Genomic DNA, 115,343 nt, shown 5'->3' on the forward strand with positions numbered 1-115,343 from the left:
AGATCTATATGAAAATTTTTGTTTGGTCTCAGAATACTTAAATTCTTATCCGATGTCCGAGGAAGATAGAGAATCGGAAAGAAAGTCGATCCGCAACTTTATACTCGAGATCCTTCAACTTGCCCCAGAAAATTTATTTTGGAAAACCAGAGAGCGTAAAAAGGGAAATCTACAATACGAAAAGTTGGATACCCAGGAAAAATCCATCCAGGCGAATGAAGGTGGATTGAAATTTAAAGTAAACTTAAGCGATTATCTGGATACCGGTCTTTTTCTGGATCACCGAACTACTCGAGATCTTTTTAGAAAGGAAGCTTCCGGGAAGAATGTTCTAAATTTATATTCTTATACTGGAGCATTCTCCGTTTATGCCGCTGACGGCGGCGCCAAAAAAATCACCAGCGTGGACCTTTCTCAAAAATACTTGGACTGGTCCAAGGAAAATTTCGAGTTAAACGGGTTTTCTCACGAAGAGCATGAGTTTATCAGAGAAGATATTACTGAATGGTTAAAGAAAGAACGAACCAATCCTAAAAGAACACAATACGATCTTATTATAGTGGATCCTCCCACATTCTCTAACAGCAAGAAGATGAGAGATATTTTTGATGTGCAAAGAGATTATTCTTTTCTACTAAATTCTATTTTTAGGGATTTTTCTGCTCCGGGTGCGGTTCTCTTTTTCTCTACGAATTTTAGAAAATTCAAATTGGATCCCGATGAACTTTTGTGGGAAGATATTCAGGATATTACCAAACAAACTCATCCGGAAGATTTTCGAAATGAGAAGATCCGATCCGTTTGGAAGATGAGGAAATAATAGATCGTTTTGAATAGGAAGGACCCGATCAGCTGCGTTTGCTAAGTCAAGGACTTCTTCTCGTTATAGAATGTAGGAGCTCCTACAAGATCGACTCAGATTTGTAATTGTAGATTTTACAGTTTTATGATATAAGGCAAGGGCCTCCCACGAGCCGCTCCCCCCAATCCCAAACGCAGGGTGGGGGCGAGCTCTAACCCCTGTAGGAACTCCTACAGAAAATCTCTCAGGTTACCGCTGTCTTAGACAAAAACTTCGCAAAAAACTTAGGGAAATAATGTCTTAGGAATAGACCGAATTTCTCTTTTCCACCGGCGATGATCACTTGTAGGTCTTCATTCTCGATCGCATCTAGGATTTTACGAGCACATTCGTCTGCGTCGATCCCGTTCTCGATCACTTTATCCATTTTTTTCTGAGGAGTTCCGTCTCCTTTAAGTGCGTTATGCGAAATATTCGTCTTCACGAAGCCCGGATAAACCAGAGTGACTTTCAGATTTTCCTTTGTATTTTCCGCTCTAAGTGCTTCATAAAAACCGGTTAATGCAAATTTGGTGGAAGAATATCCGGTTCTCAATGGAACTCCGATAAGTCCTGCAACACTCGCGATTGTGGAAACCCAACCTTGCTTTCTTGCTCTCATATGAGGAAGTACTGCAAGAGTAAGTGCGATATTACCGAAATAGTTTACCTTCATCAAAGTTTCATAAGTATCAAGAGAAGTCTCATGAGCCATAGAACGTTGGCTGATCCCGCCGTTATTGATTAGAACATCTATCTTTCCGAAAGTTTTGATAACTTGAGCGGGAACTTTTCCTAACTTTTTATAATCTTCCAAATCCAAAGGAAGGATCATGCTGTTTGAATCTGTTAGTCCATTCTCTTTGCGAACTCTTTTGAGTTCTTTTTCTCTTCTGGAAGAAAGAACTAATATCGCTCCTCTTCTCGCGGCCTCTTTTACTAAGGACTCGCCGATCCCAGAAGAAGCTCCTGTAATCCATACGACTTTGTCTTTGAAAAATTCTCCCATGTTTTTATCTCCGATATTAAATTTCTTAGGTAGTCTTAGGATCTAAAAGGAGTTTAAAATCCAAGGGACCAGCCCCAAGATAAAAACACCTTCTCCAAGGATCCTATACTTTTGTGAATCTTGGAATCTATCCGCGTAACGCAGGATCCCTCCCGGAACTGCACAGATCAGAGCGATCACCAAAGAGGCCGAAACCGAGGTGCCCGGCGCCCATTTCCGTATTCCGCCGGCCAATACTAAGGCGGCCAGAAATCCGAGCAAGGACAATCGTAATACCCATTCCTTAGCGAGCTTAGGAGAAAGAACTCCTAATAGATAGACCTGGCCTTCTTTCGCGTCTAACTCTGCTTCCATGAGAGAGTTCATTACTAAATTCAGAACGGTACCCAAAAAGAATAAGAAAAGAAGAAGGGGAACTGTCCAAGAACGAAATCCTACAACCAATAGAGGGCCGAACCAAACTCCTAGAGTGTAGATCAATGCTACTGAGAATTCTTTTCCGAAACGTATCTTTCCCCAGCGGGCAATTCCTAAATGAAGAACCGCCAATGCTGCAAGCAGTACTCCGCCTAATAAAACGATCTCCCTTAATAATAAGAATGCAAGAATTGCGGAAATAATTGCCGCGATTGTGCAGAGTATTGTCAAAACTTTGGAATGATCGTAGTGGAATTTGTGACGCGGGTTGATTGAATTTTCTCCCACCTTCTTTCCATCCAATAAATGGTCCAAGGTGTAGATGACCCAAACGCTTAATGGAAGAAGAAACCACCAAACCATTTTCATCTTGGCGCCGGTTACTATTGCGGCCAAGGCCCCGGAACCTAAAACGCCAAGACATACATCCAAGCTAAGTACATGAACATAAAACCAAAGTTTGTTTTCTAAAACGTTTCGCATACGATCTCTATTACGACTGATTCCCGCGAGTAGATTAGGATGTTTCGGATTATTTTACTGTCTTCGCGGATATGTTATCGATTCCTTCCGATCTAAATTGAGAATGCAAGGATTTTATGAAAATGGACCTAATTTGCCCAGAGTCATCTATGTTTTTTAAAGGAAGATGGACCACCAAATCGATATTAGATTGTCCGAAAGAAACATAACGAAACGAAATTTTGGATCCGTTATAATCGCTTTTTCCATAGATCTGTGTTAAGGAAAAATTTGCGGCCTGACCAAGTATAGATTCCAACTTCTCTAAATTTCCTTCCTTAGGAATACTAATCTCTAATTCAGTCCAAAGTCCTGTGTTCGTAAGGCTATAATTCGTATAAGTGGTCTTGGACATCTTCGCATTCGGAATGATGATCGTACTTCCGTTTCTTTTTTTAAGAGAAGTGGTTCTCCAATTGATATCTTCTACCAGACCTTCTTCTCCGGTTTCCAAAGAAATATAATCCCCTACGGATACTTTTTTACCTAATAGAACTCCAAGTCCTGCAAATAGATTGGAAAGAGTTTCCTGCAAGCCTAATGCGAATGCAAGACCACCGACTCCCAATGCAGTCAAGGCTGGAGTAACTGAGATACCCAGAGTTTGTAATGCGACCAAACCTCCCGTGAGTATGATCAGCATTCTAACTATATTGTTTAGTATGGATGCGGAGGGTAGAAGTCCTTCTGCCTTTGAAGAATATAAAGTAAAAGCTCCGGAACCGACTCTTGCAAAGGAGAATGTGAATACCAAGATCCCGAATACTTTTAGATAGAGAGAAATTTTTTCTTCAGAGGAAGCATCTAATTTTAAGAATCTAAGAGCAGTATATAATCCAAAAATAAAAAACGAAAATCTAACTAAGGAGAGAAGTGCAGTGTAAAGAGGATGTTTGGTATCTAACTGATCTTTTGTAAGAGTTTTTGCAAGTCTCGGAACTATGAACCCGCCAAAAAGATAACCCAAAAGAATTCCGGAAATAACCGAAATTGCTCCTAGCAACCAATTAGAACCTAAAACAGAGTCCATCCAAATCATTCTCCTAAATTAAGAGGAAGTATTTTCTAGAAAAGAAAAAATGGAAGTGCCGAATTATGTGGCAAACCGAGGGCAAATCTAAAGGGAGATAAAATTGGATTTTGTAATGACAAACTAAAGAGATTTCAGAGACTCCTATCCCCATGCAAGAGGGAGTCGGAAAAAATCGAATTTTAGAAGTTCCTCTGACGGACACTATGTCTGCATACTCTAGACAATTTCCGGAAGAAGGCGGAAATCTTTCCGAATGGATGGATGAGATCCATACTAGAGGCATTCAAGAGGTAGTTTTTTGGGGAACGAAATCGGAAGCGAGTGGTTGGAAAAATAGCCAAGTATTCAAGGATCTGATAAAAAAACTCCAAGAGGATAAGATCCGTCTTTCTACGATGGACGGTGCAAAGTTCCGTTCTTCCCCGGACTCTGCGAGAAAATTAGATCGTTTTCTTAGATCTCATTTAGGTTCCGTACTTGTTTGTTATTCCGAGAATGAATCCGATGAATTCGTAAAATTGATGCAGGAGATCCTTTCCGGCAAAAAAGAAGGATCTGCCAAAGCATATACACCATATTCTCCTAATATTACTTCAGATAAACCTAGGAGAGAAAAAGAAGAACCTCCTAAAAATCATGGAGAAGATTTTAAAGCGTCTAGGATCACGATCCGAGTTAAACTTCTCGCGATCGTTTCTGCGATCGTAGTGGTTAGTATGGGACTTGTGATCGGGCTCGCTACAAGCCTTTTCAGGAATTATACGGTATCGCTCATCCAAGAATATAACTTGAGTTTGGCGAGATTGACCGGGCTCCAAGTAGGTCTTAGGATCAAAGAACTTTCCAACAAATCATCCGAGTTTTCGGATAAAAAAGATATTCGCCCTTCTAAAGGTTCCGATTCTAAAAAAACTTCTACTCCCGCTTATATTTCGGGATTTTTTTCCACTCATCCTAAAATTCTTGCCTGGGGAAAATACGAACAGGGAGAATCGGCTCTCGTTTTTAATCCGAGATTCGTCCGAGATCTTAGGAAAGAAGAAGATGAGATCCGCAGTTTATGGGTTTCCATCCCCAAGGAAGAAAAAGAGAAATTTTTCGCTTCCGAATTTGAAGCCACTCGATTGGAAAATATCAGTTCTAAGTTCGGATTCCCCGCCGTACTTTTTATAGAGAAAGATAGATCCGGAAAAGGACATGGATTCTTCTTAATTTCTCCTCAGGATCTTTGGGAAGCAGCCAGGTCCGCCTTACAAACTGAATTATTCGCAATATGGGTTGTAGATTCTAAAGGAAGATTAGTCGCTCATACGGAAGAATCGGAAACGGTTTCCGCAAAAGATTATTCTAAAAATCCATTAGTCCAATTTTTATTAAGAAGTCCCGCAGACAATGGATCCCAAACTTCTATCTTTGAAGGAAAAGAAACATTAGGATCTTTCCAACAATTAGAAGACGGGAACCTTGCAGTGGTATCCTCTATCGAAGCGGATAAAGCTTTCGAAGCGGTGTATAAGATCAGAAGACAGAATTTTTATATTCTGATCTCCGTATTGAGTCTCGCATTCTTAGTGGTATTTCTATTCTCCAGAACATTGACTGTTCCACTCATTAATCTATTAAGCGCCACAAGACAGATCGAAAGAGGAAATTATAAAGTTGGGATCAAACCGGTCACAAGAGACGAGGTCGGAGTTCTAACAAATTCATTTCTAAAGATGGCTCATGGATTAGAAGAAAGAGAAAAGATCAAAGATACTTTCGGAAAATTCGTGAACAAGGAGATCGCGGAGAGAGCACTCGCAGGAGACATGCCTTTAGGCGGGGTCACAAAGGATGTAACGGTATTCTTCTCCGATTTAAGAAACTTTACCGGTATGTCCGAAAAATTAAAACCGAGTGAGGTGGTGGATTTTCTAAACGCGTACTTTACCGAAATGGTGGAATGTATCTATCTCACGGAAGGGATTGTGGATAAGTTCATCGGAGACGCGATCATGGCTCACTGGGGCGCATTGTACACGGATGAGAACGATGCAAGGAACGCGATCAACTCTGCACTTCTGATGAGAAGCGCATTATTCGAATTCAATCGTATCGGGAACGAGATCGGAAGACCTCTCGCAAGATTCGGATGCGGGATCAATACCGGACCGGTGGTAGTAGGTCAGATCGGTTCCGAAAAAAAATTGGAGTTCACTGTGATCGGAGACGCGGTCAATCTCGCTTCTCGTATAGAATATTTAACCAAAGAATTCGGAACGGATATACTTGTTTCGGAAACATCTTATGAAAAAGTAAAAGACCATTACAAATTCGAAACACTTCCGCCTGTTTGGATCCGGGGAAAAGAAAAACCGCAACAACTCTATGCTGTATTGGGTTGGTTAGAAGATCCTGATTGCCCTAAAAATTTACAAGACCTCCGCAGGATTTGCGGAATACCGGAGCCTGATTCTCCTTCCAAGGCTATCGCGGAATAAGATATGGATTGGAGAATTTACAAAAGAGAATGGCAGGTCGGTATAGGCTGCTTCGTTGTACTCTTCTTATCTTTGTATCTTCTGTATTTCGAATCCAAATCGAATGGAGGCGTCGGAAAAGAGATTATGGGAACCGTCTCCTTCCGATACAAGACAGCACAAAGAAAATTTCCGGACAGAATGTTATGGGAAGATTTGGACCAAGGAATGCCTGTATACGATAGGGATTCTATCCGAACGGACGAGGCATCTGAAGCGGTAGTATTTTTAAAATCAGGCACTCGTATAGAATTGGATCCTCAATCCATGGTAGTTCTCCAGCTAAAGGAGAATAGGGAAAATCTGGATCTGAACGAAGGGAATATACTGGTAGAGAGCGGAAAAAAAGTGCTCTCCGTGATCGCAGGAACGGTTGGTCTAGAAGCGGAACTAGGTTCTAAATTCCAAGTTACCAAAAATGAGAACGGCACCAGAGTAGATGTAGAAAGAGGACAGGTGGAATGGTCCGAAGATGGAACCGTTAAACAAACATTAGGTGAAAAAGAAAGTTCCTTAAACGGGAGTAAACTGAATCAAAATTGGAGCCTTGTCAGTCCGGAAGATTCTCATCGATATTTTCCCGCGGAATTAGAGCAGACAGTTGAATTCCGCTGGGAAGGCGGAGAAGAAGGTATATTAGAAATTTCTCCTAGACGGGACTTCTCCGTATATATTTCTAAAAGGCCTTCCAAAGAGCCTTATTATAAACAAAAATTTCCGGAAGGGATCTATTATTGGAGGATCAACTCCAAGGATGGCAAAAAAATATCCGAAGTCAGAAAGTTCAGAGTTCTTCCTAATTTTCCCGTAGAGTTACATTATCCTAAAAAAGATCTGTCTCAAGAAGATAGAACTGTCGCCTTCTCCTGGGCAAAACAAAAGATAGCAAGCGGTTATAAATTACAGATCTCCAACGATCCTAATTTTGGAGCCATATCCGAGACCCAAGTATTCCGCACGAATTTTTCACTCACATTGGATCCAGGCACTTATTATTGGAGAGTGCAGTCTTATACGAATCTTCCCGGAACGGAAACATTCTCCGAAGTTCGTAAATTTTCCATCTCTCTTCCGGTGATCCAAGTTGCGGATACAAAACAAGAGACCTCTGCGGCTTCGGAAACGCAGGCAAGTTCGGATCTTTCCGTAGATTTCCCGAAAAACGGGACTTTGGTGGACATGACAGGTAAAGAAAGTATCTCTTTTCGTTGGAAATTCTCCGCCAAACAGAAACAAAGCGAATGGAAATTTCGTCTTTTCTATAAGAGAGGCTCAGGCGACGAGCTAATCTATGAAAAAAAGACAAAAGGCGACAGATTGGTGTTCAAAGACCTGGAAAAACTGGATGTAGGAACATTCAGGTGGACCATAGAATCGGATGCGGACCCTAGCCTAAGATCGGAAGCGGATTTCAAAATAATGCTTAGGGAAGAATTGGAAGCCCCGGAAACAAAATCCAGCGGCGCCCGCCCTTAAGGAGAAGGCATGTTCTTGTTCCGCGGAAAAAATTTCGCCGTTGTATTTCAATTTATTATAATATTCTTTTCCATCTCCTCCGGAGTTTTTGCGGAAAAGAAAAGTTTCGTATATTATATAGAATGGAAAGAAGTAAAAGGTAGCCGAGGTTACGTGGTGGAAGTCCGAAAAACGGAACCTCCTCAAGAATTATTTTTAGAGAAAAAAGTCTCCGAGAACGAGATAGAATTCTCCTTAGAAGCGGGAACTTATGAATACAGGATCGCCGCGCTAAACAGATTCGGAAAACCTTCTTCTTATACACCTTGGACAAATTTTAAAGTAGAACAGGACCGTCCAAAAGCGGTTGCCTTGGCGGAAAAAGAAGAGGCGAGTAAAGGAACCAAAACTTCTAAGTTTGTTTGGATCCCTGGAACAGGATATTATTCCAAAGGGGAGCGTTGGAAATCCTACAGTATCTGGGCTTGGTTTGGAGCACTTGCGTATCTAGGAAATTCGGAAAGAGAAGCAGGGAATATTCTCGCCTCAAAACCGTTAAACGATCCGATGAATATCGCTCTATTAAGTTTAAATGCACCTTCTTCATTAACTCTTTATCTTTGGCAGGCAAGAGAGAATGATAAGAAAGAATACGAAATGCACCAAAACAATCAGGCTCTCATAGGTGGAGTGGCGATCCTAAGCGTTGCAATTTCTCTTTGGCTGGAAAATAAACTTCCGCAAGGGGATACTGTTCAGTTCAAGGTGAGTCCTGACAGAAGCGGAAATCTAAATACTTTTGCAAATACCGGATTTTCTCAGAGCAGATGGGATGTCCAATATACAAGGAGCTTCTGATATGGCTCTTCGAATTTACGGTTTACTAGTTCTTCTTTCCGGATTATTTAGTTCGGCTTGTTCCAAACCGTTTCCCGGTGGAGATGAAATGATTCTATTGGGACTTCTCGGAAAAACACGTTATTTGTTCGTTACCTCTTCTACCAATACCGGAGATTTAGGCGGAGTTGCAGGTGCGGATCTGATTTGCCAAAGTGCAAAAACTGCGGAGGTTCCTAGTTTGCCTGGTTCTTCTTTGGAATATGTTGCGTTGATCGCTTCTTCTTCCAGAGTTCCGGGAGGGGCAGGTTGGCCCTTATTTCCAGGCACGAATTATTATGCGATGAATCCTGGAGAAACTTTGATTTTTCATACGGATGGTTCCGGGCTTCCTGTTTTGCCGATGAGCAACGCGACTGGAATTCCAGGAGCCGGGGATTATTGGACAGGGATTTCAAATACTGGCTTAGGATACAGCGCGGGAACGAATTGCAATAATTGGGGATCATCCAATGTGATTGATGATGCGAACTACGGCAGCCCAGGGAGTCAGACTGAGACTGCGTTTGATTCAGGGGTCGGATTCGGAAATACCTGCGATACTCCTTTACGTTTGCTCTGCGTTAGAAATTAACTCTCTACGATACCTGCTCGGATTGCATAGACTACCAAGTCTGCCACCTTATGTAAGTCCAACTTCTTCATGATATTCGCTCTATGCACCTTTACTGTTGCAGGAGAGATATGGAGAAGTTTTCCTATCTTCTCGTTGGAGTTCCCCTCGGAGATCAATTTTAAGATCTGTCTTTCTCTATCGGAAAGCACCGAGAATACGGATGGACCTTCTTCCTGAAGCTCTCCTGTTTTTTTGCGCCCGATCCCTGAAAGAACTCTGGTTGCGATCCTCGGGCTTAAGTAAGTTTCTTTTCTGCGGACTGCATCTATTGCTCTGAGTAGATCTTCTCCCGCGTCGTCCTTAAGAACATAACCGTTGATCCCAAGGTCCACCAGTTTCTGGATGTATTCTTCGTTATCATGTCTGGAAAGAATGATGACTTGCACCTTAGGATAGTATCTTTTTACTCCCTTGACTAGGTCTATACCGCTGACTCCTGGCATGGAAATGTCCGTGATAAGAATATCAGGTTCTAATTTTCCGATCTCGTCTAGCGCTTGTTCGGCGTTCCCGTTCTCGCCGATGATCTCCAGATCGTTTTGTCCGGAAATGATCAGTCTAAGACCTTCTCTTAAGATTGCGTGGTCGTCTACAAGATAGAGTTTGCAAACGGAGGGTTGGGCGTTCATACTTTCTCCTTGGAACGTTTTTTTAACGGGATCCTAAGCACATATTGAGTACCTTTATTAGGTTCCGTTTCTAAAAAAAGAGTACCGTTCAGGTCCTCGGTTCTTCTCCGAATATTTTCCAATCCGTATCCGGTAGATTTTATTCTGGCTTCTTTTTCTTTAAATCCTTTTCCGTTATCTTTTGCAGAAACTATCAAAGTCTCTTTTTCGGAAAAGATCTTTAACTCCACTTTATTTGCTTGGGAATGTTTCAGAATGTTCGCACAAATTTCCTGTAATATTCTGAAAACTTGGTTCTGTATTTCCTGAGGAATTTTTTCGGGAACCCTAAATTCCGATTTTACTTTAATTTTCTGTATCGGAAAAATTTGGTTCGCTAGAGAGCTTAAGGCGGCTTCCAGCCCAAGTTCTTTTAAGGAAGAAGGTTGCAAATTTGTGTAAATTTCGCGGAGTTCTTGGCTGGCTCGATCAATGAGCCCTAGGCCGGAGCCGAAAGATTCAGGATGTTCCTTTTCCGATTTTTGGTATGCTTGGAAATGTAATTTTGCCGCGAGTATAAGTTGTCCCACTCCATCATGAAGTTCTCTTGCGAGTCTTGATCTTTCTTCCTCTTGGGAGGCGAGTACTTGTGTGTGTAGAGTTGCGATCTTCTTCTCTAACTTTTTATTCTCTGTGATATCTTTTAGGATCATACCCAGGCTGTCTTTGAATCTGAAGATAGAATATCCGTAAGACTTCTTTCCTTTTTTGAATTCCTGGTTTTGTAATTTTGTTTTGAGAGCCTTGTGAAGATTTTCTCTCAGGTTCGCTTCTTCCTTTGAATCTAATTTTAATAGATTGAATAGGTTTTTACCTGCCGGGTTTGCAAATCCGAGCCTGAATTCTTTTTTAAAAGAAGCGTTTGCAAATCGGACGATATTATTTTCGTCCAAGGCTACGATAGGGGAGATCTCCTCCACCAAGGATAGGAATTTAGAGGCCTGCTCCTTGCCGGAATACGAGCCTGATTGTTTGGTTTCTTTTCGTTTGAGGAGTCCTGAAGCCACTTAAAGTTCAGGATATAGTCCGGCTTATGGCCCGAAAAGGAAAAAAACCCCTCCCCTCGGCCGAATGAGGGAAGGGGGAGGTTGCTTTTACTCTTTCAGGAGTCCCAAATTAGGGCGTAGCCGGAAACACTTCCGAAGTATTCGGAGTTCGGAACCAATCCGTATTAGTGGTCCCAAGAGATTCATACCAAGTTTTGAAAGTAGGATAGGAGTTACGTATGTCTGAAGCTTCGTAAGGCCATTGGAAGTTTCCAGGCACAAGAAGCACCCAAGGGAATCCGGTAGCATCTCTATAGATGTCCTTACCTTCCGCATCGAAATACTTACCTGCAGCATGTATATCCTTACCTGTATTGAGTACTCTTATGAATGTATCGTAAGGAGCAGGTCCCAATGCAAGTTTGGAGATCGGAGCGGAAAGTATTACTTCTAGTTTTGCGGTTTTACCTTTTACGAAAACGGTATCCGTTTTAGAAGCGTTTGATTTGGAAATTGTAGTAGAGCTATTTCCTAAAATTTCCAGATCGGAGATCGATGTAGGAGTCCCGCTTAAATTTTCTTCCAATGTGGTTCCATCTGCTGCGTAGCGTAGAAGTGAATAACTTGCAACACTTGCTCCAGGCAATCCGAAACGAAGAGTGTGATTGTATCCTGCGCCCTTAGCGACATGAGTGAAGTAACCTCTCACTCTTACAACTTCTCCGGATTTGTTCAGATCTTCTTCGAAATAAGAACGGATCACATAGTCGTTGAAGTCCGCGTCTCCTTGTTTAGGAAATAAGTCTTCATAGGATGTAGTGTAATAATCTTCTGCAGGGACTCGGATCGAACTCGCTCTTGAAGGATCGTTCGGGAATACATCTTCGAAATCCTGTACACCATCCCCATCCGTATCGATGATCTGTTGCACTGTCGCAGTAAACCCTATGGAGATCCTGCGATCCACCTTACTTACGGTTACGATGGAAATATCCGCTTCATAAAATTTACCGTAAGCTTCTACCGAGAGATGTACTGTTTTAGTGTCACCATCGATCGTAAAACTACCGGTAACTTCTCCATTTGTATTCGTATAAGCTTTAAAAACGGATTTATTACTAGCGGCGCCAGGTACGGCAGAAGGTACGGTAACTTGTACCATAGAACCGTTCACGGGAGCGACAGGATCTATCACTTGAACGTTTACTGTGATTGTGCGGGTAGTATCGAATACGAAATCAACAGGAGCCGTCTCGTCATTTATATCGATTCCGAAATCAGTAGGACCGGAAGGAGCCTCCACCGAAGTGGATCCTGCTACTAGACTCATCAACCATGCGTAGTTAGGATCGCTGGAAGAAGCGCAGGACAAGAAAGAGATACTGAGAGAGGCCAAAAAGCATGTTAGGATTTTTTTTGTCATAGTTGCACCCGTACGGATGTCATGATTATGCTGATATCCCCTCAATAAGCAATACACCCGAAGGTTTAGATTACTAGAACCTTCGGCTAATACTATTTTTGGTACTTTGTTCGAAAGAAATCTCTAATTGCCGGAGTACCGGCGAATTAAAGAGTAGCTTGGAAACTTTCTAAAGCTTTGGTCCGGAAAGAATGAAAATCTCCGGAGGAGAAAAATTTACAATGTTTCAGGACTTCTTCGGGGATCTCTGAGAACTTAGCTTCTTCGTTATTGATCTTGATCATCATATCTCCCAGATAAATAGGGAATATGATCTCTTTGTATTGTTCTTCTGCTAATTGAGGTCTATGGTGGTATTCCATAGTTTTAGAATATAGCTCGGGGAAATTCCATTTTTCTGCGATCAATGCGCCGATCTTAGTATGAGTAATACCGAATGCGGCTTCTTCCATAGAAAGAGAAGAAGCGATTTCCTTGGATGCAGAATAATTTTGGATCTTACCCATACGTTCCTGCTCTAAGGAAAGAAGAATGATCTCTCCTATATCATGAAGAAGCGCGGCCGACATCAGATTGCTCATAGAGTCCTTAGGAAGATTTAATCTTTGAGCGATCAATTTGCAGTAATATGCACACTGATTGGATTTTTCCCAGATCGTTAAGAATGCAGGGAACTTATTCTCCAGGATCTGTTTGGTTCCAAGAGAATATAATAGAACCTGCAATTCTTTCAAACCGATGAGTTGGATCGCTCTATCCAAAGATTCTACTTTATTTCCTCTACGGAAAGCTGCCGAGTTGGATAGTTTCAGGATATTTGCCGCAAGAGCTACGTCCTTTTTGACCATCTCCGCAATCTGACCGATACTTGAATTCGGTTTGTCGATGGCGGATTGGATATCTTGGATTGCTTTAGGGAATGTAGGAAGTTGATCTACTTCTTTGATGATCTCTTCCGCTTTTTGGATCTGAACATTCTCTTTTTGGATACGAATAGGAATATCGATGATGACAGAAGTATTATTACCTTGGCTTTCTACTTTATAGGAACTTGCTCCTAGACCGTCGTTTTTTAACATCATTAGAGTCATGATGAGACCAAGACCGGCACCCTCGGTTTCGTCCCCTTTTTCTAAAAATGCTTCCGCGAGATCGTTATATGTTTTTGCTTTTTCGATCCTTTCATTGATACGATCCACTTCTTCCGGGCTGAGTTTTACGTTATTCATTACTCGGATACGGATCGCATCCTTATTATGAATGAAAGAAACTAGGACAACGTAGTTGTTCTTAAAGAGAAGATCTTCATACTTCTCCTTATTATCCAAATAAGTTTGTTTAAAACCGGTGATCTTGCTGCGATACACGCTTGGATTTTGGATATCCGCCTGAAGTTCTCTGAAATAGATCCTTTTAATATTTGCTTTGATAGTGTTGGTGATGGTCTCTTTCATCGCCGCAAGGACGGAGTCCCTGACGAATATGATATCTAAATGTAAAAGATAACGATCCAGTGTCTTGGAGAGAATAGTATCCACACTCTCCGTAAGATTGAAAAATTTAAAATGGAACGGGATGTTTTCCGAAATAGGATGATTCAGGTCCTTCAGATTACTGAATATACCTTGGTCTTTGTGATGGAAAAGTTCTAGGGTTTTCCCTTGGCTCATATGATGTAACTCTGAAAAACGTTAGTGGTCTCTGTCAAGAATTAGCGAAACTTATAGATGAAAAATAAGATTCTGCTAAGCGAATTATACGGATCAAACTTATAAAAAATAACCGAGAGAAATATTTATCTTACGATTCTTGTCAGAAATAAATTTCCAAAAACGTCGATAGAAAATAATCCTTTTGGACTAATCCATCACTTGTTCAGGTAGGAAAATTTTTATCATAACAGATAGAATATAAAGCGACTTGGGTCCAGACGGAGAGGAATTTCTTGAAAAGTTACGGAATGATCATTCAATAAAAAGGTTGCGCCAAATTCCTGAATTTGATGAAATTATACCTTGGTTCTCTATCAGTCCGGATTTCCGGAAGAATGTTAGAACTTAGGAGACCCCTCATGTCCAGCACAGCTACACAACCGGCGAGCTCAGTCTCTCCCGCTTCCAGCGGAACTGCTTCTTTTCCCGCTGCGAATCCTAAGGAGATGCAAAGAGTATTCGATGTCCAAAAACGTCATTTTCATAAGGTTCTGAAAGTATCCAAAGCCAAGGATCGAGTCGTATTATTGAAAAAATTACTGGCAGCAGTAGAAAGACTTACCCCGGAAATCAAACAGGCTTTACAAAAGGACTTTAGAAAAGCTCCTCACGAAACGGATTTAACCGAAGTTATGCCTTCTATCGCAGAATTAAAAGACGCGATCCGACACGTAAAAACTTGGATGAAACCGGAAAGAGTAAAAACTCCAATTTCACTTTTCGGTGCAAGAAGTTCTATTTCTTACGAACCAAAGGGAGTGACTCTGATCATTTCTCCTTGGAACTATCCATTCTATCTTGCGATTGCGCCTTTAACTGCAGCTCTTGCGGCAGGAAACACTGCGATCATCAAACCTTCCGAGTTCACACCAGAAACTTCTAAACTGCTTACTAAACTCGTAAAAGAAACCTTCCAAGAAGGAGAAGTTGCGGTATTTGAAGGAGATCATACTGTTTCCACAGCTCTAATGGAGTTACCATTCGATCATATCTTCTTCACAGGAAGTACTCACGTAGGAAAGATCGTAATGGCAGCCGCTGCAAAAAATCTTTCCACAGTGACCTTAGAGTTAGGAGGAAAATCTCCTGCTATCATCGTACCTGGAGCGAACTTGAAAAAAGCAGCTCAGAAATTGGTATGGGGAAAGATCATGAACGCGGGACAAACCTGCGTGGCACCTGACTATCTACTTCTACCGGAAGGAGAAACCGAAGAATTCGTAAAACAAGCGAAGGCTGCGGTAAAATCTTTCTATGGAGAAAGTTCCGCCGATATCAAAAGTAATAAAGACTTCTGTCGTTTAGTAAACCAAAGAAACTTCCAAAGGGTTTCGGGATACATTCACGAAGCAGTTGAAAAAGGCGGGAAAGTAGTGATGGGAGGAGAAACAGATTCTTCTCAAAACTATATAGAGCCTACATTGATCGCTAACGTTCCGGAAAGTGCAAGGATCATGGAAGATGAGATCTTCGGACCGGTGCTCCCTATACTAACTTACAAAAACTTGGACGAAGCAGTGGAAAAAGTTCTCTCTAAACCGAAACCGCTCGCACTCTATGTGTTCGGAAGTAATAACAAACATATCAACAAAGTTCTCAAGGAAACATCTTCCGGAGGAGCCGCGGTGAATGACGTTATCGTACACTTGGCGAACCCGAATCTACCATTCGGAGGGATCAATCATTCCGGACATGGAAGTTACCATGGCTGGTATGGATTCAGAACATTCTCTCACGAGAAGTCAGTATTCAAACAAGCTCCGTTCTCCTCGATTGAAATGTTGTATCCACCTTATACTGGTTTTGTGGATAAAATGCTTCAATTCACCAAGAAGTTCTTCGTTTAAAAACATCTTCAACTTTCTTCGATTTGAAAGCCCTCTTCGGAGGGCTTTTTTTATTTTTGGGCAACGCGAGGATTTCCTGTATGTGCGGATGTTGGAATTCCTACAACGGACGAATTTTCCAAAATTCCCAATCCTTCCAGGAATTTGTCCGTGTATTTCCAAGGTCTTTTTTTGCCGAAATCAAACATGATACAATGAGAGATGGATTCACAGGAAACTTTGCCGTCGGATTTTCGGATTAATTTTTGAAATGCCTTGCATCTGGAACCGGAGATCTCTCCAAACCGGGTTTCTATTAGGGCAATGTCCGGATAACGGATCTCCGCCTTATAATCCGTTTCTCCTCTCAGGATCATTGGGCCTATATTTTCGGATTTCATCTGAGAGAAGGAAAGACCGGCTTCTTCTAAGGCAATCATTCTGCCTTCATGTAGGAATACTTGGAAGTTTCCAACATTCAAATGGCCATTCGGGTCACATTGGCTCCAAAGAACCGGAATTTCATAAAAGAATGATTTTGAGATTTGCATGTTTGGCTCCTTATTTTTCCAAAACTTGAGTAAGAAAGGATTTGGGAAAGGGAAAATATTGTTTTATATCAAATTATTTATTGGTTGGAAAAACAAAGTATAGGATTAGAATTATAGTAATGTATAGAGGCAGTATAAAGTTTCGTGTCTCTGCCGCTCAGCGTGCGTGGTAGAATTTTTGTAGGAGTTCCTACATAGGTGTCGAAAGGCAGCCCCCGCCCCTTCGCAACGATCCGTAGAGAGCGAGAAGACGACCGCGAATGCGAGTCGATGACGAAAGTCAAACGAGTCGGTACTTAAATTGATAAACTAAGCTTTATCGATCGCAGATTTGCAAAGGCGGCCCCCGCCCTGGTTCGGGTGGAGGAGGCGGGCTAGTGGGAGAAGCCATTCTCCCTATACCATAAAATTATAAAACTTGCAACTGCAAATTTTAACTCAATTTGTAGGAGTTCCTACATTTCCTCTCAAGAAGAATCTCCTTGACTTACTGAAAGTAACCGCGACCTGAGCGAGGCCGCCTAAATTTTTAAAAGTTAATATACCCCAAATATAAATAAGAAATACCTAAAAGAATACAAACAGGAGAGTAAATTAGATAATCATATTTTGCGAATTTAGTATTTTTGATTTTTTTGAAGTAGCCTACTAATCTAAAATCTCCGACGGCTCTTCCCAAAAAGATGAATGCGATTAAGAGTGAGAAGATTGCACTCGTTCTGTTTGGAGAGAAAATATTTCCGGATGACCAGAGTGCCACTGTGCCGAACCCGAAGAGTGCAAGTGCGACCAGTAAGGTCAGTCCTCTGCTCGGGACAAATGTAGGTTTACCGTTTGTTTCCGGAATGACTGTGACTGACGTTAATTTCCCGCCGAATGCCCAGTAGATATGTAATGCGGATAAGAAGAATAGAATGGAAGCTGTGATTAAACCTAAGATCTTTTCCATTCATATAGGTTTAAGTAAAATTTCGGATTTGTCCAGCAATCTTATGATCCGGATTTGAATAAGAAGGTTTTAATCCCCGAAAAAATATAAATATCCAATTTTAAATCCACGATCTATATTTGAATCCGTCCTTGTTTGGAGCATCAACGAAAAAGTAAGATATCCGTTCGGATTCGTTGGATATTGTATCCCGGGAGCAATCACAAAATAATCCGAATACGGTGTGATCGTATTCGATAAAGTAGTTCTATGGCTGAATTCCAAAAGTAGATTTGTTTTAGATGGTAAACTGTAGGAGAGAGTGAGTCCGGAATATAGGAATCTTTTAAAGTTTTCTGCTGCAGTCTCTTTTCCGGAAGAATTTGTTTCGGATTCAAAGTTTGCAGTTCCTTGGATGGTGAATGCGCCGAATCTTTTTAACCCTCCAAAATATGCGCGGATCAAAAATAGGTCCGGATTAATGTCTGCTTCTCTTGGTTGAGAAACCGAAGGTCCGAAAAACTGAACACCACCTCCGAACGATGCAAAATCCGTTTTTATATAATATTTAGCTCCGACTGCCCATCTATCCCAACCGCTCCAAATTTTTCTGGTAGTGGAATAATGATCTAAATATCCATAACTCGCTGTGACTGAAAACGAATCCGAGAGTTTCATTTCTCCGGATGCGGAGATCTTTCTATCTCTTTCGTAACCATCTTCTTGTCTGGGAGTTCTATCTGTGGCCGTTCCGGAAACATATACTTTATTATATACCGCCAATTCTTGGTTCAGGTTCGGATGCACCGGTCGTTCTTCATTTTCCGGAGCGGATAAAAGGGGGATTATAAAAATAGAATATATTAGAGCCCAGGCTGTAAAAATTTTTCTTTTCATCTATGATTTCTCTATTTGTTCAAATACAGAATGGGAAGTAAGGGCTGCAATTGTTCTCGGACAGCTTTAGAAAGAAGATAATATCCGTCTTTATTGGGATGATTCCCGTCGGTCAGCATATCATCTTGGATCAGTAATTCCGTGTCTATTCTGGGGACAAATGTGATCCTTTCTTTCATTTCCGCGGTGATCATCGCAACTGCAAGTGTGGGCCACGGGAATTTAATATTCCAAAGATTTAATGCGACTACATGTTCACATCTTGTAAGGAGTATCTGAATGCTTTGGATCTGTCTATTTACCGTCGCATCTACCTGGCTTTGAGTAGGAAAATAATTTTCTAAAAAATCGTTAATCCCTCCTTCATACAGACAGGCGTTATAACGATTTTGATCATTCTGCACTGATGATAAAATCCTATTAGTATCCACCCCGGGAAAGGCAAACTTAATTGTGTTAAAATCGGAGAGTTGTTCTTGTACGGGCCAGGAGGCTACTATGCTGTCCCCGTACATTGCCAAAGAAGGTTTTGCAAGATAAGAGATTAATTTTTCAGTATCGGAAGACGGGTCTTTATCGCAGTTGATAAGTGGAAAAATTATAAGCAGAAGCAAGGCCAGGTTTAAGTCTATTGGGAACCTTTTCCTTAGGCCTTTCCGCTTCTGCATGAATACATTCTTTTTAGAAAGAATGTTTCGTTTAAACTAATTTTTTAGCAGCTCCGATCGCAGCTTCATAATTCGGCTCACTTGCGATCTCGGGAACTAATTCCACGTATTGAACGGTATCGTTCTTATCCAAAACAAAAACCGCTCTCGCAGAAAGTCCTTGTAAACCTCCATCCGCGATATGTGTTCCATACGCCTTGGAAAAAGAAAAATCCTTGAATTGAGAAAGTGTGATCAGGTTCGGAGAATCTAGTCCTTCCATAGTGCAAAAACGATTCATTGCAAAAGGAAGATCTCCGGAGACGACCACTGTTACGATCCCATCTAACTTCGCCGCTCTTTCATGGAACTTTTTAGTTTCCATTGCGCATACGGATGTATCTAAACTTGGAACTGAAACTAAAATTTTCACCTTTCCGTTATAGTCTTTGAGAGACTTGGTGCTTAAATCTTTTGCCGTTCCGTGAAAGTCGGGAGCCTTTACACCTACTTCTAATAATTTTCCTTCGAGTTGAACTGGGTTACCTTTAAGAGTGACGCTTGCCATTTTTATTTCCTTGGGAAGGGATGATACGTCGTAAGCGGATTTGGGCAACGATAAAAAGTTCTTGCAAATTTTTATCAGTAAATCGTGAATATCTTAAGCGGTTTATCCGTCATTTCTACGTAATGAAAAACTTCGGTCTACAGTCTAACCAAACCCTTTGGGTCGTCCTCTGGATGGTGGTAGTGGTCACGCTACCCTGGTCGGCTTTTACGCCCTAAGGTTCTTTCGTAGGCAGCAATCCTCGAAAAGCCCCTCTCGGCGTAAAGCCGAGGGGGGCTTTTTTTATTTCTACACTATATATTTGAGGCAAAAATGGAAACGATTACAGAAAAAAACAAGGCCTGGCTTAGAGAAGATAAGTCTCCCCAAAACGGAGCCGAACTGATCGTTGCTTATTTAAAAAGAAGAAGGATCCAAAACGTATATGGTATCCCTGGCGGCGCCAATTTACCGTTATACGATGCTCTTCATGATAGCGGGATTCGTCATATTCTCGCAAGACATGAACAGGGTGGAGGATTTATGGCTCAGGGAGAAGCCAGAGTCACTAAAAAGCCTGCTGTTTGTCTGGCTTCCTCCGGTCCAGGAGTTACAAATTTGATCACCGCAGTTGCGGATGCAAAATCGGATTCTATACCGTTAGTCGCAATCACAGGCCAAGTGCCTTTATCTCTCATTGGAACGGATGCTTTCCAAGAAATAGATACTTACGGATTATCTTTACCTATTACTAAAAAAACTTATTTGGTTCGTTCCGTATCCGAACTCATACGAGTTTTGCCGGAAGCATTTCAAATCGCAGAAGGACCGAGACCTGGTCCTGTTTGGATAGATGTGCCTAAGGACATACAGGCTTCTCCTATTTCTCTTTCCATGTCCCAGATCGAATCCATTTGGAGCTCCCAGGAAGAAATAAATTCTCCTAAGATCTTTATATCCGAAGCGGATAAACTTAGATTTTATTCTCTATTAGAAAATTCTAAAAAACCTGTTTTGTATATAGGCGGCGGAGTAAAAGGTTCAGGCGCAGGAGATCTGATCTTAAAATTGGCGGAGGCCCAGGATATTCCGGTAGTTTGCACTTTGATGGGTTTGGATTCTTTTTCCCAAACTCATGAGTTGTCTTTGGGAATGCTCGGAATGCACGGCGCTCCTTATACGAATCGATTATTGTCGGAATCGGATCTTCTTTTAGCCTTCGGGGTTCGTTTTGATGACAGGGCCACTGGAAAATTAGAAACATTCTGTCCGAATGCAAAAGTGATCCATGTCGACATCGATTATAAGGAGATCGGAAAATTAAGAAGGCCTGATTTCGGATTTTGTTCCGATCTAAAATACTTTTTAGAGAATATGGGAGAATTCCCAATTCATAAAAGGGAAGAATGGAGAGAACAGATCCGTTCTTATAAAGAATTGTATCCTTTAAATTCAGTTACTTCTTCTAAAGGTTTTTCTCCTCAGGATATTATTTTGTCCGTAGCAAAATTTTTAGGACCGAATGCAAGGATCAGCACTGATGTAGGCCAACACCAGATGTGGGTGGCTCAATATTATCCATTCCGGAAAAGTGGAACATTTTTAACTTCCGGTGGACTTGGCACTATGGGTTTCGGTTTGCCCGCAGCAATTGGAGCTTCTCTTGCGGATCCTAATTCTAAGATGGTTTGTTTTTCTGGGGACGGTTCTATTCTGATGAATATCCAAGAATTGGATACTTTGAGCGAGTTACAATCGGATCTGAAAATTATAATATTCGATAATCGGAATCTAGGACTAGTTCGACAGCAGCAGAATTTGTTTTACGGGGGTAGATACAATGGAAGCGCTTATCCTTCTCATTCTAAACTTTCTAAGATCGCTAATGCTTTCGGTATTTCCAGTTTAGATCTGGGAGAAGAAGGAAAAAATTTAGAAGATCTGGAAACTTTCTTAAAGGAGAAGGGACCAGGACTGATCGTTGTTCCTATCGATCCGGATCTTCAAGTTCTTCCAATGGTCCCTCCCGGAAAAAGTAACTTGGAGATGCTCTTAGGTTGAAAAACTCCGTTTACAAACGGTTTACTTTCTCTTGGTGGCCCTTCCGGGCCTAATCATACCTACATATTCCTTTTTTATAATGTATTGCTGAACCTGTTCGGTTCGAAATTAAGGAGACTAGTATGTCCATAGAGATACAAAATATCAGAAAAGAAACAAGTGCACTTTTTCCAAGACCGATCTTGAAATCATTTCCATTAAAGGAAGAAGGTGTCTTGGAATATTTCCAAAAACTAATGGAGGAAACCGAGGTGGCGGTCCTATTCGAAAGTTTAGGGCCTGAATCTGATAATTCCAGATACAGTTTTATTTCCGGTTTTCCAAAGAGGGTATTCAAAGCAAAAGGAGATAAACTAGAATGCGACGGTAAGGAGATCGCAAGAGGAAACCCATACCGGTTATTTTCCGAAATTTTCCCTCCTAGGAAATCTTTCTTAGAATGTACGGAAGCCGGTGGAGGAGGACTATACGGTTATCTTTCTTACGAGGCTGCGAATGATATGGAGCCGAGCCTTCATCTGAAAGAACATCCTAAATTCCCTAAGTTCTGTTTTGCTTGGATGGAAGATGGGATCCTTTTGGATAGAAGGACTGGAGAGTCCAAATATTTTCACTACGGAACGGATCGATATAATTTGTTCGAGGAAATTTATAAGAAGAAGGTCCCTGAACCTGGAAAATTCCAATCGGTTGATTTAGGTTTTTCTAAAACAAAAGAAGAACATAGATCCATGGTGGACCAGGTGTTGGATGAGATCCGAAAAGGAAATACGTTCCAATGCCAGATAGGTTTTAGAAAAACATTTTTAGTGGGAGAAGGCGGGATAGCCGCAGCTAGAAAGAAAGGAGATTTCGAATTATACAGATCCATTCGAAAAATAAATCCTTCTCCCTTTATGTTCTTCATGAGTTTTCCAGGAGAAGTCCATCTGGGTGCAAGTCCTGAACTTTTATTTAGATTAAAGGACGGACTTGCCGAAAGTTTTCCATTAGCTGGAACCATTCGAAGAGGAACAAACGAAGAAGAAGATCGAAAATTTGCACTTCAACTTCTATCCGACCCGAAAGAGATCGCAGAGCATAATATGCTTGTGGATCTGCATCGTAATGATCTGGGAAGAGTTTCTAAATTCGGAACCGTGAAGGTGAGAGATTCTTTCGCTCTAAAAAGATTCAGCCATGTGCAGCATCTATCCACGGAAGTTTCCGGGATCTTGAGAGCAGGCCTAGATATGTTCACAGGACTCGCTTCTTCTTTCCCGACTGGAACCTTAAGCGGAGCTCCTAAGATAGAATCTATGAAGATCATCCATAGGATTGAGAACGATCCTAGAGGACCTTACGGAGGAGCTGTAGGAAGATTCGGCTTCGATGGGAACTGTTCCTTTTGTATTCCGATCCGAAGTTATTTCAGAAAAGAAGAAGAGGCAGTGACCCGTGCTTCCGGAGGGATCGTGATGGATTCAGATCCGAATGCGGAATACGAAGAGATCGGTCATAAATTAGGAGCAGTTTTGAAGGCAATGGAGGCGTTGAAATGAAAGTGTTATTAGTAGATCATCACGATTCTTTTTCCTATAATCTATTCCAGCTTGTAGGAGAAATTTTAGAAGAAGAGTTCCCATATAGATTCAGATTGGATGTGATCCGGCAGAATGAAGCGGATGTTCCGAAAGTTCTAAAGGAAAAATACGATCGGATCTTACTTTCTCCCGGTCCTGGAACTCCGGAAGATCCGGAATATTTCGGTGGTTCTATGGAAGTCCTAAAACAGTTAGGAGGAGAGGTCCCGATCTTAGGAGTTTGTCTGGGAATGCAGGGTATGGCCCGTTTTGCGGGAGCGAATATTATAAAAGCAGAATATCCTATGCACGGAAAAATTTCCGAGATCAAAACCGACGGGAAAGGAGTGTTTCAGGATCTTCCTTTCGATCTGAGAGTGATGAGATATCATTCTCTTGTGGTGGATGAAAATTCTCTCGGGAAGGAGTGGGAAAGAACCGCTTATGCAGGTTCGGAGTTAATGGGGATCCGTAATCGGGAAAAAAGAATGGAAGGTGTTCAATTCCATCCGGAGTCTTTTGCGACGGAGGGTGGAAGGAAAATGCTTTCGAATTTTTTAATATAATTCAGGAAGCCAGGGAGGAAGGGAAAACTTTTAAGAACTCTCGGATCCTTTCTCCCAGATCTTCGATCCGGAAAGGTTTTCCTAAATAGTCATCCATGCCCGCCTCCGCACAAGCTCTTCTGTCTTCCGTGCTGTCGTGGGCCGTGACTGCTATGATCCAAGGGACTTTTTTCGGACTAGGTTTTTTCTTTAATATCCTTGCTACTTCTAATCCGCTTAACTCAGGCATTTGTATATCTAAAAGAAGAAGATCCAGATCATTCTCCTCCCAATATACTAACGCATCTATTCCGTTGGAAACAACGGAGCCGTGTAATCCTAATTTTTCCAACATCTTTAGGATCAACTTTTGGTTCACCGGATTGTCTTCCGCCACTAAAATTTTCAGATCTTTATGTTCGGAGAAATCGAAATTGACCCGATTTTTAGATTCTGCAATTTCAACTTTTTCGGAAAGATTCGCTTTCGGAAGAGTCATTTCTAAAACGAATTTAGAACCTTTTCCCGATTCACTTTCCACGGATATATTCCAATCCAATGCTTCGCAGATACGTTTGCAGATAGAAAGCCCTAAACCGGTCCCGCCATATTTTCTAGAAACGGAAATATCGGTCTGAGAGAATGCTTCGAATAATATAGGTATTCTGTGTGCTTCTATTCCTATACCCGTATCTTTTACACTCAATCGGAGATTGATATCCGTTTCCGTTTCAGTCACTAGATCCAACTCTACGGTGATCCCGCCTTTTTCGGTGAACTTCAAAGCGTTGGAGGCCAAATTGGAAAGGATCTGTCTGACTCGTATAGAATCCGATTTTATATCGATACTTTTTCTTGCGGGAGGAAGAATTGTTTTAAATGCCAATCCTTTCTTAAACGCTTTGTCGGAAGCTTCTTCCGCATATCTTTCCAGAAGAGAGATCATGTCGAATTCTTTAAAGCTGAAATGTAAAGAGCCTGATTCGGCCTTGCTGAAATCGATCACATCATTGATCAATCGGATCAAATGTTCCGAACTTTCAGTTAAAGATTCCAGATATTCTTTTTGAAGCCCAGGATCGCCCGTTTGATGGAGAAGATCCGCCATTCCTAGAATACCATGCACAGGTGTCCTAAGTTCATGGTTCATATTTACGAAGAATTGTTCTTTAGCTTTTTGTAATTCTAACGCTACGGACTGAAGCTGGATCAGCGCCTGGGATTTAGCATCCAATTCCATAAAAGAGACTACCGATGTTGCCAATGCCTCTAAAGCTTGTATCTCTGCTTTGGATATTTTTTTAGGTACGGTATCCAATACGCATAATGTGCCTAACACATAACCGTCAGGGGTCCTTAAAGGGGCACCTGCATAAAATCTAATATTAGGACTTTCTAAAACATTCGGATTTTGACTGACCCTGGGATCCTTTTGGGCGTCCTCTATGACTAAGGTGCGATTTTCCGAAACTGCGAATTGGCAAAAGGAAGTTTGTCTAGGAGTTTCCCGGTCCTTTATGCCCATTCTTGCCTTGAACCATTGTCTTTCCGAATCGATCAAGGAAACCAAGGCCATAGGTGTCCCGCAAATTAGGGAGGCCGCTTTTATGATCCCGTCGTATTTTTCCTCCGGAGGAGTATCTAGGATCCTATAACGTCTTAATGCTTGGACCCTTTCATCTTCGTTTTCGGGTAAGGGAGCGACGCTATAAGGAAGTTTTTCCATAATGAAATATGATATTATTTAAGACCAAAAAATAATGGGGCATATTCTCCCTTTCGAAAGCAAAAACACAAGGATTTATCTTTTTAATGATTATTTTCAGGATCAATCATGTATCACCTGAAAATTACGTATCCCTAAGGTTTTGCCTTGAGAAAGAATTTCCTGTAGTTTTCGGATGTCTTTTCTAGTATTTTCGAACACCTTGGAGAAGATCCAAGACCTAAAAATTTTAGAAAGTCCGGATAATTCCATCTGGCTTGTAAAAAGTATCTTAGTGTCGGTATCCGAACCTTTAGGGTCGGGATAAAAAGAGAAGGTCTCGGTCTGATCTGAAAATCTACTTTTGATACGGAGGACCAATCTGCTCGGATACTTAGATTCTAAAATTTGGTATTCGAACTTATATGCGAAAAACCAAAACTTAGATTTCACTTGAAACCCGGGAGTACTTTCATTTTTCTTAAAGGAGAGAATATTTCCCGACCAGTCAGGCAAACGTTCGAAATTAGAAACGTAATCGAACGCTCTGCTCAAAGAGATCGGCACAGTAAAAGCAATAGTAGTCGTCGCCATGGAAACTTCTCTCTTTCTTTAAAAAGAATTCCCTTAGGATCCTTTTTCGAGTCCAATGTATAATGAGAGGAAATATGGGTTTTAGACGAATAACCGGAACAAGAATCGCCGAAAAAACTATCGAAGGTGGAGGATTTCCAGTCCGCAGACCGTTCCCAGTTCCGCAATTTTCATACTGGGACCCGTTTTTACTTTTGGATGAAATGGGACCTGTAGTTTACGAGCCAGGCAAAGCAATCGGCGCTCCGGATCATCCTCATAGAGGATTTGAGACCGTTACCTATCTTTTATCCGGCGAAATGGAACATAGAGATTCCTGGGGACATGCTGGAAAATTAAAAGAAGGCGGCATACAATGGATGACTGCAGGAGCGGGCCTTGTACATTCCGAACTTCCTTCCGCAGATTTTCAGTCCAGAGGCGGAAGAATGCATGGATTCCAGATCTGGGTCAATCTCCCAAGGGATAAAAAACTTATTTCCCCGAATTATCAGGAAATGGATTCATCCCAGCTTCCAGTGGCGGAAAAAGAAGGAGTTTGGGCAAAGGTAATCGCGGGAGAACTTTGGGGAACGAATGCGATCATCCAAACTCAGACTCCGATCGTATTCTTTCATTTGAAACTTTCTCCTGGTTCTTATGCAGAAGTGCCTGTGCCAAAAGATTATAATATTTTGGCGTATCCATTCGTGGGCGGAGGTACTATAATCGACTCGGATGCGGAACACGATCTTGTAGAAGGCGAGACGGTATTTTACCAGGGTGGAGAAGGTAGTATAGGCCTTCGTGCCCCTGAAAATTTTGCCTGGGAAGTATTGATCCTGGGAGGACAACCATTGAATGAGCCGGTGGCACGTTATGGTCCTTTTGTGATGAGCACTCCTCAAGAGATACAGCAGGCATTTGAGGATTATTCTGCAGGAAAAATGGGGACAATATAATTCCCCATTCATGGAAGAAGTCCAAACCAAAAAATTAGCAGTGATCGGCGGCGGTGCCGCCGGTTTTTTCGGAGCCATCCAAACTAGAATTCTTTCGGAAGGAAGGATACCAGTCCAATTGTACGAAAAATCTCCCAACGTATTGTCCAAAGTGAAAATTTCAGGAGGAGGAAGATGTAATGTCACTCATTCCTGTTTTGATCCTGAAGAATTATCCAAACGTTATCCAAGAGGGGAGAAGGAACTCAAAAGGGCATTCGAGATCTTCCAGCCGAAGGATACGATCCGTTTTTTCGAATCCAGAGGAGTGAAATTAAAAGCGGAACAAGACGGAAGAATGTTCCCTGTCACCGATAATTCGGAAACTATCATCGATTGTTTATTAGAAGAAGCCAAAAAATCAGGGGTCAAGATCCGAACTAAAATTTCTATATTAGGAATTTATAAAAATGAGGATCCAAACGGTAAAAGATTCAGGATACAAACGGAAGAAGGAGAAGAATATTTCGATTTCGTTCTGGTAGCAAGCGGATCTTCCCGTAAGGTCTGGGGATGGCTTGAAAATATGGGCCATACTATCGAATCTCCCGTTCCTTCATTATTCACATTCGAGATCTCGGATCCATTGCTGGACGGATTCCAAGGATTGACTGTCTCCGATGTGGAGATTATATTCAAAAATTCTAAACTAAAACAAAGAGGCCCCATTCTTTTTACTCATTGGGGTTTGAGCGGTCCTGCGGTCCTAAAACTTTCCGCCTGGGCGGCGCGGGAATTATTCGATTCGGATTATAAAGCAGAGTTACTTGTGGATTGGGTGCCTAATTATTCCAGACAAGAATTGAGAGAAATATTTTTGGAAAAGAAGAAGGATAGTCCTTCTAAAAAGCCGGGAAGTCGTTCCGAGTTCGATCTTCCATCCAGATTTTGGGAAAGAGTTTGGGAGAAGTCCTGTGGCCCTGAAAAAAGATGGTCCGAAATTTCTTCCAAAGAATTGCACCAAGCGGAAAAGATCTTGAAAAGAACAGTTTTGAAAGTTTCCGGCAAGGGAGTTTTTAAAGATGAATTCGTAACCTGTGGAGGAGTTCGCCGCAAGGAAGTGGACTTTTCCAAAATGGAAAGTAGATTTCATCCGGGATTGTATTTCGCAGGAGAGGTTTTAGACATAGACGGGATCACCGGCGGGTTCAATTTCCAAAACGCTTGGACTACTTCTTATATTGCAGCTAAAGCCATATCTGCGAATTAATCCCAGGGATCCGGATAAGAACTAAACCCTAAACGATTCCCGTCAGGATCTTTGAAATACTTCGTATAATCGGTCTTTTCCATAAAAGAATTCCCGAATAAGGAATCTATCTTTTCTCTTTCTTCCTTTTTCGGCGCGGAGAAGATGAGTGCATGAGGCGCCTTGGGTGCTTCTTCTTTTTCTATCATGATCCTAACGGTATCTGCTAAAAACCAGGAGGATCTGAGTTTACCATCCTCGTAAAAATGATCCTTTTCGAAGGAAAGGCCGGGAATAGTTATATAAAACTTTTTTAATGTTTCCGGATCCTGTGTGGAAATTGCTATATGATGGATCATTCCAGGATCACCAGATCCGAATATTCGGGATGTCTTTTGAGATAAGTCTGCACAAAGGAACAATTCGGGATGATCTTTTTTGTTTCCGCTCTTGCAGCTTTTAGTGCCGCTTCTGCGAGTTGGGAGGCGATCCCTTTTCCCCTGAAATTGGTCGGAACAAAAGTATGATACAGATCCCAAACATGGGAACCGATCTCTCTATAAACTAAATGCGCTTCTCTTCCGTCTTGCAGGATCAGGAATTTTTTTCCGGCAACATCGTGTTGGACTGAATTCATTTTGCCCTCTATGGATTCGACTCTCTTCGGGAAAGTTTAGCGGAGTCAAAACAATGGAATTCGATCAAGTTTTAAAAATCAAGCAAACGGAAGTTCCGCCTACGTTTTTCAGATCCAGTTCAGCCTTGAGTTGGTTGCATAAAGAACGAATGATCATTAAACCCAAGGAAGAATCCTGGTCTTGCTTTTTAGAAGAAGTTTGTCCAAACCATTCTTGGATACCTGGCATTCCTACACCGTCGTCTTTGACTGTGAGATGGACCTTGTTTTCTTTCACCTTTAGCTGAACGGAAATATTTCCTTTCGCCTCATTTGGGAATGCATGTTTGAGAGAATTTGAGATCAGCTCGGTTACGATCAGTCCGCAAGGGATCGCCTTTTCCATAGAAAGTCTAACAGGTTCCATATCCGCTTCGAATCCGATCCGATTTCCGGATGGAAAATAAGAAGTGACCAAATGCCTTAAAAGAGAATCCAAATAAGTTTTCATATCCACATTCGCGAATTTGTCCTGCTTGTAGAGATGATCATGGATCATCGCCATAGCAGTGATCCTATTTTGTGCCTTGGATAAAATTTCAGAAGTAGCTGATTCTGTGGAATACATGTTTTGTAAATTCAGCATTCCGGAAACGATCTGCAGATTGTTTTTAACCCTATGGTGGATCTCATGAAGAAGCACTTCCTTCTCCCTTAAATTTTCCTCTAAGGTCCTTTCGATCTCTATTCTGGCCGCGATCTCTTTTTCTAAAGTACGTTTGGATCTATATATATGAGCTTTTCTTAATCTAAGATTTGTAAGATATTCGTGCCTTCTTTGTACACTTTCCTGCAATCCTCTCATAAGGATAGTCAGAGGAACGCATACGATCGTATTAGCGATCAGGAAGTTCAGGCCGACTACGTACAATCTTTCCGGAGCCATGGACCAAGGAAGGCTCAGATAGAATTGGGCCCTGGAGGCTATAAAAACCGCGATCATATTTGCAAGAAGCCCAAATAGGGAAGGACTGAGCCCGAATAAAACTCCCGCTAATACCGGAAAAGGAAATAACCAGAGTAAACCTCCTCCTTCCGGACCTACAAATATCAAAAGAGAAAGTCCCAAAAGATAATTCATTGTAAGGACCAAGGTTGCCTTGATCGAAAAATCTATTCTTTTGGCGAGTAGAAGGAAATAGATCAGCCCTAATGCGCATGTATCTATCCATAATACTTCAGTTTTGCCTTCTGTCCATGCCAGGTAGACGCTCGGAAAATATACTATCGTTCCGAGTATGGTCATGGTGAATAAGATAGAAGTTAAAATGAGTTCTCTCCAAAAGGAAAGTCCGGAAGAGACTGGAGCTTTTGGAGTTAGATATCCTTGGATCGATTTGAAAATCCGATCAAAGGGACCGAATTTTTTTCCTTTTTCCATAGTTGTTATAAATAGACTACTGGAATCTATCAAAACAATGATACTCTAGTTCGAATAAAAAACGGAATGGAATTTTAATTGTTTCTATTTTCATAATGAATTATGTAAGATCCTGTTCTATCTTCTTTAAGTAATAGTCTGAAATAAATCGGATACTAAATACTTATGATTAATTTTTTGTATTTTCAAAGATCCGGATCGTTTTTTAAAACAATTTTTCGTCGTGGAAATTGCACGTTATTCGAAAGATCGGGGTAGTCTGCGGATAAAAAAAAGAGGCCCGAAGACCTCTCTGAGTTGGTAGTTAGGTATAATGGTACGCTTAGTTTTTGGAGATCGCTCCATCCACGGAGAATTTTCCTCCTCCCTTGATCACCAATGCTAAGGAGATTGCTACCATCAATAGATGGAATTCGAAACCCTCTCCCTTTTGGCTTCCTGCCCAGTTCATAAAGAAACCGTGTTCGGTATGAGGAAGTATTGCTACTGTCATCGCGACTGCAATCCCTGCTGCTGCTACTCTTGTAAGAAGACCTGAAAGTAATCCGATAGGTCCTAAAAATTCTGCGATGAATAAAAGTATTACTAAGAATCCCGGAAAGCCTGCACCGGTTAAGAATGCGTAAGTTCCGGAGAATCCATATCCGCCGTACCAGCCCAATACCTTTTGTGCTCCATGTGGGAACATCACAACCGCGAGTGTTACTCTTAAAATTAAGGATGTTATATCCGAGTCCGTTTTGAGAATTTTTTGAATCATGCTCATCTCCTGAATGATTTGTGTTTATATAGTCTATTGTTTAATAGTTTATTATTAAAGTAATGGGCCGAAAAATCCGAAAAACATAGATCCCTCCTTTCATATTACGCGGTTTTGAGTCCGACAGTCTTGCAGATCTGTCCTAAATTTTTGAGTTCTTCGTCGCTGAGGCAGGACATCTTGCCCTTCAACTGCTCCAAATAATCAGGGAAAGAAGTTCCGATGAGTTCCTTTCCTTTGTCGGTAAGATTAATGATAAAATAACGTCTGTCTTCTTCACTTCTGACCCGGAGTACTAGACTTCTTTTTTCCAAGTTGTCTATGATCTGTGTGATATTCCCTTCGCAGGAAAATATTTTTTGGCCGATCTCTTTTTGGCACATCGGGCCAAGATGATAAAGAGTTTCTAAACATCCGAATTGGCCGCTGGTCAGATTGTATTGGTTCAGGAATTTTTCCTCCATTGTACGGATAGAATCCGCACAACGGCTCAATTTGATATAGGCATCGAGTACCTTTACATCTCTAGGCTTTCCTTTATAATGAGTGGCCATAATACTTTAAGATTGAACTATTAATGTATAGACATCCCGAAAAGAAAAAAGTCAACAAAAAAAGAAGCTAAACCCGAGTCTATTTATGCCCCAGTAGGATCCCAACAGGTCCGGAAGTTCTCGTTCCAGGTTTCCATTTCCGCCAAATCGGACTCGCTTAGTTTGAAATCGAATACTTGTGAATTCTCCAAGATCCTTTCTTTTTTAACTGACTTTGGGATCACTATTAATCCTTTATCGATTGCCCAACGGATCAGGATCTGAGCAGGCGTTTTTCCGTATTTAGATGCAAGTGCCGTAAGTTTCGGGTCAGAAATTTTTTGGCCATGGGCGAGTGGGCTGTAAGCTTCCAGAACTATATTATTCTTTTTGCAAGTATTTAGAAGTTCGTTCTGGTTTAAGAACGGATGGTATTCTACTTGGTTTACCGTAGGAACAATATCAGCGTATTCGAATAATTCCTGTAAGTGAGGAATTGTATAGTTACTCACTCCGATCGCACGGACCTGGCCGTCTTTGTAGGCTTTTTCCAATTCTTTCCAGGCTTGTTTTCTTGTCCCTGCTACCGGGAAATGAATAAGATACAGATCTATTGTGTCTAATCCTAAGGTTTGTAAGGACTCATCCAAATACTTGCGTGGATTTCTTTGATCGCTATTCCAGAGTTTTGTAGTGATGAATAATTCCTTTCTGGGGATCCCGCTCTTTTTGATCGCCTGGCCCACATCCGATTCGTTTCCATAAATTTTAGCGGTGTCTATATGTCTGTATCCGAATTCCAATGCGTTCAAAACCGAATCTATACATTCTTTTCCGGATCTTGTTTTCCAAACTCCTAGGCCGAAGACAGGCATCTCTACTCCGTTATTGAGTCGGATAGATTGATTTAAGACTAAATTTTGCATACGTTCTTAGACTCCTTTGAGCTTGGTTCGGATCCATTCTTCTTTAGGAACCGAAGGCGTTTTATTTTTTATGAGAAGAAGGAGCCAGATCCGAGAATGTCAGGGACTCTTCTCTTAGGTTCAGAACGGATTCCAATACATTTTCCGCGTATACTAGGTCGCTGTATCCGGGACCTTTAGGCAGCCAAGATCCTAAGGTTGTAATTCCCAGAAGTTCCGCATCTCCCGGGAGTTGTTTGCCCGAAAGATTGACTCCTTGGACATTATATAAAAAATCCAAGAATGTTCTTTGATTTGGTCCATTAGAAGATTTTAATGCAACACAGAGTATCTGATTATCCTGCTCCATTCGTATCGTACGCACATTTCGGATAGAAGAAAGAGGGAACCCTCTTTCCTTATATAATAAGCTGCTTAAGACAGGTATCCTGGTGGAATAACGAAGTTTTAATTCGAATGAATTTGCGATCACTTCCGTTTTTTTGAATAGAATAAAGACGGTCATTATAGTCGTAATTCCCAGAAAGAAAACGGAAAAAGGAATGAAGAAGATCAGAAAGATCAGATTTTCAAAATTTGCAAAGAAGGAATTTAAGATCGTGAACCATGCTCCATAAAACAAAGCCGGTACCAGGATCGTGATAAAGGTTTTTCCTAGGGATTTCGGTTCTATAATTTCTACTTTAGTTCCTTGGTCTTTCGATCCAGTTTTGACCCAAGGAGATGGTTCTATCTTTTTAGGCTCTTGTTTCCGTGGAATATCTTTTGATCCGGAATTGGTAAGCCTTAGATCTGATCTATCCAAAACAGGAAGAGGAAGTTTTGTTCTAAAAAATTCCAATCCTTGTTTGAGAGAATTCCCATCTCTAAACGTTTCTAATAAAATACAACTTCCATCTTTGTATACCAAGTATAGGTCCCAGTATTTCCAAGTGCTGTTTGTGTTGATGCTGCTCCCGGTAGAAGAGGATCTTTCCGTTCTGAATAGGATCATATAAGAGATAAATTCCGAAAGTGGAAGTTCTACGTCCGACTTGCCTGTTTCTCTCAAAGAAAGTAGAGAAGTATTCGTTTGTATCTCTATCGTTTTAACTATATGAGAAGCTTTTCTGTAACTTCTCATCGTAATGATAAAAATTATAACGAGTGAAATGCAGAAAAAGAATCCGAATCCTGGAAAAAGTTTATCTTCTCCCGTCAGGAATAATACTCCGAAAAATAAGGATGCAATACTTCCGAATACACCAAATGCCAAGATCCCGATAGTGAATATACATCCACCGGAATAAGGGTTTTTAGTTTCCTTACGCATACCATTCGATTCAGAGATCCAAGTGTCCAAACTCATAATAAAAAGTCCTGAGACTAAAGAAGACTCTAGGAAAATCAATTTTAAAACGAATCCTTCTTGCATTTTGATTCGGATCGGATTCTTTGTTCGTCATGCAAATTAGTACTGCTATTTCGGATTTAGTATTGGCAATCTTTGCCGTATGGGCCGGTCTTTCCGTCCAGTCTTCCTCTAAAGGAAACGTTTCTAAAAAAGGAGGAGCCTACGGTCTTTTTCTGATCGGATTAGGCGCTCTTCTTGGTGTGGTTTTCTTTTTAGGAGGAGATTGGATCAGCCCGATTTATAGACCTATCGTGCATATTGCAGGAGTGGTTGGAGTTCCTTGGATCGGGATCGCATTTTTTAATGCGGGTTTCGGAAAGATAAATGGTAAAACTTGGAACCTTCTCAGCTTAATCCTATTGGTTTTAGCTATATTAAGTTATCTTTATCCTTTGGGTTTATATACTACTTTGATCGGAGCGATTGCATTGATTGCAGTTATAGTAGTATGTATCCAGAAATATAAAGGTTCTCATAAAACTGCCGCATTGTATGGAATTGCAGGAGCTTTGCTTTTCATTCTATCCGGACTTGTTATAGGAACTGTTGGAACGATCGGCGGATTTCCAAGAGTGGATCTATTCCATTATGGATTAGCTGCCGCTTCTTATTGTTTAGGCTATTCTTTAAAAAGAATAGGATAATTTATAATACGCCGCACGTTCCTCTGAAGCTGCGGCGTTACTTCTCTTCTTATTCCACGATCCTCTCTTCGGATTTTTCTAAGATACGATTTTTTACGGGATTCGATTTCTGATAAATTTCTTCCGCTTCGCTATCGTATCGTTTTACGGACCTATGGGAGATTTCCGGAGTCAATTCTATGGAGATGGATCTGGTCGCGCCGCCGGCAGGTTTTGTAAAATTAGCCAGAGTATCGCCTCCTTTGATAATGGAATGACCGGGCTGATTGAGCACTGCAAATATTATATGTTTTGCATATGTTAGTCCTGCTCTCATTCTAGGAGGAGCCAAAGGTTCCATCGGGATCCAGCCTAAAGAAGGGTGCCACACTTCCGCAATTTTATGATTCAATTCCACTTTTTCCCCTACAGGCAGCCAGTTCCAAGCCATTCTAGCCGGTATCCCCGCACTTCTTAGCAATGAGATCTGAGCGTAACTATGTTCAGTGCAGGAGCCATGTCCGTTTTGAAGAACGGTGGGCGCAGGGTCGAATCTGCCATCCTGCTTATAAACCATATTCTTTCGAATGTATCTATATACCGATTGTATATATTCCTCTATATTCGAGCTGGAGGATTTGAGCTCATCTCTGATCCGAATGATCTCAGGATCCGAGATCTTATAAACGGAAACGTCCTCAAGATACTGTTTCCATTCGCTCGGCACCCTCCAATCTTCCCAAGAAGTCCGGAAATTGGTAAGTCCCGAATCTATATTATATCTTGTTAATTTAGCTGAATATACCGTTTCTTCCCATGTTTGTCCCGAACTTAAAGCGGGGATAGGAATGATCAACGTACGATTATTCTGCTTATCTTCCGTCAATTTTCCGTTCGGATGGAATTTTTCTTCGCTCAATACTTGAGAAGAAGTTTCCTGAGGCGGAATAGCTACCGCTATCTCTGTTTCCGGAGAATTTTCCTTAGGAGCGATCTTTAAAACGAAACGTAAGGTATCCTTGCTGGGCGAAAATCTATAACTTAGATTTCCTTTAAGCACGAAATTTTCCTGCTTTCCTGGGTAGTAATCGTTTCCGATACGTATTAGATTTTGATAAATTTCGGATTCAGGACTGAGAACTATTAGATCGTTCTTGAAACAGGAGAGTCTGCCTGCTTCTTTGGATTCCAAATGTACCGTGAAACTGTTCTTGATCTTATTCAAAATGGGATCGTAAGAATGTAAATTCGTTCCGTCCTTGGAATACCAAAAAAAGATCTCTTTTCCGGAACAATCGAATGAGAAAGAAACTTTGGGAAGAGGTAGATCTTTTTGTTCTAATTCGGATCCTGTTTCCTTCTCGTAAAAGATCAGTTTATTCTCTCTGATCTCGAAAAGTTTTCCCTGGGCAAAACCTATATTTCCCCAAGCAGCTCCGGTTTGTGCGAATGGGATCTTTTTTTTGATCTCTAAAGAGCCGTTCTGTAAGACCACGATCTCCTTTTTAAGCCTTACATAAATTTTATCTTCTTCCTTATCCCACGCAAGACCTCTTACGGTTTCCTTTAGATCGAACCGATTTCCAGCTCCTGTCTTAATATTCCTGATAAGTAATCCGCTGGTGTTCTTTCCGTTCGTATCCGGAAAATTTGCGGGCAGATAAAGATCTTCTCCGATCAGCAAACTTCCTTGGGAGGACTTGATCTTTTCTTCAGGGGCTAAGGGAGAAGGGGAGAATATTTTAGGTTCTGCCGCCTCCCATTTCATGGAAGAATAAGCGGATTCGGAAGCCAATTCCGTAAAGAACAAACAAAAGAATATAAGGATCAGGAAAAGTGGAACACGTAAGAAATCCATCCGTCTTTGGACGGATATGGTTTTCAAAATCAAACCGTTTTATGCAGGGATTTGCTCGGAAACCTGGGTCACCCAAGACGCATAATAGTTGGATAATGTCCTAAGGAACATTAGATCCATATCATTCTCCGTCCCAATAGCGCGTAACGCGTTTGCGTATTGTGTCCTAAAATCGGTTAGTGGAGCGGTTTCTTGGATATGGTTTCTCATGGACTGGGCTTGTTCCGGACCAAAACCGTATTCGGTGGACCATTTATCGATCAGTGTCCCGCAATTGTACTTACGGGAAAGAAGGATTTGGGCCAAAATATTTCGGAACATATTTTCGATAGAAACGATTGTAATCTCTTTATGATTGATAGAGATCTCAGTGATGATCTCGTCCTTCTTGTCGATCACTGCCTTGGAAGTTCCCATTTTATTGAAAAATTTAGAAAGATCGTTATAGGCTCTAAAATGTTTTAAGATCAGTTCCCTGTCTTTTACATCCACAGTTCTTTGGTCCTCAGGATGGCTCATCTCTTGAAGGATAGATTCTATCACTTGAAACATGATGTCGAAGGTGAACTGAGTGGACTTGCCTAATAAATATCTGATCTCATTTTGGAATGCTGCATGAACATATGAGAAGAATGCTTCTAACTTTTCAGGATTGAGTACTGTAGAAGTCTTAAATACAGAGATCATATCCCGAACAAACTTGGCTCTGTCTAGGATGGGGAATTGTTCCGGATGATTGGAATGAGTGCGGATAAAAGTCTCTTTAACTACTTTGACCGAACCTCCCCGAACTTCTTCACTTCGAAATAGAACTCGATAGAGAAGAACTGAGATCTCTCGGGAAGTTTTTTTATCTTTCAGAGTTTTTAAGTCGGAAGCTTCGAGAATTTCTCTGCTTCCTGCAGGCTTGCTCTGGATTTCTCCCATGAATGGTTATGCCGATATTCCCGAACGATTGTTAGGTCGATCTTGGTATGAAAAAGTTAATTGTAAAGCAGATTTGGTTGATGAGGTAGAAATCCCATTGATTTTTCAACTAAGCGTTCGAAAATCGAGCGAAATCTATGCAAAAAATTATCGGGCCCGAAAATCAAGTGCACTATGGAGTTTGGGATGGTCCGATCGAATTCAATCATCACGATTTTACTCTTCTGGATTTTTTCGGAAAAGAGATCAAAGGGCTTAAAAAGAAGTTCGCCTTCCATTCTTTCAATTATCTAGGGATCATGATGGAAGACTGTTTGGTCGGGATCGCGGCCGTGAGTCTTGGATATGCGTATAACGTGTTTGCTTATCTATATAAATTCGATCAGGGTAAAGTCTACGAATTCGATGTAAAAGGCCCCGACTTAGGTCTTGCTTTAAAATTCCCGGCTAATCCGGATGAATACGAGATTTCTTTCAAAAAGGGAAAGTCCTTCCTGAATATCCGCAAGTCCCATTCGGAAGGAAAACTTCTACTAGATGCGAACTTTGGAAATAAATTGGAGATCTCGGGAGAATTCCCATATTCTCTGATCACTCATAATCCTCTTAGGGTCCTAAATCCTTCCGAGCCGAGTCGTTGGACATTCACTGAAAAATGTTCTCCTTTGATCCCTGATCGTATCAGTGTAAAATATGAGAAGAAGGAACTGGTCAGGGATCCTTCCAGGACAACTATGGTCTATGATTGGTCCGGCGGTTATTTGAGAAGGGAGACAAATTGGTATTGGGCCGCATTCTCTTCCGTACTTCCGGATAGGACCAAAATAGGAGCCAATTTTGCGGCTTTAGTAAACGAAAGTTTTTTTCCGGAGAATGCTTACTGGATCGATTCCGAAAGACAAAGAGTCAGCAGATGTATATTCGATTTTTCTCATAAAGATCCGTATAAACCTTGGAGGCTTTGGGACGAAGATGGGCGTATCCGCTTGGAATTCGAACCAAAGGGAGAAAGAAGAGAAAAAGTAAATCTGATCTGGACCAAATTATATTTCAGGCAATTTGTAGGAAAATTTTCAGGAAGTTTCAGGCCGGAAAAGGGAAGGGAAGTCCAGATCAAAGATGTCTGGGGTTTCACCGAGTTCCATAGATCTCTTTGGTAGTATTTACAATTTGAAATCCGAAAATCCGATCCGTATCTTATCCATTGATCTTTTGAGAGGTCTGACTGTGGCGGGGATGATCCTGGTGAATAACCCGGGAACCTGGTCCAATATGTATTGGCCTCTCAAACATGCAAAATGGGATGGATGTACTCCGACAGATCTGGTGTTTCCTTTTTTTCTTTTTGTGGTAGGAGCTTCCATTCCTTACTCCATATCCAATGGAATACAAGAATTTCCTAAAATACTAAAACGTGCATCTATCCTGATCTTTCTAGGATTGTTTTTGAATTTTTTCGGAGAATGGAGTTTTGCCAATCTTAGATTTCCTGGAGTTCTGCAAAGAATAGGGTTCGCTTATTTTTTCGGTGCGATCGTATATCGTGAGAAAAATCTAAAATTCAGGATCTTTCTATTTGTATCCTTACTGATCTCTTATTGGTATTTACAGGAATTTGTTCCTCCTCCTGGAGCTTTAGAGCCAAGTATGAAAGAAGGAAAAGACTGGGGAGCCTGGTTGGATAGAGAAATTTTTGGCCAAGCACATTTGTGGAAATTCGGTAAAGTCTGGGATCCGGAAGGACTTTTGACTTCTTTTACATCCATAGGTTCTGTATTCTGCGGGATTTTTGCGGGAGAATTTATTAAGGTCCATTTGGAGAAGAGGGAGTCTCTTCTTTCTATATCCGGAAAAATAGCGTTAGGCGCATTTATCGTTCTGCTTGTGAGCGGGGTTTGGGGAATTTATTATCCGATCAATAAAAGTTTATGGACCGGAACTTATTCTCTTTGGACCGCAGGATGGGCCCTGCTTGTTATTTCTTTGTTTTTAATTTTAGAAAAATTCGATAGATTAGAGTTTAAGGCTCTGAAAATTTTTCTTCTTCCTTTCGGAAAGAATGCTTTGCTTGTGTTTTTCGGCTCGGGGATTTTTGCCAGAAGTTTGAATATAATCATGGTCTCTTCTCCGGAAGGGAAAAAGATCCCTTTGAAAAATATGATCTATCTAGAATATTATAAAAGCTGGATAGATTCCCCGGAGTTGAGTTCTTTTTTATATTCCGTAACTGTGTTGGTCTTATGGTTTTTGATCCTTTTCTTTTTGGATAAAAAAAGATTATATTGGAAAATTTAAGAACCGATCAGATGTTTTACCGCCGCGAGAAGATCCTCGTCGTTAAAAGGTTTGATCATCCATCCTTTTGCTCCTGCATCCTTTCCTTGTGATTTCATTGCGTCACTGGATTCAGTGGTAAGGATCAGTATTTTCATACTTTTTCCTTTTTCAGTTCTTAAAACTTCCTTAGTGAGTTCTATTCCTGTTCTGCCGGGCATATTCACGTCGAAGATACCTATGTCGAAAGGACCCTCCGATTCTATTTTAGTAAGTGCTTCATCAGGACCTGCTGCCTTACATACGGAATAACCTTCTTCCGTAAGAGTGAAATCTAAAAGTTTTAAAACTGTGGGAGCGTCGTCTACGCAGAGTATCTTTGTCATTTTCTACCTAACCTTTGATTAATTATAACTGTTTGCTGTTCCGAAACATAGTTCTGAAATTTTTTCCGGGATATTGTCTAATGAGATCTGTTCTTTTACTGCGCCCATCTCATATGCTTCTCTAGGCATTCCGTACACTACGGATGTGGATTCGTCTTGACCGAAAGTCATTGCGCCTTTTTCGGAAAGCGCCTTGAGCCCTCTAGCTCCGTCTTTTCCCATTCCTGTGAGAAGAAAGGCCGCGCAAAAAGAAGCCAATGGGGATCTTGAAATTGAATTGAATAATACGTCTACGGAAGGTCTATGACCTGTGACCTTCTCTCTTTTATGTATTCGAATATTATAATATGGAGGATCTCCAATTTCCATATGATGATCCCCTCTGGCTACATACACGTTCCCTTTCGAGATACTCTGGCCTTCTTGGGCCTCTTGGACCTTTAGAAGAGAAACGGAATCCAATCTTTCCGCAAACATTCCCGTAAAATATTCGGGCATATGTTGTACGATCAAGATAGGAGGAAGTTCTCCGGGAAGATTTCGAAGTAAATATTCTATCGCTTGTGTTCCGCCTGTAGAAGCTCCGATCGCGATCAATTTGATCTTAGAAACCGCGGAGCCTGTCTGGGTTTTTGTTTGAGAGGTCTTTTGATTTCGGTTTAATACGTCGGAAACATTCGTTTTGGCGCAGGCTCGGATCTTATTCTTAAGTTCCAGCATCATTCTGAGGAAATCTTCCTCGCTTCCGTCCGCTTTTTGAACGAAGTCTAAAGCCCCTGCTTGTAAGGAATCTAATGTTACTTTGGCTCCCGCTTCCGTGAAGGAGCTAAGCATAATAACCGGAATAGGAAATTTAGGCATCAGCCATTGTAGGAATTCTATCCCGCTGATATCGGGCATCTCCACGTCTAATGTGATCACATCGGGTCTTGCTTTTAGGACTTCCTTCATTGCTTCAGTCGCAGTAGAAGATCCCACCACCGTAAATCTGGGATCATCCTGCAATTGGGAGGCGATTATCTCACGGACAATCCGGTTATCGTCTATGATATACACCTTGATCATTCTAGCTTAGGCCAATTTTTCCAGACTTAGATTTGAGTTTTCATTCGTGGACGTACCAGCCGTAGTACCGTGGAATTTTTCGAAAAGGAATTTGGTATCTAGTATCAAACTTACTCTTCCGTTGCCTAGGATCGTAAATCCGTTCACTCCCTGGGCCTTTTGGATAGAAGAAGAAAGCGGTTTGATCACAATATTCTGATTTCCTAATACTTCATCCACGAGTATTCCCAAGAATCTGTCTTCATTCTCTAAAATGATCAAGACAGGATTTTTACTTTTGTATTCCAGTTTTTCCCTGAGACCGAGTAGATCATTGATCCGTATCACGGGTATATAGATCCCTCTTAAGTCCAAGACCTCTTGGTCCTTATAAGGATGGATCAATTTCTGATCTTTTAGACTTACTAATTCGCTGATTTCTATCGTAGGCAGGGTGAGATAGGTACCTCCTACTTCGAAAACGGTCCCTTCAATAATCCCTAAAGTAAGAGGAATTCTTAAAATGAAAGTGGTACCTTCTCCTTTTTTGGAACGCACCTCTACTTTACCGTTCAGTTTTTTGATATTCTGGAGAACGATATCCATTCCGACACCTCTGCCGGAAATATCGGTGAGTTTTTCCGCTGTAGAAAATCCCGGAGTGAATATAAGTTGGAAAACTTCCTTATCGCTCATTTCGTCCGGATTTCCTTTTAGGATACCTTTTTCTCTGGCTTTGTTGATGATCTTTTCTCGATCAAGCCCTCGTCCGTCATCCGCTACTAGGATCCAAACTTCGTTTGCGGATTGTCTCGCTTGTAAACGGATGATCCCTTTATCTTTTTTGCCGAGTTCCGCTCTTTCTTCCGGAGCTTCTAAACCGTGATCGATAGAATTTCTTAATAGATGGATGATCGGATCTTGGATGATCTCTACTACGGATTTATCTACTTCCGTATCTTCTCCGCCGATCTTGAAATCCAATTTTTTCTGGGAACGTTTTTGTAAGTCTCTTACCAACCGATTCATTTTTTGAAAGGTGGATGATAAAGGTACCATTCTCATGGATAACGTAACTTCTTGTAGATCTCGTACGATCTTGTGAAGATGTCTTGCTGCAGAACGGAAACCTTCTAATCTTAATCCTTCTAATTCTGGGTGATGGATCACGTTAGACTCCGCTATTACCAATTCTCCCATGAAGTCCATTAGTTGGTCTAACTTATCCGTAGTGATACGAATATCTTTCTTTTTCTCGACGACTTGGACTTCTTGTATGATCGGGTTTACTTCCGAAGAAGTAGCCGGGATTTTTTCCACGATTGCGGGTTTAGTCTCTTCTTCGAAAAATCCGAATCCTTTCGGAGCAGGGGGAGCCTCTTCTTCAAAAAATCCGAATTTGTTTTCTGGAGTAGTTTTTTCTTTTTCGGAACCTTTGGAAATTCGATCCAATTGTTCTTTAAGTTTATTTCGGATGATCTCGGTTTCTTGCTCAAAACCGGAATCGGTTTTTTCCTCTTCCACACGATCGAATATTCTGCGGAGAAGGTCCAAAGTTTCCATCAGATCGTCGCTGAAATCGAACTCGGTAACTTTATCCTGATTTCTTAATATATCTAAAAGTGTTTCACCCAGGTGAGTGATCTTGACCACCGTTTCCAGTTTTAATAAACCGGAAGAGCCCTTGAGGGTATGGAAAAAACGGAAGGCCTTGTTTAGAGTTTCCGGATTCCCTTGACCTGCGGTCTCAATTTCCTCTTCTAATGTTAGGAGAGAAGTTTCAGCTGAGTCGATCAGGTCTCGGGCTTCCGAAACGAATTCCGAAAGAAGATGTTCTCGATCCATATTTTATACTTTGATTTCGCCGGAGTTCTCTTCCGATCCGGAAGAAGTTTCGGAATGGCTAGTTGCCTCGGATTCTTCTTCTATCAGAGGAAGGAAGTTTTTTCCATTCGATGCCTTTTTAGGATCTTTTTTTGCGTTCCCGAATTGAGAAGCTGCATGTTTTAGATCGAAATGAGGAGCATGGAAATGGGATTTGATCGGTTGATTTACAGGTGAGCTACTTCTATCCTGCTTTTTGGATTTTCCTTTGGAAGCAGTTAATACTTCTTCTCTGATCTTGATCAGAGTTCCCATTACTTCTAAAAGAGTTTCCGCTTGTTCGTTCAATTCTTTCGCAGTGGACGCTAACTCTTCCGATGCAGCGGCATTCTCTTGAGTAGCTTGGTCCAATTGGACCATTGCAGTATTGATCTGAGTAATACCTCTTGCTTGTTCATCGGAAGAAACTGAAATTTCTTGGATCAGCTTTGCAGTATTCTCTATACTCGGAACGATCTCTTCTATTAGTTTTCCTGCATCTTCAGCGCGCTCTACCGAATCTTTAGAAAGTCCATTGATCTCTTGGGCGGCGATCTGGCTTCTTTCTGCGAGTTTTCTTACCTCGTCGGCAACCACTGCGAATCCTTTCCCGTGTTTACCCGCTCTAGCTGCTTCGATCGCAGCGTTTAACGCTAGTAAGTTGGTTTGGTAAGCGATCTCTTCTATAATATTGACTTTTCCGGAGATCTTTTTCATTGCATTTAAGGTTTCCAGCACGGACTTTCTACCCTTACTCGCATCTTTAGCGGAAGATTCCGCCATAGAGTTCGTCTCTTTTGCATTATGGGAGTTCTGCTCTATCGTAGAGGACATTTCTTCCACTGCTGCAGTCGTTTCTTCTAAACTGGCTGCTTGTTCATTGGAAGATTGGCTTAAGGAGAATGCGGTCGCGGATACTTGTGCTGCCGCTGAAGAGACCGAACCTACTACTTCTAACGCGGTGCTTAGGGCCTTATTGACTGAGACTGTGATCCAAACAGCGCAGCCTACGGCGATCAAAGAAGAAATTATAGGGATTAGGATCATCAAAAAAGTGGTTTCAGCATATAGCTCGTCCGTGTTCTTATTTGCATCATCCAATTCTTTTTGAGCACGATCGATCATTTGGTTGAGGAAACCTTCCATCTTATCCAAATAACTTCTGAGTTGAACTTGAGAGAGCTGTCTTGCTTCTACGTTCTTATTGATATACGCGAGATCTAAAACTTTTTTCAGGGTAGCTCTATAATCTTTTTCTACTACTCTGAACTCCTCCATATTTTTTTTGCCTGCTTCCTGGAGCAGGGGATAAACTTCGGGGCTCAACTGGGAGACGATAGCTAAATTTGTTTCCGTTTCACCGATATACCTTTTCATATCTTCTTCTTCGGTGGAAAGGATAGTGTTTTTTTCGGCCCGGGTGACCTTGAGTATCGCGGTTCGCATCGCTAAAAGCATAGTAGATTTTTTAGCGGAAACGTTGACCGCTTTAGTGACTACTGCATTAAAAGTATTTAAACGATATATTGCAAATCCTGCTACGAAGATCAACAGAACGACTACGGTTGAGAATCCTATGGTTAATTTGGCTTTGACGCTCATTCTTCTATCCTTGATTTATTATAAATTTCTTTTGTTTGGTTGTTTAAGCTGGAGTTCCGGTTTCCGGAAGTTTGTCATGTAGGACTTCCAACTCGTCGTCTCTCAGTAGTTTACGCACATCGAGCAGGATCTTTACGGATTCTTCTACTTTTCCGAAAGAGGCGATAAAACGATTTGCTTCTCCGTCTCCCATCTTTGGAGCGGGTTCGGTGTTTTCGGAGGGAATACTTACCACTTCGCGAACAGTGTCCACGATGAGTCCAAGACTTTCTCCTTCTATGTTTAAGATGATTACGCAGGTTTTTTCGGTATAAGGAATGGATTCCATATGGAATCTTAGCCTAACATCAATTAGTGGAACTACTTTGCCTCGGAGGTTGGTCACTCCTTTGATAAATGCAGGCATATCGGGAACTTCCGTGATAGGCTGCATCCCGATGATCTCTATGATATATTTGATCTCTAATCCGTATTCTCTGTCGGTCAGTGAAAAGACTAAATATTTATTCTCTAGTGTGTCTTCATCATCCGCTTCATCTTCTTCCAGAAGAAGATCTATTTCGTTTTCTGCCATATTTATCCTCGATATTCTTTTCCGAGTAGTCCCTGCACTCGAATAGAATTTGTTTTGTTTGTCTCGAATTCAACATAGCCCGTCGATTTTAACATAAAGACCGCGGGCAGACATACTAAAATAATTTATTTCAAACAATTCTTAGAGCCTTAAATTATGTCGGATTATTTGCGAAGTTTTGAGATCTTTCTTATATCTATGTTGAAAGATCCGAATTCCGTTTTTTTAAACCGATCTTTTACGGTTTTATCTTTTATAAGAACTAGACCGGCAAGATGTTCGATGGATAAAAAAATAATCCTAATTTATTTCTATTCTTTTTTGATCTCTGGCTTCTAAATTTTTCATAAGACGAACTTAATATAGAAAAAAATAAACGGACTCTAATATCTTATGAAATAATTTTTAAATCCATTTTTAAAAACTAGAGCTAAAGGATTACTCTGCATTCCTTACCTTACTTTTTTATTAATCGCTCGTTCAAGTAGAGCAAGGCCTGATTTAGTATTTAAAGAAAACGTAAATAGATTTTTGGAATTTCTTTCGTAATTTTCGGAAAAATATAATTTCACTTTCTTCTTAAAGAACCGTTGTTACATTAGGTCGATTTTCAAAGTCGTATTAGAGTATACTATAGCGCGGGCGGATTGATTGGAATCAAATAGAGTCATTGAAGAAGAGGAAAAAATCCCGTCGGTGTTTGTTAATGTAGGAGAATGTTTGTTTTCCCAAACTCCAGTCGCGATGAAAACCCTCTTAGGTTCCTGCGTATCGGTATGTCTATTCGATCCGTTCAATAGATTCGGCGGGATGAATCATATACTTCTCCCAGGAAAATCGGGCATTGATGATTCCGCAAGATTCGGGATCAATGCTATGGAATTATTGATCAATGAATTCGTGAAGAAAGGAATTCCCAGAAGCCGTTTGCAAGCAAAGATTATAGGCGGGGGGAAGGTTTTAAGACTAGGCCCTAAAACTGTTCCGATAGGCGAAAGAAACGTAGAGTTCGTGAAAGAATTTTTAAGATCGGAAGAAATTTCTGTTTCCGGAGAAGAAACAGGAGGCCAGTATTATAGAAATCTACGCTTTTTCACACATACTTTCGAAGTGTTTGTAAAACGTGTACAGATCGATCTAGAGAAAAATATGATCGAAAAAAACGAAGCGGCTTATTTGGACAAAATACGGGAGAATATGCGGAAAAAAACGCCGACCACTTTCTTTTAATTTCGAACGAAAACTCAAGAACGTTTAGAAATAAGTATCGGCGCCGCTTAGGAGAAACGATTGAATTCCCTCGTACGCAATTTACTATCACCCGCTATTCTCACCGAAGAAAACGGCAAAATTATAGAATCCAACGACAAGTTTGCCGAGCTGATCGGTAAAGAGTTGGATGCCACTTTTGATTATCTAGATTGGATCCATCCGGTAGATAGAGAACATGAGGCTTCTTTATGGGAAAAAGATCCAAGCCTCAAACATTATGAAATGATAAAACGTCTGAAAAACACGGACGAGATATACTTAGCCTACCATACCGTCACATCCAGAACAACGGATGGAAATTTATTAACTTTATTTCTTCCCATGGAGACTAAACTCCCTTCCGATTTTAAGAATATTTCCATTCATCCTACCGGAGAAAGTGTAAAGAAGGCCGAGATAGAAATTTATCGAAAAGCATTGGAAATTTTCGACTGGAAACAATCCCTCAAGGATAGGTATTCCTCCACCGCTTGGATGGATTCCGCGATAAAACAGATCAATATCACTTTGATGCAGGGAACGGGCGTAGGAAGTTTGATGAGCGTTCTTTCCATGATACTTTCCAAAGCAAAGAAGAAAGAAGGCGCCGAATTTGTGGAAATCCGCTCTAATCTATTCGATCTTTTGCAGGACGGGGTAGCAAGCGCATCAAGGTTCACTAAATTTTTATCTTCTGCCCAGGCACTTTTCGAAGAAAGTGAAACTCCCGACGAAATAGGAACGGTTGCTGAATTTGTGGATGTATTGAGAGAGGTGATAGACGATATCAGGCCTTCCGTTCTTCTCAAGGACCAAAAGATCCTAGTATCAGATAATTTGCATATTCTTTCCAATCGTTTGAGATTTAAGAAACCTTGGATCTCTACAATTGCAAAAGAAGTTTTGATCAACGCATTAAAGTATTCTCCCGATAGATCCAGCGTTCTGATCCTGGTGCTTAGGATCGGAGATGAGCTGCAATTTAAAGTGATCAACGATCCTCCATTTTCAGGTTATATACAGGATTTTCATGAGGATCTTGTATTTGAACCTTTTTATAGAGGAGTCAAATTTATGGACGAACGTTTCGACCAGGAACAATTCGGAATGGGCCTTGGGCTCCCCGTAGTTAAAAAGTTAGTAGAGTTACAAAATGGAAAAGTGCATCTGCAGACAATGAACCTAAATCTGGATGATACCAGAAAAGAAGGGATCTGTCTTACGATGCGTTTTCCTGTTATAGAGTAGAATTACACTGTATTCTAAACTTTCTGAAAAACTGGCAGATCCATTTCCATTAGGACCATCGTCTCTTCTTCCTCGTCCAAAAAGCTTGTTACGTTGAATGTGGAAATTTTTCCTTCGTGGTTCGAAACTATTTTTTCCACCAATGGCAGCCCTAATCCATAATCCAAGGTAGGGACGTCTTCGTGTACGTATTTGGTCAGTCTTGCAAAAGGTTGGAATACGAACTCCGATTCTTCGTTGGGGATCCCTTTTTTACTCCCACCTTCTATCTTAGGAGAATTTAAAACAGAGATCAGAAGTTTTCTTTTTTTCAAAGTGAATAATACATAGATCGTAGTCTCGGGTTCCGAAAATTTGATCGCATTCAGGAGCAGTTCTTCTACCGCTTTTTTAAAACTTTCTTCGTGGATACCTACGGTTGCTCTGGAGTTTACATACTTGTCTTCGCAGATCTTGATATGAAGTTTTTTGAATCTTGAAAGTTCGTATACGTTATGTATTTCTTTCCTGAATAGATTGTGTATTTGGGAAATGGAATACTCTTCCTTGATCTGAGCGTTATGGATGAAATAATCCATTTCGTTAAAAATTTCTATGATCCTGTTTGCGGTTTCCGCATTGGATACCAGTAGATCTATTAGAGTAGCGGGGACCTCGTAATGAGTACCGTTCTGCTTCGCTTTTTTACGTATTAATCCGATCGCGGATACCAATGCACCGAAACCGGATCCCTGACTTAAAGAAGTCCTAATATTCGAGATAAGATAGGCGCTTTTTGTTTGTAGATCCTTGCGGATCAGATCCTTACGGAACGAATTCCAATCCAAATCCCCTTGGATCTTATTAATTCTTTCCGTTTCAAGATTATCCTGTAAGAGATCCAGCTCCCAATTTTCCTTTATATGTTTGAGAGTATCTTTGATCTCTTTGGGAGAAGTTGCGTTAATGTCTATGCAGTCGAAGGCTCCCAAACGTAAGGCTTTAACTATCGTCTTAGCATCCGGACTTTCCAATCCTAAGATAAAAGAAGGAGATCTTTTGGCTGCAAAGAATTTTCGGGTCAATGTCTCGAATTGAGAGATATCTAACTCCGAGTATACGATCCCAAAATCGCGATCAATATTTAGATCTTCTAATGAAAAAGAATGAAGGACAGTGAGTCCCACATCTTCGCAGATTTTAGAGATCAGTTCCGATCTTTCGGGACCGATCCCGACTAACAAAATATTTTTTTTAGTCCGGCGTTCCGATTGCCGAACATCTTTTTTTTCTATTCCAGCGTTCGTCATAGACGAGCTCCATCCAAAAGCATTCCCGAATATTCGGAAAATATCTATGTAATATATTTTTAATGAGCCATAACTCTAGAATAACGCGGGAAATTGAAATATTTAATTTTTTAACTTTTGTATACTAAGATGATAAATATGAAAAAAAAAATTTTATAAATTATGAATATCGGATATTTTGAAATTATACGTAAAATAATTTCCATATAATAACACTTTTGGAGTATATTATAATTTACGACTAAACAAAACGTGTTACCTCATATGGGAAATTTATTTTTGAGATTTGTTTGAAATAATGAAATATATTAACTTAAATTAGTCGGAATTCGTATTGTAAGGATTATGCGCTGCGGAACGGATATTCGAGAGAGTGTGTAAAAATAAAAATGCCGCTTTTCGGTCGAAAAGCGGCATCCTTAAAATGAGGAAAATTAGGTGTTAGATCCTTTCGATTACTGTTGCGATCCCCATTCCTCCGCCTATGCAGAGAGTAATGAGTGCGTAACGTTGATTTCTTCTTTCTAATTCGTCCAATGCGGTCCCGAGAAGAATAGCTCCTGTTGCTCCCAGAGGATGTCCTAAAGCGATTGCTCCTCCGTTTACGTTGATCTTCTCCAGAGGGATCCCCAAAGTTTTTTGAGTGTAAAGAACCACGGAAGCGAATGCTTCGTTGATCTCCCAAAGATCGATATCTTCCACTTTTAGTCCTGCCATTTGGAGCGCTTTTTTGGAAGCGGAAACAGGCCCTGTTAACATGATGGTAGGGTCTTCTCCAGTAGCTACCGTAGAGAGTATTTTTGCTCTAGGCTTTAATCCGTATTTTTTGATCCCTTCGTCGTTAGCGAGCAGAACGGAAGCGGCGCCGTCCACGATCCCGGAAGAGTTTCCGAGTGTGTGGATATGATTGATCTTTCCCACATCAGGATAGGATCTTAATGCGATCGCATCTAATTCTCTTTCACCGACTGTTTTAAAAACTGCACCTAAACTGGAAAGGAATGCGTAGTCGGATTCTATACGAGGGTTCTCATCAGTATCCACTACTGTTCCATCTTCTAACTTTACCGGAATAATGGATTTTTTGAATACACCGTCTTTGATCGCTTTGTCAGCTTTCAATTGAGAAGACTCTGCGAATTTGTCCGCTTCTTCTCTGCTGATATTATACTTGGTTGCGATCAGATCCGCGGAAATTCCTTGAGGAACAAGATTATAATGTTTTTGTATATTAGGATTTCCTATATTAAAATCCCTGTCTCCTAGATCGGCTCCCATTTTTACCCGGCTCATGGACTCCACTCCGCCGCCTAAGCCTACCGCCATTGCCCCTGACTGAACATGGTTTGCGATATTGTTTACCGCTTGTAATCCTGATCCACAGAAACGGTTTACTGTATATCCCGGAACGGAATTTGGCCATTGTGCAGCCATGACCGCGTAACGTGCGATACATGCAGCTTGGTCATCCACTTGGGAAACACAACCTAAAACAACTTCTTCTACGATTTCCGGTTTTAATCCGTTTCTTTCTTGGATCGCTAATAGAGTTGAGGCGGAAAGTTCTTGCGGGTGAACTGATGCAAGTGTTCCTCTTTTTTTACCTTTTCCTCTCGGGGTGCGAACCGCATCGATAACGTATGCGTTGGACATAGTATTTCTCCTATAACGAAAGCCGTTCGGTTATTCTTGAACTTATGTTCAAAAACGAAATATGCTTACGGCTTGAGTTTAGAAGAAAGGAGGGAAAAGCAAGCCACTTCTTCTTATCCGAATATAACTTTATCGAAGACCCTGAAGTACCAGCAGTCTCCTTTTAAGTTTTCATAAAATCCGTTATGGCCTCCGTATTTTTGGATGAATATCCTAAGCTTGGAACTTTTAGGGATCTCCTTGAATTCGTCGGGACGTATGATCGGATCGTCTGCGGATGTAACTATAGTCAGATCCACTTTCAATTTTTCAAAATCCTTTGGACCCAATGTATAAGAATTAAAATAATCATCCGAGTTTTTAAACTCCACAGAAGATGCAACTATCCTATCAGTCATTTCCATGACTGTCTTTCCTTTCATGATATTCGGATAAGGATGTAGATCCGGAAAATGTACGTTCTTCTTAGCTAAAGATTGTCTCCATTTATCTAAGAAATATTTTCCTAGGATCAGTTTAGAATCCATCATTTCGGTCGCGGACTTTGGATGAAGAGGAGGACTGACGGCGATACAATGTTTTAAATTCGGGATACTTTGTTTATTCCTGGAATGTTCTCTTGCCACTCGGATCGTAAAATTCCCGCCCATAGAAAATCCGCCCAGGTATACCGGAAGTTTATGTCCGAATTCTTTTGCAACTTTGCGTACTGCTTCGTAGGTCTCTCGTATTAAACTTCCGTTAAACGGTTCCGGATTCAGATGATGAGTGTTCCCATGATCCCTTAAATTCAATCTGAAGATAGAAATTCCCTTATCGTAAAATCTTCTGGAAGTTCTTTGGATATAATTTGAATCCATACTTCCTTCCCAGCCGTGTATAAGCACTAGTAACGCTTTGTTTTGTGGAGACTTGGAATAATGACCTAATAAACGAACTCCTTTTCCTGCATCTATAACAACCGGAGAAGCAGTCTTGTCCATAGGATGATCCGGAATATTCTGCCTCATTAAAGAAGCTAAAACTGTTTGTACAAACGGATGTCTTAGATGAATGGGAGGTTTGAATGGATGAATGGTCTCCATACCGGCAATTCTCCGGATCCGGTTTTACGAGACAAGCATTCGTCAAAGAAAATCGGAAAGAACTTTATAAAGTTGTTTAGGTTGGAATGGTTTGCCGATAAAACCTTCTATCCCATGTTGAGCGCATTTTTCATATGCTTCCGAGAATGAACTAGCGGTGACTGCCACGATCGGTGTTTTTGCATTAAAAGAATTTAAAGCATGTATCGCATCCGCAGTATGATATCCGTCCATCTCAGGCATTTGTAGATCTAGTAGGATCAGATCGTACTTCTTTTCATTCGTATCTAAAAGTTTTAATGCTTCTCTGCCGCTTAGAGCGGAGTCCGATTGTATCCCTGTTTTACTTAAATGTTTGGATAGGATCTTTACATTGATCTCGTTATCATCTACGATCAAAACAGAGCCTGAAGAGAACTTAGGAACTGTTTCCGATTGTATCTGAGCCGGAGTAATCTGGATATCTGTTTCGGTTTTTAAAGGAAGAATGATAGAAAATTCGGAACCGAGTCCCGGCACGGAATCCAGTCGAATATCTCCTTTCATTTTGGAAGTTAGTCTTTTGACTATATAAAGTCCTAATCCTACTCCTCCATACTTACGAGTATCCGCTAAATCTTCCTGGTGGAATGCGTCAAAGATCCTTAGTCTTGCCTCTTCTTGGATACCTATCCCTGTATCTTTTACTTTGAATAAGATAGAGTTTTCTCCTTCTATATCTAAGGAGAGTGTGACCAAGCCCTTATCGGTAAACTTGATCGAGTTCGTGATCAGATTCAATAATACCTGTTCGATCCTGGTCCTGTCCCCTATGATCACTTTCGGGAATTTTTCGGAGATAGAGATCTTGAATTCTATCTCCTTCTCGAATGCTTTAGGTTCTACTAATATACGTATAAAGTCTATGAAGGTTTTGATCTCGAAAGGTTCTTCCTTGATCTCCATTTTGGCGGAATCCAAGGTGATGATCTGTAGTAGATCATCTATCAATCTAGAAAGGATCTCGGTAGAATCCGAAAGATCTTTTAAATATTCTTTTTGTTCCGAGTTCAATTCGGAACCTGCGAGAAGTGTAGCCATCCCGAATATTCCGTTTAAAGGGGTTCTCATCTCGTGAGAGATCATCCCTAAAAATTCTGACTTTGCTTTGTCTGCCCGTTCCGCTCTTTCTTTTGCTTGTTCTAAAGCTAATTCGGATTGTTTTGCGGCGGAGATATCCGTATGAGTTCCTACAATACGTGTAGGATCCCCATTCTCATCCTTGATGATAAGCGCTCTGGAACGGATAAATATATATTCTCCACTTTTTGTTTTGAATCTTAAGACCTTATCGAATCTTTCCGTTTCTTCGGATTGATGTCTTTGGAATGCGGAAAGTGCAATTCTAAGATCCTTGGGATGTACTAATTTTCTCCAGACCTGAAGATCATCGGAAGCGATCTCTTGGTCGGTAAAACCAAGCATCGTTTTCCATCTTTCGGAGAGGAAAAGTTGAGAAGTTTTCACATTATAATCCCAGTATCCGTCGTTGGATGCCAGATACGTGAACTCTAATTGTTCTTTTTGGATCCTAAGCTGATTTTCCACATTTCGGATTTCGGTAATATTTTTATTACTGATCACAAGGCCTTCGTAAACTCTGCTGATCTGAAGCAGATAAAATCCGGGATTTCCATGGGTGTCTTCAGTTTCGTATTCTTTCTTTACCGCCTGCTGAGTAAGATAAACATTCTTATACAGATCGAATGTCCCTAATTCAATAGTTTTGGGAAATAGTTTGCGTAAATTTTTACCGATAGCGATCTCTTTCGGCATTCCGATCTCGGCTTCCGCTGCAGGATTTAAGTCCTTATATAAAAAATCTATAATGGATCCTTTCTCATCAAAGATGGGCTCCAAATAATAAACCGCATCTTCGTTGCGATAGGCTGCTTCCCTAAAAATGTCTTTTTCTTTGATCTCTTGGTTTAGGTCCTTTGCAAGAGAAACGATCCAATCGTCCTTAGGGCAAAGCATCGTAGAGTCGAAATATTTTCCGGAAATTATAGACTTGCGAGTTCCTCTCCACTCCGAACCGGCCTTGCTAATGGAATCCATAAACTCGGTGATCTCAGGTTTAAGCTCGCTCACATCCGGTCTTAATTCCGTGAAATTTTTTCCTATAAGGAAAGACTTCTCCAGTCGTAAAAGTTTAGCGGCTTGTTCGTTGCAATAATGTAGTTTTATATCTTTGATCTTACCGGCTTCATCTCTGATCAGTTCGTTCACATATACGGAAGTCCCGTCCGAATGTTCAAAAAACTTAATGAATGTGAGAATGTCTGCAGGGATCTCGTTCATCTTCGTACTTGGGCTTGCACATTATAGGACGGCGGAGATCCTGAAAAGACCCCGAATTTCACGAAAGTAGGCAGCAAATCCTAGATGAGAAAGCTCTGGTCTAGTATCTGAAAGTGAGGAGTTGGAAAGGATTTTTTGAGGGGAAGAAGAAGTAAAATTCTCTTATTAAGGAACTTCTTCCTCCGGTCGGGTCCCTAAAAATTCATTTTCAGCATTTTGAGGGGTAAGTTTCCAAATTTCAGATCTTGGGGGATAGGTTTCTAAGACTTCCGCTTCCTTTTGCCCGGATTCCAGCTTTCTGCATAGATCCAGGAATGGGTGACGAAGGGAAGAAGCTCCACGTATGCTCATGTCCAGATTCTCCAATAATGAGACTCAATATCAATAAAATCTTTTCATTTCGAAAATTTTTCTATTGACGCGGGAAACAATAAAAAGAGATTTTGTTTCCTATGGGTGGAAACAAAATATACTATAAATGTTTCCCGTTGGATGTTATGCAACACAAACAGAATCAGGCAACCTTTCGCAGCGTACTTTACTTAGGTATTTTTCTAAGTGCTCTTTCTATATCCGGAGATACACGGGACGATCTGGAGAAAGAAGGAGTTTGGACCACTACTTCTCTTATCCGTTATTCTTTAGAGAATTCAGTTCAGGCAAAGATGAGCCGACTGGACCTGGAGAATTCCGAATATGATTGGGAGAAGGAGAACGGTAAATACAATTTTATCGGGACTTTAACCGCTAATACTCAAAAGACGAATAACTTACCTTTACCTCAATACACTTTGCAAGGTAGAGAGATCACAAGTAATACTCTATCCGCGGGTCTATCAAAAGTTTTTAATACAGGAACCACAGCTAGTTTAACGGTCTCCGACAACCGTTATGAAACGGATGCGGGGAAAAGACCGGAACAAAGAGGAACGATCGCTCAACAGTTCGCTCAACCAAGTCTTCACTTTGCAAATCTAGGTTTTACACTCAAACAAGAGTTATTAAAAAACGTTTTCGGATACCAGCAAAGAAGATCCTTGGAGATCAGCAGGAGAAGTTCCGCTGCTAGAAGATTGGACGCGATGAATACTCTCTCCAGGTCGGTAGTCCAATCCCTATTATCTTTTTGGAATTTATCCTTAGCGGACGAAAATCTTAAAACCGCAGAGCTTCTAGTCAAAAGTGTGAAGAATGTAAAGGATATTACTTCTTCCAAGGTTAGAATGGGAGTAGCGGAAGATTATGAGTCCGGCCAATGGAGTTCGCTTTTAATCTCGGCTGAGAACCAACTCAGACAGGCAAAACTGGAAAAAGACAGAGTTCGCAGGGACTTACTTGTTTCACTTGGAAAAGATCCTGAAACTAAAGTGAATTTCTCCTTAGTTTTGGATGATTCTCTTCCTACTCTAGGTGCGGAAGACTCGGAAACAGAAGAGGCATTCCAGCATAGATACGATTTCAAAAGTATCGCATTACAAAAACAGAATGCCGGAACAGCACTTGAAATTTCCAAAAACGGATTATTACCTTCTCTTTATGTGAGCGGAACTTATAATTCCCGCGAATACGATCGTAATTTTCCTCAAAGTTTCGATGGAATAGGGACTGGCAGATTTACCCAGAATTCCGCAGAGATCAAGATGGATTATCCTCTTGGGAACGATACTGCAAGAGCGGAATATAAGAATTCTTTAACACAAAGCAGGAAAATGGATCTTCTTTTGGAACAAACAAAAGAGCAGGTCAAAACCGACGTAAGACAAGGGCTGCAAAAGATCAGCACTACTTATGAGATCTTAGAAGAATCCAAAAAGAATCTTTCTCAAGCGGAGAAGTTTTACTCGGGCATTCTGCCCAGATACAGATACGGAAGAGCCACATCCGTAAACGTTAAGAACGCATTGGACTTGGTAGCGCAAGCTAGATACGGACTGATGCAGGCAAAAGTGAATTATAACTCGGCGCTAGTACAATACGAGCTCTCTAAGGGGACACTATTTCGCAAATACGGAATGGATGCCGAAGAAGTTCTGAACCAAAATACCGGAGATCAAAAATGAATTTTGCGGAACTATCGATCAAACGACCGATATTTATCACCTGTACGGTTCTCATCATTCTTGTTTCGGGATATCTTTCCCTAAACAAGCTGGGTGTGGACCTCTTCCCTAACGTAACCATTCCGGTAGTCACAGTGACTGTGCCTTATCCCGGAGCGGCTCCCAACGAGATCGAAACTCTGATCGCGAAACCCGTGGAAGATGAACTTTCCACTATCTCCGGAGTGAAAAGGATCCGTTCCACTTGTAGTGAAGGTTCAGGAACGATCATCCTGGAATTTACCTTAGAAACCGACGTGAAATACGCGGAACAACAGGTAAGAGATAAGGTCTCTGCGGTAAAACCTAAATTACCGAATGATATCAAAGAACCTATCATCAGAAGAATAGACCCTGCAGATCAACCAATCATCATTCTTGCATTGAATGCAAACTTGAGTGAAGCGCAGATCTACGATATCGCTAACGAAGAGATCAAACAAAATCTTTTAACCGCTAAGGACGTGGGAAATATCACTATCTACGGCGGACGTAAAAGAGAGATCCATGTCGCTTTAGATAGACAAAAATTAAAACAACATATGATCCCTGCTTCCGTGGTTTCCAATCGTTTGGCTTCCGGTGGAACGAATATACCTGCAGGTAAAGTGAGTAAGGCGGATTCGGAGCTGGTGTATAGAACCATCAACGAATTCAAATCTCCTCAAGAAATCAGAGACACTCCGATTTCCTTATTCGGGAACGAGGTTCCCGTTAAGATAGGACAATTGGGAGAAGTAGTAGATACTCTAGAAGATGAAAGTACTCGCGCGTACTTTAACGGAAAGAAGGCGGTCTTCTTGTTAGTATTCAAACAATCAGGTTCGAATACAGTAGCAGTCGCACAAGAGGTAAAAAAAAGGATAGATGATCTGAACAAGGAACTTGCGAGAAGAGAAGGTGGTGCTGTACTTTCTATCGCAAACGATAACTCCATTCAGATCGACGATAATATCTACGATGTAAAAGAAACGATCATCATAGGTATCGCACTCACTATCGTCGTGGTGCTTCTATTCTTAGGAAGTGTTAGATCCACGATCATTACCGGACTCGCATTGCCTAACTCACTTTTAGGTGCGTTCATCCTGATGGCGGTCGCTGGATTTACCGTAAACGTAATGACACTTCTTGCATTAAGTTTGGCGGTGGGGCTACTCATAGACGATGCGATCGTTGTTCGTGAGAATATTTTCCGACATAGAGAGATGGGTAAAACCGCAAGAGAAGCTTCTACGGAAGGAACAAAAGAAGTAACATTAGCTGTAATCGCGACTACTATGACTGTGATCGCGGTATTCTTGCCGATCGCATTCGTAAGCGGTGTAGTAGGACAGTTTTTAAGAGAATTCGGACTTACGGTTTGTTTTGCGCTTCTAATCTCTCTGTATGATGCACTTACGATCGCTCCGATGTTATCCGCTTATTTTGGTGGAAAAATTTCAGGAGCACATGCACAAGCAGGTCATGGACATTCTTCACAAGAATTCTTAAGCGTTCCTACGGATGGAAAGAAAAAGAAGAAGAATGGTGCAACCACCACTTTAGAGGAGATTGCATTCTCCAAGATAAGAGCGCAAGAGGCTCCGAAAGGAATTGTTTCCAGAGTTTTCTCCGCTTTATTCGAACTCTTAAAGTTTGTATTCACGATCTTAGGAAAAATTCTTTCTCCTGTGGAGAAGGGATTGGATTCAGTCTTATCCGGATTTAACGTATTCCAAACTTGGTTGGAAAATATTTACGCAAGCGTTTTGAAATTCACCTTAAAACGTCCAGTGTTCATATTGAGTAGTGCGGTTTTGATCTTTGTCGCCAGCTTGATGCTGACCAAATACATTCCGAAAACATTCTTGCCTGCACAGGACCAAGGAAAATTCCAAGTCACCTTGGACATGCCTCCCGGAACTTCCGTACATAAGATGGCGGAGATCGCACAAGAAGCATATAAAGAGATTTCTTCTCATAAAGAAGTTAAATTGGTAGCTATGTTCAATACGAACAGGACTGCGACTATGTTCGTGGAGATGATCCCAGCGAAAGAAAGAAATATGAACACTTCTCAGTTCAAAGATCTTCTTCGTAAAGAATTGGAATCATTCTCCTATGCAAACCCTATCGTAAAAGATGTGGATAACGTGGGTGGAGGACAAAGACCTTTCACTCTGGTAGTCAGCGGACAGAACGGAAAGGTAGTGGAAGAATATTCCAGAAAACTTTTCGAAAGATTAAGAGAATCTAAAGCGCTTCTGGATGTGGACACAAGTTATAGAGCTGGTGCTCCTGAATTCAGGGTCGTACCTGATCGCCAAAGAGAAGTGTTACTCGGAATTCCAGGAACAGTGATCGGAACGGAATTAAGGACTTTGGTAGAAGGAACTACTCCTGCAGTCTATCGTGAGAACGGAGTGGAATACGATATTCGTGTTCGTTTGAAAGAAGGTCAGAGAGATTTGAAGGATAACTTCTATAATTCTTTTGTTCCTAACTTCAATAATATGATGATCCCGATCCAAAACGTTGCTAAGGCGGAAGAGACAACCGGTCTTGCTACCATCAACCGTATGAACAGAAACCAATCTGTGGAGATCTATGCGGACGTAAATCCGGATGGACCTGGTATGGGTGGAGCAATGGAGGAAGTGGCAAAACTCACACAAACGGAATTGCCTCTTCCTCCGGGAGTTCGTATCGGATATACCGGACAGGCTGAGAACTTTAAGGAGATGGGAACTTCTCTCGGGATCGCTATGGGACTCGGGGTGTTATTCATCTATATGGTCCTTGCTTCCTTGTATGAAAGTTTTATCACACCTATCGCGATCATGTTGGTCCTTCCACTTGCGCTTTGTGGAGCGTTCATCGCTCTATTCATAACCCAAAAGTCCTTGGATATATTCTCCATGATCGGGCTAATCATGCTCATCGGGGTGGCTACCAAGAACTCGATCCTGCTCGTAGACTTCACGAATCAGCTTATACAAAGAGGTGTGGAAATGAAAGAAGCGATCATAGAGGCGGGAAGAGAACGTCTTCGTCCTATCCTAATGACTTCATTCGCTTTGATTGCCGGTATGGCTCCTATCGCGATCGGATTGAACGAGGCGTCGAAACAAAGGACAAGTATGGGTGTCGCGATCATAGGCGGATTGATCTCTTCTACAGTGCTTACGCTAGTAGTAGTTCCGGCAGCATTCTCTTATATAGAGAAGTTGAACAATTTGGTCCGTAGAAATTCTCCGGATCCGGATGCGCGATAAATATCATGAACTTCACCGAGAAAAAAAATAGGCTCCGAGTTTTACTCGGGGCATCTCGGGTCTTTCAGAGGAAAGGTTATGCGAAAACTAGAATGGAGGACTTTGCAGAAGAGTCCAAAATCGGAAAAAAGACCTTATACGAATACTATTCGAATAAAGAAGAAGTTCTAAAGGCCGCTGCCGACTATCGTCAAACCAAGGCTGCCTTTAAACTTAAAAGAATTCGAAACAATCGAGCTCTGGACTTCTCTAACCGATTTGTGAAGATGAGAAAGGAGCTATTGGATGTTTGTAAGCCCAGCCATTTTGCATTATGGAAGGAATTACAGGATCAAATTCCGGAAATATGGAGAATGGTAAAGGCGAAACGGGTCCAATTAATAGATACTGAAATAGAAAGCTTATTGGAAGAGGGCAAAAAATTAGGAGAATTCAGAGCGGACTTGAGGCCCGACTTGTTCATCATGGCATTAATCGCCTGTTCAGATGCGATTTACAAGTGGGAGCAAATCCCGACCGAGCGTCGGGCCAATATATCCGAACTGGACAATATTTTTCTTTATGGCATAATACGCAGAGGAAAGGAGACGTTAAAATCGTCTTGAGATTGAAAAATCGTTTCCTAAGCGGAAGGGGGATAATAAAGTGCACAGCGCCGTGGAACAAGAACTAACCCAAGAGAAGGACGAAGTCCGAGAGAGAATATTCGAAAAATCGTTTGAGCTATTTTTGAGATACGGTTTTGCGAAGACTCGAATGGAAGAGATCGCCCGAACTCTTAGGATCAGTCGTAAAACACTTTATAAACACTTCGCCAATAAGCATGAATTGTTAAAAGAAGTGATGAGCGATAAACATCACAGAATTCACGGCAGAATCGAGGGTATTTTCCAAGACCCGGACAAATCCATTAAAGAAAAGATCCAAGCAATGAGAGGCTGCCTCTCTTCCGAGATTCCTCACGGAATGAACGAATTTTTAAGAGAGATCCGCGACCAAGCACCTGATATTTGGAAACAAATCCAGTCTCTAAAAGAAAAAAATATAAACAGAACAATGAGAAAGATGATCGAGACCGGCATCAAGAACGGTGAAATTCGTTCCGATGTGAATCCGGATATCGTACTGCTCATTCACTCTGCGGCTTCCGAAGCGATGTTCGATCCGAACTTTTTAGCGCAGACTCCTTATTCTATCCGAGATCTAGTACAAGAGTTGGACAATATTATCTTTTACGGGATCGTAAAAAGAGACGATATCTAATATAGGAAAAATTTTCACTTTTGATAATATCCTTTTTTTTCCTAAGTTTCTTATTCTCGGCCGCGGTTTACTATTTATTCCTATCTAGATATAGAGAATTAGGAAAGCTTGGCCTTGCTATCACATCCGCCTCATTAGTCATACTTTGGATCGGTCTAACCGCTTTTTTACTGACCGCCTTCGGGATCTATCGTTTCGACAAAGTAATTTATTCCATCATATTTTTTGCAAGTATCGGTCTAGTAGTTTTATTAAAACATAGGCCTTTTATTTTAAGAGAAAAGTTTTCCTCTTTGGAGATCGGAAAAAAAGAACTTCTGTTTCTTGTTCTGTTCTCTTTATTCTCATTTTATCTTTATGCAGGTTTTCCAACTCAGTATATAGATGGAGGAAGAGACCAGGGGCAATATACAATTTTCGGATATGTGATCGCGAAGACAGGCGGTTTTAATCTGGATGTACCGGATTCCGGGTTGATACGGAATATTTTTGGAAATTCGGTTTTACTTGATTACCAAGCTATTTCTTTGGATCCGAATGAAGAAATAGATCGTAGATCTCCCGCTTTTTTTCATCTATTACCTTCTTATTTAGCTGTCGGTTACGATCTATTCGGGATGCACGGATTACTCGGGATCAATTCGGTCTTCGGATTCCTTTCCGTTTTTCTTTTTTATTTAATTTTAAGAAGGCTTTCGGATCCATTCGTCGCAGGCGCTGCTTTGGTCCTATACGTTCTAAACGTATCACAATTATGGAATATTCGATCGACTTTATCGGAGCCGATTTCCCAGTTTCTGATATTATTCACGGCATACTTATTGCAGACATTCTTTAAGACCAAGAACGGCCTTCTAATGTCGGCGATAGGAGTAATTTTCGGAATCAGTTGTTTTCTTCGAATTGATAGTTTCACGTATTTTCCGTTATTGGCTTCGTATTCCGCTTATCTGATATTGGTTTCTCCCAAGTATTTTAAGGATTTTTTATTCTTTTTTACTTCATTCTCTTTTGTAAGTATTCTTGCCGCGATATATGCATATTATCGTTCCCTAATGTATCTGGAAGCTCATTGGGCATTCCTGAAATACCTGATTATAGGGTTCGGTCTTTCTGTGGGATTTATTTTTGCGGAAATAGTCGTTTGGAAAAATTCGCCGGGAGTTTTACAAAATCTAAGAGCCTGGTTAAAAGAAAAGAAGAAGGTACTGCGTATACTAACATGGCTGTTTTTTGCCTGTTTGATCGGATTTGCCTATTTCATTCGACCAAATTTCGTAAATGAGCTGAATAACTCTACGTTACCTAAATATAGGGCAGTAAATTCTCTCCCTATGTTCTTTTGGTACGTTCCATTTTGGTTGTTTATCTTTCTTCCATTTGCTTTCGATCTTTTTCTATTTCGAAAAAATGGAATTCGGACCTCTTTCCTTTTTTTTGCCGGTTCCATATTATTATTTTTATATTTATTCGATCCTATGATCTCTCCCGATCATTTTTGGATCACTAGGCGATGGATCATTTTTTCTATTCCATTCGCGATTTTAGGGTCTTTTTTAGGGATCCGATCGATCCCGGTTTTAAGCCGGAAATGGAAGACTTCGGTCCTGATCTTGGGATTTTTATCCGGACTTGTATATACTATCTGGAGGTCGAACTTGATTTTGTTCCGGCCGATGATGGGATCTTATTTGGAAGGATACGAACAATTTTCTAGATCGTTACCCGAAAACGAAGGCATATACTTTACTACTAAAAGATCGATCGCAAGTCCTCTCAGGTATATTTACGGAAAGGATACTTTTATAATCCAAGATTCTATGGAGTTCCTAAATAAGGTTCCGGAACTTCTAAAATTGGGTAAAAAAGTCTATATCATACAGAATGGGGATTTTTCAGGTTACAAATCTAATTTACGGTTTTCTAAAATAGTAAATTTAGATCTAAAAGGAAGATTTCCGATCGAATCCGTATACAAGTTCCCCGAATTTTTATATCATAAAAATTTGGATCTACAAGTTTTCAAGATCGAAACATCGGACAGAATACCTTCTGAAGAGTCGATCGAAATGATATGGAATCCCGCCGATGGAGGATTTTTATCTAAAGTCGGCAAGATAGAAGAAGATGGAACAATTTCTGCTACAAGACATCGGGGCCCTCTTGTTTACGGCCCATTTCTTACTTTGCCTGCTGGAAAATACGAATTACAATTCATTGGGAAAAATCTTCAGAATGCAGAGTTCGACGTCGTATACAATCTCGGTTCGGATCGTTTATTAGAAAGTCAAAAAGGTACTGAGGATAATATTAAAACTTTATTATTTGAAGTGAAACGTCCTATTATAGACGATTTGGAATTTAGAGTATTTGTAGAAGGGAAATCCGGCGTCAAAATTGATAAGATCTACTTGAAAAGAATATTGCAGCGCTAACTAATTAAGGTACTATCTTACGCCATACAAGTATTCTTGATCCATAATCTTCTTTTCGATAGGATCGATTCTTATCAAAGTAAAGTATCATCTCACTTACTGATTTGCTGGCCGGCACTAATTCTTCTTCCGGGCTGCGCAGAACGATCAGGTCCGGATACCATTCTCCCGACTCTATTTTTTTCAAATCATGGTAAGGCATCTTAATATCGTTCCCGCAAAACAAGTATGCAGCGTAAGAAAAAGAAGCTAGGACCTTTTCCTCGCATCCGGATCTTAATCTAAGCAAAGTAAAAGTATCTTGGATAGAATTTAAGGTATTAGCTTTCCCTCTCTTGATCAATTTAGCTAAAGTCGGTCCGCGCCCGCTGTAATTCCCTGGAAAAAGTAAAAGAAAGATCGATATAAAAATAAGTCCGATCGTGGGCAGAAGTATCCATCTTCTATCCTTTCCGAAATGATTAAGTCGATCGTAAAGGTTCGAAATTGCGAAAGGGATCGAATAATAAAATAATAATATTGCAGGAAGTCCGAAATAAAAAGAGAAAAATGCCCTGTCCTGAGAGATAGAAGACATCCAGAGCCCGGCCACAGCGATCCCTGGAATGGCTCTCCAGCCGGAAAAAATAGGTAAACATAATACGCTTACGAATAAATATTTGAACTGTCCGGAAATCAGCAGTTTGAGGTAGGAAAAAGGGTTCTGGAATAGATCGATCAAGATCTCCGATTTACTTTTCCCCCATTTATCCGAAAAATGGGATACTTTATCCGGAAAATATGTCGGAGTGAACCAGCCTAGAACGATCAATGTGTATGATAATATTATAAAAAAATATAATGCTAATGTTTTTCCCCGCAGTCTTCCTATAAGCAGAGAGGTTGCTCCTATCGCATAGATCCAAGCGTCTTCTTTGACCATTAATGCGAGCAAAAGGAAAGGAAGAGATAGGACAAAAGATCCTCGATTCGCATAAAGTAAAAAGCCCGAAAAGAGAGGTATCCATAGATTCTCAAAATGAGGATAAAGATGTGCATGAGTGACATACGGGTTTAGTAAAAATGTTAAACTTAAAACCCAGGAATATTCGAACTCCGGCACTATTTCCGAAAAATAGCGCTCTAATAATACGATACCCAAAGAGATACTAACGCATTGAATGATTAACCATAACTCTAGATATGGAAAAAAATGAAAAAGAAAAGAAAGTAAACCTAGTATATAGGAGCAATGTTCTTGGAGGAACGGTACACCGAATTCGTAGGACCAAAAGTATCCCACGGATTTCGGAGTTGCAAGAGCGTATAAGATCGATCCGGAATCATGCCATTCGATCTGAAGAGTGACGTACTGGATACCGGATAGGGTAATTAAATAGATAAGGGAAACTAAGAATAAGATCCAAGACTTTCTTTCGGTTCCATATCTAAGAAGATTCATAGAAAATTACGAACAAATTTCCTTCGGCAGAAACCGATTGCAAATACTTATTTTAGATCGGGGCCTCTAATAATCTCAATTTCTCCAATTCGGTCTTGATCTCCTCTATCGATAATTCTCCTCCACCTGAATTTTCGGAGATGGACTTTAGGATAGGCTGCAATTTGGAGGCTTCTTCTTTAGAAACATGGATCCCTGATTGCATTAGAATTTCATAAATTGCGGATTTTCCCGATTGGCTTGTAAATGCGATCCTGTCTCCCTCCGGTCTTCCGATCAAGTTCGCGTCGAAAGCACGATAGGCTCCCTTCTTCATATCCTTTGTTTTAGAAACTCCGTCTTGGTGGATCCCGCTTCTATGAGCGACCACATCGTCTCCGATTAAAGGGGCTTTTTCCGGAACAGGAACACCTGACATGCGGGAAACAATCCTGGAAGTTTCATAAATTGTCTGAAGATCCAAATCCACTTTAACTCCACAATTATGAAGAGCGATCGCGACTTCGTAAGTGTTTGTATTTCCCGCTCTTTCTCCCAAACCGTTTAATGCGGTTTCCAATTGAGTGGCCCCTGCAAAAAAACTTTCCACAGTGGTCGCTGTCGCCATTCCCAAATCGTTATGAGTGTGGACTGAAATTTTACTTCCCCCCGGCAATGACTCTGCCACTTTACGGACCATCGCGACGAACAAATAAGGTCTGTATCTTTCCACAGTATTCGGAAGATTGACCACGTCCGCACCTGCGTCCAATGCGGCCTGGAAAGCTTCCACTGCAAAGTCCATATTCTCCAAAGAATCTCCGAAATGTTCTCCTGAGAACTGTACTTCTCCGTAACTTCCGGCTAATTTGCGGGCGTATGAAACGGATCGTATTATATTTTCTTTAACTTCTTTTTCGGAGATCCCTAATACGTTTTTGATCGTAAAATCGCTGATAGGATAAACGATATGGATCCTTGGGCGAGGAGCCTTTTTGATCGCTTCCCAAGAAAGATCTATCTCCTTCTCCACGGCACGCGAAAGGCTGGAGATCGCGACATTCTCCGGAGCCAAAGAAGCAAGATAAGAACAAGCTTCGAAGTCTTGTTTGCTTGCGGAAGCAAATCCGACTTCTATCCCTTGCACCCCTAACTTAACAAGTCTCTTAAATATGATCTCTTTTTCTTCCAGGTTCCAAGGTTTACGTAATGCTTGGTTGCCGTCCCTTAATGTAACATCCATGAAGAATGGAGATACGGGTGGAGTTTTCAAACCCTGGCCGGGAATGATCATCTCTTGGATGGAAGGATATTGTGTCGCTATTGCGTTTGATTTTTGTTCCATGGGCACTCTCTTTTTCCGGCCTCAAGCGAGAGATTTTGCCGGGGGAGTCCCTATACAAAAAAACCCGCTCAGAGGAGCGGGTTTTTGCACGCGCAAATTTTTCCGTCCTCTCAACTCCAAAGAAGGAGTAAGAGGAGACCGAGCATATTAGCTTGGATTAAATTCTGCGCCATACTTACTTTTAGACTCGGCAAATCGGAAAAGAAAGTCAAGTATAAAAGAAAAAAATCGGGCGACCTCTCGCTTCGCGAGGGCGCGCTGCTACGGGTTCGCGCATTCGCGCTCATCCGGGCAAGGCCCGGACTAAAGCCCTGCGCATCGCTGTCGCGGTCCTAAATTAAAGATCTTCCTCTTTTTTGAGAAAACTCCAGATCCCGCCTTGCTCGAACTGCTTCTCTTCCAGTAATTGTTTAAGTTGAAGATATTCTTTTTTGACCTGGTCCGGGATACCTACGATCTCTAATTTGTGGAAAGTTTCTCTGGCTTCTTCGAAACGATTCGTTCTTACATAACAAATCGCTAATGCGTATAGAGTAGGGGAATCGGATAGCTCGGACTCGGGCAGATCCTTAAGAAGATCCAATGCCCTATCAAATTTAGAAGCTCCAGTATAAACGGCCGCCAAATTTTTTTTGGCGAATATATCATTATCATCCAATTCTAAAGCTTTAGAAAGATGGAACTCCGCCTTAGGTTTATCCTTTTTACGAGCGAATAAAACTCCTAGTCCCACCCAGGCTTGTACATGTGCGGGTTCTAACCGGATACATTCCTGGAGTGCGGACTCCGCAGGAGCCATTTCGCCCAATTGAGAAAGGCACATTCCTAAATGAAAAAATGCGTTAGGATTATTCGGCTCCGACTCAGTCCAAGAGATCAATACGGACTTAGCGGAATTAGAGTCCCCTTTTTTCAGCGAGTCCAATGCGGTTTTCAGTCTTGGATCCATTCTTTTTCCATTTCTTTTCTTCCTTATGGATACGACTATCTTTTTCCTCTTTGGTCTCTCTATTACAATGTTGAGAAGAAGCTCTCCATTCCCATTCAGCGTTAATCTTGAGCCATTCCTTATCTATCTGGTATTTTTCCATAAGAGTATCCAATAAACGAACGTCTTCCCAATCGTCAGCGTTCACAAAATGATTGGATTCTTTCATAAATTCTTTTTTCCAGTGGGAGACGAACTCATCCAAATGATCTTCTTTAAAATCTTCTAAACTGTCTTCCGAGTTGGCACATTCATTGATCAGGAATTCCACATGTTTTTTTCTGATCTTAGCTTCCGAAGTTTCAGTCACTTTCTGATATGTTACGTAGATGGTTCCCAAAACTAAAGTGGTCTCAAAAGCGAACGGGACGGGAGTGATCGCGGCGATCGCAAGTACTCCTCCTAATTTTCTAACGATAGAACTGCTGTCTTTTTTGAGTTCCGATTTATATAAGGAAACTTCTTTGATCCTTTCCGTGTATTTTTGTTTTTGAGGGCCTATAAATTCAGAGTCGAATTTTTCCAGATCCGCAAATGCGTCCTTGTATTTTGTCTTAAGACTCAGGTCTGTTCTGTATACATTACCTTCTTCATTCGTGTAAAAGAGAGAATATTGATGCTCTCTTGAAATTAAGGATTTATCTCCTCTTGGAAAAGAAGAACAAGAATAGATGGATAATAAAATTAGGATCTGTATTCGTTTTGGCATTGGCGCTTATTTTATATCCGATCTAAATTAAGAGTCGGACATAGTAAATAAATTTCTAAACCATGTTTTGTTTGTAACCTTTACCGATTTGTATCCGTCCAACAGCGATTTTCGCTGGACAGAAATTCTTTCCGGGGTTTCATAGAAGTGCCGGTCATTCTATGAATTCATTCTCTAAATATTCCATTATATTTTTTGTATCTATTTCTTCATTACTTGTGTCCTGTTCCGGAGCGGAAAGACAAGGTTCCGAAATTCAGTTACCTTCTTCCGGAGAACAAAGATCCGAAATGCCGGTACTCGTCCAATTCGAAGATGATTTGGAATACGATGTAAAAACTATGATGGCAACATTTGCTACAGGGGTCGAAGGCAAAGACAGAAGATTGGATAGGGAATACGCTAAATTTCCGATCTTAGTCGGAACAGGGGCCAGATCCAAAGAGCTGGAATTGGAAGGCACAGTCACCAGAAGGATTTCTTGGAACAGATCCGAAAGAAAAGAAGTGCTTATCACTATCGAAGGTAATAAACTCACTCATAACTGCGGCTTGGGGATCACTGATAAAACTTTAACATTCTCCGACCCCGGCAAAAAACCGTTTAGATCCGTTCGTTTATTTTTCCAAAGCACAGGAGTGAGAGATACTCCTCGTACGGGAATTACCTGGGTTGTAGGTCTCGGAACTTACTTACTCTATCCATTGATCTATACGGGCTTTGTGGTCGAAAAGTTGGATTGTGGATTGGTTCTAGAGGGTTAGATCGTAATTTTGCTTTTCTAATTCGTCTAATAGGAAGAATATAACAGAAAGGAAGAAGAATATGCCTTATATGGCTGTCGGATCTCGGCAAATTTTATATTCGGATTCTTCGGCTCCTGCTTTAGTAGGAGACCAACCCAGAGAGGTAGCTTCCGTTTCGGACAACGCTGTAGTGCAGCCGCAGACGGTCGTGGTTCCTCCGGGAGGATTACCTCCTCATTTGGGACAGTTCCTAGATTCTACAGTTTAAGGACATAGATGTACAGACTTCTTTTTTCCGTTTTACTCCAATCCTTGGTAGTAGTATTCGTTTTTCCTCTGATCGATTCGGGTTTTCGTGTCAGCAATCATGTTTGGGACGTGATAGTAATCGTCCTGTTCTTCGGATTTTTAAATTTTGTTTTAAGATGGTTCCTGGTCCTGGTCACCTTTGGTGTTGGGTATCTGGTTTATCTTTTGACTTTGGGAATTGCGGGACTTGTTGTGAATGCGATCGTTCTATTCTGGATCGCCGATATATTCCCTGATAAAATATTCGTGCCCGGTTTTTGGGCGGCTTTCTGGGGAGGAGCGATCCTGACCTTGGCAAACTATGTAGCCAAAAGAGAAAGTAAGGAAGAATATTCCGGATCAGATCGTAAAAAGAAAAAGTCCTATTAACAATTTTACGAATGATCCGAGAAATCCAGGCAATATTTAAGAACGATCCGGCCGCCAGGGGAATGGAATTTATACTCTATCCGGGATTACATTCCATTCTATTGCATAAGTATATTGCATATCCTTTATATAAGATAAGATTAAAGTTTTTAGCCAGATTTATTTCTCAGTTCAATCGTTTCCTTACCGGAATCGAGATCCATCCGGGCGCAAAGATAGGCAGCGGACTTTTTATAGACCATGGAATGGGGATCGTAATCGGCGGGACTGCAGAGATAGGAGACGATTGTATTTTATTCCACGGAGTTACTTTGGGTGGAACCGGAAACCACCAAGGAAAACGTCATCCTACCGTGGGAAACAATGTGCTTATAGGAGCAAGGGCGACAGTTTTAGGTCCGGTCCACGTAGGAAATAATGTGAAAATAGGTGCCGAAGCGGTGGTGATAGATCACGATATCCCGGACGATTGTACCGTGGTGGGTGCTCCGGGAAAGATCGTACGATTGAAAGGGAAGAAGGTAAAGATCTCCCTGAAGAAGACCAAAATAGTTTAGGTTTTTGTGATGCTTTTTAGTTCGGAAAGCATTTCCTCTTCCAATTCGTTAAAATATTTGGGATCATGCGTCATCACGTAAAATTGAGAATTTCCCTGGAATAATTTCAGAAACAGTTCCGCTTTCTTTCTAGAATCGAAATTTGTAGGAAGTGAAAGAGACTTCTTATTCTTCTCGAAATAATTTTCCAAACAAGAGGTCCAGGATCCCAATACGGAAGAACTTCTTTCCGCAAGGTCCGGTTCAGGTTTATCTAAACTTCCCATAAATCTAGCGAGAGGGCATCCGAAATATTTTCCCGACTTGACCTGCTTTTTTAAAAGAGCCATCCATCTATGCACAAACTCTTCCGGAGTTTCGGATCTTTCCATCAGTCTTTCCCAGCCTTGCTGAAAATCCCTGCCTTGGCGCTCTAAGTATTCTTTTCCCAGATCTTCTTTGGTTTGGAAATATCTATAAAAACTTGCCTTATGGGATTCCGATTCGTCGATCACCTGGTTGATGGAGGTCCCGGCGTAACCTTGAGAATACATCAAGCGGACAGCAGTGGATGCAATCCTTTCGAAAGGACCTTCCGGTTGGCTCAGTTCCGGTTTTCGTTTGCTCATCGGACTAAAATAAAATGATAGACTAACTGGTCTATTCCATTTTTATGAGGACGATTGCGGATAGACCGGTCGGTCTATCGGAGGAAAACCATGCAACAATTGCTATTTTCTAAAAGAAATCGGGTAGAATGGGAAGAAGTCCCTGATCCAAAACTTTCAGGACCGAACCAGGCACTAGTCCGTCCATTGGCGGTTGCCAGATGTGATCTGGATCTTCCCATTTTAAGAGGACAAACATTATTCCGTCCTCCTTTTCCTCTGGGTCATGAGTTCGTGGGAGAAATTCTAGAAACAAGTGAAGAGTTATCTTCTTTATTTCCTAAAGGAACTCGTGTTGCGGTCCCATTCCAAATTTCCTGCGGACATTGTACAAATTGTGAGACTGGTCTGACTAAAAGTTGCAGCACTGTTCCTCATACTAGCGCTTACGGAATGGGAAAAGGTGCAAAAGAATTCGGCGGAGCGATATCCGATTCCGTTTTGGTACCTTATGCGAAAGAGATGTTGATCCCTTTTTCTAATAAGACTGATCCGGCTGCGATCGCAAGTATCAGTGATAATATTGTGGAAGCATGGAAATTGGTAGGATTACATCTCAAACAAAACAAGAATAGATCCGTTCTTGTTTTGGGAGGTTTTGCTTCCAGTATCGGGTTATATACCGCTGCTCTTGCAAAACATATGGGAGCCGCGGATCTTGTATATGTGGATACGGATAAAAAACGTTTGGAGATCGCTGAATCTTACGGAGTGAAAGTAGAACAGATCGCTTCTTTCCCGAAAAGTTTAGGTAAGTTCGATATCGTGGCGGATGCAAACGGAACTTCAGAAGGTTGGGACTGCGGACTTAGATCTCTAGGAATAGAAGGTGAATTCGGATCCGCTTCTATTTTTTGGACCAATAATATTCCGATCCCTTATTTAGAATTATATAATAATGGAGCCACGATCCGTTTAGGAAGGGTTAGATCCAGAGAATGGATCCCTGAAATTTTGAGATTAGTAGAAGAGGAAGGTTTCGATCCTTCTAAGGTCACCACTCGTAAGGCATCTTGGTCGGAAGCTCCGGATGCTTTCTTGGAAGAGGAGACTAAGTTGATCGTCGTCAGATGAAGTACATTGGATTTGAAGGACGAGGAGACTCGTCCTTATTTTTTTAATATTGTCCTATCGATCTGAAATAATCCCCTAAAAGAGAATCCACTTCTTCAAAGGAAGAATATCCTTTAGTCAGAATTCCCCTGTCCAAACCGTCTGAAAACACCAAACAAGGAAAACCGGTTACGCCTAATATATATCCGTAATTGAAATCGTTTCTGGTTTCTAATAGGGTTTCTTCTCTATTGTACAATTCTTTAAATTCATCTAAAGGAAGTGAAAGTTCGGAAGCGATCTCTGCATACGTTTCGAAACTGCTTGGGTCTTTCCCCTTGGAGTGAAAACTCTCTAGTAGTTTATCTAAAAATGAAAAGGACAGAGTCGGGTCGATCCTTTGTGCCGTGATGACCGCTCTTGAGCCGGGCTCGGAATCGTATTTTATATTTCTATTTTGTAGAATATCATAGTGGAAACTTCTTTTAGAGATCCTTTCCACTTCCTTCCAAAGATATTTTAGTTTTTCAGTAACATCTTCGGTGAAGTCTTCCACTTCGGGACCGTATTTTAATCCGCCCAGTACTAATGTGAATTCTATCTTGTCAGAATATTTTTCCCTGATCTTCTCGAAAACGGGAGAGAAGCCGTAACACCAGGCACAAATAGGATCGGCTACGTATAGGATGGAATGTTTTGTATCCGGGCGTTTGAATTCTAGGCTCACAGATAACAGAGATAATTCTTCTTTTAACTTTTCCAACTAAAAAAGGCGGGAACATGTCCCGCCTTCCATTCCTTTTCAAATAGGAGGATCCTTTTTAGATTTCGTTCGGGTGTTTGACGTAGTAGAGCGACAGCCATACTACCCCGAAAAGTACCCCCGCGTAAGCTAGGATCGCAGTTGCGATGTCAATCATAGGAAGAACTGCTGCTATAGGCGTAACTTTAACTGCAGTAATCTTCGTAGCTTCACCAAGAATTAGGAAAAGACCTCCCAATCCTATTAGGTGATAGCGATTCATCGCATCCTTGGATACTCGGGCAAACCGGGCAAACACAGGAACAGCCAAAAGCGCTAATGCGAAGATGGTCACTGTATCCATGTTCATACCTCCTTAAGGTACTAGGTTAGACCGATGAGTGGGTTCGCACATTTCACAAGAGTTGAAAAATTATTTTAAAAAAACGTCATGTAATATAACGAGTGGTTAATAATAATTTTAGAGTTATAGTTCTTAAGGGTTAAATCATATTTTTATTGTATGTATCACGTAAGTGATGATCCATCTCCCGCGCGCGGAATTATATTTAGTATATTATTATATACTAAATTATATGAATTTTTGTTTAAGTGTGGAAGGTCCGCTGTTGGGGGATGGTCGGCGCCAGCGGGCCTTCTTCTTTTCATCGAATCGTAATCTAAAGGTAAAATTTTTTTTTGGACCGGAAAACGGCGTTAAGTATGTTCGTGATTCAGTGGACGTATTATCGTACTATTTGGAAACCTACGAAGCCTGTAGAAAGGCCTTCTTATCCTACAAAAAGCAGTTAAAATCCAAGTTTGAACGTTTCGACTATGAATGTTTGGAGATCCCTAAAGACGGGGGAGAATTGGATGTCTATTATTTGGGAGAAAAGAAGAAGCCTGCAAAACGTCTAGTAATCATGAGTTCAGGCATCCATGGAGTGGAGGGATTTGCAGGTTCCGCATTCCAACGCAGATGGATCGAAGAATTCCTGCTGGATGATAAAAGCACTTATAAACTTCCTAAAAATTCGGACTTTCTGATCTTACATGGGATCAATGCCCACGGTTTCAAAAACTTTCTGAGAGTGAACGAAAGTAATGTGGACCTAAATCGTAACTTCGCATTAAAAAGGGAAAAACTTCATAAGAAGTTCAAAAACAAAAAGTACAGAAAGATCCAAAGTTTTTTAAACCCAGGTTCCGAGTTCGGTAATTTTTTATTCGAGTATATATTCTTCATCATCCGGTTTTTAGGAGTGGTGATCCGTTTCGGTGCAAAATACGTTTTGGACGCTGCTGTAAATGGTCAGTATGAATTTCCCAAAGGGATCTATTACGGAGGCAGAAAGCCTGAACCTGTAGTTCGAGTTTTGAGAAAGTATTTTAAAAAAGTTTTAAAACCTTATGATCGTATTTTGATCCTGGATTTCCATACAGGTTACGGGGCGAAAAACGGTCTTAGCCTGATGCATAATGCAGAACCCGGTTCTAGGACGGATAAAAATCTCAAAAAAGTTTTCGGTGATTTCGGTCTTCTTCTGAACGAAGGAGAAGAGGACTTTTATAGGACCTCGGGCGATTTTACGGATTTTTTCGGTAAAATTTTGGCGAAAGAAAAAGATCTATTTCCTATTACCGTTGAGCTGGGAACATTCGGGAATCTGAATGTAATGGGTGCTATCCGCGGGAGTTTCTTGATGATCAGCGAGAATCGTATCCGTTTTCACGGTTCCAAATCAGAATTAGAAGCTGATAAGGTAAGGGAAGAATTTAAACAAATGTTCTATCCGAACCGGGAAGATTGGAGACTGGCCGCAATGGATCATGTTTTCGGAATTGTTCCGGAAGCGATTACCAGATTTTCTAAATTATAATCCTAAACCCTGTCTACGATCAGCAAAGTAACATCATCTTCGAAATCGGATCTATGGCAATAGGTCCTGCATTCCTTGATCAAACTTTCCGCAGCTTCCGCTGAATGGGACTGGGAATGGTTTCGAACAGCCAGGGTAAGCAAGTCTTCGCTGTATCTTCTGGTTCTGTCCGAGTTAGAATGTTCAGTGAGTCCGTCCGTATATAATACCAATCTATCTTGAGGCTGGAAGGAAGTTACATATTCTTCGAAGAATAGATCAGGGATCACTCCGACTAGTTTTCCTTTGGTTTCTAGATGTAAGGAACTTCCTTCCGATTTTCTAAATAGGATAGGAGGATTATGGCCCGCATTCGTATAGGACATCGTATTTGTGCCTGTATGAATGATCGCATAAAAAGCAGTTAGAAAATTTCCCGCTAATTTATTATACAATGCATAGTTGAGTGCAGTGAAAAATTTGGAAGGACTTCCTAATGTTTCCGGGTCGAATGTGCTTACTACAGTGTGAATGACTGTGGCTACGACGGAAGCGGAAAGTCCATGGCCGGAAACATCCGCGATCAGAACCGCACTTCGATTTTCATCCAGTTTTAGAATATTATAAAAATCTCCGCCTACATTATCGTAAGGGATATGCTGCACTCCAAACTCCAATCCTCCCACATAAGGAAGACTGGAAGGAAGTATCTTGTGCATTACTTCTCTCGCGCGTTTTAGTTCCCTATCCGTATCCAAAACTTTATGGAATAGGTCCGCGTTTTTGATGGTGACGCTGAGCCTGTTTGCGATCGCGCCTAACATTTCCAGATCAGCGTGTGTGAATGCAAATCCAGAGTATTTATTATTTACGCTGATCACTCCCAATAATTCTCCTCTGAAAAGTAAAGGAGCCGAGATAAGCGAGTTTGCCTCGAATTTATATTTAGCACTTTTATCGTATCTTGGGTCTTCGTCCAGGTTTTGGATGAGTAAACTTTGTTTTTCCTTTGCGACCCAGCCTGAAATTCCTTCTCCATAAGGGACTTGTATATTATGGATCGCTTCTTCCGGAATTCCTCTGGCAGCTAAAACCCTCAGTACTTCCAAGGTAGGGTCTGCAATATAGATGGTGCCTGCTTTTGCTTCTAAGAATTCGAGCACCTTATCTAAAAGCCAATTTCCCAATTCGTGAATACTCTTTTCTGCGACCGTTAATTTTTCGAATTCGTATAGTAGTCTGAGCTCCAACACCCTCTTCTTTAGAGTTTCATGAGCCTGAGCATTTTTGATCGCGATTGCGGCCATCTCGGAAAGTGAATTGAGTACCTCTACATCCGAGGCTTCGAAACTTCTGTTGTCCGACTTGTTCAGAATTTCCAGAGTCCCGATCACCTTGTCCGCAATGTATAAAGGAACACATGCAAGTGATCTGGTCCTAAATCCCGTTTTTTGATCCAAGGCAGGATTAAATCTCGGGTCAGTGTAAGCATCTTCCAGTATGATCGCTTTTTTCTCTTTGGCGACCCAGCCTGCGATTCCCTGTCCAGGTTCCAGCCTTGCGTATTTTTGGACGATCTCTCCTTTTTCTCCCAAGGCGACTTCGCAGTATAAAAATCCGTCCTTCTCCTCTAAAAGAAATAGGGAGCTTGCTTCCGCTTCCAACAGATCTTTGGAATACAACATGATCAAAGGTAGAAGTTGGTAAAGGTCCAGGTTAGCGTTTAGGATCGTACTCGTGTTCAGTAGGCTTTTGTATTTTCTGGCTTCCGAGTCAATGGTGGACATAGATGGGGCAAGACTCTCACGGATCGGAAAGTAAGTCAACGGATTGTCGTTTTCTGTCGGAACAAAATGTGAGAAAGGGGTTTTTTGGAGGAACTCCGGCCCTTTTTTTCGGTCGGATATATGAGTCTGGCAATGGAGTTCGATTTGCAAAGGTTAGTGATTTTTCTCAGTGTTTTTACCGTAATTCTTTTGATAGGTTATTCCTATGCGACTAGTCGTTTGATCGCACCTTTCGAACTTGGAACTTTTCAGAAGGTTTCTCTTTGGATCGGAGTGGTTTTTCTGGTCCTTCTCACCCCTAGCGCTTATCTTTTAAGTTTATTTTTTAGGGAAACCCGATGGCAAAAGTTCTGGGCGTACTCCGCTTTTACCACTTTGGGATTTGCTACCATTCTTGTTTCTTTTGTGGTCTTTAAGGATCTGGGAAACTTGGCTTGGAAAGGTGTTATCTATCTTTCGGACCTTCTACAATCCAAAAGTATTTCTGTCGCATCAGCCGAAACCGAGGTATTATTCGGATCGGAAAGATTCGGAAGAGCGGATTTTTTAGCCAGGTTCTCTTCCTTTGCCCTTTTGGGACTCGCAGGCGGATTAACTGCTTTCGGATTTTACCAGGCCAAAAAAACTCCCACTGTCAAACACGTTAAGATCAAGGTAAAAGATCTGCCCGACGGTCTGCACGGTTTTAAGATCGCTCAACTTTCGGATATACATATAGGTCCTACGATCAAAGGGAATTTTTTAGAAGGTGTGGTATCTAAAACAAATTCTCTGGAACCGGATCTGGTTGCGATCACCGGAGACTTGGTGGATGGAACCGTAAACATGCTTAAACATCATGTTTCTCCTCTGAAAGATCTGGAATCCAAATACGGCACATTTTTCGTGACCGGGAACCATGAGTATTATTCTGGAGTGATCGCCTGGATCAGAGAATTGGAAGATCTTGGGATCAATGTATTATTAAATCAGAATAAACTAATAGATCATAACGGTGCGAAGATCGCAGTCGCAGGTGTGACCGATTATAAGGCTCATACTGTGATCCCCGGTCATAGAACCGATCCTAAACAAGCTTCTCTCGGAACGGAGGACGCTCATTATAAGGTCTTACTTGCTCACCAACCTAATTCGATTTTTGAAGCTGCGAAAGTAGGATACGATCTTCAACTCTCCGGACATACTCATGGGGGTCAATATTTTCCCGGTAATGTGTTCATTCATCTATTCCAAAAGTTTGTGGCCGGTCTTAACAAATGGGAAGATACCCAACTTTACGTGAGTAGAGGAACGGGATATTGGGGACCTCCTATAAGAATAGGCGCTCCTTCCGAGATCACTCTGCTTGTTTTGGAAAAACAGTCTTAGAACTTTATTGACATTCTGATCTTCCCGGGCTCTATGTAGGGAATCCGGGATCCAGAATGGTCAAAAAAATTTTCAGTTCGATTGTATTATCCTTATTCTTCTCATCCGTCTCCTTCTTCTTTTCCGATTGTTCCAAACCAAAACCAAAGTCCAACCCAGAGATCGAAAGACTAAAACCAAAAAAGAAAGCGGACGATAGGGACCAGGACTCGGATATTTCTTCCAGAGAATATTTCGATGAGGACGCGGATGGTAAACCTATTGAAAGAAAATCGGAACCAACTCCTGCAGTAAGTTTAAGATCTTTTGCAAACGGTTCTCCCGGATGTAAAAAAGGAAATTGTAAGAATGGAGAAGGTGTTTATGTTTATGATACAAAAGATGTCTACTCCGGCAGATTTTCAGGAGAGATGAGAGAAGGTTGGGGGACCTTGGCTTATTCCGACGGAGATAGATACGAAGGAAATTGGTCGGAAGATAAAAAATCGGGCGCAGGACGTTATGTGTTTCGGGATGGTTCCGTTTTTAGCGGATCATTTACTGCTGAAGGTAATGGGAACGGCAAGTATACCAAAGCAGGCAGAACGAATAAATGCAGATTAGAGAATCGAAAGCTATTCTGTAAATAATTCATATTAACCGATAATCCTTTCGGATGAGTTTATATAAATATTAATAAACGATTGTTCGATTATGATAGATCTCTTTTTTACAAGAGGTCTTGCTTTTCAAAAAAAGAGAGTTAGAATGTTCCATCGCAGGACGGAGGTCCTTATGGAAAGATGGCATGATTGGTTAGAGACTCATCGGGATTGGTGGATCGATATGGTCCGCGTATATTTGGGTGGGGTTCTGGTGTATAAGGGACTTGCATTCCTTGCGGATACGGATGCTCTTATCCGACTCATGGAATTGAATAATGCTCCTTATGCTTCTACATTATTAGCTCATTATATAGTGATCGCTCACATTTGTGGTGGTGTGTTGCTGATGGTAGGACTTCTGACTAGATTCTCCGCGATTTTACAATTGCCTGTACTAGTCGGGGCCGTTTTGTTCATCCATGCAAGAGAAGGTTTTGTATCCGCAGGATCGAATTTGCCTTATGCATCCATGATCCTACTTTTACTTTTACACTTTTCTTTGTATGGATCGGGCCGTATCTCGGCGGATTTTTATATAGAAACACATAAGAGCGTTTAAAAGAAAGTTCGTTAGCTCTTTATAATATTCAAAGAGCTAACGATCCTATTTTGACTTCAGGCAGGTTCCGATACTTTGTCCAATAAACCTATCCAATCAGTCCTTTCCGGTTGTCCCGGTTTTCTTTTTCCGAAAAATTGAACGATCAATTCTCCATCCGCATCGTATACTTCCATAGAATGGATGACTCCGTCTTTAGAAGGTTTATCCACTATATAAACTTTAGAGATCAGATCTGATCTTAAGTGTAGATTGAATTCCGGATCCAGAACATTCCACCAAGATTCTAAAACCTTAATATTGGTGACTTCTCCCGTATGGATCTGAATGGATCCAGGGTTTCCTACGAAAACCATGATAGGGCTTCTGTCCAAGGAGGCAATTTCCAACATTCTTAATACCGCTTTAGGCTCTACTGTTTTGGTGAATTTTCCATCGGCGAGCTCCATGGATTGGATCCTGGATACACCATGTTTTTTTAATAGAGAGAAAAATTCGTGAGTGTCTTCCAATTTTCCCCAGTCGCTCAAGAACTCTTCTTTGGTTTCCGGGCTGATCTCTTTTTTCTCAGGGACCTTGGTTTCCTTTTTGTTTTCGGAAGAGAATAAAGAGGAGAAGTCAGTAGATCCGTTCTTAAATTCAGATCTTAGTTTTTCCCAAGCGGATACGTTTGATCTGTCCGTGAGGAAAAGTTTGAACATCGCTTCTCCATTTTCATTGAAAAACTGAAAAGATCTTTGTGTGGAATCTTGTTTAGGTTCTTCTACTGCAAATCCGAATTTCCAAATTCCGGGGAAAAGTCTAAGATCGATATCTGTTCCAACGACTAGGATATGTCCAGGACCGGAACTTACTTTTTCGAATATTCCTTTTCTTTCATGTACGCAGGCTTCGTTGCGAGTAAGGACCATTACATGTCCTAATTCTCCGAATTTTGCGAATAATTCTCCCCAATTAGTTTGGAGGGAAGAAACTTGAGGGAATCCTTCCGCCTTGGAAATTTCGGAGGCAGCTAATAGTCCGCCTTCCGAGGTTTTGAGCTGGGAAGCGATCTCTCTTGCTCTAAGGCGAGGTTGTGTTTCTTTGATCTGTTTCCAATCTTTGATGATATTCTCGATCTCTAACGATTCAGCGATGGACATTTTCTTTGACTCCTTTAGCATCAATTATATAGGGTAGGCCGTTTATTTTATTCGGTTCTGCGGGACCGAGGGGGATTAGGTAATGCCCTCCTTCCGGGAAAGGGACCTTTTTGGTTCTTAATAGGAAATGTTCTAAAACAAATTCCTCATCCAGAATATTTTCAGGAACTCCGTCCGCTAGTATTTTACCTTCTTTTAATACTGCAATCCGATCCGCGTATCTTAAAGCAAGGTTCAAGTCATGGAGAATACATAGAACCCCTCTTCCTTCTTTACTGAGTTGTTTTGCTTTTTCTAATAAAGAATGTATTCTGTTCGGATCTAGAGAAGCTCCCGGCTCATCTAAAAGAACATAACTTTCTCTTTGGGAGGGTTCCTTGTCCTGGACCAAGACCCTTGCCATCTGGGTCCTTTGTTTTTCTCCGCCGGAAAGTTTATTATAAATTTGGAATCTTTCTCTTTCTCCCAGACGGACCGAATGAAATCCTTCCTCAACGATCCGGTCCTCTAAGGGTTTAGGAACCCTTAATTTAGAGCAGGACCTTCCCATTCTGACGATCTCGTCTGCGATAAACGGAAAATGGATCTCCGATTCTTGAGAAAGAACACTTCTTCTGAGCGCTAGATCTTCCGAATCGTATTCGGACAAAGGGATCCCATCCAATAGCACCAATCCTTTGTCCGGAGATATTTCTCCTGAGAATAATTTTAATAAGGTGGATTTTCCCGCTCCATTCGGACCGAGCACGATCAAAAGTTCTCCAGGATACAAACTTAAGTTTACTCCTGATAATAAGAACCTTCCGCCTCTGGATAAGGAAATGTCCGATAATACTAGGCTCATCTGAATTCTCCTTCTCTACGTTTTGCTTGTAAGATCAAAAATAAGAAGAATGGACCGCCGATACCTGCCGCAATAATACCGATCGGAAGTTCGGAAGGAAATGCGATAGTGCGTGCCGTTAAGTCCGCTATTGCGAGAAGAAGTGCTCCTCCGAATAGGGAAGCGGGGAGTAACGTTCTATGGCCTGGGCCTAAAACCATTCTCAGAATATGAGGAACGATCAAACCGACGAATGCAATATTTCCGCAGATGGAAATACTGACTCCTACTAATAAACTTGCAAGAACGATGGTGAGATTTCGGATCCTTCTTACCTTGAAACCCGTATGAAAAGCTTCCGCTTCTCCCAACGCCAATGCATCCAAACCTCTGGCTAAGACTGGAAAGAAGAAGGTTACAACAAGAAGAACGGCACCCAATAGATAAATTTTATGCCAGCTTGCCACTGCCATACTTCCTAAACTCCAAAAGGTCAAGTTCCTAAGTTGTGTATCATCCGCCAGATAAGATAAAAATCCTAAAAGAGAAACTACAGTTGCATTCACTGCGATCCCTGCGAGTACGAGAACAAGCGAGAATCCTCCTCCTTCTCTTTTGGAAACAATATGTAAAAAAAATGAAACTGATAACGCTCCACCAAAAGCGCATAACTGTAATAGGAAACTTTCTTTTCCTCTCAGTTCGGCAGGGAAGAAGGTCAATATCTTTTCTGAAAATACGATCCATGTAGAAGCAGCCAATGCTGCCCCGGGACTTACTCCGATAAATCCCGGTTCTACCAATGGATTTCGAAAAAGACCTTGTATACAAACTCCCGCAGAAGCGAGGGAAGCTCCGACTAACATAGATAATACGAGTCTGGGTAATCTCAAATTCCAAACTAAAATGGAATGTGGGACCTCCAACTCGGACAAGGAGTCCTGTCCTAATAGTAGTACTTTCAGGATCTCTCCTGTTGAAAGTTGGATAGAACCGAATTTAAGAGAAAGTATCCCTATCCCGAAAATCCCGGCGACTAACACTGCATATACGAGAATAGCCGGGACCTTGCGTCCCGTTTTTTTCTTCTTATCTTCCCCTTTAGGTTTTGTTTCAGGGGAAGAAGTTTCCAAGGAAGACACGATCATTTTTTATCAGGCGTTTTAGGATGGAAGGATCCGAATAATTCCTCTATACCCTGACCAAGTCTTGGGCCGAAACCTAAAAGAACTAGATCGTCTATCGCAACTACTCTGGATTTTTTTCCGGCAGGAGTATCTTTCACACCCGGAAGTGCGAATACTCCTTCTTTTCCGCCAAGGCTTTCTAAACCTCTGCTTGGAATTAAGATGATATCAGGTTGTGCTGCGATAACCGCTTCCGGAGTGATCGGTTTAAAACCTTTGAATCCGTCCACTGCATTGATCCCTCCACCGAGTCGGATCATTTCGTCCGCGGGTGTTTCCGTTCCGGAAACTTGAGCGAGGCTTGTTCCTCTATGGTATACGAATAAAACTTTCGGTTTGGATTTTAATTTAGAGACCTTCTCCGCAATTTTAGAATGTTTTTTGCGGATATCTTGCACGATCTTTTGGGCTTCTTTTTCGGCTCCGATCTCTTTTCCGATCGCAAGAATATTATTTAACGCAGGTTCTACTCCGGGCAGTCCGGGATAGATAATCACTTTGAGGCCTGCGGATTTAAGTTGTTCGATTACTTCAGGAGGACCAGCGTATTCTAATCCTAAGATCAAATTCGGTTTTAAGGAAAGAATACCTTCTGCGGAAAGCATTCTTTGGTAACCAACTTTAGGAAGTGCCACTGCTTCGGGAGGATAAAGGGAAGAAGTGTCGTTTCCTACGACTAATTTACCTTTTCCTAATGCGAAAACGATCTCTGAAACAGTTCCGTTTAATGTTACGATCCTAAGTTCTTTTGCTTCTGCGAAGATAGCTGCAGGTAAACAGAGGAACAAAGCCAAGATTATGATTTTTTTCATATTGGTTCTCCCAATTTTTGTTTTTACCGGACCCCCGGTACAGGTGAAGAAGAAGGTATCGGAGCCGCAGAATAATCCGCAGGAGCCGCACCCGCGCTGAACCTTCCATCTATCCCCACATAATAGAATCTAGGCTTTTGCGGATTATAAGTAAGATCGAATGTATCTAGAAGGTTGTCCACACCTGCGAATATTTCAAAAGTTCCTAATATCTTTTGTGAAACTCTTATATTCAAATTGGTATGAGCATTTACCATTCTCACTCCATAAGTAGGTCCTGTAGTACAGTAAGATAAGTTTCTTTCCGTACAATATTCTTGGATCCCGCCCGGAATATTTCCGAATAATGCGTTAATCGTATTTGTTGCTTGTGTTGTAAGCTGAGCGCTAAGTGCGGAAAATTCAGTAGGTAATTGAGGATCGCACCAAAGTGGATTTTTTTGGCAGTAATAAGGTTGTTTTCCGAAAATTACTGCGAATAGAGAGAAGCTGAATCCGCTAGGTTGGTGATCTATACGTATATTCGCATTCCATCTATGATAACCTCTTCCTTCTAAAGGAAGATTGGTCAATTCGTCTCTTGTGTCTGTGTATGTGTAACCGCTGCCAAGAGACACATTTTGGTGAACTCTAAGAGTTACAGAAGATTCAAATCCTTTCGTAAGGGCCTTTTGGTAATTGGATGTATTAAAGATCTGTAATCCGGATGCGTCTCTAGTCGGGTTGGTCCTGAATCCGATCAGGTTATCTATATTATTATAGAAGAAGTTGAAGCTGAACCAGAATACCTTATTCGGTTCCCATTCCCCTCCCAAATTATAACTGCGGGAAAGTTCAGGCTTTAGATTCGGGTTCCCTGCTACCCTATATCCAACACCTGGGTTTATAAAATTATAATATAGATCCTGGAAACTGGGAGCCCTATATCCTAAACCGTTGGCTGCCCTGATACGGAATTTATCAGTTACATCGTAACGAACCGCTAATTTAGGAAGTACTTGCCCTCCGTAAATGGAGTCGTGGTCAGAGCGGATACCTGGAACTATCTGGATCCTAGGAGCGCTGGAAACTCTCCATTCATCCTGCACATAAAACGCATTTCTTTGTCTTTGGGCGTATCCGTTTTGGGTTTGGTAAGGATCCGTCCCCAGGATATCACTCGCACAAATATTAGGAAAATTTCTTTTACAGTCCGGAGCGATCCTCGCAGATGAGAATTGATCTATTAATGTTTCCGCTCCATAGGAGATCACATGTCCTTCCGAGATCCTATGATCTAAACGGGTTCGGATCTCTGTGACTGCGTTGTCTAACTTCTCTCTTTTATCCTGAGCGTCCGACTTTCTTTGGTCGTATGTATATGTATCGAAAAATCTAGCATAGTTCGTATTTACGTTTAAGTTTAACGTTTTAGTGATTTCCCAATCTGCGTTGACAGCACCCATAAAGTCATGGGTTTTGTTACTTCTATCGTATACTCCTCTAGGAGGAACTGCATCTACCGCATTTTGGTTTAAATATCTGTAATAGAACTGGAATCCTAATTTAAAAGTTTCCGAAATATCAAAAGTGGTTTTATTGGAAACGTTTATATCTTCGAATGCGCTGCCTGAGGTGGATTCTAAAGGACCTTCATAAGGAAGTTTTTTACGATAAATATAAAGTTTTGTCCAAAGAGGAGTGTCTACTGGAAAAGGGGAGTAGCTAGAAGAAAGACTTTCTATTCTTCCGTTCTTTGGGCCCAAGGTAGCATCCGGTGTTAGATCGTAACCATCTCCTCTATGCCAACCTGCAGTAAAATTGGTGGAGACTATTCCTTTGCGCACTCCTACCGACGCATAATTACGGAATTCTGTTCCTGTTCCGTAATAGACGGGATTTCCTCCTCCCATAAAAGTCCTGAAGTTCGCAGAATAAGGATCTTTTTGTTCCTTAGTGATGATATTGATCACACCCGCAATCGCATCGGAACCGTAAAGAGCGGATGACGCACCTTTTACTATCTCAATTCTTTCTATATCTTCCGCTTTAAATCTGGTTAGGTCGATGGAACCGCTGAAACGCCCTGTAGTCCTCTGTCCGTCCACTAGGATCAAAACGTTTTGGCCCGAGAGACCCTGTAAACGAACTGTGGATCCTCTTTCTCCCGCTTGTGCTGGACGAACTTCTATCCCTGGAACGTTACCTAGGGTTTGGGATATATCTCTCGCCCCCATTGCATCTATATCTTTTCTGGTGATTACCTCGGTAGTGATCGTGGAGTCTTTTAAAAAACCTTTTCTACGAGTACCGGTGACAGTGATGATAGAACCTCTGTCGTTATTCCCGTTGTTAATATCTTTTCCTGATTCCGGATTTACTTTAGGTCTATCGGAATCATCTTTTTTTTCTTCCGTCTTCTTTTCAGGAAGAACTTCTCCTTGGGAGAAGATAGGAACTCCTAGAAAACATAAACCTGAAAATAAGATCAGATAAAGTGTTCTAGGAATGGAAGAAGGTTTGATCTTCCCCATCAAGGAACTACCTTCCAAATGAATTTAGGGAATCCGCTGGTGCTTGCGTTGTCGTAATAATCTGTGACTTCTAATCCGAAATGGGAAACTCCATCTGAACCTTGGATCAGATATCCTCTTGCTTTCGGGCTAAGAATATGGCTGGTTCCGTCATAATCGTACCAATCCCAGAGTGCGGGGCTTGCATTTTCAGTGGCAGTTCCGAATCCACCTCCTCCTGTTTGAGACATGAGTTGGTCCGCTTGTATTGCACAATCTCCTCCGGTTACGCTTGCTAAATTAGTATCACCTGCAATAAAACAAGATCCTGCGTCCTCGGAGCCGCTTGTTCCGCTATTTGTACCTATTACGAATCTTTTAAATTTTAGATCCCAAGTTCCGGACTTAGTAGTTTCTACTCCGCCTGCTTTTAGGTCTAAATAAACCCAGCAGCCGCTTGCAGTCGCATTCACTATTGTAGTATTGATCCCTGCAGATGGAGAATTGGGAGTTGTGGTTGTGTCTCCGGGGGCCTTAATACATCCTCCACCACCGTCTTCCAATGCGGCTAAAATCGCAAGACCGTCGTCTCCTCCGGTGCTAGGACCGCAAAAAACGGTTAAAGTTGTCATGAGAATAATGAAAATTGAATATACTGTTTTCATTATTGGATCCCCCTTTTTTAAAAAATTAATAATTACAATAGGCGGCCGAATTCGACCGCCTAAAATTCTTAAAGCGCAGTAGTGCTATAAGTTACTACCTTAGTCGCAGTTACTCCGGAAGCGGAGCTGCCGGTCTTATAATATGTGCTAGTGCTGCCGGTGGAACCGATACCCGCACCGCTTGGCCAATCAGCTTTATTGATGATCGCGTTAGACTCGGTAAGGGTACATCTCTTCTTACAGTTTGCACCTTTGTATCCGGTTCCCCAAATGGTAACTTTAGGAGTTGTGTCCGCGCTGATATCGATACAAACATCGCTTGGAGTAGTAGTGAAGGAATCGAAAAGGCTCTCTCCAGTTCCTCCAAGAACTGGGGTAGCAGTTCCGTCATTTGTTCCATAAGCTGTGGTCGCGGAATAACCTGCGTAAACCATCGGCCCGCCTTGGTAGACATTCACTACGAGTCTTCCGTCGCCTGCAGTTGTAGTAGGTGTGGAAGAAGTTCCTGCAAGGCCGTCCGTGTATCCGGTTGCCAGGTAGATGGTTCCGTGTCCGCTTAGAGCTTGGAGCAACGCTCCTTCTAACCTGATATGTCTTGCCGCACCTGCAGTTGGGATGGAGATCAATTGGAAAGTATTGATCCCTGCAGTGATTGCAGTTTCTGCGATCTCATCGTTTGCCACCGCAGCATCTACACAGGCGCTGTTTAGGGCCCCGAGTACAAGTGCAGCGTTGGACTCTTTCGAGCCTTGGTCGCAATTCATTAAGAAGGATATTCCTAGAATCATCGTCAATAGCGTCTTGGTTGTGTTCCGTTTCATGTTTTCTCCTGTTGAGACTCAATTCTCATTAGTAGGAGTCATGTTTTCTATATTTAGGTTCCGAAATGAGTCTAAAACTCAAAATCAAAATCTCTCGGAATCTGTCAACCAAGAATGAGAACAATTCTCAGAAGCGATAAGGAAAAGTCCACTAAAGAATTCTTAAAAAGCCGGGCATTCTGGCGGTCTGGAGGGTTGATATTTGTCTGAGGACTGAAGTCTGTTCAGAAGGATTTTGGATTTAGAGGCATTCCATTTTACCATAAAAAGTATATTTCGTTTTTCTAATCCTTAAAGAAGAAGGTTTTGGGAAAAGTAATTGATAGGTCCTTCCACTTGGGTTAAAACTATGGTCCGAATTCCGAATCTTTCGGTGACGGAGAGTTCCATAATAGGAGGGTACAGTATGAAGAAAAAATGGGTGGTGGTTGCAAACCGAAGCGAGGCAAAAATTTTCGAATACCAAGGGCCGACTAACGGTTTGAAGCTGGTGCAATCTATGGAGAATCCCGAAGGAAGACTCAGAAATTCGGATCTAGTTACGGGAGCAGGCCAAGCTTCCAGATCGGATTTTGATTTTTTTCACGAACCGAAAAAGAGAGTGGCTGCGGCTTTTGCAGGTAAACTCAGCGATTTTATGAACTTGGAAAGAAAGAAGGATTCTTTCTCCAATTTTATTTTGGTCTCAGAACCTGGCTTTATGGGAATGATCCTAGGAAAACTTGACGAGAAGTCTAGAGAAAGGATCTATCATAAGATGCCTAAAGATATCGTACATGAAAGAGAGTCCAATTTGATGCACCATCTCAAGAGTGTGCTTGTAAGCGAAGCATAAGTTCCATTCGAGTCGATATTATTAAGGCCGCCTTCATGGCGGCTTTTTTATTGACGCGGCCGAATCCTAAAGGATTCTACCTCAGTAAAAAATTGGAGAGAGTTCAATGGCTGCCTCAAAAGAAAAATATATCCTATCAATCGATAGCGGAGGAAGCGGGATCCGAGCTATCTTATTCGATAAGAAGGGCAGAATAGTTTCTCGCCAGTATGAAAAAACTCCTCCTATCGTAAGTGAACCAGGTGCATTGGAGCATGATCCCGAAAAACTTTGGCAGGCACTTGTTTCCATTCTCAAAAAAACTTTTAAGAATAAAAAGTTCCAAGCTGCAAATGTGGATTCATTGGGGATCTGCAACCAAAGAGGATCTTTTCTTCTTTGGGATAAATCTACAGGTAAACCTCTAACTAAACTGATCAGTTGGGCGGATGTAAGAGCGGGCAAAACTTCCGCCGAGATGAACTCGAATACCATCTGGAAAGTAATCCAATTCGTTTCCAAGATTCTTGGAACGATCACCGGTCAGCCGATGTTGATCGCTACTCATATGCTTAAGTTCACCACGGACCACGCTTCCGTTCGTTTAAAATGGGTGCTGGATAAAAATCCCGAACTTAGGAAAAGAGCGAAGAAGGGAGAGATACTTTTTGGGACTTTAGACACTTGGTTCGTGTACAAACTCACAAAAGGAAAAGAGCATATCAGCGATCCTTCTAACGCGACCGTGACCGGAATGTTCAATCCTTTTCAATTACAATGGAATGCTCCTCTTTGCGGGATTTTCGGAATTCCGATAGGAATTTTTCCGAATGTAAAAGATACAGCTGCAGATTTCGGAACTACGGATCCTTCTTTATTCGGTGTTGGAATTCCGATCAGAGCAGTGGTTGGAGATCAGATGGCGGCTCTATTCGGACATGCATGTTTTGAAAAAGGTGGAGTTAAAATTTCCCAAGGTTCAGGCGCTTTCGTGGACATGAATATGGGAGATAAACCTAAACTTTCCAAAAGAGGTTTGTTCCCACTGGTTGCTTGGAGGCTTGCCGGAAAACCGACTTATATGTTAGAAGGTTTTACCGGAACTGTAGGAACTCTAATCGACTGGCTTGGAAAAGGGATCGGTCTTTCCGATACTCCGAAAGTTTTGAACGAACTTGCTTCTCAAACGAATGATACGGAAGGAGTGGTCTTCGTTCCGACCGCTTCCGGGATGAGATATCCTCATTTTAATCCGAATGCAAAGGCTTCCGTATTCGGACTTTCTCTTGCAACTCACAGAAGACATGTAGCAAGAGCAGTGCTCGAGGGAATTGCATTATCTTTATTTGATATATTAGAAGGTATCAAGAAGGACACGAATGTTCCCGTAAGTTCCATCATGGTAGATGGTGGAGTTTCCCAATCGGATATACTTCTACAATGTCTTGCCGATTTTTGTAATGTAGAAGTGAAACGTGCACCTGAACCTGATATGACCGCTACTGGAGCGGCCTATCTTGCGGGACTAGGTTCCGGGTATTGGAAAAGTTTGGAAGAATTGAGTAAACTAGAAAGAGGTTATAAAGTTTTCAAACCTAAGATGGATCCGAAGTCCAGAGAATTAAAATTGGAACGCTGGCATAGAGCGGTACAATCCACTCTTAAGATAGATTAGATTATTCTTGGATACGAATGGAGCTGACTACCGTGGTCAATTGTTCCGCCAATTCTTCGGTAGGCTCCTCGTCCCCATTATAAGTGATCAAGATCATTCTTTTTTTAGCGGAGACTAGATAGACCATCCAATGTCTTCCGTCCTCTTTTAAGAATTCACATGCGATAATCTTAGAACCCTCGTTATTCTCGAAGAATGCGGCCATCTCCCTCACGAATTCAATTTTGTGGGTCGCGAGATATCTTTCTAGTTCCTGTTCCGGATCGAAACCGCCTTCTTTATTTTCGAACGCATAAACCTGCATCGCGCCGGAACCATTTTCTTCGAAAAAAGCCGGGATACCTTCGATCACAATATTCTGCCAATGGCCTGGGATCACCATGCTATACCAGCCGGAGGGAGAACGATAAAGTCTGTAATCTAACTTTTTATCCATTGGAGAAACTATTTCGTCATCTTAATCCGGTTAAAAATCAAGGCAAGCATGTTTGGGAATACTTGACATTCGTGTTGTCTCAGTGATCCTCTCCTGTTGTGATTGCTATCCTGAAAAACAGAAGAGGCCCCTTCTACCTGATCACTACCTTTTTCGCGATCCTGTTTTTTGCGGTCTTTGCATCATCACTCGCGATCGTATTTTCCCTATTTCTGATCGCCGTACTGGTTTTATATCCTGTTTTATTGGACTGGTTCTCTCGCCTGTATGGTCAGGAAGATATTGCGGACGAGCTGCATTTTGCAAAAACAAAAGACGGATGGAATATCGCATTACACAGACATATTCCTCCTATTCCGAATCCTGAACTTGCACCGGTGATCGTGGTGCATGGTATCGCTACGAATAAGTATGTGATCGATTTGGACAAAAGACATTCTCTTCCTTACTATTTAAAATTAAGAGGTTACGAAGTATTTGCAGTTTCCTTAAGAGGTGCCGGGAGTTCCTACCATGAAAGCAGGGGAGGATACGAGGACTTCACTTTTGATGATTTAGTAAAATATGATGTTCCTGCGATCATCTCCAAGGTACTTTCTTTGACGGAGAGTAAACGTGTGAATTGGGTAGGCCATTCTATGGGTGCAATGATCTTCTATTCTTATTTAGGGATCACATCCAAACCCGAAAAAGAAAAGATCGCAAGTTTTGTTTCCTTGGGCGGACCGGGAAATTTAAATCATTTAGGTTTAAGCCTCATCGGTTTACTTTCTAGATTTCCTCGTGCCAGAAAAGTTTTGGATCTAAAATTCGGAGCTTCTATGCTCGCACCATTAGCCGGGGAAATTTACACACCTATAGATCAGATACTTTATAATCCGAAAGCGATCAGACCTAGGATCGTTAAAAAGGTAATGAAAAACGCGGTCGAAAATATCAGCGAAGGACTGATAGAACAATTCATGTCTTGGATAGAGACAAAGAAGATGAGTTCACTCAACGGATTTTATAATTATATAGATCTACAAAAAGAGATCACTGTTCCTAGTCTGTTTATCGCGGGTGCAAACGACGCGATCGCAACTCCTGATACGGTCCGATCCGTATACGAAAGAGCGGGAACTAAGGTCAAAAAATTTCATGTGATCTCTAAGGAAGAAGGGGCCAGCGACGATTACGGTCATGGCTGTCTGATCTTAGCGGAGAAGGCGGAAGACGATGTGTTCCCTAAGGTAGAAACCTTCTTAAGAGAATATGGAACCTCCAAAAAGCAGGGCTGGTTTTTGCGATTAAAAAGAAAATTTAAACAGAATATTCGAACCTAACACTACATAATCTCTGTATTGCTGCCTTAAAAGAGTGGCATTCTTCCTTATATCTCACCAAATTCCAAGTATGTCTCAATATAAATATGCCTAAATAATAAACATATCTAAAATTTGTACGCATAAATTGGGCATAATATTTAGATTTGAAGAATTGGTACGCTAATTGCATAAGATCTCGGTAGAGCGAAACGAATCCAAAGAGAAAAAGAATCGGATACGTAGAGGTGCTTGACCATGATAGAACTCAAATTTGGGCAAAGAAAAGTAGTTAGCTTCCGAGGTGCGAGGAAGGTCGTCGGGGGTTTAACCGAGAAGAATAAGATCGATATCCTTCTTTATATCAGTAAGGAATTTGCAAACGCGGATAAGGAAGAGGAACTTTACGATATCGTAATAAGCCTTTGTAAGGATATTTTCGAGTGTGATAATACCACTCTCAGGATGTGGAAGGGAAATCTTTTGGTCCCTTCCCGCTTCTTTAAAGAAACAGTTCCACCTCGCCGGGACCTGAGTCAGGATGAAGGTTATTCGGGATTCACTTTTAAGACCCGTATGCCATTGCTTATCCAGGACTTAACACATCACGCGGAATACATAGACGAGGGAGAGACCACCCGAGCCGTTATGTGCGTTCCTATCATGTACAAAGAGGATTGCCTCGGCACGATTGCGGTAGAATCGGACACTGAATTTTTCTACAGAGAAGACGACCTGGAGATCTTAGAAGCTCTAGGCTCCCAGCTCGCTCTTGCGATCACAAGCGTTCGTTTGATCCAAGGTTTGGTCCATGCGAATGAAAGAGAGGCTCAAATCCTGAAACAATTGGAATGGGATATGAGAATGGGTCGTAACGTCCAAAGCCAGATCGTAGAGACTGCGATCGCTCCTTGGAACGGTCTACATTTCGGAACTTATTACGAGCCGATGACCGAGGTTTCCGGAGACTACTTTAATGTGGTCCGACAAGGAAACTCGATCACTGCGATCATAGTGGATGTGTCAGGGCACGGTATTCCTGCTGCGTTAGTCACGATGTCCATCCACTATCAATTCCAACGTTGTACTTCCCTTGGTATGGGACTATCCGAAACTTTGGCCGAGTTGGGTGAATCCATCCGGCCACAGCTTCCGGATGGAACTTATTTCACTGCTTTCATTCTGAAAGTTTACAGTGATTATACTTACTCTTATGTGAATGCAGCTCATCAGAAAATGCTACATTACCATAACGGTCATGGAAGGATAGAAGAGCTGGATACCCAGGGAGTTCCTCTCGGTATTTTCGAAGTAGAAAGAAGTAATTTCGAAGAGAAACACGGAAGGATCCTGCCTGGAGATATTTTATTCTTACCTACGGACGGTATCACCGAACAGAAGAATGAACAGCGTCAAGAGTTAGGGAACCAGCGTTTTATAGAATGGATCCGTCAGGAAAAATCAACCATTGAAGAACAAAGAGATAAGATCTATGTCGCCGATTTAGTCGGTTCATTGATCGGAAGATTCAAAAGGTATAAAGGAGATATGAGGAACGGAGACGACGTTTCTTTACTCGCGCTCCAATGTAATCCTGAACTTGGAAAAGCAAAAACATTACTCTCTTTGGCGAAATCCGCCGCAAAAGCAAAAAAGGACCAAGTCGCTTACGACAAGGCTCTGGAAGTATTTTCCATGGACGAGTCTCTCAAGGACAGTTTGGTACTTCTTGGAAAAATGTATTACAGAGATAGAAATTTCGAAAAGAGCGTACAGTTCTTAGAGAAGTATATCAAAACCAGCGGAGAAGAATCCGAGCATATCCATTATCTTTTAGGAAGAGCGTATTACGAACTGGAAAATATTCCGGAAGCAAAGAGGGCATTAAAACGTTCTCTCGCGATCGATCACACATACGCAAAGTCCAGCTTAAGACTGGCTAGATGTTATTTGAAAGATAATGAAACTCCTAAGGCGATCAAGGTCCTGCAACAAGGGATCAAAAGTGCGCCTACTAACGAGTATCTAAAAATTTCCCTTAAAAAGTTGGAGGAATTAGTAAAAAGAAAATCAGGAGATCTAGTCGTTTCGGAACAAAGAAAAGAAGCGGTTTAATCATTAAGCGAAGTTCAGGAATCGTGTTCAAAAAATATATAGGAGATTTAGGAAAAATATGCGCATATTGATATTACTTACGCTCGCCTTTGCCTCGAGCGCAATTTGGGCTGATGAAGCCGACCCAGTGACTGCAGAATCCGCGTTAAGTGCAGTTGCAATTTTAAGAGATGAAACGAATTGGTTATGGACCTGTATCGCGGGCTTTTTGGTATTTTTTATGCAGGCCGGTTTTGCATTAGTGGAGGCCGGATTTACCAGAGCAAAAAATACAGTGAATATTTTGATGAAGAACTTCATGGACTTCTCCTTGGGTTCTTTGGCGTACTGGTTGATCGGATTTTCGATCATGTTCGGGCCTCAAATCATCAGCGGTATCGGATTCGGTTCCATATCCTTGGCTGATAGTCTGTTGATGGTGGACGGAAAACCAGATCCGAGCAAGTTTACATTTTTTATATTCCAATTGGTGTTTGCAGGAACTGCTGCAACCATCGTTTCGGGAGCTATGGCAGAAAGGACCAAGTTCGTAGATTACGTAATCTTCTCCATATTGATCACTGCATTTGTATATCCGGTCTTCGGATCAATAGGTTGGTCTAACTTATTCGACCCTGATAACAAAGGTTATTTGGTAGAAGCGGGATTTATAGATTTTGCAGGTTCCACTATAGTTCACTCAGTCGGTGGATGGGCAGGACTTGCCGGAACGATAGTTCTTGGGCCTCGTATCGGAAAATACCAAGACGGGAAAGTTCTTCCTATCTTAGGTCATAACATGACAATTGCGGCTCTTGGGGTTTTCATTTTATGGTTAGGTTGGTTCGGATTTAACCCCGGGTCCACTACCTCAGTAGGCGGAGGAACTTTTGCCGTAATCGCAGTTACGACTAACTTTGCGGCGGCTGCCGGTGCGGTTTCTTCCATGATCGTGACTTGGATACTTTTCAAAAAACCGGATATAGGTCTTTCTTTGAACGGTGCCCTAGCAGGACTTGTGTCGATCACAGCTCCTTGTGCGAACGTAAGTATCAGTTCTGCGATCATCATCGGACTTGTAGGCGGTGTGCTTGTAGTATTCAGCGTTTTATTCTTTGATAAGATCAAAGTGGACGATCCTGTGGGAGCGGTTTCCGTTCACGGAGTTTGTGGAGCTTGGGGAACCATCGCTGTAGGTTTATTCGCAGAGCAGGCTTTCGGCGGAGTGAACGGTCTATTCTTCGGCGGCGGGATCGAGCAGTTATTGGTTCAGCTACAAGGTGTAGGGCTCGGATTTGTTTGGGCATTCGGAGCGAGTTTGGTGATCTTCTTAGTTTTGAGATTCACCATCGGTCTAAGAGTTTCCGAAGACGAAGAGATCCAAGGTCTGGATATTCTGGAACACGGAAACGAAGCGTATCCAATTTCCAAATAATGGACTTACGAAAACCTCCGTGGGCGACTGCGGGGGTTTTCTTTTACGTTGACGAAAAAGAAAGGTTCCGCCCGAATTGAGGTATGCGTTCGGGTTTTTCCATCCGCTTCTTCCAAAAATCGCTTTTCCTAGTTTGTTTTCTTTTTTTCGGCTGTTTCGAATACGAAGAAACTTTGACAATCAATTCCAACCTAAGCGGCACTTTGGAAATTTCTTATGTGGTCCCGACCAAACGTAAGTCGGAAGAATCGCTTATCAAATTCCTTCCCACTAGAAAAGAAGAGATCCAGAACAGATTGAACAAAGGATTTTTTTCTAAAAGCCTCGTACTAAAAGATTATACCTTCCAAAAATTAGAAACTTCGGAGGCAGAGCCCGGAGTATTCCGTGAAAAGGCAAAGGTCACTTACAAGGTGGATTTCACTGATATTTCTCAGTTAGAAAATGTGCTTCTTGGAAACGTTCAGATCAAAAAAGAGAAGGCGAACACTATCTACATCAAAAGAGAATTCCCTTCTATCAGCAAATCTCTGGAATCCATGCAGATGGACGGAGAGAAAAAAGTTTTAAGCGAAACTTTGAGATTGATCCGTGGAAATGCGCTGAACTTCAAAGTGAATTTTCCGATCACTTCCGTTTGTTATACGAACCGCGGAGAGCAAAGTTTAGGAAGACTGGCTTATAGATTGCCTCTTGCGGACACAGTGGAGAAGTTCGGGAACAAGTCCTGGGATTACAGGATTACCTTTGTGTACTGAATTATAAAATCCCTAACTCGCTACAATATTTTCCGAATAACTCAAATCCATTGCGGTCGCTTTCCGTGATTTCGTAATGTAGTTCTTGGGTGAGGTAGGTTCTGACCAGCTCAGTTGGAAGTCTGGATTCTTTTTGGATGATCTCTTCGATATGTGCCAGGCCGTATTTTAAAGAATCCTCATAGAAGCTGTCGGGTAATTCCAATGGTTTTTTGGAAGCCCAAAGAGCGAATATGAAAGAGGTTCCTGTGGTTTCATACCACCATTCTGCCAGGTCCTTTACTTCATAAACATCCGGATCCCATTCCGCGAATAAAGCATTGTCCCCGAAAAGCATATGGGACCCTCTTCCGATCGAAATTTCTTCTTTGATGATCTTAGGGTCTGTGGGGGCTACTTCCGGCAATTTTCCGGAATCATTATGTACTAATACTCTGACCAGGGCCATGCTTGTCCTGGAGCCGTTATCAGTGAGGATCCGATACGGAGGATAGGCCTCTTTTTTATTTTTGAAAAACTTAATGGAGCGGACCTGCTGGGAAGCACAGACCCCGACTTTCATGGAAACGGAGAGTACGTCCGAGTTGCGGAGGCATTCGATGGAGGAGATTAATCCTACGTCTACCAGTCCCCTTAATAAATAGTCCTTTAGGAGGGAGGGATTTTCAGGTACGACTTTATGTTCTGAATTCTGCTCGAATCCCCAGGTTAGGGGACGGGCGTTCAGATGTTTGACGATTCCAATTCTCACTTATTGTTTTTTTCCAGAAAAAAGATCCGTTTTTTTAGCCTATTTACCAGAAAAACGATACTTCTCTTCCTAGCCAGAAAAATTAGTTTTTCCTTTCCTTTTCCAGGCTGTTTCCCGACTGTATTCCGAGGTAGGGACCTGTTCGTCCAATCTATGGAATGAGTCCGTCGAAACCGATGCTGATCAAAGTAGATTATGAGATCCTAAATGGTGATCATGAGGCTTTGCGTGCCTATTTGAATTCTCATGTAGAAGGGAATCCTGCTTCTGTAATTTTGGATCTGGATGAAGTGCAGGTGCTTACCTCGGTCGCTTTAGGCACCCTGGTTGCTTTTGCAAATCGTCTCCGAGGCCAGGGAGTGCTTTTGGAAACGATAAATGTCAGCCCTAAATTACTGGAAATTATTAAGTTAGTCTCTTTGGACCAGGCATTGGGTATTCGCTGATTTATGGATGATAATTTTTCCAGTTTCTCTCAGATCACAGACGAAGAGTTCAAATTCATCAAGGATTTGATGTATAAGGAAACCGGAATATTCCTGGCGGATCATAAAAAGATAATGGTCCAATCCAGGCTGAATTCCAGGGCAAGAATGCATAAGATGCAGAATGTTTCGGAATATATCCGAGGACTTCAAGCCGATCGCAAGTTTTTCCAAAGTGAACTTACCGAACTTATCAATCGTATTACCACCAACAAAACGGACTTCTTCCGAGAGAACCATCATTTCGAATTCTTAAAAGAAACCTTCTTTCCTTCCGTAGAGGAGAAGGCCCTAAAGTCCGGAAAAAAACAGCTCCGTATCTGGTCCAGCGCTTGTTCCACGGGAGAGGAACCTTATACGATCGCAGTCACTTGTGCAGAATATTTTATGCATAAGCCCGGTTGGGATATTAAAATTTATGCATCCGATATAGATACGAATGTGGTACAAACCGCTCAAGAGGGTATCTATAAAGCCGATCGTTTAGAGCCTGTAAGTGAGACACTTAAAAAAAGGTATTTCCTGAAAGTGAAGGATCTTTCCGGGAAAAATCAGGATACTTATCAAGTAAAACCCGAGATCAAGTCCATGATCGAATTCCATAAGGTAAATCTTTTGGAAACTCCTTATCCGATACGAGAGAAGATGGACTGTATCTTTTGCAGAAATGTGATCATCTATTTCGATAAGCCTACCCAAAAGAAAATTTTCGAGAACTTCGAACATGTTTTGAAGGACAGAGGACTTTTGGTGATAGGCCATTCTGAGACTCTTTTTGGGATCTCGGAAGCATATAAGTTCTTAGGTCATACTGTTTATCAGAAAAAACCTAAAATTTGATCTTAGCTGGATAAAATCCTATGTTCAAAACATTTTATATTTTTCTAATAATTGCCCTTTTTTCTTTTTCTTCCTGTAAGAATAAAGAAGATAAGGAACTCGCAGAGTGGGTGGAGAAGGGCGCTCTAATTGTGGATGTAAGAAGTCCTAACGAATATGAAAAACGTCATTTCCCGGGAGCGGTTAATATCCCGATCGATAGTTTGTCCTCGAGAGTGGCTGAGTTAGGCTCCAAGGATACGCAGATCATTCTGTACTGCCAATCCGGCGGCCGCAGCTTAAGAGCAAAAACCTTCTTAGAAGAAGAAGGTTTTTCTCAAGTAAGGGACGCAGGGAGAATAGACCGTCTATTCTCCGCCGTTTCCGAGTGAATTCTTTAGTTTAATATTTTAAACGATCAGAGTCTGAATTTTTCGGAGATATTTTTAAGTATCTCCGCAGTATTCGACAGGTTCCTGGAAGAAGAGGACATCTGTTCCGCTCCGGATGCAGTGTTGATCGTATGCTCATTAATTTGCATGATCACCTGAGAAATTTCAGAAACCGCTTTTTTCTGTTCATCTGCGGCTAATTTTACCGCTTCAGATTCGATTCTTACTTTTCCTGCGTTATCCGTTACAGCCTGGTTGATATCCGTTTGGGAGCCGGTGATGGAGTATAATCTATCCATTGCATCCGAAACCTGATCCACATTCCGGATGATCGCATGTATGATCTCCGTAGATGCTTGGATACCTTTGGCCCCACTATCCAATTCGCCGGTGTTTTTGTTAATCATCGCGGAGATGGACTTGATAGAAGAAGCGGTCTTCTCTGAAAGTTTAGAGATCTCTTCCGCAACGACTGCAAATCCTTTTCCTGCTTCTCCTGCTCTTGCAGCTTCGATCGCAGCGTTTAATGCAAGTAACTGTGTTTGTTCCGAAATATCGTTGATGATCCCTATGATCGCGGTCATTTCTCCCGATGATTTCAGGATATTCGAGATCATTGCATTCATTCCTGAAAGAGATTCTTCTCCTTTTTTTGCCTGGAGAGAAATGGACTTTGCCATATTCAATGTGGCCTGAACTTCATTGCCGATCTGATTCACACTTTGAGAAAGTTCCGTGATCTTAACCTGGAATTCCGAAATGTTTTTGTACTGGTTGTAGATGGAGCCGGAAATATTGTCCATACCTGCGGACATCTCTTCTACTGTGGCGGACATTTCTTCCGTAGATGCCGCAGTGGATTGGGCTCCATTGGAGAAGTTTTCAGAACTTGCGGATAATTCCTCTGCGGAAGCTGCAAGTTCTTGGGAAATTTTTTGGATATCTCTTACTGAAGTTCTTAAACTTTCTAAGAAGGAGTTGGTGTCCTTACTGAGATCTCCAATCTCATCTTCATGATAAATTTTTAAACTAGCTGTGAGGTCTCCTGTGGACATGGAGCGGAATAATTCCCTTGCTTCCAATAAAGGATGGAGACGGACATTCACTATCCTATAAATAATGAATATAGAAACGATCAGAAAGACAAGAGCAAATGCGATGATCCTGAATAACATTTGATGGACCACTTCCGCTAATTCGTCCTTGGATACGACTGCGGAAACTCTTAGTCCGTATTCCGGAACATCATAAACAGTCGCAATCTTATCTTTCTTAAAAAAATACTCCATATGCTCTTCGGAAGGAAGGGCCATTAACCTTTTACCCCAATCCGTTTTGCTCAGATCCAATTTTAGGATGAGTGATTTGTCCGGATGTCCCACTACCACTCCATTCATATCAGTGATCGCGATATATCCGTCGGATCCGATCGTGATCCCGCTGACTACTGCTTCCGTCATTTTGCTGAGAGAGATCGCAAATCCTAGAATACCTACCACTTGGTTTCCGTCTTTGGTTGGAACAGTAAGAACTGCGACCGCTTCTCCGGTTACAGGAGAAGGATTTACCTTGCTTAAAAGATTTTTACCTTCCAAGGCAGCCTTGATATTTGAATCGAATCCGGTTCCTCCCCAGCGGAAATTATTCGCCTTTCCTGTTGCATCCGCAAACACCATAGGATTTTCTTCCGGAGTGGACAGGAACACGTTCTCATAAGTATCAAATTTTTTGAATACGTTTGCGAGTGTCGGATTTAGACTTCCCTTATCCCTTGCGATGGTCGCTTTGATAAAAGGAACGTTGGAATTCACAAATTCCGCTAAAGTAGCCTGTTGATCGAAGAAGAACTTGATATGTTTTCCCGCGAGCTTAGAGATCTTTTTCATCTCGTCAATGTAGGCTTCTTCCACGTATTTTTTTGCGGTAAAGTATGCGAAGGAGGAAATCCCCACTGTAAGTAGAACGATAGTAATTGTGCTTACTGCTAGGATAATGATCTTTAAACTGTTTCTTTGCATTTTGTTGAGTCGAATCTGGATCGGATTATATTTTAAATTTTTCGGTTATATTTTTCAGTACTTCTGCGGTAGTGGCAAGGTTCTGAGCGGATGAGGACATTTGTTCGGAACCGGATGCGGTATTTAAAGTATGCTCGTTGATCTGAGTGATTACCTGGGCTATCTCTCTTACCGCTCTTTTTTGTTCATCGGTTGCGAGTTTCACACCTTCTGCTTCCGTTCCAACACGATCCGATTGTTCGTCCACGGATCTGTTCACCGATTCTTGTGCGGAAGTGATCTCGAATAGATGGTTCATCGCTTCGCCGACCGAGTCCACGTTTTTGATGATGCTATGCAGGATTTCCACTGAGGAGCGGATCCCTTTTGCACCTTCATCCAATTCGGAATTGTTCTTATTGATCATTTCTCCGATTGATTTGATAGAAGAAGCCGTTTTGACTGAAAGTTTGGAGATCTCTTCCGCAACGACTGCGAATCCTTTTCCTGCTTCTCCAGCTCTTGCAGCTTCTATCGCCGCATTCAATGCGAGAAGTTGTGTTTGGTCCGAAATATCATTGATGATACCTATAATGGATTTCATTTCTCCGGAAGATTTCAGGATATTTTCTATCATATTGCTCATTCCGGTGAGTGAGCTTTCTCCTTTTTTCGCTTCTTGGGAGATGGATTCTGCGATCTGCAGGGTGTTTTTGATCTCCGAGCCGATCTTTCTAACGCCGGAAGAAAGTTCCTTTATTTTAGTATGAAATTCTAATATATTCGAATATTGATTATCAGTGACCGAGGCGATATTTTCCATACCTGCCGACATTTCTTCCACGGTGGCGGACATTTGTTCAGAAGAAGCGGCGGTAGATTGTGCTCCCGTAGCAAAACTATGAGAAGAAACCGTCAATTCTTCCGCAGAGGAAGCAAGTTCCATAGCGATACGTTGGATGTCTGTCAAGGAAGATCTTAGACTTGCTATAAATGAATTTAGATCCGCGCTCATTGCTCCGATCTCGTCGTTGTATATTACTTGAATGTCGGAAGTCAGATCTCCTTGGGCCATTGTTTGGAAAAGTTTGCTGGCATTCTCCAATGGATCCAATCTCTTTTTTAGAAGAATATAAAGTAGGAAAATGGAAATTCCGACTGTGGCTAAACTGATAATTCCGATGGAGAGTAATAATTCTCCTAATGCTTCCCTGATCTCCGTTTTGGGTTGGATTGCGATTACCGACATTCTCCATTGGTCTAGCCTGGAAACAGTAGAGTATCGATCCGCACCTTTAAAACTGAATTCGAAAATTTCCCCGCTCTTCAATTCCAGCATCTTTTGACCGTAAGGTTCTTTGGCCACATCCAGATTCATGATCATTTCTTTTTTAGGGTGAGCGATAACGAGTCCGGTTTGGCTCATTACGGAAACGTAACCTTGTTCTCCGATATGTATCTTATTGATCACTTTTTCGGAAACATCTTCGAAGGAGAGAGCGATGTTCAATACTCCGATAATATTCGCGCCGTTACGGATCGGAACCGAGATGACTGCGACAGGAAGTCCGGTGATCGGGGATTTTTGAGGAGGACCTAGATAAGATTTCCCTTGGAGTACTGATTCTACGTTTTCCTTCAGCTCGTCTCCTTTTGCCTTATAACCCAGAGACTTTCCGTCTAAACTATCCGCTAAGATCCTCTTTTCTCCGTCCAAGCTCATTACGAAAACGTTTTCGTAAATTCCATATCTTTGGTGTACTTCTTTCAAGAAGTCGCCTGCGATAGGTTTTCCAGTGAGAGCGGTTTGTATCGCTCTTGGATCTGCTGCTAATGTTTTAGCCACATTGGTATGAGAGAGTAAGAATGCATCGAACTCTTGAGCGACCACCGCCACCACATTCTGCATTTGGTTTAAATGATTTTCCGTGATCTTTTTCTGGCCGAAATAGTAGGCATTACCCGAGATCAATAACGTTAGTACGGTAAGAATGACGATGCCTGCGCCTAGAAGAATGAATTTTAAACTGCTTTTTTGCATACCTATAATAAGGCCTTCCTGAAGAGGCTAGTGTTACAATAATTCGTCGACCTAATCGGACAATTCCTTTCAAGTCTTTGTCACCAGAGCGGATTTTTATTTATGGAGTTGATAGAACGTCAGGCATTGTATATAGGAAAGTTGAAGAGTCAAGACTTTAGTGCTTTCACGTTAGCGGGTTTATAATCTTAGGATTAGGTAAGGATGGATTTGTCGCAGCTGCTGGAGTTCCGATACCCGCCAGAAAGAATAAAAATCGGACGGTTCTTGGTTGCCTTTTGGATAAGCAGGTAGAACTTGGAAAACGAATTGGAACCTGTCCATTATTCGGTGCTCTATCGGGAGATACTTTCCTTCTTCCTTTCCGTATTCGATAAGGACCGAGAACTCCTTTTTTTGGACGGAACTGCGGGAGAAGGAGGACATAGTCTTCTACTCTTAGAACAATTCCCCAATTCTAAACTGGTTTTGGTGGATCGAGATTCGGTCATGTTGTCCAGGGCCAAAACAAGGCTTTCCGCGTATTCTTCCAGAGTCATTCCTATCGAAGCCAATTTTTCGGATCTGGATCCTGAGTTCTTGAGCGGTTTCGGTGTTTCCAATCCTCCTGACGGTATCCTTTTGGATCTGGGAATTTCTACATTTCATCTATTACATGCAGGAAGAGGTTTCAGTTTTAGAGAGAATGAACCTTTAGATATGAGACTTTCCTCTTCCGGAGGTATTTCTGCGGAAGATGTGATCAATACTTATCCGGAAAAAGCTCTGAGTAAAATTTTTTATGAATATGGGGAAGAGCGTTGGACCAAGAAGATCGTTGAGGCGATCTTAGAAAGAAGAAGACATTCTCGTATCGGTTACTCGGGAGATCTTGCACAATTGGTTTCCAGAGTGATCCCCAGAAAATTTTGGCCTCCCGGAAGACATCCTGCTACAAGAGTTTTCCAAGCTTTGAGGATCGAAGTGAATCAGGAACTTCTTCATATAGAGATCGGGGTCAAAAAACTTTTAGATCTGGTAGCAAAAGGCGGGCTATTACAAGTCATCTCTTTCCATTCTTTGGAAGACAGGATCATTAAGAATTTATTCAGAGACTATGCAAGAGGTGGAGAAGCGAAACTTCTTACAAAAAAACCGATGCTTCCATCTGATGCCGAGACAAAAGAAAATCCGGCTTCTCGTTCTGCAAAATTACGTGTCATACATAAATCACTTCCTACCGATATTGAAGATGAAGAGGAGGATGAAGAAGAATGAGCAGGGTTTCAGAATTTTTGTCCCTTCGTCTATGGCCTGATCTTGGATTTTTATTTAGGATTTTCGGCTGGATAATCGCTCCATTTAGCATCGCACTTTTATTCGTATGGCAGAATGTTCAGGTTTCTAGACTAAACAGAGAACTTGCAATCGCTTCCCAAGAAAAAGAAAAACTTTTAAAGAAGAATGATGATTTAAAGATCGGAATGGCGACTTATACTTCTGCTCGTAGGATAGAAGCGTTGTATCGTAAAACGTATCATTATTTGCCGATCACAGTGGGAGATCGGATCATTACGGTGACTCTTCCTCCGGAAAGAAACGAGGCGGAACTTGAAACTTTTAGAGCTCCTTAATCTTTTTCCGGATATTAAAATAATATCGGGATCTTATACTCCGGATGAAAACTTCGACTTTGTCCGCACGGATTCCAGAAAATTAGAACCGAATGATCTATTCTGTCTTCCCGATTCTTCAGGTGATAAAGGGGTAGAATACGCGAAGTTTTCTTCTTCAAGATATATATTAATAGGATCTAAATTAAAAATCCCGAAATTAGAAAATAAGATCGTTCTGAAGACGGATCTAGATCCTGAAAGTTTAGCTGGACCGATCGCTTCTGCAATCTTAGGAGATCCTTCTTCCAAACTGAAAGTGATCGGAGTTACCGGGACAAACGGTAAAACTTCTTTAACTCATATTTTAGCTTATCTGGGAGAATCTCAGGGAAAATCCTGCGGGATCATCGGGACTACCGGAGTAAAATTTAAGGGGATTTTATCAGATACAGGGTACACCACTCCTGATCCGAGCAGCTTACAATCCATTCTGAAAGAAATGTACGATTCGGGAGTGGAATATGTTTTTATGGAAGCAAGTTCTCACGGATTAAAACTGGGAAGAACGAACGGAGTCCATTTTAAAGTGGGAGTATTTTCCAATCTCACTCAGGATCATTTGGATTTTCATCCGAATATGGAAGATTATCTAAATAGTAAGGCTCTATTATTTTCTTCCGTAGCCTTAAATCCGGAAACTTTCGGTGTGATAGATTCGGATGCTCCAGGTGGAAAAGATTTTAAGTCCGCCGTGGAGAGCACTTCTCCGGGTCTGAAAATTTTCTCTCTCGGAAGAAGTTCGGGAGAATTCGAGATCCATTCAGAGGCGTTTTCTTTGGAAAAAACTTCTTACCAAATCAAGCTTTCTGATGAATGGGGTGGAGATACTTATATTAGCACCAATCTTCTGGGCGGATTTAATGTTAGAAATACCGCACTTGCATTTGTAACCGCACTTGGTTTGGGTTGGGAGAAAAAATCACTACTTTCCGCTTTGGAAAGTATTCCTCAGATCCCTGGAAGATTTCAGATCTATTATAGTAAAGATAAGTCCCGCATGGCAGTTGTGGATTATGCTCATACTCCTGATGCATTGGAGAATATTTTAAGAAGTATCCGAGAATCCAAACCGAAAGAGCTGATCACACTTTTTGGATGTGGCGGCGATAGAGACAAGACCAAGCGGCCTAAGATGGCAAAGATCGCGGGGGAACTTTCTGACAAGGTGATACTCACTTCCGATAATCCAAGAACGGAAGATCCGGAAAGTATCTTGGATGATATACAAGAAGGTTTTTCTGCCGGATATTCTCCAATGCTCAGAGAAGTAGATCGAGCTAAGGCAATTTCTTTCGGGATCTCTCACTTAAAAGAGGGGGGATGCCTTCTTGTGGCTGGAAAAGGACATGAAGACTACCAGATCATAGGCAAAGATAAAAGGCATTTTGATGACGGGGAAGAGATCCGAAAGGCATTCGATTCAGTCGGACTATAGTCACTTCGTTCCTGAAACCCGACAAGCGGGTTATAGTCGCAATACTGGCTTCCGAAGCCGACCTCCCAAATCCAAAAAAATTGTCTCAGATCCTAACTTACGTCGATAATTAAGCCAGAGAAGAAGATTTTCTTTTTTACGTTTACTCGTACTCGGCGCGGGCGAATCTGTCTTCATAGTAACGATATGTTTTATTTTTTATACGAAAGATTTTTCCAAGATCTAGATTCCCTAAGACTTTTCAGCTATGTGACTGTTCGGGCTTTAATGGCCGGATTAACTTCTATGTTCCTTACTTTTTGGTTCGGGGGAAGGGTAATCGATTTCTTACACGGATTAAAATTCAGAGAAAGTGTAAGGGACGACGGACCAAAATCTCATAGCGCCAAGTCTGGGACTCCGACCATGGGTGGCCTGATGATCGTATCCGCCCTGGTCGTATCCGTTCTTCTTTGGGGAAATTTAAGAAATTCTAATATTCTTCTGTTGCTTGCCTGCTCCATTTCTTTTGCTACTCTGGGATTCATTGATGATTATATGAAATCCGTAAAGAAGATCAAGGGTGGAATGAGAGCGCGCACAAAATTTGCTGTTTCCGTAGTTTTGGCCGCGATCTTTTGTATAGTTTTTTTGTATTCTACAGGAGAAGCTCCAAAAGGTACTACCGGTAAAATCCTATTCCATTTGACGGATCTATTCTTGCCTTTCGTAAAGGGTCCGATCCTGTCCTGGGGATATTTAGCGATCCCCTTTTCGATTTTAGTAATATTAGGATCTTCTCATGGAGTCAACCTGACTGACGGTTTAGACGGTCTTGCTGGGGGAACTGCAGGGATCGTGGTTGGGACTCTTGGGTTGATAGCATATGTTTCAGGGACCCCTGTCGCTGCAAATTATCTGAATATTCCTTATCTTCCTCATGCTCATGAGTATAGTGTGTTCCTTGCCGCTTTGACCGGAGCATTGATCGGTTTTCTTTGGTTCAATAGCCATCCTGCACAAGTATTTATGGGAGATACTGGATCTTTGTTTTTAGGAGCAACCATCGGGCTTACTTGTGTAATGTTGAAGAAGGAGATCCTACTCGTTATCTTAGGCGGGATCTTTGTGGCGGAATCCTTGTCGGTAATCCTGCAAGTGGGTTCTTTTAAACTGACCCAAAAGAGAATTTTCAGAATGGCTCCTTTACATCACCATTTCGAGTTGGGTGGAGTTCCTGAAACAAAGGTGGTCATCCGTTTTTGGATCGCAGCCATCATTCTTGCGATCATATCTTTATCTAGTTTAAAAATACAATGAATGCTCTCGGGAGAAAGTTCAAAAATTTTTGGGAATCTCCCGATTCCCCCTTCGATCTTGTCCTAGTCGGATCCGTATTCTTTCTTTTACTTTTCGGAATATGTGTGATGTATTCCAGTTCCTCCGTTACCGCATGGAGAGAATTCCAAGACTCAGAATATTTTCTAAAAAAACAATTGGCCTGGGCGGTCATCGGCCTTGTCGTATTCTTCTTCTTTGCGAATTTTCCTTATAAACGTTTAGAAAGATTCGCGTTAGGCGGAATGATAATTAGCGTTTTACTTTTGATCTTAGTGTTTATTCCTGGGGTTGGAAAATCCGTAGGGACCTACTATGGAAGAAACTTCCATAGATGGATCGGGATCGGACCGTATCAATTACAACCTTCTGAAATTGCAAAGTTAGCGGTGGTAGTTTATTTATCTTCTCTCATCGTAAAATTAAAATTAAAAGAAACTAGAGATCCGAAGAAATTCATTCTTCCTGCAGTTTTGTTGCTCTCGGTCCTGATCCTGATCTTGGCCGAGCCTGCTTTCGGGACCACAATGGAAATTTTATTCGTGGTGATCGCTTTCGTATTCTTATTTGGATTTCCGGTCAGGAACCTTCTTCTTGTGGGTTTGGTATCTCTTCCTTTAGCTTATCTTTTGATCAGCCAAGTAGGATATAGAAGAAAAAGAATGGAAGTTTGGTTGGATCCATACCGCTTCCGTTACGATGAAGGCCATCAATTAGTTACCTCTTTCAGAGCGTTTTTAGATGGAGGTTGGTTTGGAAATAAATTGGCCAGCGGTTACGCACATAGATATCTAACGTATAGTCATACGGACTTCGTTCTTGCTACTTATGTAGAGGACTTCGGATTTATAGGTTTTTTATTTTTTTTCGCTTTGGTAATGATACTTCTTTCCAGAGTTTATGTTCTTCTTAAAAGAGTACAGGATCCTTTCGGTTTTTATCTGGGAGCAGGTTTACTTTTTATTTTAGGAACTCAGTTCGTTATTAATAGTTATGTGGTAACGGGACTATTTCCTATCACGGGGATCAGCTTACCGTTTATGAGCTACGGAGGATCCTCACTTCTCGTGGTTTTGGCGGCCTTCGGAATTCTTGTCAATATAACCAGAAAAGAAAACATAGGCGTATGAGATCGGTATTAATCGCAGCCGGCGGGACCGGGGGGCATATTTCTCCAGGGGTCGCTCTCGCAGAAAGTCTTGTAAGTCGAAAAGATTCCTTAGGTATCTCTAACGTTTTTCTACATTCTCTTATCCGAAATAAGGATAATCCGGATCTAAAACAGGCTCCTTGCGAAGTGATCTGGCATAATATTCCTTCTCTTTCCGGAAATATTCTTTTATTACCTTTTAGATACGTATTCCAACTTGTCCGGTCTTGGATCAAGTTCAGACAATTGGGTGTGGATGCAGTTGTCGGTATGGGTGGATATTCCAGCGTTCCTGCTCTTCTATACGCTGTGATCTTTGGCAAAAAACTCTATCTATGCGAACAGAACTGTATTCCCGGAAAAGTAAATCGTATCTTCTTTAGATTTGCGGACAAGGTCGCTTTTAGTTTTCCTCCTAAGGATACAAAAGTTTCCTGCAGTTGGGAAATATTAGGAAATCCTTTAAGATCCAAAACCGTCCCTAAACTTGCTTTGAAGTTCAGCGAAAAATGGGACCCTAAGAAGAAAAAACAATTTAACGTTTTAGTAATGGGTGGCTCTCAAGGAGCAAGACAGATCAATAATATGGTAGTCAACCTGATGAAACATGAAGTGATCCAGGAAAGATTCCGTTTTAGGATGCTGACCGGAACCGCTCTTTATGACGAGGTTTCCAAAAAGACGAAGGACGCGGATCTGATCTCTTATTCGGATAATATGGCGGAACATTATGATTGGGCCAATCTAGTGATCGCTCGTTCCGGCTCCGGAGTTCTTTCGGAATGTGCGGCTTATGCACTTCCTATGATACTGATCCCTTATCCATTTGCAAAAGACGATCACCAAACTGCGAATGCAAAGTATATGGAAGCAAATGGTGCGGCTGCATTGCTTGAGCAGAGAGATGAGGATGAAAGTAAATTATTTCGCATCTTGGATGAGTTTGCGGAGAAACCTGAACTTTTAAACGAAATGTCTATTAGATCATTAGAATGTTCTCATGTAGAAGCCTCTACTGAAACTGCCGGTTTCTTTTTCGAAAATACCAAATAATGGAAAGTAGGTCTATCCAACAAAGACTGGGATTTTCCAAACCTTTTTTCCTTGGGATCGGAGGTTCCGGTATGTCCAGCCTTGCCCATATATTGGCGGACGCCGGTTTCGAAGTTTCAGGTTATGACGGCAAAAAAAGCCAGGTCACTGAAAACTTAGAGAAGAAGGGAGTAAAAATATTCTCCAAACTTTCCGAACTTGGAGAGAATAGTGAATACGACGCTGCTATTTATTCTTCTGCGATCCGTTTGGATTCTCATCCGATCGCCATATTCTTTAAGCAAAAAGGAATTCGGTTTTTTCATAGATCGGAAGTATTGCATTTTTGTTTCGAGCACCTGACTTGTATCGCAGTTGGAGGTTCTCACGGAAAAACTACAACCACTGCGATGACCGCACATATACTCGATGATCTGGGATATTCTCCTTCCGTTATGGTAGGGGGTGATGTTTCCTTTTTAAATGGAGTCGGTGGAAGGTTCTCTTCGGGTAAGATTGGAGTTTTTGAGTCTGACGAATCCGACGGTACATTCTTAAATCATAAAGCACAAGTGCGTATCCTCACGAATATAGATGAGGATCATCTGGACTTCTATCATACTAGAGAAAAATTATTGGAGGCATTCTCCCAATTTATTTCCTCCGGGACCCATACTGTGGTTTTGGATCTGGATGATCCCGGAATCGCGGATTGTCTAGAACTAATACAAGATAAATCTAAAATTTTCGGATTTACTTCTTCTTCAAATCCGACCAGTAAAGCGATCGGCTTAAAGAATTTAGTACATTATAAAATAGAAAATAAGAAACTGATATTCTTTATGGGTGGAAAAGAATTCGAAATCAGTTCCAGATTTCCAGGAAAACATTATCTTACGAATTCACTCGCAGGAGTTCTCGCCGCCTATTCATTAGGAGCAGATCCTAAAGAGGCCGCTAAATCCGTTTCCGGATATGCAGGAGTCAAACGAAGATTAGAGTATATCGGAAATAAAAATGGAGTGGATATATATGATGACTACGGCCATCATCCAACCGAAGTCCAAGCAGTTCTTTCTTCTATCAGAGAGTTATCGGGAGGAAGGGGAAAGCCGGTGATCTTATTTCAACCTCATAGATATACTCGGACCCAAAATTTATACCAGGACTTCGCCAGAAGTTTGGACCAAGTAGAGACAGTTCTACTTCTTCCGATATACTCTGCTGGAGAAGACCCAATCCCTGGTGTCTCTTCCGAACTCATCGCCGACAAAATGAGGATAAGGCCCAAAATCCTTTCAGGAAATTTGGGAGCAGATCTTTCCATGTTAAAAGAAGTGCTTAAATCCGGAGATGTATTCGTAAGTTTAGGTGCGGGAAATGTTCGAGAATGGGGACTTGAATTCTTGAAGTCCTAAATTTTATTTTAGAATTTCTAATAGTTTATTCCTTACTTAAAGAACAGCGCTAGGTCTTTATTCTAAATCGGATCATCTTAAAAAGTATTGGACGAATCATGAAAATCGCTCATTCTGACAAGCAGTAGAATGAAGTTAGTAATTAATATCCCTTGCTATAACGAGGAAAAAACTCTTTCTACGGTGCTTGCCGAGATCCCCAAAAAGATCCCCGGTATTAAAACGATAGAAGTTCAGATCGTCGACGACGGTTCTACAGATCGCACCACAGAGATTGCCGCATCATACGGTTGTAAAATTATTTCCCACAGAAAGAATTTAGGGCTCGGAAGAGCATTCAAGTCCGGAGTGGAAGCTGCCTTGGAAAGTGGTGCAGACATTTTTGTAAACACTGACGCGGACAATCAGTATCCTTCTTCTTATATTCCCGATCTAATCGCTCCAGTCGCGAGTGGCTCTGCGGACATTATTATCGGAAATCGAGTGCCATGGACTGTGGAACATTTTTCTCCTTTAAAAAAGATTCTACAATGGTTCGGAAATCTAATCGTTCGAAATTTGATTGGCACTGATATTCCGGACACCGTATCCGGGTTTAGAGCCTATTCTAGAGAAAGTCTTTTAAGATTGAATGTAACCACTAAGTTCTCTTACGTTTTAGATACGATTGTGCAAGCAGTTAAAATGGATCTGACTGTTTCTTCTATCCCGATACCTACAAATCCACCAACTAGAAAATCCAGATTGTTTAAGAATATTTTCCAACATATGTGGAAGTCTGGAACTTCTTTGGTAAGGTTACTGATTATATATAGACCTTTTCAATTTTTTGGTGTCTTGGCAGTTACTTCTTTTATTCCTGCATTGGCCATCGCGATCCGGTTTTTGATCTTTTTTTACTTAGGGATCGGAAAAGGGCATGTGCAGTCTTTATTGTTTGCCGTGGTATTAGTGATTATTTCCGGATTGTTCCTAGTCTCTGCAATTATAGCTTTTTTGATTGGAATGAATCGCAAATTGAATGAAGAGATCTTGTATCACGAAAAGAAAAGGACCTTCGGTCTTTCTTCTAAAACTAAGGCTGCAAAATAAAGAAGGTAACGATCGATATTCCGAACGGACCTTTCGATCAAAAAGCCTAATGTATTCTTTGAATAATTTAAAACGTACTTTTGGGAATGAATATGAAAAAGGAAAATGGGACTAAACCTAAGATCACCTTATTCGGCCCAATGCCTCCTTTTAGAGGAGGCATATCCCAATACACGTTTCAGCTTCAGAAAGTGTTAGGAAAAGAATCAGATCTAACTACGATTTCATTTCGTAGGCAATATCCTGGCTTCTTGTATCCAGGGAAATCAGATTTCGATCCTTTTTTCAACGGACAAGGAATGGGAAATGTATTCTATCTTATCGACGCCTTAAATCCTTTTTCTTTAGTTAAGGCTGTAAACTTTGTAGTGAAAAGTGGATGTGAGTTTGCGATATTGTCTTGGTGGACTTTATTTTGGGCTCCTGGGTTTGCTTTCATTTCTTCTCGTTTGCGAAAGAAAGGAATTAATACCATTTTCTTATGCCATAACTTATTTGATCATGATTCGGGGTTTCTGAAGAAGTTCATTACGAAAATTTTAATTAGAAATGTGGACGGATATTTAGTTCATAGCTCTGAACAAAAAGCCATATTAAATTCGATATTTCCCGATAAGATTGTATTGCAAAATCCTCATCCTATATATCAACAATTCCCGGCTCCCAAAGGTCTTTTAAAGTCACGAGGTAGACTAGAACTTCTTTTTTTCGGATTCATTCGCCCTTACAAAGGGTTGGATCTTTTGTTAGAAGCTTTGGCTATGTTGAACGATCCTGAAATTTATTTAACAATAGTGGGAGAATCCTGGCGAGATCCTAATGAGTTGATCTGTTATTCAAGAGAGTTAGGACTTAAGAATGTGGAATTTCATTTGGAATATACTGATGAAAGTTTAGTATCTGAATTTTTTCATCGCGCGGATCTAGTAGTTCTACCATATCGTTCAGCTACTGGGAGTGGAGTAGCGACTATTGCTTATCATTACGAAAAACCGATATTGGCGACTCGAGTCGGAGGATTTTTGGATACAATCATTGATGGAGAAACAGGCTTTTTAATTGAAGCAGGTCGTCACGATCTTATTGCGGAAAGGATCCGTTCCCTTTCCAGAAAATCCTTAGAAAAGATGAAGCCTTCGATCCGGAATTATAAAAGAAAATTTACTTGGGAAAGTATGGTTTCAAAAATTTTAGAGTTTCATTCCATATTCTGTAAAAAAAGATAAACTGCTTTTATTCTAATCGGTTTCTATAGCGAAAATGAAAAAATCAAAGCCGAAGCTGTTATGGGATTGAGTAAATTGGCGAAAAGTTTAACCCGAAAATCTCTGCTAAAGATGATTCCAAATACAAAAAAGTTGTATTAAAATATGATGATCAAGCTAAATACCTTAATCTTACCAGTCTTCGTATGAACACATTTCAGAAAATAATTCGAAAACTTGAACCATTGGAGGGCCTAATTCCGAAACAGGCTCGCCTTCCAATGCGTTATTACATTCAAAAATTTATAGGTGTATACGAAAAGGAATTGGATATTTTATCTCAAATAGTTCCTAAAGCGGGTATAGCGATTGATGTCGGTGGAAATAAAGGAATTTATGCTTATGCTCTATCGAAAATAGCGAATGAAGTGGTTTGCTTCGAGCCTCTTAAAGAATGTGCTGAATATATTTTAGAATACGGTTCTAGTAAGATCATTGTTAAACAATTAGCTCTATCGGATGAAGTCGGAGAATTCACCTTATACGTCCCTATTATAGAAAGACGAGTGATATCAACGAGAGCCTCATTGATTAAGCCAGACGGGGATAGTGAAGCTAGGAAAATTCAAATTTCTAAATTGGATTCTTTTCATTTTCCCAAAGTTGATTTTATTAAGATTGATACAGAAGGGAGTGAAGCCTCTGTTTTGAGAGGGGCAGCTGGAATTTTAAAAAAATTTAAACCTTCTTTGCTCGTAGAAATAGATATCAATCGACATTCCGAAAAATCATTTTTAGAAGTTTTTTCTTACATAAAAGAATTCGGCTATTTAGCTTACATTCTAAACTCAGGAAGGCTGATAGAAAGTGTTGATCATTTAAAAGATGGACAGAGCAAATACAATTTTATTTTTTTACCCGACAACGCTATATGAAGATCTTCCTGGGTTTATATCGCATCTAATTGAATAAGGAATTGGCATGAAAATATTAATTTTACTTAAGAATTATTTTTTAAAATATGATAACTTATTTTTTACTCTGCTAATTCTTATCCTGGTCTCCCATGCACATTCGAATCGTTTTATTCAGGATGATGCATATATTTCTTATCGATATGCAGAGAACTTTGCTAATGGGATCGGACTAGTATTTAATCAAGGGGAACATGTTGAGGGATATACTAATTTCCTCTGGACTGTGATTATTTCGTTAGGAATTCTCTTTGGCGCGACCCCCGAAAGTTTTTCTATTTTTGTAGGATTATTTTTTTTATTAATCACATTATATATCTATAAATATATTTCGAAATTCTCTATCGGAGATAGGTTGATAGAATTATGTTTTCTTGGAGCTCTCGGGTTCACATATTCTTTTTCAGCTTATGCTACTGGAGGATTAGAAACTTCATTATTAACCTTGCTAGTTTCAATTTCAATATTATTAGCGGCTAAGATTTTAAAGGATCCGAATAACTCCTTAAAATGGTTCCCAATGCTTGGGCTTATCTTCGCGTCAATGATCTTGACGCGCCCGGATTCTGCATTGATCTGTTCGGTTGTTTCGTTATTCTTAATTTTTTATACAGGTTTGAATCATGAACGGAGACATGTTTTATTTTCGGTTTACGGGTTTTTACTATTGACCCTTGCTTTTTTTGTAATTATAGGTCCTTGGTTAATTTGGAAAATTAATTTTTATGGAACTATATTCCCGAATACGGCTAAAGCGAAGATTGTAGGAATAAATCCTTATGTTCTCTTTATGGGGGGAGAATACCTTAATAATTTTATAAAAATTTATTGGTTAGGTCCATTGCTGGTTTATGGAACTATAATATATTTCGCAAAGTTAAGATCTTTTTCTCCTGCTGGTCATCTGGGGATTCTTATTTTTTTTATTCAGAGTTTCTATATAGTTCTGATCGGTGGCGACTTTATGGAGTTTCGTTTTTTTATTCCATTTATTCCTCCGCTGATTTTATTTCTTTTTGAATCTGCATCCTTGGCTGAACATAAAAAAGTATTTTCATCGGTAATTGCTCTCTCTATTATCAGCGCTTCTTTTATTTTTCGAAATGCCGATCGAAATGGTAGAATTGAAAGATTTCCGACTGGAATTGAAACTGTACATAGGCTAAAAACTAATCTTACTCGACCTGAAACTGATTGGATAACCGTAGGAAAGATGCTAAATCGATCTTTTCCGGATAGAAACATTAAGATTGCAAGTATGCCTGCTGGAGCGATTCCTTATTTTTCTAAATTATATTCGATTGATATGTTGGGCCTTAATGATTCTAATGTTGATAATAGAGAATACTTTGGGGTCAATCCTTGGGGGAAGCCAGGACATCGTTTTTTTGCAAAATTTGGATATTTAAGAAAACAGGGTATCAATTTAGTCATTGGAAATGGTGCTATAAGATTTACTTCTCTTCCTATTGAATCTGACTTAAGATTCTTTCTCCCTTTTATATCCGATGAGGAAATCACTAGTGTGGATCGAAGCAGAATCGTCAAAATTCCTATCGATGGAGATAGAAGTTTAATTGCACTTTATTTAAATGATTCACCTTTAATAGATGCATATATTAAAGAAGGAAAATGGATCTTGAATCGATAGTTGTCAAAAATTTACATAATTCAACTTTTACTACCTTCGCAGTTGTAGCAAGTAATGATAGAATATATTAATCGTTATCTAGATACTTCTTTTTTAGAGACCACGATATTAAGAAAACTATTCCGTCTCCAATTGTACAGATAAATCTAAATATGATCGCGATCCCTAATGTGACTGACGAATCATATTGAGTCGAGAGCCCGTTTATAAGAGCGGCATCGCGAATACCTAAACCTGCTGGAGAGCCAGGAAGAATATAGCCTAAAATCCAAGACGCAGTAAAAATACTTATTAAGAAAAATATATTTTGATTTATCTGGTCAAATATGAGCCAGGCTATCATGTAAAGGATGATTCCGCAATTTGTAAAGGAGGCTATATTAAGCAAGGTCACTTTGGGAATTGTTGAAAATTTAGGTATTTGTAACTCTTCTCCACCAGTCAGCTTGCGGAGCCAAGTAAATTTGTTATGATTGAGGATGGGGATCACAAACTTTGGAGCAATGATTGATAAAAATATAATACCTATCAGGAAAATGATATATGGTAAAAAATTTGAATATTCTATTTCTTTTAAATAGAGAAGCCCAAAAATACCAACTGATAAACCGCTAGCGGTTAAAACGACAGTTTCTGTAAATATTGTTTGAAGCGAAATTGCAATAGGTATCGAATGCCCTTTCGCTAAAAATACTCTTCCGAAATGATGGCCGACATTTCCTGGAAGATATTTGCCAAATTGTGTGAGAGAAGAGATGTGGACAATTTTAGTTTTGGAAAGTTTTACGTTATGATCCCGGAGAAGTATCGACCAGTTTAGTCCTCCTAATATTATATTTATTGAGTATAATATCAAAGAGATGCATGAACAAAGGATAAATTTCGAATCAAGCCGGATTTCTGGCATTTTTTCTAAATGGTTTTTTAGAAAGAAGATAAAATATAAAATTGCTGCTCCGGTTAATAATAATTTTGTCGCTAATAAAATTCTCTTTCTGTTAAACATAAATTTTTATTTTGGCCTATCTGGCTGAAATGAATTTGAAAAACTTTTTGAATGACGTTGGAGTTCCAATCCTTAAAACGCCTTCTCCCCTCCGTTCCCCACATAATTCCAATGGCCCATCTTACGATCCTGTCTAGGATCCGACTTACCGTAAAGATGAAGAGTGTATCTTTCATCGGAAAGATACTTCGCCCAAAGAGCGGAATCAGGAAGATAATCCTGCCCTAAGATATTTTTCATGGAAGAAGGTTGAGAAGAAAGTTCGGAAGGAAATGGAAGTCCGGTAAGACATCTCAATTGAAGTTGGAACTGAGAAATATTGGCTCCATTTTGGGAAAAATGACCCGAGTTATGAGGTCTTGGTGCGAATTCGTTCAGAACGATCTTATCACCTTTGATAAAAAATTCTAATCCGAATACACCAACGTAATCGATTCCCTCTGCGAGTATTTTGGCTGATCCTATCATTTGTTTTTTGATAGAGTCG

At 41.2% G+C, this 115,343-nt stretch carries 104 protein-coding genes (2 of these 104 only partly in view); 50 read left to right on the forward strand and 54 right to left on the reverse strand.

The features are described 5' to 3' along the window. Window positions 1–820: the 3' portion of a class I SAM-dependent methyltransferase gene (locus tag EHR06_RS04145; RefSeq protein WP_135755827.1), read on the forward strand. The gene continues 131 nt to the left of window position 1, outside the view; the window shows 820 of its 951 coding nt (coding positions 132–951); the start codon falls outside the window, past its left edge; it ends in the stop codon at window positions 818–820. Window positions 821–1,046: 226 nt separating this feature from the next. On the opposite strand, the gene EHR06_RS04150 is transcribed toward EHR06_RS04145, so the two are convergent. The 3 genes from EHR06_RS04150 to EHR06_RS04160 are packed head-to-tail and all read right to left on the reverse strand — an operon-like array spanning window position 1,047 to window position 3,819. Beyond that, complete coding sequence (locus EHR06_RS04150; RefSeq protein ID WP_135755828.1) at window positions 1,047–1,850, reverse strand: SDR family oxidoreductase; 804 nt, start codon at window positions 1,848–1,850, stop codon at window positions 1,047–1,049. Window positions 1,851–1,892: 42 nt separating this feature from the next. Next, window positions 1,893–2,750, reverse strand: coding sequence for an LA_0991 family prenyltransferase-like protein (locus tag EHR06_RS04155; RefSeq protein WP_135755829.1), 858 nt, complete (start codon window positions 2,748–2,750; stop codon window positions 1,893–1,895). Between the two features lie 49 nt (window positions 2,751–2,799). Continuing rightward, entirely contained in the window at window positions 2,800–3,819 is a 1,020-nt protein-coding gene (locus tag EHR06_RS04160) for a mechanosensitive ion channel family protein (RefSeq protein ID WP_135755830.1), read from the reverse strand. A 152-nt stretch (window positions 3,820–3,971) separates the two neighbouring features. Between EHR06_RS04160 and EHR06_RS04165 the strand changes: the two genes are divergently transcribed. From EHR06_RS04165 to EHR06_RS04180, 4 genes are read left to right on the forward strand one after another with little or no spacing between them, the layout of a single operon-like run. Further along, complete coding sequence (locus EHR06_RS04165; RefSeq protein WP_135755831.1) at window positions 3,972–6,305, forward strand: adenylate/guanylate cyclase domain-containing protein; 2,334 nt, start codon at window positions 3,972–3,974, stop codon at window positions 6,303–6,305. Window positions 6,306–6,308: 3 nt separating this feature from the next. Then, entirely contained in the window at window positions 6,309–7,820 is a 1,512-nt protein-coding gene (locus EHR06_RS04170; RefSeq protein WP_135755832.1) for a FecR family protein, read from the forward strand. A gap of 9 nt (window positions 7,821–7,829) precedes the next feature. Then, a complete protein-coding gene (locus EHR06_RS04175) occupies window positions 7,830–8,657 on the forward strand; it encodes a fibronectin type III domain-containing protein (RefSeq protein WP_135755833.1) in 828 nt (275 codons plus the stop codon). A gap of 1 nt (window position 8,658) precedes the next feature. Continuing rightward, window positions 8,659–9,270 carry a DUF1554 domain-containing protein gene (locus EHR06_RS04180; protein WP_135755834.1) on the forward strand — a complete coding sequence of 204 codons (612 nt, stop codon included), beginning with the start codon at window positions 8,659–8,661 and terminating at the stop codon, window positions 9,268–9,270. Here the strand turns inward: EHR06_RS04180 and EHR06_RS04185 are convergent. From EHR06_RS04185 to EHR06_RS04200, 4 genes are all read right to left on the reverse strand, one after another. Then, window positions 9,267–9,941: a response regulator gene (locus EHR06_RS04185; protein WP_008594648.1), complete on the reverse strand. Its 675-nt coding sequence runs from the start codon at window positions 9,939–9,941 to the stop codon at window positions 9,267–9,269. The genes EHR06_RS04180 and EHR06_RS04185 overlap by 4 nt on opposite strands. Continuing rightward, window positions 9,938–10,987 (reverse strand): sensor histidine kinase, encoded by a 1,050-nt coding sequence (locus tag EHR06_RS04190; RefSeq protein ID WP_135755835.1) that lies wholly within the window; start codon window positions 10,985–10,987, stop codon window positions 9,938–9,940. Before EHR06_RS04190 ends, EHR06_RS04185 begins: the two co-directional genes overlap by 4 nt. A gap of 109 nt (window positions 10,988–11,096) precedes the next feature. Further along, window positions 11,097–12,389 (reverse strand): LruC domain-containing protein, encoded by a 1,293-nt coding sequence (locus tag EHR06_RS04195; protein ID WP_135755836.1) that lies wholly within the window; start codon window positions 12,387–12,389, stop codon window positions 11,097–11,099. A 146-nt stretch (window positions 12,390–12,535) separates the two neighbouring features. Then, a complete protein-coding gene (locus tag EHR06_RS04200) occupies window positions 12,536–14,059 on the reverse strand; it encodes an HDOD domain-containing protein (protein WP_135755837.1) in 1,524 nt (507 codons plus the stop codon). Between the two features lie 401 nt (window positions 14,060–14,460). On the opposite strand from EHR06_RS04200, the gene EHR06_RS04205 reads away from it, so the two are divergent. Continuing rightward, window positions 14,461–15,948 (forward strand): aldehyde dehydrogenase family protein, encoded by a 1,488-nt coding sequence (locus EHR06_RS04205; RefSeq protein ID WP_135679945.1) that lies wholly within the window; start codon window positions 14,461–14,463, stop codon window positions 15,946–15,948. A gap of 50 nt (window positions 15,949–15,998) precedes the next feature. Here the strand turns inward: EHR06_RS04205 and EHR06_RS04210 are convergent, their stop codons facing one another. The 5 genes from EHR06_RS04210 to tpx all read right to left on the reverse strand — a co-directional run bounded on the left by EHR06_RS04210 (window position 15,999) and on the right by tpx (window position 19,518). After that, window positions 15,999–16,478, reverse strand: coding sequence for an acyl-CoA thioesterase (locus tag EHR06_RS04210; RefSeq protein WP_244288486.1), 480 nt, complete (start codon window positions 16,476–16,478; stop codon window positions 15,999–16,001). Between the two features lie 529 nt (window positions 16,479–17,007). Next, window positions 17,008–17,427, reverse strand: coding sequence for a DUF3995 domain-containing protein (locus EHR06_RS04215; protein ID WP_135755838.1), 420 nt, complete (start codon window positions 17,425–17,427; stop codon window positions 17,008–17,010). Between the two features lie 69 nt (window positions 17,428–17,496). Next, the gene (locus tag EHR06_RS04220; protein ID WP_135755839.1) at window positions 17,497–18,303 is read right to left on the reverse strand and encodes a hypothetical protein; all 807 of its coding nucleotides are present in this window, start codon (window positions 18,301–18,303) and stop codon (window positions 17,497–17,499) included. Between the two features lie 11 nt (window positions 18,304–18,314). Continuing rightward, window positions 18,315–18,971, reverse strand: coding sequence for an SGNH/GDSL hydrolase family protein (locus tag EHR06_RS04225; protein WP_135755840.1), 657 nt, complete (start codon window positions 18,969–18,971; stop codon window positions 18,315–18,317). A gap of 31 nt (window positions 18,972–19,002) precedes the next feature. Further along, on the reverse strand, window positions 19,003–19,518 hold the full coding sequence (gene tpx / locus EHR06_RS04230) for a thiol peroxidase (protein WP_135755841.1): 516 nt from the start codon (window positions 19,516–19,518) through the stop codon (window positions 19,003–19,005). Between the two features lie 312 nt (window positions 19,519–19,830). Between tpx and ilvB the strand changes: the two genes are divergently transcribed. From ilvB to EHR06_RS04245, 3 genes are all read left to right on the forward strand, one after another. After that, window positions 19,831–21,558 (forward strand): biosynthetic-type acetolactate synthase large subunit, encoded by a 1,728-nt coding sequence (gene ilvB / locus EHR06_RS04235; protein ID WP_135755842.1) that lies wholly within the window; start codon window positions 19,831–19,833, stop codon window positions 21,556–21,558. A gap of 122 nt (window positions 21,559–21,680) precedes the next feature. After that, on the forward strand, window positions 21,681–23,099 hold the full coding sequence (locus tag EHR06_RS04240; RefSeq protein ID WP_135755843.1) for an anthranilate synthase component I family protein: 1,419 nt from the start codon (window positions 21,681–21,683) through the stop codon (window positions 23,097–23,099). Further along, complete coding sequence (locus EHR06_RS04245; RefSeq protein ID WP_135755844.1) at window positions 23,096–23,686, forward strand: anthranilate synthase component II; 591 nt, start codon at window positions 23,096–23,098, stop codon at window positions 23,684–23,686. The genes EHR06_RS04240 and EHR06_RS04245 overlap by 4 nt, the downstream gene beginning before the upstream one ends. Before the next feature lies 1 nt (window position 23,687). Here the strand turns inward: EHR06_RS04245 and EHR06_RS04250 are convergent, their stop codons facing one another. Both EHR06_RS04250 and EHR06_RS04255 read right to left on the reverse strand, forming a co-directional pair. After that, a complete protein-coding gene (locus tag EHR06_RS04250; protein ID WP_135755845.1) occupies window positions 23,688–25,391 on the reverse strand; it encodes a hybrid sensor histidine kinase/response regulator in 1,704 nt (567 codons plus the stop codon). 102 nt (window positions 25,392–25,493) lie between these two features. Continuing rightward, window positions 25,494–25,964, reverse strand: a complete 471-nt coding sequence (locus EHR06_RS04255; RefSeq protein ID WP_135755846.1) for an LIC13081 family protein — start codon at window positions 25,962–25,964, stop codon at window positions 25,494–25,496. A gap of 74 nt (window positions 25,965–26,038) precedes the next feature. On the opposite strand from EHR06_RS04255, the gene EHR06_RS04260 reads away from it, so the two are divergent. Both EHR06_RS04260 and EHR06_RS04265 read left to right on the forward strand, forming a co-directional pair. Continuing rightward, the gene (locus tag EHR06_RS04260) at window positions 26,039–26,905 is read left to right on the forward strand and encodes a pirin family protein (RefSeq protein WP_135755847.1); all 867 of its coding nucleotides are present in this window, start codon (window positions 26,039–26,041) and stop codon (window positions 26,903–26,905) included. A gap of 10 nt (window positions 26,906–26,915) precedes the next feature. Continuing rightward, window positions 26,916–28,154 carry a BaiN/RdsA family NAD(P)/FAD-dependent oxidoreductase gene (locus tag EHR06_RS04265; RefSeq protein WP_135756094.1) on the forward strand — a complete coding sequence of 413 codons (1,239 nt, stop codon included), beginning with the start codon at window positions 26,916–26,918 and terminating at the stop codon, window positions 28,152–28,154. Here EHR06_RS04265 and EHR06_RS04270 read toward each other — a convergent pair. The 7 genes from EHR06_RS04270 to EHR06_RS04300 all read right to left on the reverse strand — a co-directional run bounded on the left by EHR06_RS04270 (window position 28,151) and on the right by EHR06_RS04300 (window position 33,823). After that, window positions 28,151–28,492: a VOC family protein gene (locus EHR06_RS04270; RefSeq protein WP_135755848.1), complete on the reverse strand. Its 342-nt coding sequence runs from the start codon at window positions 28,490–28,492 to the stop codon at window positions 28,151–28,153. The two genes, EHR06_RS04265 and EHR06_RS04270, sit on opposite strands and share 4 nt — an antisense overlap. Further along, complete coding sequence (locus tag EHR06_RS04275) at window positions 28,489–28,770, reverse strand: GNAT family N-acetyltransferase (protein ID WP_135755849.1); 282 nt, start codon at window positions 28,768–28,770, stop codon at window positions 28,489–28,491. Before EHR06_RS04275 ends, EHR06_RS04270 begins: the two co-directional genes overlap by 4 nt. A gap of 64 nt (window positions 28,771–28,834) precedes the next feature. Further along, window positions 28,835–30,223 (reverse strand): sensor histidine kinase, encoded by a 1,389-nt coding sequence (locus EHR06_RS04280; RefSeq protein ID WP_244288487.1) that lies wholly within the window; start codon window positions 30,221–30,223, stop codon window positions 28,835–28,837. A gap of 289 nt (window positions 30,224–30,512) precedes the next feature. After that, a complete protein-coding gene (locus EHR06_RS04285) occupies window positions 30,513–30,950 on the reverse strand; it encodes a DoxX family protein (protein WP_135755850.1) in 438 nt (145 codons plus the stop codon). Between the two features lie 104 nt (window positions 30,951–31,054). Beyond that, window positions 31,055–31,504 carry a MarR family winged helix-turn-helix transcriptional regulator gene (locus tag EHR06_RS04290; protein WP_135755851.1) on the reverse strand — a complete coding sequence of 150 codons (450 nt, stop codon included), beginning with the start codon at window positions 31,502–31,504 and terminating at the stop codon, window positions 31,055–31,057. An 83-nt stretch (window positions 31,505–31,587) separates the two neighbouring features. Continuing rightward, window positions 31,588–32,409: an aldo/keto reductase gene (locus EHR06_RS04295; RefSeq protein WP_135755852.1), complete on the reverse strand. Its 822-nt coding sequence runs from the start codon at window positions 32,407–32,409 to the stop codon at window positions 31,588–31,590. 61 nt (window positions 32,410–32,470) lie between these two features. Then, entirely contained in the window at window positions 32,471–33,823 is a 1,353-nt protein-coding gene (locus tag EHR06_RS04300) for a hypothetical protein (RefSeq protein ID WP_135755853.1), read from the reverse strand. A 29-nt stretch (window positions 33,824–33,852) separates the two neighbouring features. On the opposite strand from EHR06_RS04300, the gene EHR06_RS04305 reads away from it, so the two are divergent. Next, complete coding sequence (locus EHR06_RS04305) at window positions 33,853–34,446, forward strand: DUF6962 family protein (protein WP_135755854.1); 594 nt, start codon at window positions 33,853–33,855, stop codon at window positions 34,444–34,446. Window positions 34,447–34,495: 49 nt separating this feature from the next. Here the strand turns inward: EHR06_RS04305 and EHR06_RS04310 are convergent, their stop codons facing one another. After that, complete coding sequence (locus EHR06_RS04310; RefSeq protein ID WP_135755855.1) at window positions 34,496–36,283, reverse strand: transglutaminase-like domain-containing protein; 1,788 nt, start codon at window positions 36,281–36,283, stop codon at window positions 34,496–34,498. A gap of 39 nt (window positions 36,284–36,322) precedes the next feature. Beyond that, entirely contained in the window at window positions 36,323–37,210 is an 888-nt protein-coding gene (locus tag EHR06_RS04315) for an LIC_13029 family protein (protein WP_135755856.1), read from the reverse strand. A gap of 137 nt (window positions 37,211–37,347) precedes the next feature. Here EHR06_RS04315 and EHR06_RS04320 point away from each other — a divergent pair, with 137 nt between their 5' ends. Continuing rightward, the gene (locus EHR06_RS04320; RefSeq protein WP_135755857.1) at window positions 37,348–38,370 is read left to right on the forward strand and encodes a DUF2804 domain-containing protein; all 1,023 of its coding nucleotides are present in this window, start codon (window positions 37,348–37,350) and stop codon (window positions 38,368–38,370) included. Between the two features lies 1 nt (window position 38,371). Next, window positions 38,372–39,505 carry an acyltransferase family protein gene (locus tag EHR06_RS04325; protein ID WP_425269478.1) on the forward strand — a complete coding sequence of 378 codons (1,134 nt, stop codon included), beginning with the start codon at window positions 38,372–38,374 and terminating at the stop codon, window positions 39,503–39,505. Here EHR06_RS04325 and EHR06_RS04330 read toward each other — a convergent pair. Genes EHR06_RS04330 through EHR06_RS04350 form a run of 5 tightly spaced genes read right to left on the reverse strand, consistent with a single transcriptional unit; the run spans window position 39,502 to window position 44,953 of the window. After that, complete coding sequence (locus tag EHR06_RS04330; protein WP_100710994.1) at window positions 39,502–39,870, reverse strand: response regulator; 369 nt, start codon at window positions 39,868–39,870, stop codon at window positions 39,502–39,504. The genes EHR06_RS04325 and EHR06_RS04330 overlap by 4 nt on opposite strands. An 18-nt stretch (window positions 39,871–39,888) precedes the next feature. Beyond that, window positions 39,889–40,935: a chemotaxis-specific protein-glutamate methyltransferase CheB gene (gene cheB, locus EHR06_RS04335; protein WP_135755859.1), complete on the reverse strand. Its 1,047-nt coding sequence runs from the start codon at window positions 40,933–40,935 to the stop codon at window positions 39,889–39,891. Window positions 40,936–40,941: 6 nt separating this feature from the next. Further along, on the reverse strand, window positions 40,942–42,759 hold the full coding sequence (locus EHR06_RS04340; RefSeq protein WP_135755860.1) for a chemotaxis protein CheA: 1,818 nt from the start codon (window positions 42,757–42,759) through the stop codon (window positions 40,942–40,944). A gap of 3 nt (window positions 42,760–42,762) precedes the next feature. Then, window positions 42,763–44,379, reverse strand: a complete 1,617-nt coding sequence (locus EHR06_RS04345; RefSeq protein ID WP_135755861.1) for a HAMP domain-containing methyl-accepting chemotaxis protein — start codon at window positions 44,377–44,379, stop codon at window positions 42,763–42,765. A 43-nt stretch (window positions 44,380–44,422) separates the two neighbouring features. Further along, window positions 44,423–44,953, reverse strand: coding sequence for a chemotaxis protein CheW (locus tag EHR06_RS04350; protein ID WP_135755862.1), 531 nt, complete (start codon window positions 44,951–44,953; stop codon window positions 44,423–44,425). A 720-nt stretch (window positions 44,954–45,673) separates the two neighbouring features. Between EHR06_RS04350 and EHR06_RS04355 the strand changes: the two genes are divergently transcribed. Further along, complete coding sequence (locus EHR06_RS04355) at window positions 45,674–46,183, forward strand: chemotaxis protein CheD (RefSeq protein ID WP_244288488.1); 510 nt, start codon at window positions 45,674–45,676, stop codon at window positions 46,181–46,183. A 60-nt stretch (window positions 46,184–46,243) separates the two neighbouring features. After that, complete coding sequence (locus EHR06_RS04360; protein WP_135755864.1) at window positions 46,244–47,452, forward strand: sensor histidine kinase; 1,209 nt, start codon at window positions 46,244–46,246, stop codon at window positions 47,450–47,452. A gap of 14 nt (window positions 47,453–47,466) precedes the next feature. On the opposite strand, the gene EHR06_RS04365 is transcribed toward EHR06_RS04360, so the two are convergent. The 5 genes from EHR06_RS04365 to EHR06_RS04385 form a co-directional block, all read right to left on the reverse strand. Continuing rightward, window positions 47,467–48,741, reverse strand: a complete 1,275-nt coding sequence (locus tag EHR06_RS04365) for a sensor histidine kinase (RefSeq protein WP_135755865.1) — start codon at window positions 48,739–48,741, stop codon at window positions 47,467–47,469. 441 nt (window positions 48,742–49,182) lie between these two features. Next, a complete protein-coding gene (locus EHR06_RS04370) occupies window positions 49,183–50,394 on the reverse strand; it encodes an acetyl-CoA C-acetyltransferase (protein WP_135755866.1) in 1,212 nt (403 codons plus the stop codon). Between the two features lie 113 nt (window positions 50,395–50,507). Continuing rightward, window positions 50,508–51,479: a YheT family hydrolase gene (locus EHR06_RS04375; RefSeq protein WP_135755867.1), complete on the reverse strand. Its 972-nt coding sequence runs from the start codon at window positions 51,477–51,479 to the stop codon at window positions 50,508–50,510. Between the two features lie 42 nt (window positions 51,480–51,521). Next, window positions 51,522–53,819, reverse strand: a complete 2,298-nt coding sequence (locus EHR06_RS04380) for a hybrid sensor histidine kinase/response regulator (RefSeq protein ID WP_135755868.1) — start codon at window positions 53,817–53,819, stop codon at window positions 51,522–51,524. 165 nt (window positions 53,820–53,984) lie between these two features. Continuing rightward, on the reverse strand, window positions 53,985–54,170 hold the full coding sequence (locus tag EHR06_RS04385) for a hypothetical protein (protein WP_135755869.1): 186 nt from the start codon (window positions 54,168–54,170) through the stop codon (window positions 53,985–53,987). A gap of 101 nt (window positions 54,171–54,271) precedes the next feature. Here EHR06_RS04385 and EHR06_RS04390 point away from each other — a divergent pair, with 101 nt between their 5' ends. The 5 genes from EHR06_RS04390 to EHR06_RS04410 are packed head-to-tail and all read left to right on the forward strand — an operon-like array spanning window position 54,272 to window position 62,873. Next, window positions 54,272–55,879 (forward strand): TolC family protein, encoded by a 1,608-nt coding sequence (locus EHR06_RS04390; RefSeq protein WP_135755870.1) that lies wholly within the window; start codon window positions 54,272–54,274, stop codon window positions 55,877–55,879. Then, window positions 55,876–59,175, forward strand: a complete 3,300-nt coding sequence (locus tag EHR06_RS04395; RefSeq protein WP_135755871.1) for an efflux RND transporter permease subunit — start codon at window positions 55,876–55,878, stop codon at window positions 59,173–59,175. Before EHR06_RS04390 ends, EHR06_RS04395 begins: the two co-directional genes overlap by 4 nt. Window positions 59,176–59,180: 5 nt before the next feature. Then, complete coding sequence (locus EHR06_RS04400) at window positions 59,181–59,780, forward strand: TetR/AcrR family transcriptional regulator (protein WP_135755872.1); 600 nt, start codon at window positions 59,181–59,183, stop codon at window positions 59,778–59,780. Between the two features lie 40 nt (window positions 59,781–59,820). Beyond that, entirely contained in the window at window positions 59,821–60,438 is a 618-nt protein-coding gene (locus EHR06_RS04405; RefSeq protein WP_135755873.1) for a TetR/AcrR family transcriptional regulator, read from the forward strand. A gap of 20 nt (window positions 60,439–60,458) precedes the next feature. Continuing rightward, window positions 60,459–62,873 (forward strand): hypothetical protein, encoded by a 2,415-nt coding sequence (locus EHR06_RS04410; RefSeq protein ID WP_135755874.1) that lies wholly within the window; start codon window positions 60,459–60,461, stop codon window positions 62,871–62,873. A 4-nt stretch (window positions 62,874–62,877) separates the two neighbouring features. Here EHR06_RS04410 and EHR06_RS04415 read toward each other — a convergent pair whose 3' ends face one another. From EHR06_RS04415 to EHR06_RS04430, 4 genes are all read right to left on the reverse strand, one after another. Further along, the gene (locus tag EHR06_RS04415; protein ID WP_135755875.1) at window positions 62,878–64,314 is read right to left on the reverse strand and encodes a DUF2079 domain-containing protein; all 1,437 of its coding nucleotides are present in this window, start codon (window positions 64,312–64,314) and stop codon (window positions 62,878–62,880) included. A 52-nt stretch (window positions 64,315–64,366) separates the two neighbouring features. After that, window positions 64,367–65,587, reverse strand: a complete 1,221-nt coding sequence (gene leuA2, locus EHR06_RS04420) for a 2-isopropylmalate synthase LeuA2 (RefSeq protein WP_425269479.1) — start codon at window positions 65,585–65,587, stop codon at window positions 64,367–64,369. Window positions 65,588–65,975: 388 nt separating this feature from the next. Next, window positions 65,976–66,587 (reverse strand): tetratricopeptide repeat protein, encoded by a 612-nt coding sequence (locus EHR06_RS04425; protein WP_208757736.1) that lies wholly within the window; start codon window positions 66,585–66,587, stop codon window positions 65,976–65,978. Beyond that, window positions 66,535–67,335 carry a hypothetical protein gene (locus EHR06_RS04430; protein ID WP_135755877.1) on the reverse strand — a complete coding sequence of 267 codons (801 nt, stop codon included), beginning with the start codon at window positions 67,333–67,335 and terminating at the stop codon, window positions 66,535–66,537. The genes EHR06_RS04425 and EHR06_RS04430 overlap by 53 nt, the downstream gene beginning before the upstream one ends. Before the next feature lie 161 nt (window positions 67,336–67,496). Between EHR06_RS04430 and EHR06_RS04435 the strand changes: the two genes are divergently transcribed. The 4 genes from EHR06_RS04435 (at window position 67,497) to epsC (ending at window position 69,316) form a co-directional block, all read left to right on the forward strand. Continuing rightward, window positions 67,497–68,099: a hypothetical protein gene (locus tag EHR06_RS04435; RefSeq protein WP_135755878.1), complete on the forward strand. Its 603-nt coding sequence runs from the start codon at window positions 67,497–67,499 to the stop codon at window positions 68,097–68,099. A gap of 61 nt (window positions 68,100–68,160) precedes the next feature. Then, entirely contained in the window at window positions 68,161–68,349 is a 189-nt protein-coding gene (locus EHR06_RS04440) for a hypothetical protein (protein WP_008595192.1), read from the forward strand. An 8-nt stretch (window positions 68,350–68,357) separates the two neighbouring features. Continuing rightward, window positions 68,358–68,759 (forward strand): phage holin family protein, encoded by a 402-nt coding sequence (locus EHR06_RS04445; protein ID WP_135755879.1) that lies wholly within the window; start codon window positions 68,358–68,360, stop codon window positions 68,757–68,759. An 11-nt stretch (window positions 68,760–68,770) separates the two neighbouring features. Further along, window positions 68,771–69,316 (forward strand): serine O-acetyltransferase EpsC, encoded by a 546-nt coding sequence (gene epsC / locus EHR06_RS04450; RefSeq protein WP_135755880.1) that lies wholly within the window; start codon window positions 68,771–68,773, stop codon window positions 69,314–69,316. Here the strand turns inward: epsC and EHR06_RS04455 are convergent. Further along, on the reverse strand, window positions 69,313–69,924 hold the full coding sequence (locus tag EHR06_RS04455) for a TetR/AcrR family transcriptional regulator (protein ID WP_135755881.1): 612 nt from the start codon (window positions 69,922–69,924) through the stop codon (window positions 69,313–69,315). The two genes, epsC and EHR06_RS04455, sit on opposite strands and share 4 nt — an antisense overlap. Before the next feature lie 90 nt (window positions 69,925–70,014). Between EHR06_RS04455 and EHR06_RS04460 the strand changes: the two genes are divergently transcribed. Then, complete coding sequence (locus EHR06_RS04460; RefSeq protein WP_135755882.1) at window positions 70,015–71,037, forward strand: zinc-dependent alcohol dehydrogenase; 1,023 nt, start codon at window positions 70,015–70,017, stop codon at window positions 71,035–71,037. A gap of 43 nt (window positions 71,038–71,080) precedes the next feature. Here EHR06_RS04460 and EHR06_RS04465 read toward each other — a convergent pair whose 3' ends face one another. Together EHR06_RS04465 and EHR06_RS04470 are read right to left on the reverse strand one after the other, a co-directional pair. Beyond that, window positions 71,081–71,779 (reverse strand): DsbA family protein, encoded by a 699-nt coding sequence (locus tag EHR06_RS04465; RefSeq protein ID WP_135755883.1) that lies wholly within the window; start codon window positions 71,777–71,779, stop codon window positions 71,081–71,083. Window positions 71,780–71,837: 58 nt separating this feature from the next. Continuing rightward, on the reverse strand, window positions 71,838–72,122 hold the full coding sequence (locus EHR06_RS04470; RefSeq protein ID WP_010513568.1) for an LIC10816 family protein: 285 nt from the start codon (window positions 72,120–72,122) through the stop codon (window positions 71,838–71,840). A 373-nt stretch (window positions 72,123–72,495) separates the two neighbouring features. On the opposite strand from EHR06_RS04470, the gene EHR06_RS04475 reads away from it, so the two are divergent. Further along, entirely contained in the window at window positions 72,496–73,641 is a 1,146-nt protein-coding gene (locus EHR06_RS04475; RefSeq protein ID WP_208757737.1) for a M14 family metallopeptidase, read from the forward strand. Between the two features lie 2 nt (window positions 73,642–73,643). Here EHR06_RS04475 and EHR06_RS04480 read toward each other — a convergent pair whose 3' ends face one another. Then, entirely contained in the window at window positions 73,644–75,407 is a 1,764-nt protein-coding gene (locus EHR06_RS04480; protein WP_135755884.1) for a GAF domain-containing SpoIIE family protein phosphatase, read from the reverse strand. A 132-nt stretch (window positions 75,408–75,539) separates the two neighbouring features. Here EHR06_RS04480 and EHR06_RS04485 point away from each other — a divergent pair, with 132 nt between their 5' ends. From EHR06_RS04485 to EHR06_RS04495, 3 genes are all read left to right on the forward strand, one after another. Further along, window positions 75,540–76,775 carry a metallophosphoesterase gene (locus EHR06_RS04485; RefSeq protein ID WP_135755885.1) on the forward strand — a complete coding sequence of 412 codons (1,236 nt, stop codon included), beginning with the start codon at window positions 75,540–75,542 and terminating at the stop codon, window positions 76,773–76,775. Window positions 76,776–76,831: 56 nt separating this feature from the next. Next, the gene (locus tag EHR06_RS04490; protein ID WP_135755886.1) at window positions 76,832–77,404 is read left to right on the forward strand and encodes an MORN repeat-containing protein; all 573 of its coding nucleotides are present in this window, start codon (window positions 76,832–76,834) and stop codon (window positions 77,402–77,404) included. A gap of 145 nt (window positions 77,405–77,549) precedes the next feature. Continuing rightward, the gene (locus tag EHR06_RS04495) at window positions 77,550–77,978 is read left to right on the forward strand and encodes a DoxX family protein (RefSeq protein ID WP_008595326.1); all 429 of its coding nucleotides are present in this window, start codon (window positions 77,550–77,552) and stop codon (window positions 77,976–77,978) included. A gap of 56 nt (window positions 77,979–78,034) precedes the next feature. Here the strand turns inward: EHR06_RS04495 and EHR06_RS04500 are convergent, their stop codons facing one another. From EHR06_RS04500 to EHR06_RS04530, 7 genes are all read right to left on the reverse strand, one after another. Continuing rightward, the gene (locus tag EHR06_RS04500) at window positions 78,035–79,120 is read right to left on the reverse strand and encodes a hemin-degrading factor (RefSeq protein ID WP_135755887.1); all 1,086 of its coding nucleotides are present in this window, start codon (window positions 79,118–79,120) and stop codon (window positions 78,035–78,037) included. After that, on the reverse strand, window positions 79,107–79,964 hold the full coding sequence (locus EHR06_RS04505) for an ATP-binding cassette domain-containing protein (RefSeq protein ID WP_135755888.1): 858 nt from the start codon (window positions 79,962–79,964) through the stop codon (window positions 79,107–79,109). Before EHR06_RS04505 ends, EHR06_RS04500 begins: the two co-directional genes overlap by 14 nt. Then, complete coding sequence (locus EHR06_RS04510) at window positions 79,961–81,091, reverse strand: FecCD family ABC transporter permease (protein ID WP_135755889.1); 1,131 nt, start codon at window positions 81,089–81,091, stop codon at window positions 79,961–79,963. Before EHR06_RS04510 ends, EHR06_RS04505 begins: the two co-directional genes overlap by 4 nt. Beyond that, complete coding sequence (locus EHR06_RS04515) at window positions 81,088–81,942, reverse strand: heme/hemin ABC transporter substrate-binding protein (RefSeq protein ID WP_135755890.1); 855 nt, start codon at window positions 81,940–81,942, stop codon at window positions 81,088–81,090. The genes EHR06_RS04510 and EHR06_RS04515 overlap by 4 nt, the downstream gene beginning before the upstream one ends. 23 nt (window positions 81,943–81,965) lie before the next feature. After that, window positions 81,966–84,455: a TonB-dependent receptor plug domain-containing protein gene (locus tag EHR06_RS04520; RefSeq protein WP_135756098.1), complete on the reverse strand. Its 2,490-nt coding sequence runs from the start codon at window positions 84,453–84,455 to the stop codon at window positions 81,966–81,968. After that, on the reverse strand, window positions 84,455–85,099 hold the full coding sequence (locus EHR06_RS04525; protein WP_135755891.1) for an HmuY family protein: 645 nt from the start codon (window positions 85,097–85,099) through the stop codon (window positions 84,455–84,457). The genes EHR06_RS04520 and EHR06_RS04525 overlap by 1 nt, the downstream gene beginning before the upstream one ends. A gap of 68 nt (window positions 85,100–85,167) precedes the next feature. Beyond that, window positions 85,168–85,920, reverse strand: a complete 753-nt coding sequence (locus EHR06_RS04530) for a hypothetical protein (protein ID WP_244288491.1) — start codon at window positions 85,918–85,920, stop codon at window positions 85,168–85,170. Window positions 85,921–86,326: 406 nt separating this feature from the next. On the opposite strand from EHR06_RS04530, the gene EHR06_RS04535 reads away from it, so the two are divergent. Together EHR06_RS04535 and EHR06_RS04540 are read left to right on the forward strand one after the other, a co-directional pair. After that, window positions 86,327–86,755, forward strand: a complete 429-nt coding sequence (locus tag EHR06_RS04535; protein ID WP_135755892.1) for a host attachment protein — start codon at window positions 86,327–86,329, stop codon at window positions 86,753–86,755. Window positions 86,756–86,861: 106 nt separating this feature from the next. Then, the gene (locus EHR06_RS04540; RefSeq protein WP_135755893.1) at window positions 86,862–88,409 is read left to right on the forward strand and encodes a glycerol kinase 5; all 1,548 of its coding nucleotides are present in this window, start codon (window positions 86,862–86,864) and stop codon (window positions 88,407–88,409) included. A 1-nt stretch (window position 88,410) separates the two neighbouring features. Here EHR06_RS04540 and EHR06_RS04545 read toward each other — a convergent pair whose 3' ends face one another. Continuing rightward, window positions 88,411–88,845, reverse strand: a complete 435-nt coding sequence (locus EHR06_RS04545; protein ID WP_135755894.1) for a hypothetical protein — start codon at window positions 88,843–88,845, stop codon at window positions 88,411–88,413. 98 nt (window positions 88,846–88,943) lie between these two features. Between EHR06_RS04545 and EHR06_RS04550 the strand changes: the two genes are divergently transcribed. The 4 genes from EHR06_RS04550 (at window position 88,944) to EHR06_RS04565 (ending at window position 94,436) form a co-directional block, all read left to right on the forward strand. After that, window positions 88,944–90,170: an alpha/beta fold hydrolase gene (locus EHR06_RS04550; RefSeq protein WP_135755895.1), complete on the forward strand. Its 1,227-nt coding sequence runs from the start codon at window positions 88,944–88,946 to the stop codon at window positions 90,168–90,170. A 237-nt stretch (window positions 90,171–90,407) separates the two neighbouring features. Continuing rightward, entirely contained in the window at window positions 90,408–92,264 is a 1,857-nt protein-coding gene (locus tag EHR06_RS04555) for a SpoIIE family protein phosphatase (RefSeq protein ID WP_135755896.1), read from the forward strand. A 58-nt stretch (window positions 92,265–92,322) separates the two neighbouring features. Further along, window positions 92,323–93,678 carry an ammonium transporter gene (locus tag EHR06_RS04560; RefSeq protein WP_135755897.1) on the forward strand — a complete coding sequence of 452 codons (1,356 nt, stop codon included), beginning with the start codon at window positions 92,323–92,325 and terminating at the stop codon, window positions 93,676–93,678. 83 nt (window positions 93,679–93,761) lie between these two features. Then, entirely contained in the window at window positions 93,762–94,436 is a 675-nt protein-coding gene (locus EHR06_RS04565) for an LIC11874 family lipoprotein (RefSeq protein ID WP_135755898.1), read from the forward strand. Between the two features lies 1 nt (window position 94,437). On the opposite strand, the gene EHR06_RS04570 is transcribed toward EHR06_RS04565, so the two are convergent. Continuing rightward, a complete protein-coding gene (locus EHR06_RS04570) occupies window positions 94,438–95,187 on the reverse strand; it encodes a menaquinone biosynthetic enzyme MqnA/MqnD family protein (RefSeq protein WP_135755899.1) in 750 nt (249 codons plus the stop codon). Between the two features lie 176 nt (window positions 95,188–95,363). On the opposite strand from EHR06_RS04570, the gene EHR06_RS04575 reads away from it, so the two are divergent. Genes EHR06_RS04575 through EHR06_RS04585 form a run of 3 tightly spaced genes read left to right on the forward strand, consistent with a single transcriptional unit; the run spans window position 95,364 to window position 96,883 of the window. Beyond that, window positions 95,364–95,633, forward strand: a complete 270-nt coding sequence (locus tag EHR06_RS04575) for an STAS domain-containing protein (RefSeq protein ID WP_100724165.1) — start codon at window positions 95,364–95,366, stop codon at window positions 95,631–95,633. A 3-nt stretch (window positions 95,634–95,636) separates the two neighbouring features. Beyond that, window positions 95,637–96,512 carry a CheR family methyltransferase gene (locus EHR06_RS04580; protein ID WP_135755900.1) on the forward strand — a complete coding sequence of 292 codons (876 nt, stop codon included), beginning with the start codon at window positions 95,637–95,639 and terminating at the stop codon, window positions 96,510–96,512. 20 nt (window positions 96,513–96,532) lie between these two features. Next, window positions 96,533–96,883, forward strand: coding sequence for a rhodanese-like domain-containing protein (locus EHR06_RS04585; protein ID WP_135755901.1), 351 nt, complete (start codon window positions 96,533–96,535; stop codon window positions 96,881–96,883). Between the two features lie 26 nt (window positions 96,884–96,909). Here EHR06_RS04585 and EHR06_RS04590 read toward each other — a convergent pair whose 3' ends face one another. Together EHR06_RS04590 and EHR06_RS04595 are read right to left on the reverse strand one after the other, a co-directional pair. Continuing rightward, a complete protein-coding gene (locus tag EHR06_RS04590) occupies window positions 96,910–98,901 on the reverse strand; it encodes a methyl-accepting chemotaxis protein (protein WP_135755902.1) in 1,992 nt (663 codons plus the stop codon). Between the two features lie 25 nt (window positions 98,902–98,926). After that, complete coding sequence (locus tag EHR06_RS04595) at window positions 98,927–100,921, reverse strand: methyl-accepting chemotaxis protein (protein ID WP_135755903.1); 1,995 nt, start codon at window positions 100,919–100,921, stop codon at window positions 98,927–98,929. Between the two features lie 297 nt (window positions 100,922–101,218). Here EHR06_RS04595 and rsmH point away from each other — a divergent pair, with 297 nt between their 5' ends. From rsmH to EHR06_RS04650, 11 genes are all read left to right on the forward strand, one after another. Continuing rightward, a complete protein-coding gene (gene rsmH, locus EHR06_RS04600; RefSeq protein WP_135755904.1) occupies window positions 101,219–102,178 on the forward strand; it encodes a 16S rRNA (cytosine(1402)-N(4))-methyltransferase RsmH in 960 nt (319 codons plus the stop codon). Next, complete coding sequence (locus EHR06_RS04605; RefSeq protein WP_135755905.1) at window positions 102,175–102,534, forward strand: FtsB/FtsL family cell division protein; 360 nt, start codon at window positions 102,175–102,177, stop codon at window positions 102,532–102,534. Before rsmH ends, EHR06_RS04605 begins: the two co-directional genes overlap by 4 nt. Continuing rightward, window positions 102,512–104,011 carry a UDP-N-acetylmuramoyl-L-alanyl-D-glutamate--2,6-diaminopimelate ligase gene (locus EHR06_RS04610; protein ID WP_135755906.1) on the forward strand — a complete coding sequence of 500 codons (1,500 nt, stop codon included), beginning with the start codon at window positions 102,512–102,514 and terminating at the stop codon, window positions 104,009–104,011. Before EHR06_RS04605 ends, EHR06_RS04610 begins: the two co-directional genes overlap by 23 nt. A gap of 186 nt (window positions 104,012–104,197) precedes the next feature. After that, a complete protein-coding gene (gene mraY, locus EHR06_RS04615) occupies window positions 104,198–105,310 on the forward strand; it encodes a phospho-N-acetylmuramoyl-pentapeptide-transferase (protein WP_135755907.1) in 1,113 nt (370 codons plus the stop codon). Next, window positions 105,307–106,458 (forward strand): FtsW/RodA/SpoVE family cell cycle protein, encoded by a 1,152-nt coding sequence (locus tag EHR06_RS04620; RefSeq protein ID WP_135755908.1) that lies wholly within the window; start codon window positions 105,307–105,309, stop codon window positions 106,456–106,458. The genes mraY and EHR06_RS04620 overlap by 4 nt, the downstream gene beginning before the upstream one ends. After that, window positions 106,455–107,531, forward strand: coding sequence for a UDP-N-acetylglucosamine--N-acetylmuramyl-(pentapeptide) pyrophosphoryl-undecaprenol N-acetylglucosamine transferase (locus EHR06_RS04625; RefSeq protein WP_135755909.1), 1,077 nt, complete (start codon window positions 106,455–106,457; stop codon window positions 107,529–107,531). Before EHR06_RS04620 ends, EHR06_RS04625 begins: the two co-directional genes overlap by 4 nt. Further along, entirely contained in the window at window positions 107,531–108,928 is a 1,398-nt protein-coding gene (gene murC, locus EHR06_RS04630) for a UDP-N-acetylmuramate--L-alanine ligase (RefSeq protein ID WP_135755910.1), read from the forward strand. Before EHR06_RS04625 ends, murC begins: the two co-directional genes overlap by 1 nt. Window positions 108,929–109,057: 129 nt before the next feature. Continuing rightward, complete coding sequence (locus EHR06_RS04635) at window positions 109,058–110,020, forward strand: glycosyltransferase family 2 protein (RefSeq protein ID WP_135755911.1); 963 nt, start codon at window positions 109,058–109,060, stop codon at window positions 110,018–110,020. A gap of 92 nt (window positions 110,021–110,112) precedes the next feature. Continuing rightward, window positions 110,113–111,246, forward strand: a complete 1,134-nt coding sequence (locus EHR06_RS04640; protein WP_135755912.1) for a glycosyltransferase family 4 protein — start codon at window positions 110,113–110,115, stop codon at window positions 111,244–111,246. 260 nt (window positions 111,247–111,506) lie between these two features. Further along, a complete protein-coding gene (locus EHR06_RS04645; RefSeq protein WP_167492269.1) occupies window positions 111,507–112,160 on the forward strand; it encodes an FkbM family methyltransferase in 654 nt (217 codons plus the stop codon). Between the two features lie 46 nt (window positions 112,161–112,206). Then, window positions 112,207–113,850, forward strand: coding sequence for a glycosyltransferase family protein (locus EHR06_RS04650; RefSeq protein ID WP_135755914.1), 1,644 nt, complete (start codon window positions 112,207–112,209; stop codon window positions 113,848–113,850). A gap of 67 nt (window positions 113,851–113,917) precedes the next feature. On the opposite strand, the gene EHR06_RS04655 is transcribed toward EHR06_RS04650, so the two are convergent. Then, a complete protein-coding gene (locus tag EHR06_RS04655) occupies window positions 113,918–114,856 on the reverse strand; it encodes a lysylphosphatidylglycerol synthase domain-containing protein (protein ID WP_135755915.1) in 939 nt (312 codons plus the stop codon). A 72-nt stretch (window positions 114,857–114,928) separates the two neighbouring features. Further along, window positions 114,929–115,343, reverse strand: the end of a protein-coding gene (locus tag EHR06_RS04660) for a 5-(carboxyamino)imidazole ribonucleotide synthase (protein WP_135755916.1). It continues 704 nt past the right edge of the window; only the last 415 of its 1,119 coding nucleotides appear in the window; its start codon lies off the right edge, out of view — the gene reads right to left on this strand; the stop codon is at window positions 114,929–114,931.

Origin of the sequence: Leptospira dzoumogneensis (assembly GCF_004770895.1) — a bacterium.
Taxonomy (GTDB): domain Bacteria; phylum Spirochaetota; class Leptospiria; order Leptospirales; family Leptospiraceae; genus Leptospira_B; species Leptospira_B dzoumogneensis.

Excerpts from the sequence above, each read along its gene's own strand:
- EHR06_RS04260 (WP_135755847.1), top strand. The coding sequence starts at position 26,039 with ATGGGTTTTAGACGAATAACCGGAACAAGAATCGCCGAAAAAACTATC.
- EHR06_RS04650 (WP_135755914.1), top strand. The coding sequence starts at position 112,207 with ATGAAAATATTAATTTTACTTAAGAATTATTTTTTAAAATATGATAAC.
- EHR06_RS04200 (WP_135755837.1), bottom strand. The coding sequence starts at position 14,059 with ATGAGCCAAGGGAAAACCCTAGAACTTTTCCATCACAAAGACCAAGGT.
- EHR06_RS04285 (WP_135755850.1), bottom strand. The coding sequence starts at position 30,950 with ATGATTCAAAAAATTCTCAAAACGGACTCGGATATAACATCCTTAATT.
- EHR06_RS04400 (WP_135755872.1), top strand. The coding sequence starts at position 59,181 with ATGAACTTCACCGAGAAAAAAAATAGGCTCCGAGTTTTACTCGGGGCA.
- EHR06_RS04160 (WP_135755830.1), bottom strand. The coding sequence starts at position 3,819 with ATGGACTCTGTTTTAGGTTCTAATTGGTTGCTAGGAGCAATTTCGGTT.
- EHR06_RS04480 (WP_135755884.1), bottom strand. The coding sequence starts at position 75,407 with ATGTCCACCATTGACTCGGAAGCCAGAAAATACAAAAGCCTACTGAAC.
- EHR06_RS04185 (WP_008594648.1), bottom strand. The coding sequence starts at position 9,941 with ATGAACGCCCAACCCTCCGTTTGCAAACTCTATCTTGTAGACGACCAC.
- EHR06_RS04270 (WP_135755848.1), bottom strand. The coding sequence starts at position 28,492 with ATGATCCATCATATAGCAATTTCCACACAGGATCCGGAAACATTAAAA.
- murC (WP_135755910.1), top strand. The coding sequence starts at position 107,531 with ATGGAAAGTAGGTCTATCCAACAAAGACTGGGATTTTCCAAACCTTTT.
- EHR06_RS04340 (WP_135755860.1), bottom strand. The coding sequence starts at position 42,759 with ATGGATCGAGAACATCTTCTTTCGGAATTCGTTTCGGAAGCCCGAGAC.
- EHR06_RS04350 (WP_135755862.1), bottom strand. The coding sequence starts at position 44,953 with ATGGCAGAAAACGAAATAGATCTTCTTCTGGAAGAAGATGAAGCGGAT.
- EHR06_RS04595 (WP_135755903.1), bottom strand. The coding sequence starts at position 100,921 with ATGCAAAAAAGCAGTTTAAAATTCATTCTTCTAGGCGCAGGCATCGTC.
- EHR06_RS04175 (WP_135755833.1), top strand. The coding sequence starts at position 7,830 with ATGTTCTTGTTCCGCGGAAAAAATTTCGCCGTTGTATTTCAATTTATT.
- EHR06_RS04455 (WP_135755881.1), bottom strand. The coding sequence starts at position 69,924 with ATGAGCAAACGAAAACCGGAACTGAGCCAACCGGAAGGTCCTTTCGAA.
- tpx (WP_135755841.1), bottom strand. The coding sequence starts at position 19,518 with ATGGCAAGCGTCACTCTTAAAGGTAACCCAGTTCAACTCGAAGGAAAA.
- EHR06_RS04345 (WP_135755861.1), bottom strand. The coding sequence starts at position 44,379 with ATGAGCGTCAAAGCCAAATTAACCATAGGATTCTCAACCGTAGTCGTT.
- EHR06_RS04310 (WP_135755855.1), bottom strand. The coding sequence starts at position 36,283 with ATGGATTTCTTACGTGTTCCACTTTTCCTGATCCTTATATTCTTTTGT.
- EHR06_RS04255 (WP_135755846.1), bottom strand. The coding sequence starts at position 25,964 with ATGGCGACGACTACTATTGCTTTTACTGTGCCGATCTCTTTGAGCAGA.
- EHR06_RS04205 (WP_135679945.1), top strand. The coding sequence starts at position 14,461 with ATGTCCAGCACAGCTACACAACCGGCGAGCTCAGTCTCTCCCGCTTCC.
- EHR06_RS04180 (WP_135755834.1), top strand. The coding sequence starts at position 8,659 with ATGGCTCTTCGAATTTACGGTTTACTAGTTCTTCTTTCCGGATTATTT.
- leuA2 (WP_425269479.1), bottom strand. The coding sequence starts at position 65,587 with ATGATCATTCCCGGCCAGGGTTTGAAAACTCCACCCGTATCTCCATTC.
- EHR06_RS04170 (WP_135755832.1), top strand. The coding sequence starts at position 6,309 with ATGGATTGGAGAATTTACAAAAGAGAATGGCAGGTCGGTATAGGCTGC.
- EHR06_RS04155 (WP_135755829.1), bottom strand. The coding sequence starts at position 2,750 with ATGCGAAACGTTTTAGAAAACAAACTTTGGTTTTATGTTCATGTACTT.
- EHR06_RS04245 (WP_135755844.1), top strand. The coding sequence starts at position 23,096 with ATGAAAGTGTTATTAGTAGATCATCACGATTCTTTTTCCTATAATCTA.
- EHR06_RS04640 (WP_135755912.1), top strand. The coding sequence starts at position 110,113 with ATGAAAAAGGAAAATGGGACTAAACCTAAGATCACCTTATTCGGCCCA.
- EHR06_RS04560 (WP_135755897.1), top strand. The coding sequence starts at position 92,323 with ATGCGCATATTGATATTACTTACGCTCGCCTTTGCCTCGAGCGCAATT.
- EHR06_RS04390 (WP_135755870.1), top strand. The coding sequence starts at position 54,272 with ATGGGTGGAAACAAAATATACTATAAATGTTTCCCGTTGGATGTTATG.
- EHR06_RS04470 (WP_010513568.1), bottom strand. The coding sequence starts at position 72,122 with ATGGATACAGTGACCATCTTCGCATTAGCGCTTTTGGCTGTTCCTGTG.
- EHR06_RS04430 (WP_135755877.1), bottom strand. The coding sequence starts at position 67,335 with ATGCCAAAACGAATACAGATCCTAATTTTATTATCCATCTATTCTTGT.
- EHR06_RS04580 (WP_135755900.1), top strand. The coding sequence starts at position 95,637 with ATGGATGATAATTTTTCCAGTTTCTCTCAGATCACAGACGAAGAGTTC.
- EHR06_RS04645 (WP_167492269.1), top strand. The coding sequence starts at position 111,507 with ATGCGTTATTACATTCAAAAATTTATAGGTGTATACGAAAAGGAATTG.
- EHR06_RS04590 (WP_135755902.1), bottom strand. The coding sequence starts at position 98,901 with ATGCAAAGAAACAGTTTAAAGATCATTATCCTAGCAGTAAGCACAATT.
- EHR06_RS04540 (WP_135755893.1), top strand. The coding sequence starts at position 86,862 with ATGGCTGCCTCAAAAGAAAAATATATCCTATCAATCGATAGCGGAGGA.
- EHR06_RS04585 (WP_135755901.1), top strand. The coding sequence starts at position 96,533 with ATGTTCAAAACATTTTATATTTTTCTAATAATTGCCCTTTTTTCTTTT.
- EHR06_RS04530 (WP_244288491.1), bottom strand. The coding sequence starts at position 85,920 with ATGAAACGGAACACAACCAAGACGCTATTGACGATGATTCTAGGAATA.
- EHR06_RS04435 (WP_135755878.1), top strand. The coding sequence starts at position 67,497 with ATGAATTCATTCTCTAAATATTCCATTATATTTTTTGTATCTATTTCT.
- EHR06_RS04220 (WP_135755839.1), bottom strand. The coding sequence starts at position 18,303 with ATGAAAAGAAAAATTTTTACAGCCTGGGCTCTAATATATTCTATTTTT.
- EHR06_RS04290 (WP_135755851.1), bottom strand. The coding sequence starts at position 31,504 with ATGGCCACTCATTATAAAGGAAAGCCTAGAGATGTAAAGGTACTCGAT.
- EHR06_RS04535 (WP_135755892.1), top strand. The coding sequence starts at position 86,327 with ATGAAGAAAAAATGGGTGGTGGTTGCAAACCGAAGCGAGGCAAAAATT.
- EHR06_RS04210 (WP_244288486.1), bottom strand. The coding sequence starts at position 16,478 with ATGCAAATCTCAAAATCATTCTTTTATGAAATTCCGGTTCTTTGGAGC.
- EHR06_RS04520 (WP_135756098.1), bottom strand. The coding sequence starts at position 84,455 with ATGGGGAAGATCAAACCTTCTTCCATTCCTAGAACACTTTATCTGATC.
- EHR06_RS04250 (WP_135755845.1), bottom strand. The coding sequence starts at position 25,391 with ATGGAAAAACTTCCTTATAGCGTCGCTCCCTTACCCGAAAACGAAGAT.
- EHR06_RS04555 (WP_135755896.1), top strand. The coding sequence starts at position 90,408 with ATGATAGAACTCAAATTTGGGCAAAGAAAAGTAGTTAGCTTCCGAGGT.
- EHR06_RS04620 (WP_135755908.1), top strand. The coding sequence starts at position 105,307 with ATGAATGCTCTCGGGAGAAAGTTCAAAAATTTTTGGGAATCTCCCGAT.
- EHR06_RS04505 (WP_135755888.1), bottom strand. The coding sequence starts at position 79,964 with ATGAGCCTAGTATTATCGGACATTTCCTTATCCAGAGGCGGAAGGTTC.
- EHR06_RS04415 (WP_135755875.1), bottom strand. The coding sequence starts at position 64,314 with ATGAATCTTCTTAGATATGGAACCGAAAGAAAGTCTTGGATCTTATTC.
- EHR06_RS04215 (WP_135755838.1), bottom strand. The coding sequence starts at position 17,427 with ATGGAAAAGATCTTAGGTTTAATCACAGCTTCCATTCTATTCTTCTTA.
- EHR06_RS04240 (WP_135755843.1), top strand. The coding sequence starts at position 21,681 with ATGTCCATAGAGATACAAAATATCAGAAAAGAAACAAGTGCACTTTTT.
- EHR06_RS04490 (WP_135755886.1), top strand. The coding sequence starts at position 76,832 with ATGGTCAAAAAAATTTTCAGTTCGATTGTATTATCCTTATTCTTCTCA.
- epsC (WP_135755880.1), top strand. The coding sequence starts at position 68,771 with ATGATCCGAGAAATCCAGGCAATATTTAAGAACGATCCGGCCGCCAGG.
- EHR06_RS04150 (WP_135755828.1), bottom strand. The coding sequence starts at position 1,850 with ATGGGAGAATTTTTCAAAGACAAAGTCGTATGGATTACAGGAGCTTCT.
- EHR06_RS04565 (WP_135755898.1), top strand. The coding sequence starts at position 93,762 with ATGCGTTCGGGTTTTTCCATCCGCTTCTTCCAAAAATCGCTTTTCCTA.
- EHR06_RS04605 (WP_135755905.1), top strand. The coding sequence starts at position 102,175 with ATGAGCAGGGTTTCAGAATTTTTGTCCCTTCGTCTATGGCCTGATCTT.
- EHR06_RS04370 (WP_135755866.1), bottom strand. The coding sequence starts at position 50,394 with ATGTCCAACGCATACGTTATCGATGCGGTTCGCACCCCGAGAGGAAAA.
- EHR06_RS04500 (WP_135755887.1), bottom strand. The coding sequence starts at position 79,120 with ATGTCCATCGCTGAATCGTTAGAGATCGAGAATATCATCAAAGATTGG.
- cheB (WP_135755859.1), bottom strand. The coding sequence starts at position 40,935 with ATGATCAAGGTGTATATCATAGACGATAACCGGATTGTCCGTGAGATA.
- EHR06_RS04375 (WP_135755867.1), bottom strand. The coding sequence starts at position 51,479 with ATGGAGACCATTCATCCATTCAAACCTCCCATTCATCTAAGACATCCG.
- EHR06_RS04575 (WP_100724165.1), top strand. The coding sequence starts at position 95,364 with ATGCTGATCAAAGTAGATTATGAGATCCTAAATGGTGATCATGAGGCT.
- EHR06_RS04485 (WP_135755885.1), top strand. The coding sequence starts at position 75,540 with ATGGAGTTCGATTTGCAAAGGTTAGTGATTTTTCTCAGTGTTTTTACC.
- EHR06_RS04495 (WP_008595326.1), top strand. The coding sequence starts at position 77,550 with ATGGAAAGATGGCATGATTGGTTAGAGACTCATCGGGATTGGTGGATC.
- EHR06_RS04545 (WP_135755894.1), bottom strand. The coding sequence starts at position 88,845 with ATGGATAAAAAGTTAGATTACAGACTTTATCGTTCTCCCTCCGGCTGG.
- EHR06_RS04265 (WP_135756094.1), top strand. The coding sequence starts at position 26,916 with ATGGAAGAAGTCCAAACCAAAAAATTAGCAGTGATCGGCGGCGGTGCC.
- EHR06_RS04635 (WP_135755911.1), top strand. The coding sequence starts at position 109,058 with ATGAAGTTAGTAATTAATATCCCTTGCTATAACGAGGAAAAAACTCTT.
- EHR06_RS04305 (WP_135755854.1), top strand. The coding sequence starts at position 33,853 with ATGCAAATTAGTACTGCTATTTCGGATTTAGTATTGGCAATCTTTGCC.
- EHR06_RS04515 (WP_135755890.1), bottom strand. The coding sequence starts at position 81,942 with ATGAAAAAAATCATAATCTTGGCTTTGTTCCTCTGTTTACCTGCAGCT.
- EHR06_RS04440 (WP_008595192.1), top strand. The coding sequence starts at position 68,161 with ATGCCTTATATGGCTGTCGGATCTCGGCAAATTTTATATTCGGATTCT.
- ilvB (WP_135755842.1), top strand. The coding sequence starts at position 19,831 with ATGGAAACGATTACAGAAAAAAACAAGGCCTGGCTTAGAGAAGATAAG.
- EHR06_RS04395 (WP_135755871.1), top strand. The coding sequence starts at position 55,876 with ATGAATTTTGCGGAACTATCGATCAAACGACCGATATTTATCACCTGT.
- EHR06_RS04625 (WP_135755909.1), top strand. The coding sequence starts at position 106,455 with ATGAGATCGGTATTAATCGCAGCCGGCGGGACCGGGGGGCATATTTCT.
- EHR06_RS04460 (WP_135755882.1), top strand. The coding sequence starts at position 70,015 with ATGCAACAATTGCTATTTTCTAAAAGAAATCGGGTAGAATGGGAAGAA.
- EHR06_RS04425 (WP_208757736.1), bottom strand. The coding sequence starts at position 66,587 with ATGGATCCAAGACTGAAAACCGCATTGGACTCGCTGAAAAAAGGGGAC.
- EHR06_RS04275 (WP_135755849.1), bottom strand. The coding sequence starts at position 28,770 with ATGAATTCAGTCCAACACGATGTTGCCGGAAAAAAATTCCTGATCCTG.
- EHR06_RS04165 (WP_135755831.1), top strand. The coding sequence starts at position 3,972 with ATGCAAGAGGGAGTCGGAAAAAATCGAATTTTAGAAGTTCCTCTGACG.
- EHR06_RS04445 (WP_135755879.1), top strand. The coding sequence starts at position 68,358 with ATGTACAGACTTCTTTTTTCCGTTTTACTCCAATCCTTGGTAGTAGTA.
- EHR06_RS04320 (WP_135755857.1), top strand. The coding sequence starts at position 37,348 with ATGCAAAAAATTATCGGGCCCGAAAATCAAGTGCACTATGGAGTTTGG.
- EHR06_RS04525 (WP_135755891.1), bottom strand. The coding sequence starts at position 85,099 with ATGAAAACAGTATATTCAATTTTCATTATTCTCATGACAACTTTAACC.
- EHR06_RS04225 (WP_135755840.1), bottom strand. The coding sequence starts at position 18,971 with ATGCAGAAGCGGAAAGGCCTAAGGAAAAGGTTCCCAATAGACTTAAAC.
- EHR06_RS04365 (WP_135755865.1), bottom strand. The coding sequence starts at position 48,741 with ATGACGAACGCTGGAATAGAAAAAAAAGATGTTCGGCAATCGGAACGC.
- EHR06_RS04195 (WP_135755836.1), bottom strand. The coding sequence starts at position 12,389 with ATGACAAAAAAAATCCTAACATGCTTTTTGGCCTCTCTCAGTATCTCT.
- EHR06_RS04510 (WP_135755889.1), bottom strand. The coding sequence starts at position 81,091 with ATGATCGTGTCTTCCTTGGAAACTTCTTCCCCTGAAACAAAACCTAAA.
- EHR06_RS04315 (WP_135755856.1), bottom strand. The coding sequence starts at position 37,210 with ATGGGAGAAATCCAGAGCAAGCCTGCAGGAAGCAGAGAAATTCTCGAA.
- EHR06_RS04380 (WP_135755868.1), bottom strand. The coding sequence starts at position 53,819 with ATGAACGAGATCCCTGCAGACATTCTCACATTCATTAAGTTTTTTGAA.
- EHR06_RS04330 (WP_100710994.1), bottom strand. The coding sequence starts at position 39,870 with ATGACAAAGATACTCTGCGTAGACGACGCTCCCACAGTTTTAAAACTT.
- EHR06_RS04300 (WP_135755853.1), bottom strand. The coding sequence starts at position 33,823 with ATGCAAGAAGGATTCGTTTTAAAATTGATTTTCCTAGAGTCTTCTTTA.
- mraY (WP_135755907.1), top strand. The coding sequence starts at position 104,198 with ATGTTTTATTTTTTATACGAAAGATTTTTCCAAGATCTAGATTCCCTA.
- EHR06_RS04385 (WP_135755869.1), bottom strand. The coding sequence starts at position 54,170 with ATGAGCATACGTGGAGCTTCTTCCCTTCGTCACCCATTCCTGGATCTA.
- EHR06_RS04655 (WP_135755915.1), bottom strand. The coding sequence starts at position 114,856 with ATGTTTAACAGAAAGAGAATTTTATTAGCGACAAAATTATTATTAACC.
- EHR06_RS04295 (WP_135755852.1), bottom strand. The coding sequence starts at position 32,409 with ATGCAAAATTTAGTCTTAAATCAATCTATCCGACTCAATAACGGAGTA.